General features: G+C 34.8%; 81 protein-coding genes and 1 tRNA gene (2 of these 82 only partly in view). 28 read left to right on the top strand and 54 right to left on the bottom strand.

Annotated features, from left to right (window positions below; translation table 11 throughout):
• The 6 genes from ABJD27_RS12695 to cyoE all read right to left on the bottom strand — a co-directional run.
• Positions 1-465 carry the 5' portion of an SCO family protein gene (locus ABJD27_RS12695; protein WP_348165268.1) on the bottom strand. The gene continues 273 nt to the left of window position 1, outside the view, so 465 of the gene's 738 nt are visible here — the first part of the coding sequence; it begins with the start codon at positions 463-465; its stop codon lies beyond the left edge, outside the window.
• Complete coding sequence (locus tag ABJD27_RS12700) at positions 465-1,151, bottom strand: hypothetical protein (protein ID WP_348165271.1); 687 nt, start codon at positions 1,149-1,151, stop codon at positions 465-467. The genes ABJD27_RS12695 and ABJD27_RS12700 overlap by 1 nt, the downstream gene beginning before the upstream one ends.
• 96 nt (positions 1,152-1,247) lie before the next feature.
• Positions 1,248-1,631: a cytochrome C oxidase subunit IV family protein gene (locus ABJD27_RS12705; RefSeq protein WP_348165274.1), complete on the bottom strand. Its 384-nt coding sequence runs from the start codon at positions 1,629-1,631 to the stop codon at positions 1,248-1,250.
• Positions 1,632-1,664: 33 nt separating this feature from the next.
• Positions 1,665-2,642, bottom strand: a complete 978-nt coding sequence (locus tag ABJD27_RS12710) for a cytochrome c oxidase subunit 3 (protein WP_348165277.1) — start codon at positions 2,640-2,642, stop codon at positions 1,665-1,667.
• A 159-nt stretch (positions 2,643-2,801) separates the two neighbouring features.
• Complete coding sequence (locus ABJD27_RS12715; protein WP_348165280.1) at positions 2,802-3,386, bottom strand: cytochrome c oxidase subunit 3; 585 nt, start codon at positions 3,384-3,386, stop codon at positions 2,802-2,804.
• Positions 3,386-4,279: a heme o synthase gene (gene cyoE, locus ABJD27_RS12720; protein ID WP_348165283.1), complete on the bottom strand. Its 894-nt coding sequence runs from the start codon at positions 4,277-4,279 to the stop codon at positions 3,386-3,388. The genes ABJD27_RS12715 and cyoE overlap by 1 nt, the downstream gene beginning before the upstream one ends.
• A 158-nt stretch (positions 4,280-4,437) precedes the next feature.
• Between cyoE and ABJD27_RS12725 the strand changes: the two genes are divergently transcribed.
• Both ABJD27_RS12725 and ABJD27_RS12730 read left to right on the top strand, forming a co-directional pair.
• Complete coding sequence (locus ABJD27_RS12725) at positions 4,438-5,331, top strand: MBL fold metallo-hydrolase (RefSeq protein ID WP_348165286.1); 894 nt, start codon at positions 4,438-4,440, stop codon at positions 5,329-5,331.
• Between the two features lie 67 nt (positions 5,332-5,398).
• Positions 5,399-5,824, top strand: a complete 426-nt coding sequence (locus tag ABJD27_RS12730) for a thioredoxin family protein (RefSeq protein ID WP_348165289.1) — start codon at positions 5,399-5,401, stop codon at positions 5,822-5,824.
• Between the two features lie 3 nt (positions 5,825-5,827).
• Here the strand turns inward: ABJD27_RS12730 and ABJD27_RS12735 are convergent, their stop codons facing one another.
• The 26 genes from ABJD27_RS12735 to ABJD27_RS12860 all read right to left on the bottom strand — a co-directional run bounded on the left by ABJD27_RS12735 (position 5,828) and on the right by ABJD27_RS12860 (position 44,838).
• Positions 5,828-6,241: a hypothetical protein gene (locus tag ABJD27_RS12735; protein WP_348165292.1), complete on the bottom strand. Its 414-nt coding sequence runs from the start codon at positions 6,239-6,241 to the stop codon at positions 5,828-5,830.
• Positions 6,242-6,371: 130 nt separating this feature from the next.
• Positions 6,372-8,501 (bottom strand): gliding motility protein RemB, encoded by a 2,130-nt coding sequence (locus ABJD27_RS12740; RefSeq protein ID WP_348165295.1) that lies wholly within the window; start codon positions 8,499-8,501, stop codon positions 6,372-6,374.
• 104 nt (positions 8,502-8,605) lie between these two features.
• Positions 8,606-9,400 carry an energy transducer TonB gene (locus ABJD27_RS12745; RefSeq protein WP_348165298.1) on the bottom strand — a complete coding sequence of 265 codons (795 nt, stop codon included), beginning with the start codon at positions 9,398-9,400 and terminating at the stop codon, positions 8,606-8,608.
• Positions 9,401-9,508: 108 nt separating this feature from the next.
• Positions 9,509-10,303 (bottom strand): energy transducer TonB, encoded by a 795-nt coding sequence (locus tag ABJD27_RS12750; protein ID WP_348165301.1) that lies wholly within the window; start codon positions 10,301-10,303, stop codon positions 9,509-9,511.
• A gap of 115 nt (positions 10,304-10,418) precedes the next feature.
• The gene (locus ABJD27_RS12755; RefSeq protein WP_348165304.1) at positions 10,419-11,144 is read right to left on the bottom strand and encodes an energy transducer TonB; all 726 of its coding nucleotides are present in this window, start codon (positions 11,142-11,144) and stop codon (positions 10,419-10,421) included.
• Positions 11,145-11,198: 54 nt separating this feature from the next.
• The gene (locus ABJD27_RS12760; protein ID WP_348165307.1) at positions 11,199-11,621 is read right to left on the bottom strand and encodes a VanZ family protein; all 423 of its coding nucleotides are present in this window, start codon (positions 11,619-11,621) and stop codon (positions 11,199-11,201) included.
• Positions 11,599-11,979, bottom strand: a complete 381-nt coding sequence (gene gcvH / locus ABJD27_RS12765) for a glycine cleavage system protein GcvH (RefSeq protein WP_348165310.1) — start codon at positions 11,977-11,979, stop codon at positions 11,599-11,601. Before gcvH ends, ABJD27_RS12760 begins: the two co-directional genes overlap by 23 nt.
• 72 nt (positions 11,980-12,051) lie before the next feature.
• Positions 12,052-19,488 carry a cell surface protein SprA gene (sprA, locus tag ABJD27_RS12770; protein ID WP_348165646.1) on the bottom strand — a complete coding sequence of 2,479 codons (7,437 nt, stop codon included), beginning with the start codon at positions 19,486-19,488 and terminating at the stop codon, positions 12,052-12,054.
• A 61-nt stretch (positions 19,489-19,549) separates the two neighbouring features.
• Complete coding sequence (gene ruvA / locus ABJD27_RS12775; protein ID WP_348165313.1) at positions 19,550-20,131, bottom strand: Holliday junction branch migration protein RuvA; 582 nt, start codon at positions 20,129-20,131, stop codon at positions 19,550-19,552.
• A gap of 115 nt (positions 20,132-20,246) precedes the next feature.
• Positions 20,247-22,526, bottom strand: a complete 2,280-nt coding sequence (locus ABJD27_RS12780; RefSeq protein WP_348202050.1) for an NADP-dependent malic enzyme — start codon at positions 22,524-22,526, stop codon at positions 20,247-20,249.
• Between the two features lie 95 nt (positions 22,527-22,621).
• Positions 22,622-23,569 carry a PfkB family carbohydrate kinase gene (locus ABJD27_RS12785; RefSeq protein WP_348165319.1) on the bottom strand — a complete coding sequence of 316 codons (948 nt, stop codon included), beginning with the start codon at positions 23,567-23,569 and terminating at the stop codon, positions 22,622-22,624.
• A gap of 3 nt (positions 23,570-23,572) precedes the next feature.
• The gene (locus ABJD27_RS12790) at positions 23,573-24,742 is read right to left on the bottom strand and encodes a glycoside hydrolase 100 family protein (RefSeq protein WP_348165322.1); all 1,170 of its coding nucleotides are present in this window, start codon (positions 24,740-24,742) and stop codon (positions 23,573-23,575) included.
• A gap of 27 nt (positions 24,743-24,769) precedes the next feature.
• Positions 24,770-26,644, bottom strand: a complete 1,875-nt coding sequence (locus ABJD27_RS12795) for an alpha,alpha-trehalase (protein ID WP_348165325.1) — start codon at positions 26,642-26,644, stop codon at positions 24,770-24,772.
• The gene (locus ABJD27_RS12800) at positions 26,628-27,878 is read right to left on the bottom strand and encodes an MFS transporter (protein WP_348165328.1); all 1,251 of its coding nucleotides are present in this window, start codon (positions 27,876-27,878) and stop codon (positions 26,628-26,630) included. Before ABJD27_RS12800 ends, ABJD27_RS12795 begins: the two co-directional genes overlap by 17 nt.
• A 36-nt stretch (positions 27,879-27,914) precedes the next feature.
• Entirely contained in the window at positions 27,915-29,240 is a 1,326-nt protein-coding gene (locus ABJD27_RS12805; RefSeq protein WP_348165331.1) for an MFS transporter, read from the bottom strand.
• Between the two features lie 158 nt (positions 29,241-29,398).
• Positions 29,399-30,322: a tRNA epoxyqueuosine(34) reductase QueG gene (gene queG / locus ABJD27_RS12810; RefSeq protein WP_348165649.1), complete on the bottom strand. Its 924-nt coding sequence runs from the start codon at positions 30,320-30,322 to the stop codon at positions 29,399-29,401.
• 4 nt (positions 30,323-30,326) lie between these two features.
• A complete protein-coding gene (locus ABJD27_RS12815; protein ID WP_348165334.1) occupies positions 30,327-31,658 on the bottom strand; it encodes a cytochrome P450 in 1,332 nt (443 codons plus the stop codon).
• Positions 31,659-31,746: 88 nt separating this feature from the next.
• Complete coding sequence (gene ruvB / locus ABJD27_RS12820; RefSeq protein WP_348165337.1) at positions 31,747-32,769, bottom strand: Holliday junction branch migration DNA helicase RuvB; 1,023 nt, start codon at positions 32,767-32,769, stop codon at positions 31,747-31,749.
• Between the two features lie 192 nt (positions 32,770-32,961).
• Positions 32,962-34,788: a cbb3-type cytochrome c oxidase subunit I gene (locus tag ABJD27_RS12825; RefSeq protein ID WP_348165340.1), complete on the bottom strand. Its 1,827-nt coding sequence runs from the start codon at positions 34,786-34,788 to the stop codon at positions 32,962-32,964.
• Between the two features lie 51 nt (positions 34,789-34,839).
• Complete coding sequence (locus ABJD27_RS12830; protein WP_348165343.1) at positions 34,840-35,895, bottom strand: cytochrome c oxidase subunit II; 1,056 nt, start codon at positions 35,893-35,895, stop codon at positions 34,840-34,842.
• Between the two features lie 27 nt (positions 35,896-35,922).
• Complete coding sequence (locus tag ABJD27_RS12835; RefSeq protein ID WP_348165346.1) at positions 35,923-37,284, bottom strand: quinol:cytochrome C oxidoreductase; 1,362 nt, start codon at positions 37,282-37,284, stop codon at positions 35,923-35,925.
• A gap of 33 nt (positions 37,285-37,317) precedes the next feature.
• The gene (locus ABJD27_RS12840) at positions 37,318-38,019 is read right to left on the bottom strand and encodes a cytochrome c (RefSeq protein ID WP_348165349.1); all 702 of its coding nucleotides are present in this window, start codon (positions 38,017-38,019) and stop codon (positions 37,318-37,320) included.
• 9 nt (positions 38,020-38,028) lie between these two features.
• Complete coding sequence (locus tag ABJD27_RS12845; protein ID WP_348165351.1) at positions 38,029-38,565, bottom strand: DUF3341 domain-containing protein; 537 nt, start codon at positions 38,563-38,565, stop codon at positions 38,029-38,031.
• A 1-nt stretch (position 38,566) separates the two neighbouring features.
• Positions 38,567-40,318: an NrfD/PsrC family molybdoenzyme membrane anchor subunit gene (gene nrfD, locus ABJD27_RS12850; protein ID WP_348165652.1), complete on the bottom strand. Its 1,752-nt coding sequence runs from the start codon at positions 40,316-40,318 to the stop codon at positions 38,567-38,569.
• A gap of 32 nt (positions 40,319-40,350) precedes the next feature.
• Positions 40,351-43,422 carry a TAT-variant-translocated molybdopterin oxidoreductase gene (locus ABJD27_RS12855; protein WP_348165354.1) on the bottom strand — a complete coding sequence of 1,024 codons (3,072 nt, stop codon included), beginning with the start codon at positions 43,420-43,422 and terminating at the stop codon, positions 40,351-40,353.
• Between the two features lie 87 nt (positions 43,423-43,509).
• The gene (locus ABJD27_RS12860; protein ID WP_348165357.1) at positions 43,510-44,838 is read right to left on the bottom strand and encodes a c-type cytochrome; all 1,329 of its coding nucleotides are present in this window, start codon (positions 44,836-44,838) and stop codon (positions 43,510-43,512) included.
• A gap of 226 nt (positions 44,839-45,064) precedes the next feature.
• On the opposite strand from ABJD27_RS12860, the gene ABJD27_RS12865 reads away from it, so the two are divergent.
• Entirely contained in the window at positions 45,065-45,460 is a 396-nt protein-coding gene (locus tag ABJD27_RS12865; RefSeq protein ID WP_348165360.1) for an SPOR domain-containing protein, read from the top strand.
• A 79-nt stretch (positions 45,461-45,539) separates the two neighbouring features.
• Here the strand turns inward: ABJD27_RS12865 and infB are convergent, their stop codons facing one another.
• Genes infB through rimP form a run of 3 tightly spaced genes read right to left on the bottom strand, consistent with a single transcriptional unit; the run spans position 45,540 to position 50,145 of the window.
• A complete protein-coding gene (gene infB / locus ABJD27_RS12870; RefSeq protein WP_348165363.1) occupies positions 45,540-48,380 on the bottom strand; it encodes a translation initiation factor IF-2 in 2,841 nt (946 codons plus the stop codon).
• A 55-nt stretch (positions 48,381-48,435) separates the two neighbouring features.
• Positions 48,436-49,668, bottom strand: a complete 1,233-nt coding sequence (gene nusA, locus ABJD27_RS12875; protein WP_348165366.1) for a transcription termination factor NusA — start codon at positions 49,666-49,668, stop codon at positions 48,436-48,438.
• A 12-nt stretch (positions 49,669-49,680) separates the two neighbouring features.
• Positions 49,681-50,145: a ribosome assembly cofactor RimP gene (gene rimP / locus ABJD27_RS12880; RefSeq protein WP_348165369.1), complete on the bottom strand. Its 465-nt coding sequence runs from the start codon at positions 50,143-50,145 to the stop codon at positions 49,681-49,683.
• A 170-nt stretch (positions 50,146-50,315) separates the two neighbouring features.
• Here rimP and ABJD27_RS12885 point away from each other — a divergent pair, with 170 nt between their 5' ends.
• The 4 genes from ABJD27_RS12885 (at position 50,316) to ABJD27_RS12900 (ending at position 57,477) form a co-directional block, all read left to right on the top strand.
• The gene (locus tag ABJD27_RS12885; RefSeq protein WP_348165372.1) at positions 50,316-51,152 is read left to right on the top strand and encodes a universal stress protein; all 837 of its coding nucleotides are present in this window, start codon (positions 50,316-50,318) and stop codon (positions 51,150-51,152) included.
• A gap of 272 nt (positions 51,153-51,424) precedes the next feature.
• Entirely contained in the window at positions 51,425-55,648 is a 4,224-nt protein-coding gene (locus ABJD27_RS12890; RefSeq protein WP_348165374.1) for a T9SS type A sorting domain-containing protein, read from the top strand.
• Positions 55,649-55,879: 231 nt separating this feature from the next.
• Positions 55,880-56,821: a LuxR C-terminal-related transcriptional regulator gene (locus ABJD27_RS12895; protein WP_348165376.1), complete on the top strand. Its 942-nt coding sequence runs from the start codon at positions 55,880-55,882 to the stop codon at positions 56,819-56,821.
• Between the two features lie 113 nt (positions 56,822-56,934).
• Positions 56,935-57,477, top strand: a complete 543-nt coding sequence (locus ABJD27_RS12900) for a DinB family protein (RefSeq protein WP_348165378.1) — start codon at positions 56,935-56,937, stop codon at positions 57,475-57,477.
• A 112-nt stretch (positions 57,478-57,589) separates the two neighbouring features.
• Here the strand turns inward: ABJD27_RS12900 and ABJD27_RS12905 are convergent.
• Positions 57,590-57,662, bottom strand: a tRNA-Gln gene (locus ABJD27_RS12905).
• A gap of 152 nt (positions 57,663-57,814) precedes the next feature.
• Here ABJD27_RS12905 and ABJD27_RS12910 point away from each other — a divergent pair.
• Positions 57,815-61,132, top strand: coding sequence for a DUF2723 domain-containing protein (locus ABJD27_RS12910; protein ID WP_348165380.1), 3,318 nt, complete (start codon positions 57,815-57,817; stop codon positions 61,130-61,132).
• Between the two features lies 1 nt (position 61,133).
• Entirely contained in the window at positions 61,134-61,805 is a 672-nt protein-coding gene (locus tag ABJD27_RS12915) for a polysaccharide deacetylase family protein (RefSeq protein ID WP_348165382.1), read from the top strand.
• Between the two features lie 49 nt (positions 61,806-61,854).
• On the opposite strand, the gene ABJD27_RS12920 is transcribed toward ABJD27_RS12915, so the two are convergent.
• Positions 61,855-62,154, bottom strand: coding sequence for a thioredoxin family protein (locus tag ABJD27_RS12920; protein ID WP_348165385.1), 300 nt, complete (start codon positions 62,152-62,154; stop codon positions 61,855-61,857).
• A 65-nt stretch (positions 62,155-62,219) separates the two neighbouring features.
• Positions 62,220-63,446 carry a metallophosphoesterase gene (locus ABJD27_RS12925; protein WP_348165388.1) on the bottom strand — a complete coding sequence of 409 codons (1,227 nt, stop codon included), beginning with the start codon at positions 63,444-63,446 and terminating at the stop codon, positions 62,220-62,222.
• Positions 63,447-63,578: 132 nt separating this feature from the next.
• On the opposite strand from ABJD27_RS12925, the gene ABJD27_RS12930 reads away from it, so the two are divergent.
• Positions 63,579-64,529, top strand: coding sequence for an ABC transporter ATP-binding protein (locus tag ABJD27_RS12930; protein ID WP_348165391.1), 951 nt, complete (start codon positions 63,579-63,581; stop codon positions 64,527-64,529).
• A 3-nt stretch (positions 64,530-64,532) separates the two neighbouring features.
• Here the strand turns inward: ABJD27_RS12930 and ABJD27_RS12935 are convergent, their stop codons facing one another.
• A complete protein-coding gene (locus ABJD27_RS12935; RefSeq protein ID WP_348165394.1) occupies positions 64,533-65,600 on the bottom strand; it encodes a T9SS type A sorting domain-containing protein in 1,068 nt (355 codons plus the stop codon).
• A 261-nt stretch (positions 65,601-65,861) separates the two neighbouring features.
• Between ABJD27_RS12935 and ABJD27_RS12940 the strand changes: the two genes are divergently transcribed.
• The 3 genes from ABJD27_RS12940 (at position 65,862) to ABJD27_RS12950 (ending at position 74,401) form a co-directional block, all read left to right on the top strand.
• The gene (locus ABJD27_RS12940; RefSeq protein ID WP_348165397.1) at positions 65,862-68,285 is read left to right on the top strand and encodes a carboxypeptidase-like regulatory domain-containing protein; all 2,424 of its coding nucleotides are present in this window, start codon (positions 65,862-65,864) and stop codon (positions 68,283-68,285) included.
• A gap of 4 nt (positions 68,286-68,289) precedes the next feature.
• Entirely contained in the window at positions 68,290-72,933 is a 4,644-nt protein-coding gene (locus ABJD27_RS12945; protein WP_348165400.1) for a TonB-dependent receptor plug domain-containing protein, read from the top strand.
• A 256-nt stretch (positions 72,934-73,189) separates the two neighbouring features.
• Complete coding sequence (locus ABJD27_RS12950; RefSeq protein WP_348165403.1) at positions 73,190-74,401, top strand: two-component regulator propeller domain-containing protein; 1,212 nt, start codon at positions 73,190-73,192, stop codon at positions 74,399-74,401.
• A gap of 66 nt (positions 74,402-74,467) precedes the next feature.
• Here the strand turns inward: ABJD27_RS12950 and ABJD27_RS12955 are convergent, their stop codons facing one another.
• Positions 74,468-74,926, bottom strand: coding sequence for a 3-oxoacyl-ACP synthase (locus ABJD27_RS12955; protein WP_348165406.1), 459 nt, complete (start codon positions 74,924-74,926; stop codon positions 74,468-74,470).
• A gap of 115 nt (positions 74,927-75,041) precedes the next feature.
• Positions 75,042-76,160: an FAD-dependent oxidoreductase gene (locus tag ABJD27_RS12960; RefSeq protein ID WP_348165409.1), complete on the bottom strand. Its 1,119-nt coding sequence runs from the start codon at positions 76,158-76,160 to the stop codon at positions 75,042-75,044.
• A 158-nt stretch (positions 76,161-76,318) separates the two neighbouring features.
• Between ABJD27_RS12960 and ABJD27_RS12965 the strand changes: the two genes are divergently transcribed.
• From ABJD27_RS12965 to ABJD27_RS12980, 4 genes are read left to right on the top strand one after another with little or no spacing between them, the layout of a single operon-like run.
• Complete coding sequence (locus ABJD27_RS12965) at positions 76,319-76,801, top strand: hypothetical protein (RefSeq protein WP_348165412.1); 483 nt, start codon at positions 76,319-76,321, stop codon at positions 76,799-76,801.
• A 15-nt stretch (positions 76,802-76,816) separates the two neighbouring features.
• Positions 76,817-77,509, top strand: coding sequence for a glycosyltransferase family 2 protein (locus tag ABJD27_RS12970; RefSeq protein WP_348165414.1), 693 nt, complete (start codon positions 76,817-76,819; stop codon positions 77,507-77,509).
• Entirely contained in the window at positions 77,509-78,999 is a 1,491-nt protein-coding gene (locus ABJD27_RS12975; RefSeq protein WP_348165417.1) for a cellulose synthase family protein, read from the top strand. Before ABJD27_RS12970 ends, ABJD27_RS12975 begins: the two co-directional genes overlap by 1 nt.
• Positions 78,996-80,384, top strand: a complete 1,389-nt coding sequence (locus tag ABJD27_RS12980) for a glycosyltransferase 87 family protein (RefSeq protein WP_348165420.1) — start codon at positions 78,996-78,998, stop codon at positions 80,382-80,384. Before ABJD27_RS12975 ends, ABJD27_RS12980 begins: the two co-directional genes overlap by 4 nt.
• Here the strand turns inward: ABJD27_RS12980 and ABJD27_RS12985 are convergent.
• Genes ABJD27_RS12985 through ABJD27_RS13000 form a run of 4 tightly spaced genes read right to left on the bottom strand, consistent with a single transcriptional unit; the run spans position 80,371 to position 84,228 of the window.
• Positions 80,371-82,008 (bottom strand): phospholipid carrier-dependent glycosyltransferase, encoded by a 1,638-nt coding sequence (locus tag ABJD27_RS12985; RefSeq protein WP_348165423.1) that lies wholly within the window; start codon positions 82,006-82,008, stop codon positions 80,371-80,373. The genes ABJD27_RS12980 and ABJD27_RS12985 overlap by 14 nt on opposite strands.
• A gap of 5 nt (positions 82,009-82,013) precedes the next feature.
• Entirely contained in the window at positions 82,014-82,628 is a 615-nt protein-coding gene (locus ABJD27_RS12990; RefSeq protein ID WP_348165426.1) for a lipid-A-disaccharide synthase N-terminal domain-containing protein, read from the bottom strand.
• Positions 82,621-83,340 carry a glycosyltransferase family 2 protein gene (locus tag ABJD27_RS12995; RefSeq protein WP_348165429.1) on the bottom strand — a complete coding sequence of 240 codons (720 nt, stop codon included), beginning with the start codon at positions 83,338-83,340 and terminating at the stop codon, positions 82,621-82,623. The genes ABJD27_RS12990 and ABJD27_RS12995 overlap by 8 nt, the downstream gene beginning before the upstream one ends.
• A 42-nt stretch (positions 83,341-83,382) precedes the next feature.
• Complete coding sequence (locus tag ABJD27_RS13000; protein ID WP_348165432.1) at positions 83,383-84,228, bottom strand: pseudouridine synthase; 846 nt, start codon at positions 84,226-84,228, stop codon at positions 83,383-83,385.
• Positions 84,229-84,486: 258 nt separating this feature from the next.
• On the opposite strand from ABJD27_RS13000, the gene ABJD27_RS13005 reads away from it, so the two are divergent.
• A complete protein-coding gene (locus ABJD27_RS13005; protein ID WP_348165435.1) occupies positions 84,487-85,101 on the top strand; it encodes a biopolymer transporter ExbD in 615 nt (204 codons plus the stop codon).
• Positions 85,102-85,127: 26 nt separating this feature from the next.
• Here the strand turns inward: ABJD27_RS13005 and ABJD27_RS13010 are convergent, their stop codons facing one another.
• From ABJD27_RS13010 to ABJD27_RS13025, 4 genes are read right to left on the bottom strand one after another with little or no spacing between them, the layout of a single operon-like run.
• Positions 85,128-86,087: a carbon-nitrogen hydrolase family protein gene (locus ABJD27_RS13010; RefSeq protein WP_348165437.1), complete on the bottom strand. Its 960-nt coding sequence runs from the start codon at positions 86,085-86,087 to the stop codon at positions 85,128-85,130.
• A gap of 10 nt (positions 86,088-86,097) precedes the next feature.
• On the bottom strand, positions 86,098-87,000 hold the full coding sequence (locus ABJD27_RS13015) for a geranylgeranylglycerol-phosphate geranylgeranyltransferase (protein ID WP_348165440.1): 903 nt from the start codon (positions 86,998-87,000) through the stop codon (positions 86,098-86,100).
• 27 nt (positions 87,001-87,027) lie between these two features.
• Positions 87,028-87,966: a mevalonate kinase gene (locus tag ABJD27_RS13020; RefSeq protein ID WP_348165443.1), complete on the bottom strand. Its 939-nt coding sequence runs from the start codon at positions 87,964-87,966 to the stop codon at positions 87,028-87,030.
• Positions 87,967-87,995: 29 nt separating this feature from the next.
• Positions 87,996-89,090 carry a diphosphomevalonate decarboxylase gene (locus tag ABJD27_RS13025; RefSeq protein WP_348165446.1) on the bottom strand — a complete coding sequence of 365 codons (1,095 nt, stop codon included), beginning with the start codon at positions 89,088-89,090 and terminating at the stop codon, positions 87,996-87,998.
• Positions 89,091-89,169: 79 nt separating this feature from the next.
• Between ABJD27_RS13025 and ABJD27_RS13030 the strand changes: the two genes are divergently transcribed.
• Positions 89,170-89,646 (top strand): TspO/MBR family protein, encoded by a 477-nt coding sequence (locus tag ABJD27_RS13030; RefSeq protein WP_348165449.1) that lies wholly within the window; start codon positions 89,170-89,172, stop codon positions 89,644-89,646.
• Between the two features lie 91 nt (positions 89,647-89,737).
• Here ABJD27_RS13030 and ABJD27_RS13035 read toward each other — a convergent pair whose 3' ends face one another.
• A complete protein-coding gene (locus ABJD27_RS13035) occupies positions 89,738-90,949 on the bottom strand; it encodes an NAD(P)/FAD-dependent oxidoreductase (RefSeq protein ID WP_348165452.1) in 1,212 nt (403 codons plus the stop codon).
• 406 nt (positions 90,950-91,355) lie between these two features.
• On the opposite strand from ABJD27_RS13035, the gene ABJD27_RS13040 reads away from it, so the two are divergent.
• The 8 genes from ABJD27_RS13040 (at position 91,356) to ABJD27_RS13075 (ending at position 108,981) form a co-directional block, all read left to right on the top strand.
• Positions 91,356-94,484 carry a SusC/RagA family TonB-linked outer membrane protein gene (locus tag ABJD27_RS13040; RefSeq protein WP_348165455.1) on the top strand — a complete coding sequence of 1,043 codons (3,129 nt, stop codon included), beginning with the start codon at positions 91,356-91,358 and terminating at the stop codon, positions 94,482-94,484.
• Between the two features lie 18 nt (positions 94,485-94,502).
• Positions 94,503-96,122, top strand: a complete 1,620-nt coding sequence (locus ABJD27_RS13045) for a RagB/SusD family nutrient uptake outer membrane protein (RefSeq protein ID WP_348165458.1) — start codon at positions 94,503-94,505, stop codon at positions 96,120-96,122.
• 95 nt (positions 96,123-96,217) lie between these two features.
• The gene (locus ABJD27_RS13050; protein WP_348165461.1) at positions 96,218-99,514 is read left to right on the top strand and encodes a VCBS repeat-containing protein; all 3,297 of its coding nucleotides are present in this window, start codon (positions 96,218-96,220) and stop codon (positions 99,512-99,514) included.
• 6 nt (positions 99,515-99,520) lie between these two features.
• Entirely contained in the window at positions 99,521-102,883 is a 3,363-nt protein-coding gene (locus tag ABJD27_RS13055; RefSeq protein ID WP_348165464.1) for an FG-GAP-like repeat-containing protein, read from the top strand.
• A complete protein-coding gene (locus tag ABJD27_RS13060; protein ID WP_348165467.1) occupies positions 102,870-106,136 on the top strand; it encodes a VCBS repeat-containing protein in 3,267 nt (1,088 codons plus the stop codon). Before ABJD27_RS13055 ends, ABJD27_RS13060 begins: the two co-directional genes overlap by 14 nt.
• Positions 106,129-107,490, top strand: a complete 1,362-nt coding sequence (locus ABJD27_RS13065) for a vanadium-dependent haloperoxidase (protein ID WP_348165470.1) — start codon at positions 106,129-106,131, stop codon at positions 107,488-107,490. The genes ABJD27_RS13060 and ABJD27_RS13065 overlap by 8 nt, the downstream gene beginning before the upstream one ends.
• 12 nt (positions 107,491-107,502) lie before the next feature.
• A complete protein-coding gene (locus tag ABJD27_RS13070) occupies positions 107,503-108,393 on the top strand; it encodes an AraC family transcriptional regulator (RefSeq protein WP_348165473.1) in 891 nt (296 codons plus the stop codon).
• 18 nt (positions 108,394-108,411) lie between these two features.
• Entirely contained in the window at positions 108,412-108,981 is a 570-nt protein-coding gene (locus ABJD27_RS13075) for a pentapeptide repeat-containing protein (RefSeq protein WP_348165476.1), read from the top strand.
• Positions 108,982-109,017: 36 nt separating this feature from the next.
• Here ABJD27_RS13075 and ABJD27_RS13080 read toward each other — a convergent pair whose 3' ends face one another.
• The 4 genes from ABJD27_RS13080 to ABJD27_RS13095 all read right to left on the bottom strand — a co-directional run bounded on the left by ABJD27_RS13080 (position 109,018) and on the right by ABJD27_RS13095 (position 114,184).
• The gene (locus tag ABJD27_RS13080; RefSeq protein ID WP_348165479.1) at positions 109,018-111,363 is read right to left on the bottom strand and encodes a glycoside hydrolase family 65 protein; all 2,346 of its coding nucleotides are present in this window, start codon (positions 111,361-111,363) and stop codon (positions 109,018-109,020) included.
• Between the two features lie 55 nt (positions 111,364-111,418).
• Positions 111,419-112,072, bottom strand: a complete 654-nt coding sequence (gene pgmB, locus ABJD27_RS13085) for a beta-phosphoglucomutase (protein ID WP_348165482.1) — start codon at positions 112,070-112,072, stop codon at positions 111,419-111,421.
• Between the two features lie 175 nt (positions 112,073-112,247).
• Positions 112,248-112,682, bottom strand: coding sequence for a hypothetical protein (locus ABJD27_RS13090; protein ID WP_348165485.1), 435 nt, complete (start codon positions 112,680-112,682; stop codon positions 112,248-112,250).
• Positions 112,683-113,134: 452 nt separating this feature from the next.
• Positions 113,135-114,184 (bottom strand): LacI family DNA-binding transcriptional regulator, encoded by a 1,050-nt coding sequence (locus tag ABJD27_RS13095; RefSeq protein WP_348165488.1) that lies wholly within the window; start codon positions 114,182-114,184, stop codon positions 113,135-113,137.
• A 247-nt stretch (positions 114,185-114,431) separates the two neighbouring features.
• Here ABJD27_RS13095 and ABJD27_RS13100 point away from each other — a divergent pair, with 247 nt between their 5' ends.
• Positions 114,432-115,343 carry the 5' portion of a helix-turn-helix domain-containing protein gene (locus tag ABJD27_RS13100; protein WP_348165491.1) on the top strand. The gene runs 237 nt beyond the window's last position, so only the first 912 of its 1,149 coding nucleotides appear in the window; its start codon is at positions 114,432-114,434; its stop codon lies off the right edge, out of view.

Consider the following 115,343-nt stretch of genomic DNA (forward strand, 5'->3'; position numbering starts at 1 on the left):
CATAAAATGCCAGTTAGGATTTGTTACACCATAATCACTTGCATACTGCTTTAAAACTTCTGGTGTATCATGTTCTGGATCTATAGAAAATGAAGCAATTCCAAAATTAGAGTTACCCTCAAAAAGTTTTGCTATTTCTTGAAGATTATGGTTCATAGGGATACAAATATCAGGGCATCTTGTAAAAAAGAACTCGACTAGATATACCTTACCTCTATATGTTTTTTCTGTAATTGTATCTTTATTCTGGTCTAGAAATTCAAATTCCGGAACTCTTCTATCCTTCCCATTGATATTTATATAGACAAGTCCATCCGTTGACTCTTCTTCTGCTTCTCCCACAGCATGCATACGTCCTCCTCGTACAACATCATCGTTTACATATCTTCTAAAAATTTTTGGGATAAATATAATCCCAAAAATAAGTACTATAAAAGCAATTCCTATGTATGTATTTTTACGCATTATTTCTTTTCTCTACGTTGTTCTATTTTATCACTAGCGTTATTATTCTTCTTTAATGCGAGTCTATATTCTGCTAGAAGAATTTTAATATCATCTTTCATATACCCCATCTCTACAGCTTGTGTAAAATCATACCCGTATGGATTAGGCTTTTTCTCCTCATGACCAGCTCTTAGTGCCAAGGCTTTATCAATGATAAATACGTCTGGATGTCCTCCATTAGACATCAAATCCAATGGTGTCCCTAAACTTTCAAAATGTGCTATAGCTACTTCTTTTGTAGCTTCTACAAATCGAATTTTTGAGACATCAAAAATTCTTCCTAACTCTATTTTTAAATCTGTGATTGCTTTTTCATTTCCTGGGGTTACAAAAAGAATAATTTGAAAATCTTCATACTTCACAAAGTATTTATAGATCATCAAATTCAAATTTGCAGTATACCCAATATTTGAAGTAAGCTCATTTCCTAGATACCCAACAATTGTTACATGATCTTTAAATGTTAATGGAGCATCTGTAGAATGACCAGGGGTTTTTATTTCGCGCAAAGCGATCGTATTAATATCTACTACTCCCGCTGTAAGGGTTGGTAAGTTTGCAAAATTATATATCCCTGAAGAAAAGAATAAATAGGCCACAATGGGCAAAACGAAAAGTGCAATAAGCACTAATTTCTTTTTCATAGTACTTTCTTTTGTAACATATGGTTACGTTATGTCACATAACGACGCTATATGTAGTGCTAAAAAAAGCGGTTATAAAACCGCTTTTTTATTATATTAAAAATCCCAACTCTGGAATCCTGTATCGTATACATTAAAGATATAGTCGCCTTCTGTTAATAGTATGAACACAAGGTATAAGATTAAGAATACACCTGTCCAAACGACCATACGTCTTAACGCTTTTACTTCATCACGCATGTGCATAAAGTCCCAAGTGATATAATATGCTTTAAATATCGTAAGAAGGATGAATATCCAGTTAAGGAGTTTCATTCTTATAAATGTATTCTCAATAAGAGATGCTGGTTTATATATACCTAAAACAACTTCTATAAGAGTTACAATAGTAAGGATTATAAGTACTCCCCATATTTTTGTTATGTTAGACTTAAATTTTAAAAGTCCTCTAAAAATCTCTAATTTATGTTCGTGTGCCATAGCTTAACAACTAAATTCTTATGCTTATTATAATTATACAAGGTAGAAGAAGGTAAATACAAATACCCATACTAAATCTACAAAGTGCCAGTACAGTCCTACTTTTTCAACCATTTCATAGTGACCTCTACGTTCATAGGTTCCTAAAATGACATTAAAGAATATGATAATATTAATCATAACTCCTGAAAATACGTGAAAACCGTGAAAACCAGTGATAAAGAAAAAGAAGTCAGCAAATAACGGAGTTCCATATTCATTATGTTTCAAGTTTGCTCCCTCAACAATCAAGGCAGCATCTCTATTTAAACGTAATAAAGATTCTTCTCTACTAAGAACTGTTTTTTCTCCTTCTCCAGTAAGGAGTTGTGTACGGATCAAAAGATCAGGATTTGCAGCAAATCCAGCTTTAATCTCTTCTATTGTAAATTCAGATCGTGTCCCTTCTGAATCATACCATATTCCGTTCTTACGCTCATGTTGCGTTCTTACAGTAGGTATTGTTGTTGCAATAGCGCCTAAGGCAACTCGATCTCCATTAGTATTTTGGAATTGTAATATTTTTCCACCTTTAGTTTCGACAGCCCCATACTCTCCTTTAATAAAAGTATTCCACTCCCAAGCTTGTGAACCTACAAATATCGCTCCTCCTATAATAGTGAAGAACATATACCAGATCACTTTATTCTTTTTCATATGATGACCCGCATCTACAGCAAGTACCATAGTTACTGAGGACATAATAAGAACAAAGGTCATAAATGCCACGTATATCATCGGATAACTCTCATGAGTAAACGGAACGTGAGTAAATACTTCATCTGCAATAGGCCAAGAATCTATAAACTTGAATCTAGAAAAGCCGTAAGCAGCAAGGAATCCTGAAAATGATAATCCATCAGATACGATGAAAAACCACATCATTAGTTTTCCATAACTTGCCTTAAGAGGCTGGTTTCCACCGCCCCAAGTTTTACCTTCGCTTGTTGTATTTGTTACAGTAGCGCTCATAGTGACATTTTGGTTAATTTATCGTTTGCAAAAATAGGTATTTTCTATGCGTATTTCAAAGATTAAATCAGGATTTATAATGGGTCTATATAGCTTTTATTTTTATAGGGCTATTTCTCATTTAATCCCTTGACTATAAAGCCTCCTGTTTACCTTTATTTACTTTGTTGTATACATGAGTATAAAGAGGAATATCCATAGCACACCTAAAAAATGCCAGAATGTAACTCCTAATGTTAATCCCAAATGATCTTCTTTGGAATATTTCCCTCGTATATGATTTATAACAACAGTACTAAGAGCGACCATTCCTGCTATTACGTGAGCAATATGTACAGCAACAATTAAAAATAAAAATGTTGTCGTAATATTACTTGACTCTCCCGTCATAAAATAACCTTGACCTGTTAATTCTGTAAACAACCCGTGGTATTGATATCCTACAAAAGCAAACCCAAGCACTAATGTTGTTACCAAGAACAGTGTCCCAAATTGCCTATTATTATTTACAATAGTACGCTTTGCTATTTGTATAGTAATACTACTTATCAATATGATAACTGTAGAAATAATAAGTGACTGCGGGAACTCATAGTTGTCCAACCAGTCTTTACGTTCCATACTTACTATATATGCACTCGTAAGTCCTGCAAATGTCATGCACAAACTAATAATCCCAAACCAAAGCATTTGTTTCTTTGCTCGGTCTTGTTTATACTTCTCTGCTCCTTCTGTGTAATCCATTATCTTAAAAATTTATCTACAACAAATACAATTTGAAGTAGCGTTATATATGTCACACTAGATAACATTAATCTTTTTGCTGTTTTTGCATCTCTTTTCTGATACAACTTTATTGCCCAATACAACATAAACAATCCTAAGCCCCCAACAACAACAGCTGCTATAGGAGATAGATATAACCCTCCAGTAACTCCAAAAGCAGGCACTATAGATATCAAAATTGTCCAGATAGTATATAAAATAACCTGTATTGCAGTTCCTTTATCTCTTTTTCCAGTAGGCAACATAAAGAAACCTCCTTTTTTATAATCATCAAACAAGAACCAACCTATTGCCCAAAAATGAGGAAATTGCCAGAAAAACTGAATCATAAACAATGTCCCAGGTTCTATCCCAAAATCATTTGTCGCAGCAACCCATCCTAACATATAAGGAATCGCACCTGGAAAAGCACCTACAAATACAGACAGTGGTGTTTTTGTTTTAAGTGGTGTGTACAGTAAAACGTACATAAATATAGAAACCCCTCCAAACATTGCCGTCTGAGGATTAATATAAAATAACGTAACAAGACCAAGTACTGTGAATAGGGTTGCAATACCTAGCGCTGTCTTAACAGACATGCGTCCAGAAGCCACAGGCCTGTTCTTTGTACGATCCATCAATGCGTCTAAATCCTTCTCCATCACCTGGTTAAAGGCATTTGAAGCACCGACCATAAAATACCCTCCTACTGCAAGCATTCCTACAACAAGCCAATCTATTTGTGATGTTCCAAGAAAATATCCAGCGACACTAGAAAACACGACGCTAATAGACAATCGCATTTTAGTGATTTCTTTAAAATCTTGCCAAGGTGACACGGCAATGATATGTGATGCGACTTCGCTCAAATGAACAGAAATTTAGCTATTTTAAAAGTTGTGCAAAGATACTCCCTGATTGTCTTTTACACAACATTATATTGATCTTAAATAGCTGTTAAAATTATGCTTTCGCGAAAGCTTTCTTATCAACTTACGACTGCACTCTCTTATCACAAACCATTCTCATGAAAAAAATTACATGCATTGCACTTTTTTGTATAGCTACATTAGCAAGTGCTCAAGGTCGTTTTGATAACGTCAAAATCAACGTAGAACCTGTCTCAGAAAATATTTACATGCTTACTGGAGCTGGAGGAAACATAGGCGTCTCTATAGGTGACGAAGGTGTATTTATGATAGATGATCAATTTGCTCCACTTAGTGAAAAGATACAATCAGCCATAAAAAAGATATCTGATAAGCCTATAAAATTTCTTGTAAACACACATTTTCATGGGGATCATTCGGGAGGTAATGCAAATTTTGAAGCTTCAGGCACTATGATTGTTGCTCATGACAATGTACGTAAACGTCTTGCCGCAACAGAGAAAACAGCAGGGGCTGGACTTCCTGTAATTACGTTTAGTGACGATGCAACATTTTACATGAACGGGAATGACATCTTTATCACACACGTTCATAATGCACATACAGATGGAGATGCCCTTGTATATTTTGTACAAAGCAACGTACTTCATACGGGAGACACTTATTTTCACGGGAGATTTAGATTCCCATATATAGATCTAAATAGCGGAGGAAGCTTAGCTGGTGATATAGAAGCCGCAAAAAAAGGATTAATGATTATTAACAATGACACCAAGATCATCCCTGGACACGGTCCTGTAGCCACAAGAGCTGACTATCAAAAATATCATGATATGCTTGTCGCAATACATAAAAATGTATCACAAGCTATCAAGGAAGGGAAAACCGAAGATGAAGTTGTCGCTATGCAATCACTAACCTCGGCATACTACTCTGATGAAGAAACCGCAAAGGATTTTATTTCTGGAGAAAAAATGCGACGTGCTGCCTATAGAAGCATTACCTCCATTGAAAAAGAAATGAAGCATTAGACATTTAGATTTCTTATTTTTGATTACTGCCTTTTGATTATTACCTATCAAACACGCAATATTAATTATGAAAAGCAACAGAATACTTCTTCTCTTATTTTTAGCTTTTGCACTATCAAGCTATAGTGATACCAGTTATAAGAAAAAAGGAATTAGGTTCTTTAAAGGAAGTTGGGAAGAAGCTCTACTAAAAGCTAAAAAAGAAAATAAATTTGTTTTTGTAGATTTTTATGCCACTTGGTGCGGCCCTTGTAAAAAATTAAAACGAACAAGTTTTAAGGACTCTAAAGTAGGTGACTATTATAACAAAAACTTTATCAACGTTTCTATAGATGCTGAATCAAAAAAAGGAATAGAAATAGCTCGCAGATACGGAGTTTCCTCATACCCTACACTCATAATCACAGATTACAACGGGAGAAAAAGAACAAAAACCACTGGCTTTAAAAAACCACATATCCTGATTAATTTTGGAAGAAGGATTGTTCCTTAGCTATTAATCTACAATATATTCTAAAGAATCATAAACCAAAGCCGACCCATAGTCGGTTTTGTGTTTTTTGTATCTCAGCCCTATAAGTTGTGCACCTTGTGATCCTGCAGAATCTTTTAGCTTTACACTTGTTGTATCCTCTTCTGGAATTACAAGACATAACTTCCCGCAAAATGCATCCCCATAGGCATTAATAACTAGGTAGCTTTGCCCAAAAATTTCTTCACGCATTTCAAAATAATAATCCACATCAGTACTTTCGGTAATAAGCCTGTATAGCTCTTCCTGATACACTTTACTATTGTATTCGTTTTTTCCTAAGATTTGATTTCTTTGAGACTTATAACAACCTGACTCTTGACAGGAAGACAGCAACAACAGAATAACCATCCCCACAAAGGCGATTCTTGACGACATTTTAGATAATTTAGTTGAAGTAGTTGTATGCTTAGTATGATAACGTCAAGGTAGCTTATAATAGTATTTTGAAAAAGTGTTAATTTATTATAGTCCGCTTTCGCGAAAGCGTATCACAAAAAAAACCTAATTAATTATCAAAATACCAATTAAACAAGTCTGTGCGAAAACCTACATTAAACCATAATGTACTCGTATCAAAGACAGTATCTGTTTGTGTCTCTGCACTAAAATCTCTGAAAATAGGATTTATAAATGCTTTGAGGTTTGTCGCTGGATTTACTAAGTACCCTACTTCTACATCTGCGTAGAATGAATTTACTCTATTTCCTTGCAGTAATGCGATCCCATTATCACTAGGTCTATTGTCCTCACTTCCAAAAAGGTCATTCCCTCCAAAAAACACATCATTAATATCTCCTTCAAAACCTCGCTGTCCGTATATAAGTCTCGCAGATCCATACCATCTTTTTGTATGATATCTTGCTATAGCAATAAATTCTCTAAAGTTTGCTCCATATGGATGTGCCAATGCTTGATTTGTATTGGTATAACTAAGTAATGGATCATTGTTTGAATACGTATATGGACGAACTTGGTTAAACTCTGCTTGCAACGTAAGATTAGACACTTTAAAAGCGTCATAATACTTTACCCCTACTTGTATCCCGTGTTTATTTCTGTAATTTTGATTCCCACTTGTTATCTCAGAAAGTCGCAACTCATCAATGACAAGTTGTGCATACGCATTGATATTGTTTGTAAACTTGTATTTTCCAGTCAGCCCAACAATTGCATTTCCGCCACGCGACCCTCGCTGAAACTCAACATTTCTAAGAAAAATTATTGGATTTAATAAACTAGCATCAAATCCTCCATCACCATCATTTACAGATATGACAGATTCAAAAAGACCTAGATTCAACTTATTATTAACATTATAACTCAAGTAATGATTTACAGAAAACTTAGACGTAAAAGCGCCATCTCCTGTTACTTCTGGTCTTACATCTCTATATGATGACCACGTATTTGTATACTTAAGTCTCCACAGTGTTGTATTAATTTTAAAATATGGGTAATTAGATGACACATCACTTAACAATAAAGAGCGATATCCATCTCCTATAAATTGTTGTCCAGTTCCTAATTGAAAATTAAAATATTTACTAGGAGTATAAGATATGTATCCTTCAGCTACGGGATAATCAAAGTCTCCTCCTCTACCTAGGGCTGCAATACCTCTTCCCGGAATCACTGCCGGATTTCCTCCATCTGGACGTAATGACCTTGCATAATCATTAAAATATTGTGCAAAACGACCTTGACTTTCATACACCGCTGTATAAAAACTAAATTTCTTCCCTATACCACCTTGTATGAATGCAGCGCGTGTATTATTATATGTAAAGTCTTCTACTTTACGATCATCTGTTTCTGTTCCTAATTGAAGATCTGCTCCTATGTTTATTGTAAACCAATAATTGTCTCCTTGAAAACGCACTAGGTTTTCATTAAAGAATTTTCGTCCTAACCAGCTTTTTTTATCAAGCTCTAATGAAGCTACTATAGAATCAAAATCATGATAGTTATTAACCACATCATATAAGAAAGGACGACTTGCGGTATGGGTGTTTACTCCGATACGATTTAATGTTTTATCAAAACGAGAATACGTTTCGTGAGAAAAAGGAATATTAAGTTGACTTTGATACTGAACTTTTCTCTCAAAGGGTTTACTTTTTATATTTTCTAATTCTTTAGAAGCTGCACGATCTTCTAGTGCATTGCTATCTGAAGTTACCACATCTGCATCTGAAATGGTGTATCCTTTTATTTTGTTTCGCGAAAGCGGAATTTTAACTGGCATTGCAAACTGAATATAAACAGGTTCTCCACTATATGTAGCAGGTTGCACTTTAGGAAGCTTATCAAAAACCTTCTGAGCTTCGTCTTTCAATTCTGTATAAACGGCCTCTGTATTAAGAAGTTTAAATTCTCCCTTAGGGGTTACTTCAAAAAGCATAACCATTTGTCCTTCGTATTGTTGTTCTTTCACTTTTGAAGGCATTTCAAAATTGTCTATAAAAAATTGAATGAGCTTTTCATTAAAACAATTAGGGATATCTGCAATAGAGACAGTCTCACAATCGGGAAAGATAGGGTACTTTTCAAAGTCACTAGGATTAGGGTTTACTTGCGCTTGTAAAGAAGCGACAGCGAGCATACTGCTTATAAGAAGGATAACATACTTGTGCATATAGTAGGTATTATGCATTAATAGGCGAAAGATAGGAATTTTAAAACACAAAAATCCCGTTACAAAACAGTAACGGGATTTTTCTTTACTATAGTATTTTATAGTTAATCCTGTATTGTAAAAGAAATAGGTAGGTTATAAACAACTCCCACTGGAACCCCTCTTTGCTTCCCTGGAGTCATCTTAGGAAGTAATTTAACCACTCTACCAGCTTCCTGCTCTAGCTCTTTTCTAGGGCCTCTAGTTTTTATATTTGTAACGACACCGCTTTTATCTATAGTAAACTGAACAAAAATACGATTAACCCCTTCTAATCCGAGACCTTCTCCTTTTTCTGATCTAAACTTACGGCCTATAAATTTTGAGATTTTACTATTCATACAAGCTTTACGGTCTTCATTTGTAGTAAGGCCTTCACATCCTGGAAAAACTGGCACATCTTCTATAACAACAAAGTCTACTATCGTTTCTGGATCATCAATAATGACCTCTTTTGTTGTTTCGATAATATTAGTCGGAATGACTTCATTTTGATCTGGCTCTATAGCATCGACAAGATCTTCTATTAATTCTGGCTCCTTATCATCTATTATTTCAAATTCTTCGGGTTGTTGTACTGGAGCTTTAGGTGGTCGCTTTTGAGTAATTTTCTCGACTTTCTTTTGTTCCATTTGAACTTCTATCGTCCATTCTGGATCATCTAATTCTAGATTGGAAGGTCCATTTAATGCCTTTGTAGGCATTCTCATCTCTATAAAGAAAATAGCGATTAATAATGACAGGATGAGCCCTATCTGAAAATGTACTGTTGTGTTTCTTCGCAAATTCGCTTCATGCTTGCGTGATTTTGTGTAAGTGCCGTTTTGGCGAACGTCCTTACTTTCTTGTAAATCTTTCATAAGATTTGATTTTAAAATGTTAAACAATTCTTAAATAAAATCAACAAGCATACCAAAAAAGAAATCCCGTTACAAAACAGTAACGGGATTCATTTTAGATATTAATTCTTAATCTTCTATCTTAAATGTAATAGGTTGTGCATAGATAACACCTACAGATTTATCTCCTTGCTTTCCTGGAGTCATTTTAGGAAGTAATCCTATAACTCGTTTTGCTTCATTTTCTAATGCTACGTGTGGTCCTCTCGCCTTCATATCTGTAACAATACCCTGATCGTTAATTGTGAATTGTACATGTATTCTATTGACTCCTTTAAGCCCCAACTCTTCACCTAACTCTGTCTTAAATTTTCTATTAATGATTTTAGAAATTTTACTACTCATACAATCTTTACGTTCTTGATTAGAGTTCAAACCTTCACATCCTGGAAAAATTGGTACTTTTTGTACAAAATTTAAAGGAATTGGTCCTATATCTTCAATAGGGTCTACCACTTCTGTAGTTTCTAGAAGATTATCATTAGTCGTGTTTTGATCTGGTTCTGCAGCTTTTACAAGAGTTTCTATGATATCTTTAACCTCATTGTCTACTACTTCGAATTCGTCAGGTTGCTGTACTTGAGCTTTGGGTTGTTGTTTTTGAGTTACTTTTTCTACTTGCACTTTTTCTATCTCAAAAGTATCTGCCCATTCTTGATCATCAAGCTCTAAATCGGTAGAAGATTCATTTAATCCTTTTGTAGGCATTCTCATCTCTATAAAGAAAATAGAGACTAATAATGCTAGGATAAGTCCAATCTGAAAGTGTAATGTTGGATTTCTTCGTAAATTTGCTTCATGCTTGCGTGATTTTGTGTAAGTACTGTTTTGGCGAACGTTCTTACTTTCTTGTGAATTTTTCATAAGATTTGATTTTAAAATGTTAAACAATTTTTAAAGCAAATCAACAAGCATACCAAAAAGAAATCCCGAAAGCTTTCGCAATCGGGATTTCTAATTTTATATAAGGTAGTAGTAATTAATCTTCCACCTTGAATGTAATAGGAAGAGAGTATAATACACCTACTGGCTTTCCTCTTTGTTTTCCTGGAGTCATTTTAGGAAGTAATTTAATTACTCGCTCTGCTTCTTGCTCCAATCTTGGATGTGGTGCTCTTGAACGGATATTTACAATATTTCCTTTTTTATCAATTTTAAAGCTTACAAAAATTCTATTTACTCCACTTAATCCTAAATCGGCACCAAGTTCTGTATTAAATTTTCTATTTACAAGCTTACTTACTTTCTCACTCATACAGGCTTTACGCTCCGCATTGTTTTTCTTACTCTCACAACCTGGAAAAATTGGAACATTTTCAATAACTGCAAAAGGTACATCTGCAATCTCTTCCTCTTCTTCTGCAACTTCTACTTCTTCTACTTCTACGATTTCTTCATCTTGAGATGTTTCTGTAGATTCTATAATAGTTTCTTCTATTTCTTCTTCATCTTCTATCACTTCAATAATTTCCGGCGCTGGTGGCGGTGGCGGTGGCGGTGGTGGCGGTGGTGTATTAAGCTCTACGATTGGAATTTCTTCATCAAGATCATCTGCACTTAATAACGCTAAGTTAATTGCGCTTTTATCATAAGTCTTCCATTCGATCGTAATATACGTAAAGAGAAGAACTGCTATCAAACCTAACTGAAAAAACAGCAAGCTACGCTTTTTGAGGTCTGACTTTGGATTTTTTTTGAGTTCCATAAATTCTGAGTATTAAAGAAAGCTAAAATAACGAAATAAAATCCTAAAATAAAACTAAAACTTTGATTTTAGCATCTTCGATTTGTTAATATATAGCAAACAAGTTAATAAGGCCAATACACTTCCTGTAGTATTTGCCAAAACATCCCAACCATCGGGGGTTCTATAATTAGTAATAGTCCCTTGCAAAAGTTCAATAATTATGCCATAAATAATGGCGCATACAGCTATTACTATAAACATTGTAAGTATTGTTTTTTGAGTAACTATCTTGGCTTCATTTTTATTTTTAATGTATTTCCACAGAATCCATAATAATGTTAAACCAAAATAAGCTCCTGCGTGCAAGAGCTTATCTAAATATGTTACAGGATCATCTATTAAATGTACTGGACGAATTAGAGATCCCAAGGTAAGTGCTATCGTATATAAAACAGCAATTACTGCTATAAATTTATGCCCCAATAATTGACGCATATCCTTCAGCATCTAGCAAATCTGCTATTTCTTCTGTATTAGAAATCTTCATTTTGATCATCCATCCTTCTCCATAAGGATCTTTATTTACCAATTCTGGATCATCTTCTAATGCTTCATTAAATGATACTATTTCTCCAGTTAATGGAAGAAAGAGGTCTGATACAGTTTTTACAGCTTCTACAGTTCCGAAAACTTCATCTTTATCTAGCGTTTCATCTACTGTTTCGACTTCTACATATACGATGTCTCCCAACTCTCCTTGGGCAAACTGTGTTATACCTATGGTAGCAATATCTCCTTCGATACGTACCCACTCGTGATCTTTTGTGTATTGTAATTCTGCTGGTATGCTCATTCGTTACTTATTATGTGGTTATGTCTGTTTTATATGCTTTCGCGAAAGCGATCACATTTTTATATGTTGTATTTAGTTTCCAAAATTATAGCGTAATGTAAACCCTGATCGAATTGTTGTTTGCGGGAATGCTGTTGATATTGCAAATGTAGAAAATGTATGATCATAAAAGAACAGTGCTGTTAAGTTTTTACTCAATGCATAATCTACTGTAAATTGCAATCCATAAATATCTTGCCCTGCTGTCGTCTGACTATTATCTATATCTAGGTATCTAATTATTGTTTCATTACGACGTAATGATAAATCTGCTTTGAAATTAAGGTCACTTTTTAATACTTTTCTTCTTCCTCCAAAATTTGTTACAAACGTAAGGTCTTTGATACGATATCCTAAACCTAACACATATTCGTCTCCTTTGATTTCTGTCAAAATATTATTATCAAAGCTTAATCCTAGGGCTCTATCTCTTTTTACTTCTGCAAGGATCTTAACTGAGTTTTTCATTTCAAAATCAAAACGAACTAAAGGTGTAAATTGCTCTGTAAGTGTAACACTACCAAACAATGTAGGGTTTAAGAAATTACCTGCTTGATCTGTTTGTGCTGTAGTAGGGTCAGTGTCTATATCTCTATTAAATGCAAGGTTTGTATTAAACTGATTAATTGTATATCCAGCTGTATATCCGTGTTGCATAGAGAATCTCTTAAAATTCTTTTTAAACCACTTAAGACGCATTAATCCAGTATACTTTATATTCCAGTTTGGAAGTGGGATATCTCTAAATGCTCCCGATTTTGTTTTTGAAATGTCTTTTCCTGTGTAAGCAGATAAGAACGATGGTAATAGAACGGACTGATTTGTACGTCCAAATCCTACAGGGAATCCATTTTCATCTCTTTCAAATTCTGTTGTTCCATAAAAACTAGTTGCTAGACGATCTGCTACTTGAATACGATTTGATCTAAATGTATTAAATGCTTCAGAAAAATCGGATGTGCTTTTGCTAAATGCGGTTCCTATAAGCAATGTTGAAATACTAAAGTTTCCAAAATTATTACCAGTTAATGATTCGTAAAGAAGAGTTTCTGGGTCTACTCTATAGTTCTCTGCATAATTCTCTTGGAAGACACGATTAAAATTAAGGTCTATATCTAGATCTTTTATTAATCCTATACGTGCTTGTATTCCTAAGTTTCTACTTTCTATTTCTCTATATTGTTGATTAAAGTCTTGATACAATGTCAACCATCCATTACGAGCTGCTAGATCTCTAACTTCTGCTTGACTTCCAAATACAAATCCAGGTGAAGGTCGTAAACTTCCTGAAAAGCCTATCGAAGGAAGGTATCCTGGTAAGTATATTCCATTATCTTCTTGATATGTTACTTGTACTCTCTTTAATGCTGTTAATAATCCTATTCCTGTATTAAGTGCTTTATCGCTTCCACTTAATGAAGATCCTGAATCTGCTCCATCTCGATCTGTAAGTCCTTTTCCTTTACTTGTTCCTTCATCTGTAGGTGATGGTATCCCTCTTCCCCTATCTCTCGAGTTATTACTTTTCTTTGTCTTTTTAGTAAGACCAACATACTTATATAACTTATCCATTTCTAGAGTTCCGTTAATAGCATGTGTGTTTCTATTTTCTACTGAATTCCCTAAATCTGGAATACCATCTAGTGTTTGAAATTGTTGAGAGCCTCTTTGCCACGTATAATTTGCAGTATATGAATAGGTCGTATTTGTAATCCAATCTAAGAAAGGAAACTTATCAAATGGAAGGTCATAGTTTAATTGTAATGTACCAAAGTGAGTGTTTGCTTCTCCTACATCAAAGAATCCATTATACACACCAAACCCTTCTATCTCATCTCCATTATCATCTAAGAAACTCGGAGCGCCATTTCTATCTAAATAGTTACGTACAATACGATTATGACTTACATCATAATTTACACGTAAACTGTTTGTAATCGGTAAGTTTACACTGTACTGCCAATCAAAAAGATAGTTACGTTGAAAAAGTCTTGGAATACTAATATCATTTTCATTACCAACTATATCTCTAAATTTTTGCTCATTATATTGTCTTACAATATTAGAACTCACAGACACATTAGATGGTAGGTAATTAAAATTAAGATCTTTTAAGAACTTCCAGTACTTTCCTGTAAATAAAGAGTCATTTTTCTTAAATGGTTCTACAGGTTTATTTTGAAAATCAAAATTATAAGTACCTCCTAATCGCACATTTTGATCTCTAGATTGCTCTATTTCAAAATCTTTATGATCTGTTTGATTATACGAATATGAGAATGTAAGATTTTCTACATCATACGGTTTTGGTTTCTTATCACCCGTACGTTCTTTACGTACACCAATAAAGTTAATACTCTTACGTCTTGTATAATCTATCGCAGCTCCTTCTATTTCACTTCTCTCTTCTGGAGTTGCTGCATTAGCTAGTCTATCGTCCAATTCTAAATCTAAGAACTGAGGGTCAAATTTTGGAGTAATAATCTCTTCTCCTATTGCATAATTAAATGGTAATTGTATCCCCCATTTTTTAGGTAACAATTGTCCAATATTAACATTAGTAACGACATCATATTGAGTCACATCTTCTAAGCTACGTTCTGCCGGTCCTTGTTCTATACTACCAAAACCAACAGTACTATGTCTTCCTGTTGCAGAAACGGTTGCAAAATCTGCAATGTTACCATCTGCATTTACAACAGCTGCCCAACCTCCTTCATTACTTAAATCTGAAAGTCGTAATTCATTAAACCACACTTCTCCACCTATAGCTCCTGGAGTACATCCTATATCAACATTCGTTTTTGGGTTTCCGTTTTTAACTCCTAACAACAATGTTCTTATATCTCCAAAACTAGGAAGTCCTTTAATACCTATACGAAGTTCTCCTGGTATATAACAAGTTTGTTCTGCATTAAGGATACGATCTCCATCTTGATTAAAATATGTTATCGCATTAGGGTCATCTTCTACATCACCAGAAATAACTTTAGATTTAATGGTTTGTAGTAACTCTAAATCTAGATCAAGCTCATTTACAGCTGGCCAAATAGCTTCTCTATCTGTTTGTGCCACCCCAAAAGGCGTTGGCTCCAAACCTAATTCTATTTGATAGAAGTTACTATTAAGGTCTGTTCCCATACGAACAAACCCAACTATATTCTCATCATCTAACCCTGCCGTTCCAGCATTTACAAGAGGCTCTGCGTGCATAAACATACGCAGGTTCTTATATTGCCTCATATCAAGATTATAAAATTTATATACCCCACGTGCATCCTGTTCTTCAAGATTATCTACACGAATAGAAAGCGATTGTTCATTCTGACGAATATTATTGTTATTATTATTTAATCGTTCTCTTTGAACTCCTGGAGGTAAATTATAAGGTACTGGCGAACGTGTCTCATTAGCTTCGATATTAACAGCTGCCACTTCAAAAAGTGTATTATCATTATCGTTATTAGGTTCTTCAGGATCTAATGTCAATAAATATCTTCTAAAATCTCCACGTACTAAATCGAGTGTTCCAAAACGAAGGACAATATCGTTTTGCCAATCACTCATATACAGACGCATAAAACGTATGGATCTAAAATCTGAGATTCCACCTACTACATTTGTAGATTGATTAATAGGTACTCTAAATTGAACCCATCTTGTAGGAAGTGAAGATCCGTCTTGTGTTGTTACAGTAAGTTCTCTTACATCAGTAACAAATTCGTTGGTGTCTATATTAAGAGTTCCTGGATTTATATCCAGTTCATATTCATAATAAGCATCTATGGTATTCATAGTGTTATCACGATTGACATCTTCTAAATCTGGAAATGTAGTAGACCCTCTATTTGTTTGTGTTACTTCTACAGGAGAGTTTCCTTGTAAGTTATTAAATGCTTTATAACGCTCAATAACATCTCCTTGTGCATTTAAGAAATAATCATAATTATCTGCTGCTGGATCAGGAAGACCTGCAAAAGCAGGATACATAGTTGCTTCTTCTGCATCACTTAAACCATCGTAACCTATATCTTGATTTGCACGTTCTGCTCCTTCTGTATCAAAAGCATATACTAATGATTGGTTGGTAGGGACTTTTCCCCAGTTTGTAGGAGTGGTCGCCTCTGTACCTCCATCATTAGGAAGTCCATTTTCATATTGCTTACGTCCATCCTTAAGAATATCCTCAGAGATACTTCCTAAGTTTATTGTTACTTTCCCTCCTGGGTTTGTCGTATCTCCATTAGCAAAAAATGGATCCATTAACCAAAATTCAACAAACTCCACATTAGACTGTTCAAAATCTGTAGAGGTAAGTTGCCTCATAATCCCTCCAAAATTTTGTTGTGGATTACTTAATTCTTGATCTTGTGCATCTGCACTATAATTATAAGGTCCACGTTCATCAGGAAAATAAGCTAAATCAAGTGTAAATAATGCTTGTGTTTGTCCAGAAACTATATCTTGTTGTGGAAAAATCTCATCTCTAAACACACGACGCGTCTCTGGCAAGGAAAGATCTGTATCAGAAATACCATCTGGACGTTGCGAGTTATAAAACACGGGGTCTATGGTATACCAAGCTAATCTTGCTCTTCTAAAACCACTAGTAATATCATCATTTGCTAGTTCTCCCCCAAAACCTACTGGTGCTGAAGATAAAAACCATTGTAATGCACCACCTACGTCAATAGATGTTTGTGAAGCTTCAAAATCTTCAATATATGAAGTTGCTTCGCCATTAAAGTCTGTTCCTTTAGGTTGTCCTGGAGACAAAAATGCAGCTTCTCCTCGTATTGAGAAGTTAGATGGCGCATCTGTATCTATATTTGGCAGCTTATTAACCAGTCTAGTTAAGAAAGGTACTTCTGTAGAGTAGCTAGCATTAATTCCATATATGGTATTATTAATAGGCTCAAAACTATACGTTGCTTTTTGAGTAAGTGGTCGTTCATTTAAATTTAAATAAGTCCCTCCTATAATAAAATTATCATTAAACTTATGTTCTATATTAATCCCTGTAAATCGTTTGTTTTGTTGTCCAAAAACAGCATTATTTTCCACAGATGCTGTAATAGGAATACCAGAAGCTTCTAAAGATTTATCCAATAAAATAACACGCCCTAATTGGTAATTTACAGTATAATCCAATCCTTCTACTAAGGGTCGTCCTCCTGCTGTAACAGTTACAGAGCCTTGAGGAATATTAAATGCTCCTAAAGAAATCCCTTGTTCTTGTGTAGATTTATAACGTCCTTTTAAAAGGAATTTGTTTTTCTCTGCATTATCACGCGCTACTGTTTTAGTAGAGCTATACAATGTTTTATATACATACTGCTCTTGATTTGGATTAAAACTATTAAGTTCAAGATCTGACCCAGAAATACCATCATCATATGTCTCTAGGGGGTCATCAGTTCTCAACAAGTTAAATAAATGTTCTCCAAATGGTTCTACTGTAGTAAAAACAATACTACCATTTTGTACATGAACAGTTGTTCCGGGAACAAAATCAAAGAAACCGTCTCCTCCTACTTGTGGATCTCCAAAAGAGGTTAATCTATCTAAGTTAAATAATTGCAGTAATGTGTTAGATTCTAAATTTCCTCTATCTGGATTTGTTATTGATTCTCCTGGATCTGTAACTCCATTAAATAATGTTGGAAATGGGGCTCCTTCGACTGGTGTTATAAAATTTAAAGGAGAAGGATCTGCATATACAATATTCATACGGAAACCATCTTGCTCTAAGGCAAAAGCTCCTAGAGGGTAGATGTTTTTCATCATAAGGTCCCATACAGGTTCATCTACATTTGTCAAATTACTTTTAAGCATTTTAACAACAAGATTCTGTGGGCTTCCTGCTTGTCCAGCTGGTATAACGGTATCTAAAATACCATTCCCATCTGCATCTTGACCATTAGGAATACCATCACCATTAATATCAGCATCTGCATCATCTGCAATACCATCACCATCTTGATCTGGTCTGTTTACTGGACTATTTGCATCTGCTATATCTGGAATTCCATCACCATCATCATCTGGACGGCTACCATTTGTTGCATCTATCCCATCATTTGCAAATTCTCCTACTTGGAATACTTGCCCTCCGACCGTATATTGGAAAGCAACTCCTAATACCTCATCATTATTAAGGCGCTGGTTTAAAGAAACATACCCTAACTGAGTGTATAATGTATATTGATTAGGTTGTAGTTTACGAGCATTTTCTAATAACACATAGTCTACCCCATCACTTACTTGTACTCCTCCAAAACCTTGCTGTACCGTAGCGACGTCTCTAATAGCACTATTTAATACAGATCCTACACTTGGATCCGATATCCCTCGAGGATTGAAATCATTATTTCTGTTATCAGGAAAAGCATCTGCGACGTTATTTATAAATCCAGTTGGAGGAAAATCCAATCCAATATTGGATAGGTCTGACTCCCCAATATCCTGAATAGCGACTATATTACGTGCATCTTGTGTTTGGTTTTGTCTATTTGTAATCCAAACTTCTAAACGTGTAATCTGGATATTATTATCAATAAATGGATAACTCCTTAGAGATTCATTATAATGATCTCTAAAATAATGTGCTAAGAAAAAGTGTCTATTCTCATCATAATCTAATGCTGCAACTTCAAAATCTTGAACTGTAGCTCCTCCTTCGGCAGTAACCGTACGAGGTTGAGATCTATTTTCTGCAAAGACAGCAGTAACACTTGTTTTACCAAATTGTAATTCCGTCTTAACTCCAAATAAACTTTGAGATCCTTGGATAAGCGAACTATTAAGAGGCATACTTACATTACCTACCTCTATTTTTTGAATGATATCATCCTCTGTAGGTGTATACTCTAATTTTATTTGGTTTTGAAAATCAAAGGTAGATTCTGTATCATAGTTGGCTGTTATCTGTAAACGCTCTCCTACTTTTCCTAAAAGACTTAGACTTATACGTTGGTCAAAGTCAAATGTTAAATTACTTCTATTACGGGGTGAAAAAGCTGGATTATCTTGTTTTGTAAATAGAATTCCTAAATCCATTTCTACAGAACCCTGAGGTGTAAATTCAATCTTATCTCCTCCAAATATCGTTTGAAAGAGGTCTGATTTTACATATAATGTTGGGATCAAGCTTTTTTGAGCTTCCTTCCCTTCCTCAGTTCTTCCATCTAATGCAGCAACTTTCTCATTAAAGTATTGCTTCATTTGCTCATCACGAAGACGACGAAAATATTCTTCCGGCGTAAGGATAAGAGGATAATTGATATTAAATGACCCTAACTTCTCAGTATAAACATAACGATCTGTTTCTGGATCATAAGTATACTTTGAGACTATACTATCAGGATTAGGTAACGATAAATTACCAAAAGAAAATGTAGTACTAGTTGAGTCTTGTTCTGTTTCGTTAGTTTCTTGTGCTATTAATGAAGAAGCTCCAACAAAGAGCATGCTTATCATAAATAGTAAAAGTGTACGTAATTTTAAATAATATTTTGTCCCCAAAATGGCTTTACAGTTTTTTTAATGCTTCTTTTATAATTGTCTCTACACTAGCATCTGGTTTTTCTTTAAGAATTTGCATACAGACTTTCTCTGATTGTTTTCTTGCAAATCCTAATGTTTCTAATGCTGATAACGCTTCTTCTTTCTGTGTATTGCTTTGAACGGCAGAATTGACGTCTAAATCAAATACTTTTAAGATTTTATCTTTTAAATCTAAGATAACACGTTGTGCTGTTTTTGCTCCGATGCCTTTGATTCCCTGAATAGTCGCAACATCATTTGATGCTATTGCATGTTTTATTTGATCTGGATGTAATGAGGACAACATTGTTCTAGCTGTACTCGTCCCTATTCCAGAAACAGATATTAACAATCTAAAAATCTCACGCTCCATCACATCCATAAACCCATATAATGTATGACTATCTTCTTTTACTTGAAGATGCGTATATATATGCAATGATTCTCCTTGAGGAAGTGACGAAAAGGTATGTAATGATATATTCACAAAATACCCAACTCCATTGCAGTCTATAACCACATAGGTTGGATTTTTTTCAATAAGTCTCCCCCTTAAATGAGTAATCATTGTTATTTATAGTGTTAAGCCCGTAAATGTAAGAAAATATCTTTATCGAGGTGTTATGATTATTGATAGATTCTCATGTGTCCGCTTTCGCGAAAGCAAACTTAAAAACAATGTATTACATCCCATGCTTTTCTTTCTTCTGCGCATCTATCACAGCAATAGCTGCCATACTTACGATTTCATCCACACTGGCACCTAATTGAAGTATGTGTACTGGCTTACGCATACCAAGCATAATAGGGCCAATATTGTCTGCTTTTTCAAGCTCTTTAACCATCTTGTACGTGATATTAGCACTATCAATATTTGAAAAAACCAATGTATTTACTTTTTTACCTGCAAGTTTTGAAAAAGGAAATTTACTCTGTAACATTTTTCTATTAAGAGCAAAATCTGCCTGTACTTCTCCATCTACAATAAGATCTGGATGGAATCTATGTAAATATGCAACCGCCTCTCCTACTTTTGTCGCTCTTTCATTTCCTGAAGAACCAAAATTTGCATAACTCGTCATAGCGACTACAGGCTCTAGACCAAACATTTTTACTGTAGTTGCCGTCATATGAGCAATATTTGCAAGCTCTCTTGCTGTTGGATCAATATTTATAGAAGTATCTGCCAAGAACAAAGGTCCTCTAGAAGTAATCATTAGATTACAAGCCGCTACTTTCTGAACTCCTTTTGCAGGCCCTATAACTTCTAACAATGGTTTTACCACCGAAGGATAACTCCTACTATGACCAGATAACATACCATGAGCATCACCTTCACTCACCATCATTGCCGCAAAATAATCACGCTGTCTAAGCAATTTTTTTGCATCAAAAAGTGTAATTCCTTTACGTTTACGAGTTTTCCAATAGATTTCTGCGTATTTACTTACTTGATCGAGTTGCTCTTTAGATTTTGGATCTATGATCTCAACGTCTGCATCAAAATCAATCTCTTCTTTTAATTCTAAAATAACATCTCGATTGCCTAACAATACTGGAATTGCAATTCCCTCATCGTGAACAATCTGAGCAGCTTTAAGAACGTCTAACTGATCTGATTCTGCAAAAACAATACGTTTAGGATCAAGTCGTGCTCTATCTAATAATAACCTAACAATTTTATTATCTTCTCCTAAACGCTCTAGTAATGCATCTTCATATGCATCCCAGTCTTTTATAGGTTCTTGTGCTATACCACTTTCCATAGCTGCTTTTGCTACTGCTGGAGGTACCTTAGTGATCAATCTAGGGTCAAAAGGTTTTGGTATAATATAATCTCTTCCAAAAGTAAAACGCGTTTCTCCATAAGCAATGTTTACTTGTTCGGGAACCGGTTCTTTAGCTAACTGAGCTAATGCTTTTACAGCAGCCATTTTCATCTCTTCATTAATTCCTGTAGCGCGTACATCGAGTGCTCCCCTAAAAATAAATGGAAACCCTAATACATTATTTACTTGATTAGGATGATCAGAACGTCCTGTAGCCATAATAATATCCTTACGGGCATCACAAGCAAGGTCATAAGCTATCTCAGGATCTGGATTTGCCATAGCAAAAACAATCGGGTCTTTTGCCATACTTTGCACCATTTCTTGCGAGACTATATCTGCAATAGAAAGTCCCACAAAAACATCTGCATCCTTCATTGCTTCATCTAGCGTATCTATTTTTCTATGAGTAGCAAATTCGTCCTTTTCTTTACTTAGTACTTCTCTGTCTTTTCTGATAACACCTTTGCTATCGAGCATCACAATGTTTTCATTTCTAGCACCAAAAGCTTTATACAAACGTGTACAAGACACCGCTGCCGCTCCAGCTCCACTTATTACAATGCGAACTTCTTCTATTTTTTTATCTGCAATTTCTAAAGCATTAAGTAATGCAGCTGCAGAGATAATTGCTGTCCCATGTTGATCATCATGCATCACTGGGATATCAAGCTCTTCTTTAAGTCTACGTTCTATCTCAAATGCTTCTGGCGCTGCTATATCTTCTAGATTAATTCCCCCAAAAGTAGGTGCAATATTTTTTACTGTTTCTATAAAAGCATCTACGTCTTTTGTCCCTACTTCAATATCAAATACATCAATCCCTGCAAAGATCTTAAACAGCAATCCTTTCCCCTCCATTACCGGTTTAGATGCTTCAGGACCTATATCTCCTAAACCTAAAACGGCTGTCCCGTTAGAAATCACAGCCACTAAATTTCCTTTTGCAGTATATTTATATACATTTTCTATATCTCTTGCAATTTCAAGGCAAGGCTCTGCTACTCCAGGAGAATATGCCAAGGCAAGATCTCGTTGCGTAGCGTATTTCTTTGTTGGAACAACTGCAATTTTACCAGGCATTGGTTTTGCATGGTACACCAGTGCTTCTCGACGTTTATTGTACTTTTTCATAGTTGGTCATTAACTTACAAAAATAAGATATTCTAATATGCGTATGTTTCTTAATTGCAAAATAATATCTCCTTTATTTATCCTTAATAGTTCCTTTATTTTATCCTTAATAATTCTGAAAGGAGATCTCTATTTCTAGGCAAACTCCCTATATTTTGTAATTTGATCGCCGCTAGGGACAATGCAATTCTTAAACTTCTTTCTATTGGAAATTCTTTTAAATAAGCAAATAAAAACCCACTCCAAAAGGCATCGCCAGCTCCAGTAGCATCCATAATATCTTTTATTTTTTCTGCTGGTAGGGTTATTGGTGTTTCATGCTTTCGCGAAAGCGTAACACCCTTACTTCCCAATGTTAAACACACAGTACTTACATTAAGATGATCATGAAAGAAGGTAAATATTTCTTCATGAGAAAGGTGTTCTTCAAAAAGACGCTCCATATCATCTTCACTTATTTTTATAAGCGGATCGTACTGACAATATGCTTTTATTGTCTCCATCGCTTTCAATCTATCTGGCCATATACGTGGAGAATAGTTAATATCAATACTCAAAGTACATCCTAATTCATGAGCCTCTTTTGCTTTTGCTAGAATTGTATTACGAGAAGGGTTTTTACTAAGCGCAAAAGCAGTAGTATGAAAAATACGTGTTTGTTTTATGATTTCTGTAGGGATTTGATTTTCTGTAATCATCACATCCGCTTTTCGGAAAGGAATAAAATCTGGAGTCTCTTTTGTTTTGGAAACAAAGATCACGCTTGTAGGTTGTATTGCATCTTGACGTACACACGTCGTAGAAACCCTATTTTCTTTAAGCTTATTAAGTATAAATTTTCCAAAACCATCTTCCCCTATAGTTCCTGCCAGTTCTACATTAACTCCCAATCGAGTTAAATTCATCGCTACATTAGTAGGTGATCCACCAAGACAACGATGATAATCTCCTGTGTTCTCTATAGGAACATCCATTTGATGTCCTATAAGGTCTATGAGTGTTTCTCCGACACAAAAGACATCTATTATTTTTTTATACTCCACGTATTATATTAATAGTTTATTTGCAGTTAACGTTTGTTTCAACAATATGCTTCCCGCTGCACTCCATGCACAAAAAGGAACACCATTAGATTCACCTGTTTTCGAATTAAAGTTCTCATAGAAACTCCAGTTCTCTTTTTGGTTTAATGTATCTATTTGAGCTAATACTTCTTTTGCTTTCTCTATTTCGTCTGCATACACCAATCCTATACCATAAAAGCCATTGACCATTTGCCAAGTTCCGCCATTATGAAATTCATAAGGGTAATTACGAAATTCATATTTACAATTATTTGTAAGCCATTGCCAGTCTGGATCACCTTCTTTAATCACTGGCCAAAAAGCAGGCATTAATTGTAAATTCAATGTACTTCTTATGTTCTCTGTATAAGCTACAAGTTCTTTTTGATCTGTAGTAGTTCCAATTTTTAATAACAAAGATAAACTATTTGCAAAGCTGTCAAACTGCGTTTGATACCCCGCAGGCTCCAAAGATGCAACCCAATACGAAGTCATTTTTAAAGCACTATATGCTTTAGGGTGATAGTGATTTTTGCTCCCTTCTGTTTTTTTATAGTTTGCAATTACTTTTGCCGTAATTGCTTTTTCTTTTGCTTCTAATGTTTCCTCTTTCTCAAAATGAAGGTAGCAACGCAAAGCCCATATACGTAGCAATTGATCATAAAGTATAAAACCCTGTGTAGGGTACTCATCTGCCCAATTACCACTCCGAGGCACATACATCAAGTCACCATCATTATATTCCCAACTTTGTTGAATTTCAAACCCTTTCATCATGGCTGGTTTAAGTTGTTCAAAAAAATCTTGATCTTTCGTTTTATATACATATTGGCAAACACCTATAATAAACCAAGCCACCGTATCTACACGACCTGCAAGACCTCCAAAACTCACAGAAGGTACATTTCCATCAAAATGCACATTAGATGGTATCATGCCTCGTTCATGCTGATGACTTGCTAGTGTAAGCAATGTATTTTTCATCGCTTCGACTAATGTTTTGTCGCCATCCAACAAACCTGCAAGACCACAAATCACACCATCTCTTGCCCAGACACGTCTATAATTTGCAATATCATTTGCGCTTGCGAGAAAGCCACGTTCTGTAGCTACTTTTTTAAGGAGTTCTATGGAATGTTGATAGGAGGTCAAAAGATTATCAATTATTGATTAAAATTACTAAAACAATACATCTGGATCTACCAACAAATCCAATTTATTTCTTAGATCTAGTGTTAAAATTGATAAACCATATTGATAAGATGCATTCATCCACCCAAAACCACTTGTTGTGATATAATCAAACTCAGTTCCTACATTACCATACTCTGCATATACTTTATGTGTACAAGCAACAACATCATATTTTTCTGGAATGGTTCCATTATAGTCTACAGCGTTTTTGGTAATCATCCACAACCATCTATAGATGAGTTCTTGTAATTCTGTTTCTAAGCCATGTATTTTGAGTCCGCCCCAAATTATCATTTGATGTGGTGCCCAACCATTAGGATAATCCCATTGTCTCTGAACAGCTTCTTCTGGAACTTCTGCATACATCCTTTTTGATGTGCCAGCTACCCCTCCTTTTTCTTTGAGATCACGCATTAAATTTTTGGTAATTTTTGTGGCCCTTTCTTTACCTACAAGTCCTGCCCAAAGTGGAAAATAGTTTGAAGCACTCTCAAAATTGGTTTGCTTTCCTGTTTTAAAATTATAATCAAAATATTGCCCCGCTTCTTCATTCCACATCAGTGCATCCATACGTTCTGCTCTTTCAAAAGCTACCGTATACCAATAGGCCCCATGAAATCCTTCAAACACTCCATCAAAATAGGTGTCGATTATATACCCAAAGTCGATCTCATATTTATATAGCAGGCTATTTAGATCTACCACATTAAGATCTGCACATACATCATCAAGGCGCCAAGAAGTGTCGTGACCGCTTTCGCGCAAGCTACGATCATGTGTAAAATAAGTATCTAGTTTTGGCTCTTGTATCGCTCCCGATTGGTATTGTTTTGCGTATTCTTTTACAGAAAGTGATTCTTCATCATTTCCTGTGCGGCTCGCATTTTTCGCGAAAGCGGATAAAACATCATCAAAATGTCCCTCTTCAGTCTCTGGAGGAATCCCTATACCTTGTGCATAATAACGATTTAATCCATTTTCTGTAAGACGCGGCGCTTGCATCCATACGGTTTCATACTCTTGAATAGCTACTCTTAATACGCTTGCTAACCACTCTTTTCCAACAGATGGATCTGCTTCATAAACTTCATGGATAAACGAACTCAGAAAAGGAGGTTGTGTACGTGTGAGGTAATAGGAACGATTTGCATTGAGTATTTTACCATAATGCGTAATCTGATAACAGAAATTATCAACCATGGCTTTGGCTAAGTCTACTCGACCATTAAGCAACAATCCTACGCCTTCAAAATAACTATCCCACCCATACATCTCATTAAAACGTCCTCCAGGCACCACAAAAGGAACTCCTTTTCCATCCTGTAATGCAAGCGATAAAACACCAGGTGCTTCATTAATAGACTTTACATATTCTGGAGTAATATCTTCTGGTAATATGATGATCTCAAGATGAGGAAATTGATCTTGGATAGATCCGTAATAAGCTATTCCCTCTATATCGGTTGCTGGAACATATAGTCGTTGTGTAGTATCTTCTGCCTTATCATCTCCTACACTTTTACGTAATCCTTCGGCATCTAGTGTACGTGTAAGGTCATCCCAAAAATAGTCTTTAATCATTCTAGAGACACGCGTAGTAGGTGACTCTTCTATTTTTGACAACGGGATATTTGCATCTACTTTCTCAAGTGCTTTTTCTAATGCCAGTTCTTGTAAGAAGTTTGAGAGATGATACGTTGTTGTTATGGTATACGCTTTCGCGAAAGCGTACTCAGAAAAAAGATCTACAGTAAATGCTTTAGGCCCTTTATCTTCTATGGTGATTTTCTTATCCCCATCGGTATCTTCTTGCTTCAATAACCGCAGAAGCGTTTCTTCTATATTACCCTTGAAGTTCATTTTGTGCAATCTCTTTTCGGTTAATCATTTTATATAAAATCCATATAGAAACAAGAATCAAGGTTAACGGAATTAGTGTAAAATAAAACACTTTATCTCCACCTACTACATCAAATAAATTTCCAGTTATAAATGATCCAAATGTTCCTCCTAAAGCAGAAAAAACAACGATTAGTCCAGCCATCGAACTATGCATATGTTTTGGCAATGCAGATAATATTGTTGAATTTAATGTTGGGTAAATTGGAGCTAAAAACAAGCCTAACAAGGGTAATAAATAAGCTGCAACAGGTGCATTTGACCAATCTACTGAGGAATTAATAGTTACATTTTCGGCTAATGGTAAAACTAATATCACGATAATTGCTGCTGCTGCTAAACAAAAACTTAAAAGATAAATCCATTTGATACGACTTAACAAAACACCGCCTAAAAAACGTCCAATCATAATTACACCTGCAAGACTAGCACCTGCTTGAACTGCCATACTTGGTGGAGTTTTTAGTATATCTTGATAAAAGGTAGGCAACCACGTCTGAAAGCTTTGTTCAATTAGAACGTACATAAATATACTTACTATAAATACTATTGTCAGTGGTTTTATAATAAGCAATAACATTTCTTTAAAATCTTCAGAAAATTTGCGTTGCTCAATCTTTGCTGCCTTTTCATCAAATTTGGATATCAACAAAACAAAAAATGCAATTAATGATAGCGCTCCCATAAACCAATACATATTTAGCCAACCAGCAGATTTTGGGTTATTATCATCAATAAAAAAACTAAAAGCAATATTTCCTACCAATATACCAGCCATAAATATGGCTTCTAAGATTCCCATAAAGCTCCCGTGTTCTTTTTGGTTACTTGTAATTAAACCTATAGTTGCAAACACAGAGACTTTAACAAGAGCAAATGAAACTCCTATTGCCAGAAATAATAGTTTAAAGAACCAGAAATCATTACTGAAAGTTGTTGCAAAACACATAACTGTCACTATTCCTAATCCAATGAGCATTGACTTCTTTAGGCCAATCTTGGGCAAAAAAGAGGCTAATATAAATGATGCAATTGCTATGGGAATATCTTTAAACCCTTCCAAAATACTTGCATCGGCTTTAGTGACATCAAAATTTCTTTGAACTTGTAAAATAACTGTTCCTACACTATTTAATAAAAATGCAAAAACAAAATAATTAAGAAAGAGTGAAAGCTTAATTCCGAAATTTTTCATATGCTTATATGTATAAATAACAATGGTATAGTATTACTAGGAAACTGCTTCTGAGGGAGAGTGTTTAAGTCGCAATGCAAGTATCGCTGCTATAGCAAAAAACACCCCTCCAAAAAGGATCGCATTTACTGCATTACCACCTAATAAATATTTATAAATAGGTCCGAAGGTTATTGTCTCAATGCCCATAGGAATAACAATCATCATATTAAGTATTCCCATATAAATCCCACGTTTTCCTTGAGGAACTATTTTTGAAACCATTGTATATGGGATTCCCATCATAGCTGCCCAACCTACTCCAAATAAAATCATAGGAAGCAATACCAAAGTAGTATCATTTATATAAGGAATGGTAAAAAGAGCAATCGCAGAGCCTATTAGACTTAAAGCATATACTCTTTTCCCTCCAAATTTAACCGTTAAAGGCACAAGCGCTAAAGCTACAAGCATCGTGACAACATTATACGTTGTACTCATTTTTGCTGCTTGAGCAGCAGCTTCTCCCGTATCAAACCCCATGGTCACTTTAAATAGAGGAACTATAAATTGCCAATACACAAATAAGGCATACCATTGAAAAAGATAAATAGCAGCTATTTTCCACATAAACTTAGGCATTCCTTTTATTGTAGAAGCGATCTCAACAAAAGGCTGCTTAAAACGTTCTCCAAATGACAACCTTTTATATGCATTGACTTCTTCCATTTCTTCATCACTTGGTGGTATTTCAGGTGTTTTCAAAACTGACCAAATAATAGTAGTCAAGGATAAAACAGCTCCTATAAAAAAGGAGTAATAAAGCCACTTAGGAATCTTCCCCACCGCTTCACTAACACCTTCAGGTAAGCTAAACCAATCCTGAAATAAAAATATAGAGGCCGTTGCGAGCAATATCCCAGCTCCAACAAATAGGCTTTGCATTTGATACCCTAGACTTAATTGTTTTTCTGGTAATTTATCTCCCACAAAAGCTCTGTATGGTTCCATTGCCATATTATTACCTATATCTAAAAGCCAAAGTAGTGAGACTGCAATCCAAAGCGTAGGGCTAAAAGGAAATGCAAATAGGCATAAACTCCCTATGATAGCTCCAATCAAGAAAAATGGTTTTCTACGCCCAAATTTTGGCGACCACGTTTTATCACTTATTGCTCCAATAATGGGTTGCACAATAAGCCCTGTAATGGGTCCGGCAATATTTAAAATAGGAAGTAAATCCTCAGCAGCTCCTAGGTATAAAAAGATAGGGTTAATGGCTGTTTGTTGTAATCCAAAACTAAATTGAATCCCAAGAAATCCAACATTCATATTGAATATTTGCCAAAAAGAAAGTTTTGGTTTTTTAATGTTTTTAAACATGTCGCTTATTTTTAATAAAGGAAGAATACCACGTATTTACAAATAGTACTTTTCATAGTAGTAATATCTGCATTTTTCTGGAATTTTATGGGTATTATAGGAAATACTCAACGAAAACGATTTCGTAAAAACAACTAAAATATCATATAAAAAGAACACTATTCCTTTATAAACTGTATGTTGCGAAGTAAGCCAGAATATTTGGTTCGTTTTACGGCAGATTTTTTAAAAATTTCAGAAAACACTTCTTGGGTAATTTCTTCCCACTCTTTCTTTGTGTAATCTAATAACTTTGGGTTGGGGTCAAATAAGGGCTCACTATGTGATGTACTAAAGCGATTCCAAGGACATACATCTTGGCACACATCACACCCAAAGACCCAATCATCAAATGATCCTTTTACAGAGGTAGGAATGGCATCTTTTAATTCGATCGTAAAATAACTGATACATTTACTCCCATCTACTTTATAAGGTTCAACAATCGCTTGTGTCGGACAGGCGTCTATACACGCTGTACAACTCCCACAGTGATCTGTCACAGGAAGATCGTATTCTAAATCTAGGTCTACGATAAGCTCTGCTATAAAATAAAAAGAACCTGCTTTTTTTGATAACACATTACTATGCTTCCCCATCCATCCTAGTCCGCTTTTTACAGCCCAAGCCTTATCAAGAACCGGTGCGCTATCTACAAAGGCACGACCATGTACATCTCCTATTTCAGACTGGATATGATGAAGTAATTCTTTGAGTTTATCCTTAATAACAAAATGATAATCTCTCCCATACGCATATTTTGAGATCTTATAAGAACCTTCTTTTTGGACTTCACTTGGGTAGTAATTAAGCAATAAAGAAATCACACTTTTAGATCCTTCTACTAGTTTTGTAGGATCTAATCGTTTATCAAAGTGGTTTTCCATATACTGCATTTCCCCGTTCATTTGGTCTTTAAGCCACTGCTCAAGACGAGGCGCTTCTTCTTCTAAAAAACCTGCTTTTGATATACCGCAAGACATAAATCCCAAGCGTTTTGCTTCGGTTTTAATAAGAGCGGTATGTTTTGCTCGATTCTCTATCACTTTAATCGCGAGGAATAAATTCTAAAATTGCATTTTGAGGCTTTAAGGTAATCAAAGGTTTGATTTCTATAGGTGTATCCTCTGCTATTATTTTATAGCGTTGCACAACTTCTGTAATAGCTAAGACCATTTCATACATTGCAAAATTATTCCCGATACACATTCTAGGTCCTGCACCAAAAGGCAAATATGCTTTATGTTTCATCCCTGCATTATTTGCAAAACGATCTGGATTAAAAACCTCCGGTTCTTCCCAAAAATCTTTATGCATATGAATCTCTATGATTGAAAAAAGCAAATTAGACTCTTTTGATATAGTAATCCCATTAAAAGAATCTTCTTCATAATTAACTCGATCTACAAAATAAGCTGGTGGATATAATCGCATACCTTCTTCTATAACCTGTTTGGTATACTCACATGCTTTAATATAATCTAATGAAGATGTTGTGTTCGCTTTCGCGAAAGCGTGCTCAGCATACACCCTTTCTTGCACATCTTGATGCCTAGCTAGTAATTGTAATATAAATGTAAGTGCATTTGAAGTTGTCTCATGGCCAGCTACAAAAAGAATCAATATTTCATCTAGAAGTTGCGACTCCTCCATAGCCGTACCATCTTCATAGCGAGCATCAAGCAACATATCTAATAAATCACCCTGTCGTTGATCGCTTTCTAGTCGTTCATCTACTAGTTTTTTAAGAATTGTTCTCGCCTCTATAGTCAGATTAATGTGCTTTTTAATTGGCCCTCCATATTTAAAATACAGCGTTTTAAAAGGTTGCCTTAATTCTTTCACAAGCATTTGCTGTGCAGCCTCTGTAATATATTGGAGCCGTTCTATCACAGGTGTATCTATCTCAGATTTAAACAATGCTTTTGCGACCGTTTGAAATGCCAGATCATTTAAAATAGGAAAAATATCTATTGGGATATTAGGTTTTATATGATCTACCTCTTCCTTAATTACTTCTAAAACAGTATCTAGCAGTTGTTCTAGTTGCTTCTTATGAAAAGCTGGCTGAATTAAACGCCGTTGCTTTTTCCAGAGTTCACCTTCGGCAGTAAGCAATCCTTTACCTACATATTTTGAAAGGTCTTTTGTCTGAATTTTAGATTTTGTATAATTACGTTGATTTTTTTGAAGTGTATATAAGGCAAAGTCAGGATTTCTAGAAAATATAACAGAGTTTCCAAGTCCCAATTTTAATCGAAATGTATCTCCTTTCTCTTCAAAATTTTGATGATGGAAAGGCAAAGGATTTTTAACAATCTTACTGGCATTTTTAAGAAACTTAAAAAACGAAACTGTAGGGATTATTTTTTCTTTCATCTATACTCTTTGCATTCAGATTGCATCACTTAATAGCATGCAAATAAACATCGTTTATTAAATGCATTTTCTTTATTCTTATGATTCTCTAAAACAGTCCTCCCTGAGTAGGTCCTTTTACTCTTCCTAGGTGACGATATGCTTCTTCTGTCACTTCCCTTCCTCTAGGTGTACGCATAATAAATCCTTGTTGTATTAGGAAAGGTTCATAGACTTCTTCTATCGTTTCTGCACTTTCAGAAACTGCTGTAGCAAGTGTTGTTATACCTACGGGACCACCTTTAAATTTATCTATAATTGTAGCAAGTATTTTATTATCCATTTCATCAAGACCATGAGCATCTACATGAAGTGCTTCTAAACTATACTTTGCAATTGCAATATCTATATTTCCATTTCCTTTTATTTGAGCAAAATCCCTCACACGACGCAATAATGCATTTGCTATACGAGGTGTTCCTCTACTTCTACCAGCAATTTCTATGGCTGCTTCCATAGATATAGGAACTCCTAAAATATGGGAACTACGCTGTACAATAGAAGTTAACAACTCTGTACTATAATATTGTAATCGTGAAGAAATACCGAAACGAGCACGCATAGGAGCTGTTAACAATCCTGAACGCGTTGTTGCTCCTACTAATGTAAACGGGCTTAAATCAATCTGTACAGATCTAGCATTGGGCCCTGTTTCTATCATAATATCAATACGATAATCTTCCATAGCTGAGTATAAGTACTCTTCTACGATAGGGCTTAATCTGTGGATTTCATCTATAAAGAGTACATCTCTCTCGTCTAAATTGGTAAGTAATCCTGCTAGGTCTCCTGGTTTATCTAGTACAGGACCAGAAGTAATTTTAATATTGACCTCTAATTCATTAGCTAGAATATTTGCTAGTGTTGTTTTTCCTAAACCTGGAGGGCCATGAAACAATGTATGATCCAAAGCTTCTCCTCTTAAATTTGCTGCTTGCACAAAAATTTTAAGATTTTCTAGCACTTGATCCTGACCTGTAAAATCGTCAAAGGATAGTGGACGCAATGCACGTTCAACATCCATCTCTTCATTAGAGTATCCTTCGCTCGTTGGATCTAGATGTTCATTCATAGGGTCAAGATATAATAGATTTATACCGTTTCTGATATACATTAGAAATGGTCTTACACAAATATAAGAATTGTGAGAGTACGCTTTCGCGAAAGCGTAAAAAGTATCTCACAAAGTTTTCATTGTCTTATGTATAATCATAAAAAAACCCATCCTGAATAGAATGGGTTTTTTATTAATTTATATCACATACTAGTGATGCATTTCTTCTTCATTATCTTGTAATGGAATATGCTGAGGAAGATAATCTTGACCAGCGATTACGTAGTCCGACTCATCCTTATTTAATTTACTATAGTCATAAGACCATCTGTGTACTTCTGGAATAGGTCCATCCCAGTTTCCGTGAATATGCTTTACTTCTGCAGTCCATTCTAATGTATTAGATTTCCAAGGATTTTTAGCGCCTATCTTTCCATAGAACATCGAATGTATAAAGTTGTATAAGAATACTAATTGTGCAGCTCCCGTTATAAATGCAAATATGGTAATTGCAACATTTACATCTACAAGATCATCAAAATATGGGAATGCTGAGTTTGTATAGTAACGTCTTGGAAGACCTGCCATACCAATAAAGTGCATTGGGAAGAAAATCCCATAAGCTCCTATTACAGTAACCCAGAAGTGAACATATCCAAGATTTTTATTCATCATTCTTCCCTCAAACATTTTAGGGAACCAATGATATACTCCTGCAAATAAACCATACAATGCAGAGATACCCATTACTAAGTGGAAATGCGCTACTACAAAATATGTATCGTGTACATTAATATCCAATGTACTATCTCCAAGGATAATTCCTGTTAAACCTCCTGAGATAAATGTAGAAACTAATCCTATAGAAAATAACATTCCGGGGTTAAACTGAAGGTTTCCTTTCCAGAGTGTTGTTATATAATTAAAGGCTTTAACGGCAGATGGAATTGCGATCAACAATGTTGTAAATGTAAATACAGATCCCAAGAAAGGATTCATACCAGAAATAAACATATGATGACCCCATACTATCGTAGATAGGAATGCAATCGCAAGAATGGATGCTACCATGGCTCGATATCCAAATATTGGTTTTCGGGAATTGGTTGCTATAATCTCTGATGTTATTCCTAATGCTGGTAATAATACAATATATACTTCAGGGTGTCCTAAGAACCAAAACAGGTGCTCAAATAATACTGGAGAACCTCCAGAATTATGTAATACCTCTCCACCTATGTATATATCAGAAAGGAAGAATGAAGTTCCAAAACTTCTATCCATAATAAGCATTAATGCTGCAGATAGTAATACTGGGAAAGAAACAATACCAATAACGGCTGTTACAAAAAATGCCCATATCGTAAGAGGAAGACGCGTCATTGTCATTCCTTTAGTACGTAAATTTAATACTGTAACCACATAATTAAGTGATCCTAAAAGAGAGGATGCAATAAATATTGCCATAGAAACTAACCAAAGTGTCATTCCCATTCCTGAAGCAGAAATACTATTAGGTAATGCACTTAATGGAGGGTATATCGTCCACCCAGCTGCTGCTGGTCCTGACTCTACAAATAATGATAATACCATAATTATTGAAGAAAGGAAGAATAACCAGTAGGATATCATATTTAAGAATCCTGAAGCCATATCTCTTGCTCCAATCTGTAATGGAATTAATAGGTTACTAAAAGTTCCACTCAAACCAGCTGTTAATACAAAGAATACCATAATAGTACCGTGTATTGTAATTAAAGCTAGATAAATATTAGGATCCATCACTCCATCTTTACCCCAATCACCTAAAAGCACTTCATAGATCGTAAATTCATGATCTGGCCAAGCTAATTGTAAACGGAAGAGTAACGACATTGCTATCCCTATAATACCCATGATCAAACCAGTAACAAGGTACTGCTTTGAGATCATCTTGTGATCTGTACTAAAGATATACTTTGTTACAAATGTTTCTTTATGGTGATGATGTCCGTGATCGTCGTGTCCGTGATCTAATGCTTCTGCGTCTGCTGACATAATCTTAATGCTTTAACTTTTGTTAGTTTTATTTTACTTGTTTGATGTGATTTACTTCCCAACTGTTTCTTGTTGAGCCATCCAAGCATCATACTCTTCTTGGGTTTCAACAACAATTTTCATTTGCATATTGTAATGTGAAGCTCCACATATCTTATTACATAGCAAGAAATAATCAAACTCATCATAATCATCTATTGGTCCGTCTCCAGCTGCAATAGATTTTTTATTTTTTTCTTTTCGAAGTCCTTTTATCAATTCCATCTTATCCTTCATATACTCAGTCTCACGAATCTCAGCAGTCGTCTTTGATGGTGTAAAAGCAAATTGTGTAATCATACCTGGCACAACATTCATTTGTGCACGGAAGTGAGGCATATAAGCAGAGTGTAATACATCTTGTGATCTTAATTTAAAAATTACTTGACGTCCTACCGGTAAATGCAATTCTGATGTTATCACATCATCCATTGCATCACTATCACTCATATCAACACCTACAGTATTTGCACCTTCAATAAAACGAACATTTGCATTCCCTAATATATTATCATCACCAGCATATCGAGCTTCCCAAGCAAAACGCTTAGCATACAGCTCAATTATAATAGCATCCTCCTCTTCTTCAAAGTTCATAATATCTGACCAGGTAAATAATCCGTAGATAATTAATCCTGCTAAAACAATTACTGGTATAATTGTCCAGATAAATTCCAATTTATCATTATCTGCATAAAACAAAGCGCGATTTCCTTTCTTACCTTGATACTTATACGCAAAGTAATGTAATAGTGCTTGTGTAATAACTTGTACAACCATGATCAAAGCAAGAGAGATAAACATTAAGTTATCATAACTTGATCCATGCTCTGATGATGCTTCTGGCAAGTAAAATTTACTATAGTACCAGAAACAATATATAGTTATAAAATACATGAAAATAAGGAACATAATCATCAACTTCCCGTTAATACGGTTGTCCTTATCATTTGCTACTTGTGAGTTTTCATCAGTGCCTTTAAGCTGAGATAGCTTAAATATCTTTGACATTTGCCAAATTGTAACTACAAATAGAATTACTACGATGAGTGCTAATAAACCTGTCATTGCTTTCTAACTTCTTTTATCTAAATTCTAATAGTGAAAATGTTTACTTTCTTCAATAAGCGGATTTCGCTTAGGCTCTAATGGACGTTTTGTAAGTGATCTAAACACTACAAAGATGAATAATCCAAGGAAGAATAACAATGATCCTATTTCTACAAAACCAAACGACCAAGACTTTCCTACAGTTGCTGGCATAACCATATTAAATAAATCTACATAGTGCCCTAATAGAATTACTATACCTGCCATAACTACAAACCAGTTTACTCGTTTGAAATCACTATTCATTAATATCAATAATGGGAACACAAAATTCATTCCTACCATTGCAAAGAAAGGAAGATTATAATCTTCTATTCTTGTAATAAAGTATGTTACCTCTTCTGGAATATTTGAATACCAGATTAACATAAATTGAGAGAACCATAAGTATGTCCAAAAAATACTAAAGGCAAACATAAATTTTGCTAAATCATGTATATGACTATCATTTACTTGTTTTAAGTATCCTTGAGATTTTAATACCATGGTTACCAATGCAATTGTTGTAATCGCACATACCATCATTCCTGCAAATACATACCATCCAAATAATGTACTAAACCAGTGTGGGTCTAATGACATAATCCAATCCCAAGACATAATAGATTCTGTATAGATAAAAAACACAAGGAACATCGCTGCTGCTTTAAATGACTTCTTATGCCATCTATTATCTGTAGCTTCATCTTGATTCTTACTAAACTTTAATGCAAAGTGTCTATAAAGATTCCATCCTAATATAAAAAAGGCAGCTCTACCTAAGAAAAAAGGAATATTTAAGTATCCCGATTTACCATCTATCAATTTATCATAATGATCACCTCCTTCTACTAATAGATCTGGGTCCATCCAATGAAACATATGGTTTACATGAGCGCTTGATAAACATAATAGGATAAACATAATGATACTACCAGGCAGTAAATATGCCGTAATTCCTTCCATTACTCGAAGTACCAAAGGTGACCATCCAGCTTGGGAAGCGTATTGTACTGCATAAAACGCTAAGCACGCAAGTGCTATCATAAAGAAAAAGAACGCTGCAATATAAATAGCGGACCAAGGTTTATTTTGGTATTGTCCTAAGGTATGTTCAAGATGTTCTTCTTCAGACATTTCGTGACCTCCAGTATCTCCATGATCAGAACCATGAGCATCAGCAACACCGTGAGAAGCGTCTTCTCCATGTCCTTCTGCTGCTCCGTGTCCTTCTGCTGCTGCTTCCATAGCTGCAACTTCAGCTGTTGTTTTAGGCAACATTATATAGTCTACAGTAAACAATAGCGCACCAACAGCCATAAATATAAAAGCTGTGAGTCGTAAGTTTTTAGATAATTTATATTCCATATCCTTTAATTATCGCTTTTTCAGTTAGTTTGGTTAGTGCTCTGTGCCGTGATTTTCTTCGATAACATGATCTTCTTCTGTTCCATGTTCTTCTCCACTATGACTTTCTTCTTCATGCATGCCCTCTATTTCAAGTACAGCCTCAACTACATCATATGCACGAGCTTCTTTACCATCTAGTTTATCTTTTAAAGACATTACATAATGATCTACCATCCACATTTCTTCTTCTGTCATTTGGGAAGCATACGATCCCATAGTGTTAATACCATAATACATGACGTGATATACACTACCTTCCGTAATTGCTCTTCCTTCATCATTATATGCAGGTATTCCTAGTATTTTATCACGCTTAAAAAGTGGTCCTTGTCCATCACCTTTTTTACCGTGACAGATACCACAATATATATCATATAGCGCTTGCCCTTTTGCCTCAGTTTCCTCGGTATATGGCAATGGGTTCTTAAGGTTTGTTTTTGCAAATTCTTTCCCTTCTGTTGTATTGTCTATTTCATAAGGCATCCATCCTCTAGAAATAGATCCTTTTGCTGGTTTCATCGCTTCTGACCCTCCAGTTACTGGATCAAATATTTCATAATCTCCATAAGTTTCATACCCTACAGATTCATACATATTTGGCATATACTGGTAGTTAGGTTTCTTATCTTCTTTACAAGATCCTAAACTTACAATGGCGATAAGTACGATAGCTATTTTGAATATATTCTTCATTGCGTATCCTTATTCTTCGTTTGCTACTAAATTAATCTCTGTTGCTCCTGTTCCTACAAGAAAATTTGCAAGCTCTTGAGCATCATGTCCAGATGCATCAATTTCCATTAAGAAATGATCATCTGTAGTTCTTACGTCTGGATTTTCGGCTTTTTTAAATGGCCAAAGTCTACTACGCATATAAAAAGTAATGACCATTAAATGCGCTGCAAAAAACACTGTAAGCTCAAACATAATAGGAACAAATGCTGGCATGTTTTCTATATAACTAAAGCTAGGTTTACCTCCTATATCTTGAGGCCAATCTTCAATCATAATGAAATTCATCATTGTAATTGCTACTGTAAGTCCAACACACCCATACATAAATGCGGTGATGGCTAATCTTGTAGGAGCTAGTCCCATTGCTTTATCAAGTCCGTGCACAGGAAACGGAGTGTACACTTCATTAATATGTAAGTGTTTCTTTCTTGCCTCCTTAACGGCGTTCATTAAAACGTCGTCATCTGTATAAAGTGCGTGTATAACGTGTGATCCCGTACTCATACTAGTTGTTATTAAGTTTTGCTGCTTGTCCAGCCCAATCATCGCGCTCTGCACGACCAGGGAATGAACCTGTAATACTATCTAAAAGGTCGTACTCTCTTTGAGTCATTTTTGCTACCTGAGCAAATGTAAAGATACCAAGCTCATTAAGCTTCTCTTCCATTTTTGGCCCAATACCACTTACTTTCTTAAGATCATCTGCTTGTTGCGTACTAGCATCAAAAGATCCTAGCGTACCTAACAAATCACCTACGCTTTTATCGGCAGCTTCAACTACAGGTGCTGCTTTTGTCACAGTACCTTCGCCTAAGTTAATTTTTACTGGACCACCAGATGTACGAGGATCCGCTCCTGTACCTACTAATGATTGTCCTGATTCTCTTAAGTTTTTATATCTCTCACCAGAAGACTTCATAATTGTTTTAACTTCTGCTTGTGCAATCACTGGGAATGTACGTGCATATAATAAAAACAATACAAAGAAGAAACCGATCGTCCCTATAAAGATCCCGATATCTACAAATGTAGGAGAAAACATTGTCCAAGAAGATGGAAGGTAATCACGGTGCAATGAAGTCACGATAATTACAAAACGCTCAAACCACATTCCTATGTTTACTACTATTGAGATAACAAAAGAGAACATAATACTTCTCCTTAGTTTAGGAAACCACATAAATTGTGGAGAGAATACATTACATATCATCATACTCCAGTATGCCCAAGCATAAGGTCCTGTTGCACGATTTAAGAATGCATATTGTTCATACTCTACTCCAGAATACCAAGACATAAATAGCTCTGTAATATAAGCCACCCCTACAATAGAACCTGTAATCATAATTACAATGTTCATCAATTCAATATGCTGTAGTGTAATATAGTTTTCTAAGTTTGACACTTTACGCATTACAATAAGTAATGTGTTTACCATCGCAAATCCTGAGAATACCGCTCCTGCAACAAAGTAAGGAGGGAATATCGTAGTATGCCATCCAGGAATCACTGACGTTGCAAAGTCAAAAGATACAATCGTATGTACAGAAAGTACAAGTGGTGTTGCAAGACCTGCAAGAACCAATGATACTTCTTCAAAACGTTGCCAATCCTTCGCTCGTCCTGACCATCCAAAAGACAGTAAACTATAGATCTTTTTTTGGAAAGGTTTTACTGCGCGATCACGTATCATTGCAAAATCAGGAAGTAATCCTGTCCACCAGAATACTAAAGAAACTGACAGATATGTTGATATTGCAAATACATCCCAAAGAAGTGGTGAATTAAAGTTTACCCATAAAGAACCAAATTGGTTAGGTATAGGTAATACCCAGTATGCCAACCAAGGACGCCCCATGTGAATAATTGGGAACAATCCTGCTTGTACTACAGAAAAGATAGTCATCGCCTCTGCAGAACGGTTAATTGCCATACGCCATTTCTGACGGAAAAGTAATAATACTGCCGAAATTAGTGTTCCTGCGTGACCGATACCTACCCACCATACAAAGTTGGTGATATCCCAAGCCCATCCTACAGTTTTGTTTAGACCCCAACTACCAATACCATTTGAAATGGTATAAATAATACAGCCTATTCCCCATAGAAATGCAGCCAATGCTATAGTAAACACTATCCACCAAGACTTATTTGCACGTCCTTCTACAGGAGCTGCAACGTCTAACGTTACATCGTGATAAGTCTTATCGCCGGTAACTAGTGGTCTTCGTATAGGTGCTTCGTAATGCGCCATAATCCTATATAATTAGTTCTTTAGATTAGTTGTTATTAAGCTTCTTTTGTATTTCTTACTTTCGTTTGATAGAACACATTTGGTTTTGTTCCAACACTCTCAAGTAAGTGATACATTCTGTCATCTTGTGATTCATGGTATACATCACTAGATGTATCGTTTACGTCTCCAAAGGTTAATGCACCACTTGTACACGCATTTGAACATGCTGTAGCAAACTCCCCATCTTTAACTTCACGTCCTTCACGCTTCGCATCAAGAATTGTTTTTTGTGTCATTTGTATACACATAGAACATTTCTCCATGACTCCACGAGAACGTACTGTTACATCTGGATTAATTACCATACGTCCTAAGTCATTATTCATAAAGTAATCAAATTCATCATTACCATTATATAAGAACCAGTTAAAACGACGTACTTTATATGGACAGTTGTTTGCACAGTAACGAGTACCTACACAACGGTTATATGCCATATGATTTTGACCTTGACGACCATGTGATGTTGCAGCTACTGGACATACAGTCTCACAAGGAGCATGGTTACAGTGCTGACACATAACTGGTTGAAAAGCCACTTGCGGGTTTGCTGAAGGATCTTCCATTCTTCCAAACTCTCCAAGAGATCCATTATCACCCCAAAGACCATTCATATCATCCTTTTGTTGGTTATCACCATCAAAAGTTTCATTAGAAGAATAATATCTATCAATACGTAACCAATGCATATCACGGCTACGACGTACTTCAGACTTCCCTACTACAGGAACATTATTTTCTGCGTGACATGCAATCACACATGCGCCACATCCTGTACACGCATTTAAATCTATTCCAAGATTGAAGTGATGTCCTATAGAACGATCAAATTCATCCCACAGATCAACTTCTGGAGAAGTTACTTCGTATTCTTGGTGATCTTTAGACACTTTTGGAACTGCATTCCAAACGTCTTTCTTCTTTGTATTAAAAATTTCAAGTCTCGTTTCTTTTACAATATCACCACGTCCCATTAAGGTGTTGTGTAATTGTATCACAGCAAACTCATGAACACCTGCTACTTTTTCTATAGTAACATCTTGCGTAGCACTAAAGTTTTGCATTAATTTATATGCATTCACTCCAGTTTGCATATCCTTCTGTATAGAAGTTGTTCTTCCATATCCAAGTGCTAGACCTATAGATCCGTTTGCTTGTCCAGGCTGCACCATTACTGGAGCAATTAGTTCAACACCATTAACAGTGATTTTTGCAAGTGTACCATTAAGTCCTCCATTAGCATTATGACGTGCTTCTGTAAAGAATGTACTACGATCTAACCATAACTCTTTTTTCTTAGCATCAGCTTCAGACATGGTTATGTAGTTGTCCCAAGTAGCTCTTGTAATAGGATCTGGCATTTCTTGCAACCAAGGATTGTTTGCTTGATTACCATCTCCCATTGATGTTTTTGTATATAAGGTCAATTCGAATTCACCGTTCTCTTGAACACTTGAACTTGAAAGACCAGCATCTTCTGTTATAGAAGCTTCTGTCGTTGTTGTTTCCGCTTTCGCGAAAGCGTTAGTCATAACAACACCATCATGTACTGCTTTGTTAAAAGAAATACCCGCGGCACTCATAGTCGACTTAAGATAATCGTAATACGATTGATCTGCACCCATCCAAGTCAATAAACTATCTTGAAATTGTCTTGTATCAAATAATGGGCGAATGGTAGGTTGTGTAATACTAACCTCTCCTTGTTTGATCTGCACATCTCCCCATGCCTCAAGGTAATGAGGAGTAGGAGCAATATGAGTTGCTTTAGATGCTGTTTCATCTGCACGCATAGAACATGCTACAGTAACACCAACTTTAGCTAGACCTTCATCAAAAGCGGTAGCATTAGGAAGTGTATATGAAGGATTTACTCCTGCCATAATTAACATTCCTACCTGACCAGCCTTCATATCTTTTACGAGTTGTGTTACTTCACGCGTATCTCCAGATCGTGTTAATCTAGGCGCAGCAACATCGATCACCTCGCTATTTGCATTTAACTCTAATGCTTTCGTTTGTGAAGGCACATCTTGTAATCCAGTTACAATAATACCTTTACTTCCCGCCGCTTTAAATTCATTCCTAGCAGAATTAATTGCTTTCTTCACATGTTCAGGAAGATCTGCTGTAGATCCACCTGCTAATGCATTAAGCACCTTTCTCTGTTGTGAAGGTGTTACAGGAACACGCACATCTGCATTTGCACCAGATAAAGACATATTTGCTTCAAACTGGAAGTGACGAGACATTTTACCATCTTTTGGTATACGTCCTTTTGCATACCCAGCATCATATCCTCCACCATTCCAATCTCCTAAGAAATCTGCACCTACAGATACAATCACTTCTGCTTTTGAGAAATCATAATCTGCAAGAGCACGTACTCCATATTTTACTTGAAAAGCATCAAGAGCAAATTGCTCTCCTACTGCATCATATGCAACATGAGAAACATTTGGATATTTTTCAACAAACTCGGCAATCAGTTTTTCTGTAGAAGGACTCGCAAATGTCTGTGTCAATAAAACAGTTTTCTTACCACTATTTAATTGCCCCATAACACCACGATCAATATCACTCCAAGATACTGACTCCCCTGCTGCCGTTGGTCCTTGTGCTCTATTCTGATCATACATAGATAATACAGATGCATGAACACGAGCATTTGCTCCATAACCAGCTTTTGCAAGTTTGTTATTTTCAATTTTTATAGGTCTTCCTTCACGAGTTTTTACTAGTACACTTGCAAAATCAAATCCATCTGCAATAGTAGATGCATAATAATCTGCTACACCAGGCACAATTTGTTCTGGTTGTACTACGTAAGGGATTGACTTTATAACAGGCCCCTCACATGCTGCAAGCGATGCAGCTGCTGTAGAGAATCCTACGTACTTTAAGAAGTCACGACGTGTTGTTTGAGATTCTTCTAAGGTTTCTTTATCGCCTAAAAACTCATCTGTCGGAATTTCTTCTACAAACTCATTCTGTCTTAGTGTTTCAACCAATGGGCTTTCAGTAAGCTCATCGACACTTTTCCAGTATTTCTTGTTTGATGACATATAATTGATTTTATACTATTTGCACTTCGCTACGCTCCGTGACCTTTATATTATACTTGTTTAGAAAACTTGTGTTACTATAAATTATTAATAGTGACACTTACCACACTCAAGACCTCCCATTTGAGCTGCCGTAAGTTTTTCTACTCCGTATTCTTTAGAAAGCTGTTCGTGTATTTTTGTATAATACTCGTTCCCTTCTAAGTTTACGTTTGTTTCACGGTGACAATTAATACACCATCCCATTGTAAGTGGTGAAAATTGCTCCACAACTTCCATTTCTTCTACAGGACCATGACATTTCTGACACTCTACACCTGCTACACTTACGTGCTGCGAGTGATTAAAATATGCAAAGTCTGGCAAGTTATGAACACGCACCCACTCTACAGCATTTGTTTCTCCTGTATATGACTGTGTTGCTTCATCCCAACCGGTAGCAGCATATAATTTTTGAATTTCTTTATCGTAGAATGCTTTATCATAATCTGCATTTACGCTAGAATTATCTTTTGCTTCTGCCCCTGCAACTTCTCCTATAGATTTATGACAGTTCATACATATATTAAGAGAAGGAATACCAGATGTCTTACTTACTCTAGCTGAAGAGTGACAGTACTTACAATCTATTTCGTTATCACCTGCATGGATTCTATGAGAAAAATGTATAGGCTGTACTGGCGCATATCCTTGATCAGTCCCTACTTGAGACATCCATCCGTATGCAAAGTACGCACTCCCTAACAATAAGAAGATCACACTTACCAATACTAAGAACTGATTCTCTACAAATGCTTTCCAAAGTGGCTTACGCTCTTCTTCATCTTCTGCAACGGCAATACCTTGTGCTTTTGCAAATTTCTTAAGAGTATTATTTACAATATATAACACTGCAACAAGAAGTAATAATACCAATCCTAGAATCGCAAGGATGATATTATTTGAAACGCCTCCACCGCCATTATTGTTTTCAGTACAACCAGGAGCACCTGGATTAGCTTCGCATGGATTTACAATTTTAGGTTGCTCAGTATTCGTATGCGCTAGAATATTGCTTATATCTGCATCAGACAACCCTTCAAAGGTATTCATCGGAGTTTTATTAAACTCTTCAAAAATAGCATTTGCACGAGCATCTCCAGTTGCGATAAGTGCTGTTGAGTTACGAATCCATTTTCCTAACCACTCATAATCTTCATCATATTTCTGAACTACACCAAATAACTCAGGACCCGTAGATCTCTTGTATAATTTATGGCAAGCAGCACAATTAGATTTAAACAATGCTTCTCCAGCATCAGCATCCCCCGTAGAGGCATCTATTTGAGCAAAAAGTGAAGAAGAGAAAGTGAGCAGAAATGCTGCACATAGTGTGATAATTCTCGAAAATGAGTTACGGCGATTCACCTGTATCATAATTGGTATTGAATTAGCTTCAAAAATTTGGCACGATTATTACATTCTAATTGCTGTTAACAAACTGTTAATCGTACGCTTCAAATTGAATGCAAAAATAATACTTACAAGTCATTTTTGAAGAATGCAAAAAGCGCTAGTTTATAATTTATAATAATTCTAAATAACAATTTATTTTCTTTTTCGTTTATTCATTTACCTTTGTCATATAATTTACATTTTAAAGATGAGAATACATCCTAATACTAAGATACTTACTACCCTTGTTTTCATAGGCTTTTTCGCTTTCGCGAAAGCGCAATCTGGACAAGTTAACATTTCGCAGAATGCCAAAATTCCTGAATTATTAAAATTAAAAACTGAATTAAGCATCAATAATGAACTTGGGGATCGTTATAAAATACAAATACATTCTGGCAATTCTATTCAAACAGCCGCCACTATTAAAAGAAGATTTCTAAATAAAATAGGTACTTGGGAGGCCAAAGTAAAATACGAAACTCCTAATTACAAGGTATGGGTAGGTAATTTTAGAAATAGACTAGAAGCAGATAGAGCCTTACTAAGCATCAAAAAAGAGTTTCCAAATGCTCTCATTTTTAAACCAGATCCAAATCGTTAATAAAACATCAAATTATTATAAAACAAAAAAAAGACCATCTGAGAAGATGGTCTTTTTTTTTATATGCATATAAAAAAACTTATTTAAGTTTCTTCTTAACCGCTACTTCTTGGTAAGCTTCTATCACATCATCAATCTTGATATCATTGTAGTTCTTAATTTGCATACCACAATCATACCCTTTACTTACTTCCTTAACATCATCCTTAAAACGCTTAAGTGTAGATAATGTTCCTGTATAGACAACTACTGCATCACGTATAATACGAACATTTGAGTTTCTAAATATTTTTCCATTCATCACCATACAACCTGCAATGGTTCCAACTTTAGATATCTTGAACGTTTCACGGATTTCTGCAGTACCAGTAATCTCTTCACGCATTTCTGGAGATAACATTCCCTCCATTGCATCTTTAAGGTCATTAATCGCATCATATATAATTGAGTACATACGGATATCGATTTCTTCCTTATCAGCTACTTGTCTTGCATTTCCAGCTGGTCTAACATTAAATCCAATAATAATCGCATCTGAAGCCGAAGCTAGTAACACATCACTCTCTGTTATAGCTCCTACTCCTTTATGGATAATATTAACAGCAATCTCTTCTGTAGATAATTTTTGGAAACTATCTGTAAGTGCTTCAACAGATCCATCCACATCTCCTTTAAGGATAATGTTAAGTTCTTTAAAGTCACCAAGAGCGATACGACGACCAATCTCATCAAGTGTAATATGACGTTGTGTACGAACACTTTGTTCACGTTGTAATTGCGTACGCTTAGAAGCTATATCCTTTGCTTCACGTTCGTCATCCATCACATTAAATTTATCACCTGCTTGCGGTGCACCATCCAGACCTAATACAGATACTGGTGTTGACGGTCCTGCCTCTTTAATTTTCTTACCTCGCTCATCATGCATTGCCTTTACCTTACCAGAACAAGTTCCCGCAAGTAAATAGTCACCCACACGTAAGGTACCTCCCTGCACAAGAATTGTAGACACATATCCACGTCCTTTATCAAGGAATGCTTCTACAACTGTACCTATAGCATTCTTTTGAGGGTTTGCCTTAAGCTCTAAAAGCTCTGCTTCTAATAATACTTTTTCCAATAATTCTGGAACTCCTTGACCAGTCTTAGCTGAAATATCTTGAGACTGGATTTTACCTCCCCAATCTTCTACAAGAAGATTCATGGCTGCAAGTCCTTCTTTAATCTTTTCTGGATTTGCAGTAGGTAAATCTACTTTATTTATAGCAAAAACAATAGGAACACTTGCTGCTTGCGCATGCGCTATAGCTTCCTTTGTTTGAGGCATAATATCATCATCTGCTGCTACAACAATAACAGCAATATCTGTTACTTGAGCACCACGAGCACGCATCGCTGTAAAGGCCTCGTGACCTGGTGTATCTAGGAAAGCAATTTTTTGACCACTATCTAGTGTCACTCCATACGCACCAATGTGCTGTGTAATTCCTCCACTCTCTCCTGCAATCACATTTTCACTACGCACATAATCTAGCAACGATGTTTTACCATGATCAACGTGTCCCATTACAGTAACAATAGGAGCTCTTTCTAATAAATCTTCAGGAGCATCTTCTACCTCTACGATAGCTTCTTCAAGATCTGCAGTAATAAACTCAACAGTATAGCCAAATTCATCTGCAACTATCGTAAGTGTCTCAGCATCTAAACGCTGATTCATCGTTACCATCATTCCTAATGACATACAAGCAGATATAATACCAGTCACTGGCACATCCATCATAATTGCAACTTCACTTACAGTAACAAACTCTGTCACTTTAAGTATTTTGCTTTCTATCTCCTGAGCAGCAAGTTCTCCTTCAGTCTTCTGACGGTGTTGATCTCTTTTATCTCTACGATATTTTGCACCTTTACCTTTATTAGACTTTCCTTGAAGTTTTTCAAGTGTCTCACGGATTTGCTTTTGTACTTCTTCTTCTGTAGGCTCTACTTTTGCTACAGCTGGTTTACGCTTATTGTTACCACCTCGGTTATTACCTCCACGGTTTCCACCGCCTTGACCTCCGCGGTTATTATTGTTATTATTTCCTCCACCTGGAGATCCTCCTGGTTTTGTAATACGCTTACGACGTTTTTTCTTAGCGTCTTCGGCACTTTCTTTCTTTTTCTTTTCAGGTTTTTTAAACTGACTTAAATCTATTTTTTGACCAGTAAAGTTAGGTCCATCAAGTTTTTTATAATCTGTTTTTAAAACTACATCTCCTAATTTTACTTCTGGAGCTTCGGCTGCTGCTTCTGCTTTTGGAGTTTCTTTCTTTGAGACCTCTTTCTTTGGAGCTTCTTTCTTTGGAGTTACTGGTTTTGCAATTTCTGGCTTTACTTCTTTTGGCTTTGCAACTTCAGCCTCAACAGTAGGTTCTTCTTTTTTTGCAACAACAGTTTTCTCTTCTACTTTTTCCTCCTTTTTAACTGGCTCTGGTACTACAGGAGTTTCAACTTTTGGTTCAGGCTGAGCAACTTCCTTTTCTGGAACTTTCTCTTCTTTCACCTCTTCTACAACCTGCTTTGGCTTTTCAAGATCAATTTTCCCTACTTGCTTTGTACCACTAAGCTGCGCTTTGGCTTTTACCACTTCTGGTTTTTTTGCCTCTTGTTTTGCTTCGATTTCTACTTCTCGAGCAACACGCAGTGCCTCCTTCTCTTTGAGCTTTTCTACAGCAACCTCCTTAGAAGCTACCTTTTTACTGGCATCTGTCTGAAACTCATCTGAAAGGACATTATAAATCTCATGTGAGATTTTTGTAGTCGGGCGCGCCTCTATCTCGATACCTTTAGAGTCCAAATACTCCACGGCACGATCTAGAGAGATATTGAGTTCTCTTAACACCTTGTTTAATCGCATTGTTGCTGCTGCCATAAACTGCTTTAATTTATTCTTTCCTAACTCCCCTTATTTTGTGAAGCAGGCATTGTTATTCTTCAAATTCTTCCTTGAGAATGCGCATTACATCAAGGACAGTTTCTTCCTCAAGATCCGTACGTCTTACCAAATCATCCACATCTTGTTCTAAGATACTTCTTGCAGTATCAAATCCAATTTTTGCAAATGCCTCAATAATCCATCCTTCAATTTCATCAGAAAATTCTGTAAGCTCTACATCTTCTTCCACACCTTCTCTATATACATCAATCTCATATCCAGTCAATTGACCCGCTAGTCGAATATTATGTCCTCCTCGACCAATTGCTTTACTCACTTCCTCAGGCTTAAGATATACTTGCGCCGTCTTATTCTCATCATCTAGTTTCAAACTAGTGATACGTGCTGGACTCAAAGCACGACTTATATATAGATTGAGATTACTTGTATAATTAATAACATCTATATTTTCATTTCCTAATTCACGAACTATTCCATGAATACGAGATCCTTTCATTCCTACACAAGCACCCACTGGATCTATACGATCGTCATACGAATCTACGGCAACTTTTGCTTTTTCTCCTGGAATACGCACTACTTTTTTTATAGTGATCAAACCATCAAATACTTCTGGTATTTCAGATTCGAATAATTTTTCCAAGAATATAGGCGCCGTACGAGACATAACAATAGATGGTTTATTACCCTTAAGCTCTACGCTCTCAATAACTCCTCTTACGTTTTCTCCTTTTCTAAAGAAATCAGATGGTATCTGACGATCTTTAGGAAGGATAATTTCATTTCCTTCATCATCAAGCAATATAATTGCTCTATGGCGTATATGATGCACTTCTGCGGTATATAACTCTCCTTCAAGCTCTTTAAACTGCTTGTAGATATTTGTATTATCGTGCTCGTGAATCTTACTTATCAAATTTTGACGTAATGCAAGAATTGAACGACGTCCTAAGTCAATAAGTTTTACTTCCTCGGACACATCTTCACCTACTTCAAAATCCTCTTCAATTCTACGAGCATTGGTAAGAGATATCTCTGCATTATCATCTTCTACCTCTCCATCTGCAACCACAATTCGGTTACGCCAGATTTCAAGATCTCCTTTATCAGGATTAATTATAATATCAAAATTATCGTCACTTCCAAAACGCCTCTTTAATGTGCTTCTAAAGACATCTTCTAGGATGGCCATAAGAGTTACACGATCTATTAATTTATCGTCCTTAAATTCCGAAAAAGAATCGATTAACGCTAAATTTTCCATATCAACATATTGTTAAAATTTAATCATCACTTTTGCTTCTACTATATCTTCATAAGGAATTGTCTCTGTTTTATGAACAGTTACTTTTCCTTTACCTACAGGCTTAGGCTCTCTTGCTTTCCAAGTTAGAGTTACCGTTTCATCTGTAGCATCTTCCAGAGTACCTTCAATTTTTGTTCCTGCATTTGTTTTTACCTCAAGCACACGTCCAATATTCTTTTTATACTGCCTTACTTGTTGTAGAGGTGTTGTTGCCCCTATTGACATTACTTCTAAAGAAAAGTCCTCTTCCTCTCTATCGAGATTATGTTCTACTTTTCTACTTACAGCAATACAATCCTGTACAGTAACACCATTATCGCCATCTATTGCGACTTTAATGTCATTATTCCCTTGTATGTCTAAACTTATCAAAAATAGTGATGGATTCTCATCCATTGCTTCTTGAAGAAGTTGGGTCACTTTTTCTCTCAACATCTTTGCCTATAAAAAGAGGGGACAGCCGTCCCCTCAATACTCTTTTCTTTCAATGGTGCAAATGTAATACAAATTATCCATTTATAAAAGCTTCTTAATATGCATATTATTTTGTAAATTGAAGACTGCAATTATTTTGAACACAATTATTTTAAAAAATCCCCTCTCTTATGATTAAAAAAATACTCGTCCCTACAGATTTTTCAGAACAAGCAGAGAACGCATTAAGGGTTGCTGCAGACCTTGCCAGGAAGTACGGTAGTGAGATTAATCTACTACATATGCTAGAACTCCCTATGCAACTTGTAGATGGTGCTTCTGGGGGATCAAAAAGTGATTTACCCGAAGCCATATTTTTTATGAAATTAGCACATCAGAAATTTGAAAAAATGATGAATGCTCCATTTTTAGAAGGTATCAACGTATATGAAACCGCAGAGTTTGATGGTGCTTTTGAAGGTATTATGGAATATACCGAAAAATATCAAGCTGACTTAGTAGTCATGGGATCTCATGGAGCAACAGGACTTCAAGAACTACTTATAGGATCTAACACTGAAAAAGTAGTACGAAACTCAAAAATTCCTGTATTAGTTATCAAACGACGCCACGAAAAATTTGCTGTCGAAAAATTTGTTTATGCTACCAATTTTAAAGAAGAAAATCACACGTCTTTTAAGCAAGCTTTAGCATTTGCAAAAAACAACGATGTAAAACTACATCTGCTCTATATAAATACACCAAACAACTTTCAAACAACTCATGAAATAGAAGCAAAAATGAAAGCTTTTATGGAAAAAGAACCTGAATGTACAGAGTACACGCTTAACATATACAATGACAATTCTGTCGAAAACGGAATTCTCCACTTTGCAGATACTATCAAATCAGGGCTTGTAGGAATAGGAACTCACGGTAGAAGTGGTCTTGCGCATTTCCTTAATGGATCTTTGAGCGAAGGACTTGTCAATCATGCACAACGTCCTGTGATTACTTTTAAAATATAGCGTACATACATTAAAAAAACACACTTCCTAAATAATGTAATACCCAATGCATTGTTTAGGTTTTTTTATACGCTTTCGCGAAAGCGTATACCACATCTTCACAAGCACGTCATAACACACAAATACACTGTTTATCATCAAATATGCCCTTTTTTTATTTTTTTTAATAAGAATTTTCCTTCAAGTATTTATGGTTATTCCAGAAAAAAGTTATATCATGTGCCATTCTTCACAGACTCAAGGACGTTTATACTAACAAAAACTAAACATTTATGAAAAGCAGCTACGCCCTAATAGTGCTATTTCTATTGTTCTCGACCATTGCAATAGCTCAAAACAAGACAGATTTACAAAAAACAGAGTACACACCTAGTAATCATCCTACTAAGATTCTTACTCCAAAACGTTTTTTTGTATCCCAACCCGTAAGAGATCTTCCATCAAATAGTGATAGATCGATTTTTGAAGGAAAAATTGTTCCAAGACATGGGGCAGAGACATCAAAGGAACTTAGTGCAAAAAGACAACGAAAACTAGACTATTTAAATTCTGCCGGTAAAAGTTCTACCTCAGTAGATCCATTAGCTCAAGGAAATAAGGAACCATTACACGTTCCTGAAAATCGTGCTCCTATTACTACTTTTGAAGGAATAGGACTTAATGTATCTCCACCAGATCCATCTATGGCTGTAGGCCCAAATCACGTGGTCACTATGGAGAACGGAATGTGGGCTGTGTATGACAAGTCTGGAAACCTTGCTTCAGGTTTTCCTAGAGATTTAACCAATCCATTGCAGGCACCAGGAAGCACTCAAAATTCAGGAGATCCCGTAGTTGTATATGACAGAGAAGCAGATAGATGGTTTATTTCTCAGTTTCAACTTCCTAGTAATGATGTATTTTTAATTGGAATTTCCACAACACCTGATCCAACAGGCTCTTATAATGTATACGAATACGAATTAGGTGCTGGAAATGATTATCCACATTATGGTGTATGGGGTGATTCTTATGTTACTGCAGGGAACTTCACAGGTAACCAAAAAGTATATACTTTTAATAGACAAAAAATGCTCGACGGAGACGCTTCTGCAGAAATTGTAGGGTTTTCTCCATCTGATTTTGAAAGTGCGCCTTTTTCATTTGCCGCACCAATCCCTGTACACTCTGAAGGAGCTGGAGTTGCTACTGGACCAATTAAAATTGTTTACTATCAAGATGATGCTTTTCCAGGTGTTAACACAAATAACGATCATATAGGTCTTTGGAATATAGACATGGATTGGACAAATGCATCTACGATTGCTGCATCTACTATATCTGGGAAAAATGAAATCCCAACAGCTGCATTTGATGCTGCTATTGCGGGAGGCTTTTCAAATATTGCGCAACCAAACACAGGACAACGTATAGACGCTATTGTTGGAGCTATTATGAATATGTCTCATTGGTATAAATTTCCTACTTATGAATCTATTTTATTAAACTGGGTAGTCGAAGTTACTGACGGCTCTCAAATATCAGGGATTAGATGGGTAGAACTTCGTAGTACAGATGGAGGTTCTTCTTGGAGTGTCTACCAAGAAGGCACTTTTACTGACCCTACAGGAAGTGAATCTGTTTTTATGGGATGTATTTCTATGGACATACAAGGTAATATTGGCCTAGGATATACAAAATCAGGAACGAGCACTTTTCCTTCTCTTTATTACACAGGAAGAATGGACGGCGACCCATTAGGAGATATGACGGTGGCAGAGAGTATTGCTTTTGCGGGCACAAACTCTGTAACAGGAAATGATAGATATGGAGATTATGGACAAGGAGTAAGAGACCCGTCTGATGATTTAACGTTTTGGGTTACTTCAGAATACTCAGGAGATGGAGGTCCTAACGGAAGACAAGTGGGGATATATTCTTTTAGAATAGGTTCTGAGTTTACAAATGACGTTGCTGTAACCGAAATAAGCTCTCCAAATACTGGCGAAGGACTTTCTGCAAGTGAAACAGTGACTATTACAGTTGCTAATTTTGGAAGCGTTACTCAAACTAATATCCCAGTAGAGTTTGCCGTAAATGGAGGTACTCCTGTAACTGGTACCGTCCCTGGCCCTCTTGCTTTTGGAGAGACAGCTTCATATAGTTTTTCATCTACTATAGATCTATCTACTATAGACACTTATACAATTTGTGCTAAAACAGTATTAACAAGTGATGAAGCATCGTCTAATGACCAACTTTGTAAAGATGTTTTAAATTTATTACCGCTATGTACTCCTGAAACTACAGGAGGTTGTAATGTAGACGGTATTAAACGATTGATTTTAGGAACTATAAATGTAGATGATGGTGGCAATACCTGTAATACAGAATCGGCTTCTGGAGATGTAGGATATGCAGATAGAAGAGATTTATCTACAGATCTAGATAGAGCCACAGGATTAAATAGCCACATATTACAAGCGCAAAGCAATTTTGATCCAGACAATTTCCCAGGACTTACAGACTTTGATGTTTTATCGGCTTGGGTAGATTTTGATGATAGTGGAACATTTGAATCAGGAGAGCAGTTAATAGATGGTGTTTCATTTACTTCTGCAGGAGAATTAAACAATTTTACACTTACAATCCCAACAAATGCTAGTTTAGGAAGTCATATTTTACGCCTTAAAGCATTTGATCCAAACTCTGCAAATGACTCGACAAATCCTTGTGAAGATTTGGAATTTGGCGAAACACACGATTATACTGTTAATATTATAGACACTAGTTTAACCTGTTTTTCTACAAGTACATTTACTGGACCTAGTGGTTGGAATAATGGAATTCCAGATAGTACTACATCTGCAATTATTGCTGCAAATTATGACACTTCTATATTTGGTAATATCACAGCTTGTGAGCTTATTGTTAATTCAGGATTTATGCTTACTATTACCGATGGCAACTATGCTAGTGTTCAAAATGACATTACTATAGATGGAACCTTAATTGTAGAAAAAGAAGGGAGCGTTGTACAAGTAGAAGAAGATGCCACTACTACAAATAATGGTAGTATTACTGTACGAAAAACAACAGGTACAATAGATGCACGTAATTATGTCTCTATGAGTAGTCCTATGAGTTCAGAAACAAGAGATGGGGTTTATGGAGCTTCTAGAGCTGTTTTTGGCATCATTCCAAGCAATTTTGTCCCTTTCAATATTGATTTTGGAGAATTTCCAGAATTCATGGATGCAGAAATATTCTTAGATGATGACAATGACTTCGTACTACCATATACTGGAAGTACTGCCTTGCCAACAGCTGGTATAGGATTACTTGTTTTTCCTCAGCCTAACGCTGGTGTAGGTCCAGATACCTATGATTTTGAATATACACAAGGAACACTCAATTCTGGGACTATTTCTATTCCTGTTCATTATAATGGGCCTGCGACAACAAATAATTACAATGTTCTTGGCAACCCATATGCTTCTGCAATAGATGTAACTGCATTTCTGGCAGCAAATGATGCTGTAAGTGAAGTATACTATTGGGAACACATCACTAATCCCGTAGCGACACTTCCTGGTCCAGGAACAAGTAATTTCTCTATGAATGATATTTCTGTTCGTAACTCAATGATGGGTATAGCAGCTGTAAATGGAGGCACAATGCCTGGGCAATTTATGGCATCTGGACAAGGTTTTGGAATCAAAGCAGATCAAGCTGAAATGGCAAGTAGCACTCCTGTTGTATTTACAAATAGTCTTCGAGTAACTGGAGACAACAATGATTTTAGAACAAGTACTTCTATCAATGATATTGACAAAATATGGTTGAGTCTTACATCCTCTTCCTTTGAAAGAAGCGTACAGACAGCAATTGGTTTTACTCCTGATGCTACAGCAGGTCATGATAAAGGATATGATAGTAAACGTTTAGCAACCTCTATTTCTTTATTTTCTAATCTCAATGGAGAGTACCTAGCTATTCAAGGTCGAGAAGCTTTTCATGATCAAATGGAAATTGCTCTAGGTATATCTACTATTATAAATAGAGAAGAAAGCTATACAATTAGTATCGATAGGTTAGAAGGAGAAGCAATAGAAAACACTCCAATTTTCTTAATAGATAATTTACTTAATACAGCAACTAATCTTACTAACGAAGATTATACATTCAGTATAAGTAAAGGAATACAAGCAGATCGCTTTACACTTGTTTTTAAAGACAGAGAATTATTAAACATCAATAATGAGTCTAATACTGTAGGTGGTATTTTCTTATATCCTAATCCTACTTCTCATCAAGTGATTATTTCATATGCTGGAGATAAGCAGTTAAAAGAAGCTCACATTATGGATATCCAAGGCAAACTAATCATGAAAATTGATCTCAACAACTTTGACAATTCTCAACAGGTAGATTTAAGTAGACTTGCTAGTGGCACCTATTTTATGCAAATTACTAGCGATAGCGATGTTATTGTTAAGAAATTGATTTTAAAATAAATCACTGATTATAGTTCACTGATTTTATAAAAGAAGTTCTAATCTTAATTGATTAGGACTTTTTTTATATATAGTATTTAATAAAAAGTATAATATAAAAAATTACTATTTTTAACTTATCAAATGTGAGCTACTTTATTTACTAATATTTAATTTTCGCCTCACACAAAATAGCATACTCTTACACTGTAAGTTAATTATAGCATTTATAAAATGCATTCAAATTAAATAATGAATAAAATTCTTCTTTTCATACTCTTGGCTATAATCAGTATTAAGCTTAATGCTCAAACAAATATATCAGGACACATATTACCTAGTGACAGTTTAATAAATGAGCAACTGATTTTTTTATCTACAAAAAGCACCGATCTCTCTAAAGAATTAGATATTATAACTAGTGGACAATTAGATAAAAATGGCTATTTCAATATTAACCAAGAACTTTCTAATGAAGAAAAACTATATACTCTTTTTATAAATGATGACAAGAAGTCTTCTGAAAGTTTCATTTTATCAAATAATGATTCCTTATTTTTTCAAAAAAGCGATTCTCCTTTTACTGTATTTACAAACACCAATGATTCTGATAAAGAATGGCAGAAGTTAAAAAAATTCATAGGGAAACAAGATACTAGTACAAATAACAGAACTATTTATTTAAATGAGATTCGCAATTACACAAAGGATTCTATTAAGATTTTAGCAATAAAATTATTGAGTATAAAAGAACTCAAAAATAAAAGCTTACTTAAAAAAGATATTTTACTTAATCCTGAATACTACTCAAGTCTACTTGAAGAATTAAAGCTAAGTGAAATTAATGTTAATGAGTATACTTTTCTAGAAAAAGAGTTAGCATTTCATAATTTAAAATCAATAGAAAATAAATACTCTATTAGCAGATTGATTAATTTCATCCTTGGATTTCTACTACTACTAGCAATTATATATCTCTTTTCATTTAAAATCACTAAAACAAAAAAAAGAAATTACGAATTAAGCAAGCAGGAATTAAATATCAAAAAACTTATTCTCGAAGGAAAAAGCAATAAAGACATTGCCGAAAATTTATTCATCAGCTTAAGTACTGTCAAAACTCACATTACTAATATCTACAACAAACTTAATGTTTCAAATAGAGGCGAATTAATTTCTAAATTTAAAAATTAATACCGGTACTAGCACTTTAATCCTACCCTACTCAGCGCACAACATCTTATATTTTATGTTCTTTTGTAGAAACGTATTACTAAACTTAAATTTCTAAACGAACCTTTAATATTATGAAGCATTTATTTATTCTAACTGCATTTATACTATTTAGCTCAGTTAAATCACCTCTATTTGCACAACAACATAGCTTTATTGAAGACTATTTAGAACGCTTGGAGAATTCTCGAAAATATTTAATTCTCATTGCAGAAAGAATGCCAGAGGAGAAATACAGTTTTAGAGCAACATCTGAGTCAATGACTTTTGCAGAAAATTTTATGCATATAGGATATGCAATAGATTGGCATAGTCAATCATTATTAGGGGGACGAGAATCCAGAGATTGGAAAACTGATACTATATTTAAGGTAGCAAATAAATCTAAAGAAGAAATGATTGCTACAATTGACAAAACATTTAATGAAGTTATAGAATTAATCAAACAATTTGACACAACTCAATTTGATGATGAATTAGACTATTTTGGATTAAATAGAACAAAGCGACAAATATTCTTATTACTAGCAGACCACGTAACACACCACAGAGGTCAAATGCTTGTTTACATGAGATTAAATGGACTTGTTCCCCCTAGATACGTTTTGTTTCAATAACTTAAAAGATGGTGTTTAAAATCAAACTGTTTCAATATAAGCAAAACCATTATTTGCAAGACCTATATGAACTAAAAAACCCTCAAGCTTTGAAACTTAAGGGTTTATAGAGTTGGCCTACTAGGGCTCGAACCTAGACTCTTCTGGACCAAAACCAGACGTGTTGCCAGTTACACCATAGGCCACTATCGTATTAGCGGATGCAAATTTAAACCAAACTTTTGGGTATGCAAACTTATTTTGAAAAATATTATAATATTTATTTACGTTTTGAAAAAATTAACGCTGAAGTTACCTGATATTCTTAACTTCGCCACAATGCAAAAAAAATAAAAACATGACAGAATTCAACTTCGAGAAGTGGAATAAAATAATAGGATGGAGCGTTTTTGCCATCGCATTACTAGTATACTCCCTCACTGTAGAGCCTACAGCAAGTTTTTGGGACGCTGGAGAATATATCTCAACTTCATCTAAATTGGAGATTGGGCATCCTCCTGGAGCACCTCTCTACCAAATCTTAGGAGCTTTTGTTTCTATTTTTGCACCAGATAGCAGTTACATTGCTCTTGCCGTAAATTATCTTTCTTGCCTGACAAGTGCATTTACGATCCTTTTTATGTTCTGGTCTATCACCTTATTAATTCGTAAATTATTACTTATTAATGAAGAAATCATTACAACCACAAAACAATATGCAGTTCTTGGAAGTGCTGCTGTGGGAGCATTAGCATTTAGTTTTACAGATAGTTTTTGGTTTAATGCTGTAGAAGCAGAGGTATATGCCCCGGCTGCTTTCATACTATCTCTACTATTTTACTTAGGACTTCTTTGGGAACGTGATATGCATAAACCTCGCGGTAACAGATGGCTTATTCTTATCGCTTTTATCGTAGGGCAATCGTTTGGAATTCACTTTATGGGACTTTTAACGATTCCTGCTATAGGATTACTTTATTACTTTAAAAACACTAAAAAAATTACTGTAAAAAACTTTGTCATTGCACTTGTTGTTGTCGTTGCTATACTATTATTTATTTTCAAATTTTTACTTCCCTATACACTTGCCATCTTTGGGCATTTAGAAGTATTTTTTGTAAACTCTATAGGTCTTCCATTTAATAGCGGGACTATCATCGCAGGACTATTATTAACTGCATTGTTTTACTATGGGTTTACGCTTTCGCGAAAGCATAACAAACCTGCCCTTAATACGGCTTTACTATGCGCTCTTTTTATCTTTATAGGATTTTCTAGTTGGTTAATGCTTCCTATTCGTGCAAACGCAGGTACTACTATTAACGAAAACAATCCAAATAATGCTCGTGAATTATTAGCATATTATAATCGAGAACAATATCCAGAAACTAAACTTTTTTATGGACCTCAATTCACTTCTGATTATGCAGGACTAGATCCTGACAACCCTTATAAGGATGATAAGAAGAAGTATGAAAAAGATGAAAAGTCAGGAAAATATATCGTTGTTAATGAGTGGCGTAATACAGGGCAAAATCTAGATGATGCACATAAAGCTTTTTTACCTCGTATGTGGAGTGCTGAGCATAATGCAAACTATATGCAATATACCGGTCCTCTTAAATTTAGGATTAAAAACAATCCAGATTTATCACAAGAATACCAAGAACACATACAGGATGTAGTTACACAATTTAAATTAGATTATAACCAAGGAAAAGTAAATCTAGACGGCTATAATGCTTTCTTAAAAAGTGAATACGGACAGTTTTTAGATGTTGAGAAACCTTCTTTTATAGATAACATGAACTATATGTTCAGTTATCAGTTTGGGTATATGTATTGGCGTTACTTTATGTGGAATTTCACAGGACGTCAAAATGATATCCAAGGACAAGGTGATGATTTTAACGGAAACTGGATAAGTGGTATTGATTGGATAGACAATCTTATTGTAGGGTCTCAAGACAACCTTCCATCTGATGTTAAGAACAATAAAGCACGCAACAATTACTATTTCCTTCCATTACTATTAGGATTATTAGGACTACTTTTTCATGTAAGTAAGGATTGGAAGAACTTTATTGTATTACTGGTGTTTTTCTTATTTACTGGACTAGCACTTAAGGTATATCTTAATGAGCGTCCCTTTGAACCAAGAGAACGTGATTATGCATTAGTTGGATCTTTTTACGTCTTTGCTATATGGATAGGCTTTGGAGCGTATGCTTTATTTGACCTTATAAAAGATTTTATAAAACCAAAAGTAGCGTTACCAGTCGCCATGATTGTTTGTTTATTTGCCGCTCCTATATTACTTGCTAAAGAAAATTGGGACGATCACGATCGTTCTGGTCGTAAAACAGCTCTTGCTATGGCTAAAAAGTACCTAGACTCTGTAGATGAGAATGCTATTTTATTTACGATAGGTGACAATGACACCTTTGCTCTTTGGTATGTACAAGAAATCGAAGGGTATCGCACTGATGTACGTGTTGTAAATACAAGTCTGATTAATACAGATTGGTATATGGACCAAATGAAACGTAAAGCTTTTGAAAGTGATCCTGTACCTAGTACACTTACACATGAAAAATATCGCTACGGTACTCGTGATGCTATTTTTTATTCTCCAATTAAAGAAGTGGATGACATTACTCCAATAAATGGTTGGCTCAATTGGATTGCAAGCGACGACCCTAGAACAAAAGAAGAACTGCGTAACGGACAACTTATAAATACTTTCCCGAGTAAGAAAATAAGAATCCCTGTAAATAAAAGTATAGCCCTTCAAAACAAAATCATTAGACCTGAAGATGCAGATTTAGTCGTACCATATATAGATATTGAGTTATCTGGGGATATTTTATACAAAAACAGACTGTTAATGATGGATATCATCGCCACTAATAATTGGGAACGTCCTATCTATTTTACTGGAGGAAGTTTTGGAGATGATGATTACTTATGGATGAAAGATTACTTACAACTTGACGGTGTTTGTTTTAAATTGATTCCTATCAACACTCCTATAGATCCTCGAAGTCCTTATGATATGGGTCGTATAGATGCAGATAAGTCGTATGACATTATTAAAAAATGGTATTGGGGTAATAGTGGTAATCCTGACATTTATCACGATCGTGAGACACGTTCTAATGGGATTACATATCGTGGTAATATTGCTCGTGTTGTAGAACAATTAATCATAGAAGAAAAACCTGAGAAAGCTAAAGAGCTTATGGATCTTGCTATGGAAAAAATGCCTGTAGATATTTTTGAGTTTTATACTCTCTTACAACCATACATTAGTGGTTATTATGAAATAGGAGAAACTCAAACAGCACGTGATCTATGGGAGAAACTGGCTAAAAAATACCAAGAACAACTTACGTATTATAGTGCTCTATCTGAGAACGATCAATATGAATATGCAGAACAAATCATTGACAATATAGAGAAATACAGAAGTCTTGTTGACCTTTTAATAGCAAATCAAGATGAAGAATTAATGGAAACTAAAGCGCAAGAATTTAATAACTATTTGCGTTTATTCTCTTTCTTTTATGATGATGAAGAAGAAACTCAAAGTTTAGAGTCATTAGAAACACTCCTTGGAGAAGAATCTATTTCTATTCCTGCAGAAGACACGATAGAAAAAGATACGATACAATAAAATGGGTCTTTTTATCCCACTTCCAATACGGGTGCCTTCGTTTATAAAATGGATGCACCCGTATTGGTATATATGGGATAGGTCTTCTAAAGAAAAGATTATTTACCTCACTTTTGACGATGGTCCAATTCCAGAAATCACAGAATGGGTATTAGACTTACTTGCACAAAAAAAGGCCAAAGCTACTTTCTTTTGTATAGGAGATAACGTACAAAAGAATCCTATCATTTTTAATAAAATCATAGATCAAGGGCATAGCATAGGCAATCATACACAAAATCACTTGAAAGGTTGGAATACAGGTATGCAAGTATATCTTACTAATGTAGCACAAGCAGAAACAACAATGTCTTCTGCACTAAATCTTCAAGAAGAACACAAAGACTTACTTCATTTCCCATTCTTTAGACCACCATATGGAAAAATAAAACGTAATCAAGCTAAAAAATTACGCAAAAAGGGATATCAAATTATTATGTACAGAACTGTTGCTTATGATTGGGAAACTAAGATATCTCCAGAGCGATGTCTACAAAACATTATAAAAAATACTAAAAGAGGTGATATCATTGTTTTTCATGATAGTATAAAAGCATCTAAAAACATGATGTATGCATTACCAAAGGCTATTGACTATTTTCTAGAAAAAGGATATGAGTTTAAAGCCTTATGAGGAAGTATTTTCTTTTTTACTAAAGAGTCTGGAATGTACTATAACTATCTTAAGAAGCATATTCTTGCATAATACCAATCAAGGTATTTGCATCTTGCTCTCCACTCTGGCGCCATTTCATCTCGCCATTTTTATAAATAATAAGTGTAGGTAGTGATTTAATACGAAGTGCTTCTGCAAGCTTATTATTCTTATCTACATCTATTTTAATCACTTTACCTTTGTCCCCTACAGCTGCAGCTACATCTCTAAGAACAGGATGCATAGATACAGAGTCTTCGTTCCATTCGGTATAAAAATCCAATAAAACGGGAACGTTTAAGTCTATTAATTCGCCAAATTTTGACATAACCTTTACGATTTAGTACTTAATGAACGGGGGATATCCATATCAAATATACTATTTTATCTTCACTATGTTGTTTCTGAGCCTTTTTTGAGCTCTATCACTGTTATTTCTGGCCATATCCCTACCCTTCCTGGAAAGGCTAAATACCCGAAACCTCTATTTACATTTATATATTGTCCTTTTTCTTTATAGATTCCCGCCCAGTGTTTATATCTCCACTTTACAGGACTCCATTTAATCCATCCTGGAATCTCTATCCCAAACTGCATCCCATGGGTATGACCACTTAATGTCAAGTGAAAATGATCTTTATGTTCGATTACTTCGTGCTCCCAATGTGAAGGATCATGGCTCAATAATATCTTAAAATCATCAGAAGATACATTTGTAATTGCTTTGTTAAGATCTCCTGCTTTTTTAAAACCTCCTGCACCCCAATTCTCAACACCAACTAGAGCAATACGTTCTCCATCTTTTTCTAAAAAACGATGATCATTTAATATAAGGTCAAAACCAATTTCTTTTTGTATTTCTTTCAAACGATCTAGATTTGCTTCCTGATGAGCTTCACTTTCCCAAGACACATAATCTCCATAATCATGATTCCCTAACACAGAAAATTTACCATCTTTTGCTGTTAGTTTATCAAACACATCCATATAAGGCTCCATCTCTTTTGCCTCATTATTTACCATATCACCTGTAAATAAAATTGCATCACTTGCTTGTTCATTAATAAGATTAACAGCATAAGCTACCTTTTCTTTATTATCAAAACTCCCACTATGGATATCACTTATTTGTGTAATGCGGTATCCATCAAAAGCAGCCGGCAAGTCTTCAAAATGTAATGTATATTTAAGTACTTTAAAATTATAACGTCCTATAATGACACCATATAAGATAGAAGCAAATGGTATTGCAGCTAGTCCTAAGGCAATCTGACTTATAAATTTACGCCTCGATGGTAATGTGTATGAAGTATTTTTACCAGAAAGCTTATAATAGAGCCCTTCTAAGGATCGAAAACCATCTTCTCCAAACATCACCACTATAAGCACCATTTTGGATACAATCATGATAATAAAAGTCACTATAAAAAACTGTGTCATGGCTGACCATTGACGTCTATCACCTGTCGAGAATTGCCAAAACAAACCTCCTATAACTAAAACTGTAATAAGAAAATAAAGTATCGTTCCTATACGTCCTTTTACAAAAAAACGAAAGGCCTGATATGCATATATATCAAGAGCAATTACAATTGCGATAAATAAAATGAAACGAATCATTATAGAAATTTTAACAAAAATAAGGTGTCCATAGAGAGCTTGCTATCTTTTCACTTTTTTTTAACCAAAATAGTATGTATTCTTAAAACAGATATACATTTTTCATACTACAAATACTACCTTTGTAATTATATGCTTGTCATTTCAAATGTTTCGTATACGATCTCTGATCGTTTCTCACTAAGGAATCTCAACCTTCAGATTGATCAAGGGAAACATGTCGCTATCATAGGAGAAAGTGGTTGTGGTAAAACAACCTTACTTAAATTAATTTACGGGCTATTTGATACTGACTCAGGCACGATACATTGGAACAATACACAAGTCACAGGTCCTAAGGAAAACCTTGTTCCAGGGATGCCTTTTATGAAGTATCTTTCTCAAGATTTTGACTTAATGCCTTTTATCTCTGTTGAAGAAAATATAAAAAAATTCTTATCTCGATTCTATCCTGAAGAAAGTGCTCAACGCACTCAGGAATTACTTGAAGTTGTGGAGATGTCCGCTTTCGCGAAAGCGCATGTAAAAACACTTTCCGGAGGACAAAAACAACGTGTTGCTCTGGCACAATCTCTCGCAAAAGAACCCGAAGTTTTACTCCTTGACGAGCCATTTTCTCACATAGATAACTTTAGAAAAAACAGACTTCGCAGAAAACTCTTTACCTACCTTAAAAAACAAAATATCACCTGTCTTGTCGCCACTCATGATAGTACAGATGTATTATCATACATGGATAAAACCATTGTAATACGTGACGGCATTATCCTTGCAGATGATATGACAACTACGCTTTATAAAAATCCTAAAACACATTATATCGCTTCACTTTTTGGGGAAGTAAATGAGCTTCCAGCATATTGGTTTGATCAAGAAATTACAAATAAAGAGACTACTATGCTAGTCTATCCTCATCAATTAGAAGTTGTAGATACAGGAGTTAAAGTCGTTGTAACACAAAGCTATTTTAAAGGCAGTCATTGGTTAATTGAAGGTAAACATGATGGATTGCATGTGTTTTTTTATGAAACTAGTGATTTAGAAAAAGGCAAAGAAGTCTCACTAAGATATAAAACGAATTAATGCTTACTTTTTAATAAAACGCTTAATTATAGTCTTATCATCCTTTGATATAAAATGAGCAAAATAAACCCCTTTACTTAAATAGCTCACATCAATAATATATTCACCTTCACTCATACCATCTTTGTTTGACGTAATAATCTTTCCGTTAGTATCTAAAATACGTAACTCACTTATATTCTCTCCTTGAAAGAATAAATCATCGGCTACTGGATTAGGAAAAATTGAAGGCGCAAAAGAGGCGTGCTCTTCAAGAGATAGCGCAGCATCTGCTATAACAAAAATAGAACCTTGATTGCTGTCTGTAAAGTATAAATCAGTATGATCAATCACTAGATTTTCAATAGTATAAATGGTTGGATCTAACGTAATAAAATTCACAGGTGCCAAAGGAGCTGGTTGATTACGATCAAAGATAGCGACAGAATTGCTTTCTTTCAATAAAGCATAAAGATAATCTCCTTGAACTTCCAGTTGATCTATAGGCTCATCAAAATCTATAAGAAACTCCATAGTTTCACTAAAAGTACTTAGTGTCGCCCTATGTAATGTACTCCCATGACTGTAATAAATAATATCATCTTCTATGGCTATATTTGTTACGATTGGATTTATAAAGCCAAATGTTTCACCCCCTTCAAATGGGTCAATATTGGTAGTGCTATTAAGGAAAGATCCAATATCGGTAATAGGGAAGTAGTATTCTTCATTATACTCCTTAAGATCGTATACATCAAAACTAAAATCCATAAACAATGTAGCATTAGTTATTTCGGTAGTATCAAATGGTGCTTTATACCAATGAAATATATTTCCAAAATACACAGAAGACTCATCCGGATTCCAAAATATATATGCTACACCTCCAGGTGCAGTAGCAATTAATAGTGCCTCATTTGGATCGAAAAGAGAAAGTTGTTTAAGCCCTATATTTTGATCTATGTAATAGACATATCCATTCCTAATCTCAATGGGACCTAAATCACCTCCATCTTCATAAAACAATTCCGGAGTTTGTGAGAAAGTGGATACTGTTATTGAAAAAATTAAAAAATAAAGTGATTTTTTCATTCAATGGCTATTTTTAAAAATGGGTCTAGTTAAGGGTATGCTTTCGCGAAAAATCATTTCATCTCCTCCTTCTTTACTTAGTAGACTCTGATCTATAGAAGAGGTTGCGCCAAAAAAACTTAACATCTCACTTCTTGATAATCCTTTTCTCACATATAAAACATAAAAACACTTCCCTCACTCAAACATCTACTTCCCTCATTCTATGTTTTTATCTCCCCAAGGTCAAATTACTTTTGGTCACAACTAAAACAATCACCTATGAGAAATATAGTACTTATTATTACTTTATTAATAACCACCATCGCTTTTTCTCAACGAGGTATTATATCTGGAACTTTAACAGAGGAAGGAGGTCCGCTTCCTGGTGCTAGTATTTCTATTAAAGGAACCGACATAGGTGTTCAGACCGACTTTGATGGAAATTATGCCATAGCATGTAATGTGGGAGACGTAATTATTATAAGTTATGTAGGATATACAACCAGAGAGTTTACGGTTACCCAAGAAATGTTTAGTGATAACATTAATCCATATTCAGGTATAATAGTAGAACCTATAAAGAGTGCTGCATATACAGATGCATTACAAAAAAACAAAGCAAGTAACAATACAATTCCTAGCGCAGGCACTACCTCATATACGTATACTAAAGAAAAAGGATATCGTTCTTTTTCAAGAATACAAAATATTAACACTAAAAATAATGTAGTTTATCTCACTTATTTTAAACCTGACATTTATATAGAAGGAGCAATACGTAGCTCTGTAGCTTTAAGAAGCATCAAGTCTAGAAATTTACTCAACACTGCAAACAATAATTTTAGAACTGTTTTTACAAATGATCATGATGCTAATGTATCGCTATGGTCTCAAAAATTTAAGAGTAACCTCACGGCTTCTTTAATTACAGGTCGTAATCTTTACAACACAAATTCAAATACAAAAATATCCATAGGTGGCTTTTATCAAAATAATAATGGTAATAACAGAAAGGTTCCTTTAAAAGTAAGAGTGCATGCAACAACAAATTCTGATAATCTTGCAAATATTAATGGTTTTCAAAATATACTCTTACATAATCAATTCATTATTTCTGAAAATAATCCGAATAGTACAGCATCCTTTTTACGCACAACAAGAAGTAAAAAAACACAAAACCACCTTACCACCTCTTTAATTGCCTCACATTGGATTAGTGATGATGTTAGTCTCCATTCAAATTCTAGTGCTAGTTTTGATCATATCGAAGAACAATTTAATGCACAAGCTGGAACTTTAGGCTTTAACACACCCTATTCTTCTATTAAAGAGATACGATCTCATCAGATACAATCTGACCTCTCGATAAAGACAGATTTTGACATCTCAGATTTTATCTCGGGTGATACTAATACTAACGGGTCATATCGTTTTACAAATCTAGATTATACTTTTTCAGAACCTAATGAATCAATCCCTCTTACTATATCTCAAGACCTCACAAAACAAGTCTTTGAATTAAAAAACGTTGTTAGTTTAGATTATGACAATTTCTTATTTCTCACATTATCTAATGTAAGTTACACAAGTTCAATCCAAGAAAGTGATTGGTGGATTCCTCAAGTGACTCTGGCATTTATTCCTACAGCTACATTTTATGGTTTACGTTCTGATTTTTTCAACTACGCAAATATTTCTATACGTTATGGAGAAAATACAAAAGACAGCCCTTTATTATATGGAAACTACAGTCATAATGCACTTACCATCACACCAGAAAATGCAATATTATTTTCAAATAGAATTGATCTTTTTACTGATTCTGATCTAAAACTAGAACAAGGAAAAGGTTTTGAAATTGCAGGAGATTTTCGATTTATAAGTAATCGATTTAAACTCAGTATAGGATATTCAAAAAATGAGAATGCAAATGGGGTATTTCCAGTTTTACAAGGAGATTCATTTATTCTAAAGAATACAGCAAATACAACATCACATGGTTTAGACATAGAGTTCACATCTGACAATACCCGAAATTATAGCGGGGATTTTGAATGGAGTACGAGTATATCGCTTTCGCGAAAGCGTGTAAAAGTATCTAAACTACTTTCTGATGAACAACGAATACCTATTTCAGGATTTTCTACCATTAATACCAACCTCATCGAAGGAGAATCTGTAGGTGTTATTGTGGGGAGTGCATTTGCAAGGAATGAAGAAGATAACATCATCACAGACGAAAATGGAAATCCACTCATCTCAAATCAGTCACAAATTATAGGAGACCCCATTCCTGATTTTAATCTAGGGGTTTCAAACACTTTTAAATTTGACCGATTTGAATTTGGCTTTATACTAGACTATCAAAAAGGTGGAGATATATGGAATGGGTCTCAAAAAGCTATTCAAGGATTCTCTGGAATAGATGAAGGTTTTATTGAGGATGGGAGTTATTTAAATCTTAAATCAATCACTGCATCTTATGAATTTGCCAATAAAAAAAAGCAAAGAGAAAGTCAGCAAAACGCACTTATAACTTCGTTCAAAGTAAGCTTATACACACATAATATTGCTACATGGAGTGCTTATAAAGGCGCTACCCCTTATAGCTCTTTTTTTGATGGAGCAAGCAGTCAGGGCCTAAATTTCTTTAATACTCCTATCGTATCTCAAACTGGAATACAAATCATCGCTAAACTTTAAAACCATGATAAAAAAACATATATACTTCTGGTTATTTTTATGCATAAGCACTATAACATTAGGACAAGAAAAAACAATAGAAATAAATGAAGTAAATTATATCGAAAAGATATACACACATACTGACCGTTCTTTTTATTTTCCTGGCGAAACTATTTGGTTCAAAACATACATTACAAATGCACATCAAAACATCACATCATTAAGTGATGTGGTTTATGTAGAATTAATATCTCCCGAAGGAAATAGCATTCAGAAGGCTAATTATCGTATTGAAAACGGATATACATATGGTCAATTTGAACTTAATAATGATTGGGTAGGTGGTATCTATACCATAAAGGCATATACACAATGGATGCTTAATTATGGGGATACTTCGCTTTTTTCAAAAAAAATAACAGTTCAAAAAATAGTAGAGCCACGTTTACAAATGAAGTTTGACTTCAAAAAAGAAGCATATGGTCCTGGAAGTAATGTACAAGCTTCACTCATTTTAAAAGATTTAGAAAACAACCCATTAAAAAACAAAGAATGTACTTATACAGTAAGTATTGCTGGACAACGTGTTTCTGAACAAAACATTATATCTAATAACGATGGCGAACTCTCTATACGTTTTTCATTACCCGATTCTTTAGATACAACAGATGTTATTATTAATGTATTAATTCCTCATCTAGGCTCTAACGAATCTATCTCAAGAAGTATTCCCGTTACACTAGATAATATTGACTTACAATTTCTTCCAGAGAGTGGTGTCCTTTTAGAAAATCATAAAAACACTATTGCCTTTAAAGCTATAAATGCATATGGAAAGCCTGCAGATATAAGTGGAATAATTAAAAACTCTACAGGCGATATTGTTGTTCATTTTGACAGTTTTCACAATGGTATGGGAAGTTTTGAACTTACCCCTAGACCTGATGAGCAATATACTGCACATATTTATGAACCTTTTAAGTCCAAGAGCGTCTACAAAATACCCAAAGCTCAAAAACACGGAATTAGTATTCATCTTGACAAGATGAATGAAGAACAAGTTACTTTTACAATCACAAGTTCAGAAAACAAAGAAGTAGAATGGTGTGTAAGCGATGTAAAACAAACGCTCTACAATGATCAAATTCATCTAAAAAAAGGAAGTCAAAGTGTAACGCTAAACACATCTACATATCCTCAAGGGATTACAAAGTTCACCATACAAACGTTAGATGATCAATATACTTCAGAACGACTTGTATTTATAAACTATGACAGAAAACTGTCTATTGATATTACAACAAACAAAGATTCTTACACAACTCGTGAACAGATAGAAGTAGACATCTTAACAAAAGATCAACATGGTAATCCTGTACCTTCAAATTTATCATTGGCAGTTGTTGACAATAAACTATTAAGTTTTGCAGATGACAGACAAGATCATATAGCTTCTTATTTATTGATGTCCAGTGAACTTAAAGGAACTGTCTACAAACCTAATTTTTATTTCAATCCTAAAGAAGATAATGCTCAAAAAGCATTAGACTATGTATTACTTACACATGGCTGGAGGAGTTATATAACAGAAAAAACTAAAAGTATTCAAACAGCACAATATCCCCCTGAAAGTTTCTCTATTCAATCTGGCGTTATTGTCAATAAAAAAGGTACTCCTACCCCTGCAAAATTATTATTGTTTGATATAAATGGAGACGATGTCTTACCCTTCAAAACAAATGATAAAGGAGTTTTTTTCTTTAAAATAGAAGATGGAAAAGAATACACTCTTCTAGCTTATAATGATAACGGAGAAAAGCTAATAATTAAATCAAATAACTCTAATAATAGTTATGATTGGCAAGTGATAGAAAAGCAAAGAAATAAAGATAAAGCTATTAAGAAACAGGAGGAATTACTAAAGAAAAAACTAACAAAACCCACAGCAAAACCTATTATAAAAAAAGCAATCGAAAAAGAAAAAATAGCTTCTAATGATGTATCTGTTACTTTGGCTAGTGACAACCAACTTAGTGAAGTTATTGTAACAGCTCAAGGAATAGTAAGAGAAAAGAAAGCACTTGGATATGCCGTAAGTGAAGTTAGTTCTGATGAGATAGGTTCTAGAGCAGAAGGAGATGTAGGAAGAATTTTATCTGGAAAAGCAAGTGGTATCGCAATCACAAGTCAAAGTGGAACTTCTGGTAATGCTACAAATGTTGTGATAAGAGGGGCAAATTCTATAAGTGGTAGCAATCAGCCACTATTTATTATTGATGGAGTCCCATATACAAATGAAACTTCAATTGGTATTCACCAATCTATAGATATAGATCCTAATAATGTAGAATCTATAAATATTTTAAAAGGGATTACCGCTGCAACATTATATGGTACCGCTGGTAGAAATGGTGTTATTGTGATTACTACAAAAGGGGGTAATTACCGTTCTTCATACAAAAAGAAGAAAATTAACAATTCAAAATATCGAAACTACACAATAGAAAATTTCTCATCTACAAATTACAGAAATTATACTCCAAGCAAAAGGTTTTATGTTCCATTATATGACCATCATCAATTAGATGAAGAACGTACTGACTTTAGACAAACTATTTATTGGAATCCTATAATACAAACAGATGAACATGGAAAAGCTACATTAACGTATCATAACTCTGATGCTATTACCTCTTTTAATATCATTGCAGAAGGTATTAGTGCAACTGGAGAAGTAGGTCGCACAGAAAAGTCGTACAATGTTATAAACCCTATTACCATTGATTATAAAACACCTGCATATCTATCTGTAGATGACGAAGTGGCTCTATTTATATCAATAAGAAATAATACAGAACAACCTATTACCGGGACTTTGTCTATGGAGTTACCAGAAGAAATCCGTTTTATAAATACATACGCACCTCAAAAAATAACGATAGACCCTAAAAGTTTCACAACAGTACAAGTTCCTATTCGTGCATTTAAAAAAGCTAAAAACATTGATTTAAAAGCACTTTTCATAAGTGATACACATTCTGATTTCTTAACCACCTCTACAACTATTATAAGTCCATATTTCCCTACAGAAGCATCACTATCTGGGTTTAAAAATAAATCTTTTGAACTAGCAATTGACAATGCTGTCTCAGGAAGTATGAGTGCTGAATTTAATCTATACACAGATATTGTAGGGGAAGTCATGGACGGTATTGCGTCTTTAATACGTAAGCCTTATGGATGTTTTGAACAAACTTCTTCTAGCACATATCCTAATATTATGGTGCTTAAATACTTAAGAGAAAGTGGCAAATCAAATCCTGAAATAGAAGCAAAAGCCCTTGACTTCATAAAACAAGGATACAAAAGGCTTATCAGTTTTGAAACTAAAGAAGGTGGCTTTGAATGGTTTGGACATACACCTCCTCATGAAACGCTAACTGCCTTTGGTGTGCTTGAATTTACCGAAATGAAAGAAGTTTATCCAAAAGTAAGTGATGAGATGATTACCCGCACAATACAATGGCTTATGGATAGAAGAGATGGTAAAGGTGGTTTTCATAAAAGCAAAAAAGGATATGACAGTTTTGCAAGTTCACCCCAAGATGTTGCAAACGCATATATCGTGTATGCACTGAGCGAAGCGGGTATTGCTGTTGACATTCAAAAAGAATATGAAGTCGCTTATAAAGATGCTTTAAAAAGTAATGACAGTTATAAAATAGCACTTATGGCTTGTGCTTCATTTAATCTTAATCAGATAGAAAATGCGACACGACTTTTACAGCAAGTTAAATTAAACATTGAAACTCATGGATTCAATAATCTCCCTGTTAAAAACACAATCACTAGATCATATGGTAATGACAAGCAAACTGAAACACTTGCTTTTACCATTCTAGCATTATTAAAAGAGCAAAATCAAGATCCTTCACAAATAGATCAAGCAGTAGAACATTTATTAAACAATAGAAAACATGGTAGGTTTGGTGCAACACAAGCTACAGCAATGGCTCTAAAAGCTCTTATTGAGTACACAAAAACACAAAAATCAAAACTATTACGCGATAATGATTTAATTACAATCAACATTAATGGCCAAACTTCTGAGAAAAAATTAATCACTTCTCCAAGCGGAAAAATATCTATAGATGGTCTTGAAAAAAGCCTAAAAAAAGGTATAAATACCATTGATGTTCTTTTTTCTGATGCAAAAAAACAATTCCCTTATAGTCTAGATATTACCTGGGATAGTACTCTACCAGAATCTGCTATAGATTGTCCTTTAGAGTTATCGACTACGATTATGCAAGAAAATTATAAAGTAGGGGATATTATAAGACACAACACAACTATAAAAAATAGCAAAGATGATGGATTAGGTATGGTGACTGCTATTATAGGAATTCCTTCCGGAGCATCTGTGCAGCCTTGGCAACTCAAAGAGTTAATAGAAAAAAACAAAATTGCTTTTTATGAAGTATATGACAATTATGTAATATTCTATTGGCGTTCTTTTAAAAATCAAGAAGAAAAAACAATACACTTAGATCTTAAAGCCGAAGTCCCAGGAACATACATTGCATCTGCAAGTTCTGTGTACTTATACTACGGAGAAGAATACAAACACTGGATAAAAGGAACACACATTAAAATAGAAAAATAACGTATAAAGATTGTTTAGTTGGTTTGTTAGAAGATCCGCATATATGTTTTTAGGAGGGCATAATGCGGATCTGTTTTTTATAAATCTAAGATTCTCTTCACTTTTAAAATTCATATACATTGCAAAAAACACCTCCGAAAATCATTATCGGGGCTTACGGAACTTTAAAAACGACTCTCGTAAACGTTTATAATATAACACCTTGCATATTTTATTTTATTTGAAATTAGAGTATCAATTTTAAACAAAAACAGATATGAAAAAACAATTATTTTTAATTATGGTAATGATCACACTTACAACAGTGGGTCAAACATTTACAAACTATAGAGAAGCAGATGGGCTCTTTCCAGGATTGGTAAATGAAATTATAGAGGACACTAATGGTGATATATGGTGTGTGGGATGGATTGATCCTTCAACACCAGGAATTGCAAAATTTGATGGAACAACTTGGGAGCTTTTTGGAACAGAAGAAGGTGTACATAGTAATAGTATGATTTGCTCATTGCAAGACAGTTTTGGGTCTTATTGGTTTGGAAGTGTTGCCATAGGACAAGCAAATGGAGCAAGTAGGTTTGATGGGTTTTCTTGGGCCTACTATCCCACAGAAAGTGGTTTTGGCGGAGAAAGCATAGGGGATATCATAGAAGACAGTGACAATAATTTATGGTATGCAACAAATGGAGGTGCAACGAGGTTTGACAGGAATACATTTATAAATTATACAGTAGATGATGGTCTGCCTAGTAATAATATCACATCTGTGATACAAGATAAAAACGGAAATATGTGGTTTACGACATTTGATGGAGGCGTTTCAAAATTTGACGGTACATCGTTTACAAATTATACCGTTGCAGATGGACTCGCTTCTAATGAACTATCTAGAGTTTTTGAAGACAGAGATGGAGATCTATGGTTTAGTTCTGGTTTTAGCAATACGGGCTTAACACATTTTGATGGCACTTCTTTTACCATATTTACGACTGCAGATGGACTTGCAGCAAATAACATAAGAGAGATTGCTCAAGACAACGATGATAATTTATGGTTTGCAGGAAGTGAAGGTGTCACAAGATTTGACGGCACAAACTGGTTAGTATTAAATGAAAGTGACGGTCTTCTAAGCAACTTAGTAAGAGGCATAGAACCTGACGAAGAAGGCAATATATGGTTTGGAACTCTAGAAGGGGTAAGTGTTCTTAATGCTGGCTCTCTCTCTACAACACAGGAAAAAGAAGTTTTGTTTTCTATTTTTCCAAATCCTTCACAAGATCAATTTACGATACAGTCAAGTGTTTCAGAAATTGTAAAAGTCGACCTGTATTCTATTCTTGGAGAACTGATCTCTTCACAAGAAAATTCTAAAAATATTGACATTACATCTTTTTCTTCTGGAGTTTATTTTGCAAAAATTCATGGACTCAATCAACAAGTCCAAACGATAAAAGTGATCAAAAAATAGTGAAGTAATAGTTTATAAAAATAGGATATTCTCAAAAAGGAGTGTTTTGAAAATATCCTATTATATTTAATAAATAGTATGAATCTTAATTACGCTTTCGCGAAAGCGTACTTCATCCCCTTCATTCTTTCCCAATAGTAATTGTCCTATAGGTGACCTTACTCCAATAGCATAATAAACTTCATCTTGGATTTTAATCTCTCCAACGGGTACCCCTATAAAATAGTTTGCTTGACTTGTTTTTACAATACTTCCTAAATGTACAGGTCCCGAAGAAATCTCTGTAGAAATACGATGAAGAATCACTTCTAATTTTTCTATCTCCGCAAGTTGTTTTCCTGCATTTTCTCGTTCTAATTGAAGCATGGCCCTACCTGTCTCATGCTTATCTCCTGCTGAACTTTTTGTTTCCTCTTTAAGAGACAAGGCGACATTACTCAATATCTTATCTACTGCAGTACGACGTACACCAAGTTGTGATTTACAATACTTAAATAGATTTTCTTTTAATTCTTGTTCTTTCATTCTTTATCTAATGTTATAAGGAATAAAGGAAAGAGTTATCATTTACCTATCAGATCAATGAAGTTCCTTTCTACTTGATTCAAAACCATATTAATGGACAGTATAGAAATAATCATCAATCACTTACCAGACTGGCTAAATCTCTTCCTATCTGACTTCCTATAGCTACTCCCATTCCTCCTAATCGAACACCAATACATACATGTGCTGAAATAGATTGCACGATAGGTTTCTTTTGTTTGCCTACTCCCATAATACCACTCCACCTTCGATCTATTTTAAAAGGAGTATCAGGTAAAATCACTTCTCTCAATAAACGTTCTAATTCTTGTTGTACTAATTCCGTCTGGCCTAACTCTGTCGTTTCCTCCGTTGCAAAATCCAAATTACGCCCTCCTCCAAAAAGAACACGATTATTAATATTTCTAAAATAATAATATCCTTTATCTAGATGAAAAGTTCCTTTAATTTCTAGGTTAGGTATAGGCTTTGTAATTAACACTTGAGCTCTAGCTGGTTGTACTTCTTTAAAACCTAACTGAGACGCAAATCCATTTGTTGCTATTAATAATTTCTTAGAATCTAGTTGAAAAGTATTTGTTGTAATTTGAACATAATCATCTTTTTCTTCATAACCAGAAACGACAACATTATTTAATATTTTGATTTCTTTACTAATGGCAAGCTTCAATAAACTTTCCATCATTTTTCCAGTATCTATTTGCCCTTCAAATGCATTATAAATGTACTTATCCTGGATATGATTAAATCCAAAAGAATTATCCTTGATACTATATACTGGCGCATTAAATACAGGATATAATAATGTATTTATCCTTTCTATATGTTGCAAACAGTCTTGATACAATGCTTCATCTTGATCTGTAAAAAGCTCATATCCTCCCCATTCTTTATAATCTAATGCTGTATCGCCTACGATGTTTCTTAACAACTTCAATCCTGAAATACGTTGCTTTACTAGAGAAACAACCTCTTTTTCCTCATGAGATTTGAGGTCATCTAGAATTTCTGAAAGACTTCCAAAACAAGCAAATCCTGCATTTTTTGTACTTGCTCCTTGAGGCAACATTCCTTTTTCTAAAACAAGAATTTTTGCTTTTGGATATAACTCTCGCAAACGCAATGCACAGTTTAATCCCACAATACCGCTACCCACAATTGTATAATCGATAGTAGATAACCATGACGTATGCTCCCAGTAACTTAAATTCATAGAGGTATTCCTTTTTGTAAAAATAAGCATCCCAAGCGATTTTAAGTTATTTAGAAGAGTATTCCTTTCCTCTATTAATACAATGATTTGGCAAAAAAAATCATATTTCTGTTAGTCTATTTAGATGTTTACGTCTAAGCCAGTCTAACAACATAATCATGTTATCTCAATTACTCGTTTTAATTTTATGGTTTGCACCTTCTTCTGATGGAGATGCTGTACGTATGTACAATAAAGAATACTACGCTAATGGCAATCTTAAAGCTGAGGGATGGATTATGGATAGTGAAAAAACGAGTTATTGGTATTATTACCATGAGAATGGAGAATTAGCCTCTAAAGGTCATTATAAAGGAAATCAAAAAACAAATTACTGGTATTATTACAAGAAAAATGGTTCTTTAGAACGCGAAGGACATTATAGACAAGGAATAGCCGAAAATTGGTGGATTTTTTACGATCTTGCAACCCAAGAAAAACGTAAAACACAATACCAAAACAACAAGAAAAACGGATTTAGCTTAGTATATCAAAAGAATAAACTTATTAAAGTCGAAAAATACAACCAAAACATGTTTACAGGAGCATGGTCGGACATTCGTAGTTTTAGACGTGACAATCCAGATGTAAAGCTATACTAGATTCCCTACCTAATTATGAATCCCATCATAAAAGTTATTATTCCAGCTTATAATGAGCAAGATTCTATAGGTCTCGTTATACAAGATATTCCCAAAATAGTACATGAAGTTATTGTTGTGAGTAATGCATCTACAGATCAAACAGATGAAGTTGCAAAAATAGCAGGAGCCACGGTATTAAGAGAGAATACACCAGGATATGGTAATGCATGTCTAAAGGGCTTAGAATATGTAGCAAACTCATCAGACACAACAGATATTATTGTTTTTTTAGATGGAGATTATAGTGATTATCCTGAACAATTAACTCAAATTATAACGCCTATTATTGAGGAGGATTATGATATGGTTATTGGAGCTAGGGATAAACGTTTTCGCGAAAGCGGATCTATGACACTTCCACAAATATTTGGAAATTGGCTTGCTACAACATTAATGCGCTTGTTTTTTAAAGCTCGATTTACAGATCTAGGTCCATTTAGAGCAATGAAGTATACGAGTTTACTCGCATTACAGATGGAAGATAAAACCTATGGTTGGACTGTAGAAATGCAACTCAAGGTTTTAAAGAAAAAAATGAAATACATAGAAGTACCTGTAAAGTATCGTAACCGCATTGGTGTTTCTAAAGTCTCAGGAACAGTAAAAGGTGCTATCTTTGCTGGCATAAAAATCTTAAGTTGGATATTTAAATATAGTTTTAAATAATGCTATTAGAATTCATAATCATTACGATCTACACCATTGCTTTGCTTATCATATTTGCATATAGCTTATCGCAACTTAATTTGCTATTTAACTATTTGCGTGCACAACGCAAAAAGGACAATGTCCCCAAGTTTGACTTATCAGATCCTAATCAAATACCGTATGTAACCATACAACTCCCAGTATACAATGAATTGTATGTTATGGAGCGCTTATTAGATAATATTGCATTGTTAGAGTATCCTAGCGACAAGTTAGAAATTCAAGTACTCGATGATAGTACTGATGAGTCTTTACAATCTACAAAAGAGCATATTGAACGTTTACAAAAAACAGGTCTTGACATTAAACATATAACTCGCAAGGACCGTTCTGGCTTTAAAGCTGGCGCTCTTAAAGAAGGGCTTGTAGATGCCAAAGGAGAGTTTATTGCTATTTTTGATGCAGATTTCCTTCCAGAATCTAACTGGCTCAAACGTACTGTTCCATATTTTATAGATCGTAATATTGGTGTTGTTCAAACACGATGGGGACATATCAATAGGGATTATTCATTATTAACAAAGGTACAAGCCTTTGCCCTTGACGCTCATTTTACCTTAGAACAAGTAGGAAGAAACAGTAGAGGTCATTTTATTAACTTTAATGGCACTGCTGGTCTATGGCGTAAGCAATGCATTCTTGATGCAGGAAACTGGGAAGGTGACACCCTAACCGAAGACCTTGACTTAAGCTATAGAGCTCAACTTAAGAATTGGAAATTCAAATATCTTGAAGATGTAGAGACTCCTGCAGAATTACCTGTAGTAATAAGTGCTGCACGCTCTCAACAATTTAGATGGAACAAAGGTGGTGCTGAGAATTTTCAGAAAATGGCTAGTAAAGTAGTCAAAAGCAAGAACATGTCTACAAAGACTAAATTTCACGGAATATTACATCTACTTAATAGTACCATGTTCTTAAATGTTCTTATTGTAGGATTACTTAGTATTCCTATGTTATATATTAAAAATGAATACGGACATCTCAAAACGTATTTTGTGGTGATGAGCTTTTTTGTAACAAGCACCATTATCTTTTTTATATGCTATTGGTATATGTTTAAGAGCATCTATGGAGGAGGTTTTAAACAGTTTATACGATACATAGGAATGTTCTTTACATTCTTTAGTATTGCGATGGGTTTTTCTCTTCATAATTCTATTGCAGTTATGGAAGGTCATCTTGGAAAACGAAGTGATTTTATACGTACTCCAAAGTTTAATATCAATAACTTAAAAGATAGCTGGAAGGATAATAAATACATTAAAAAGAACATTTCTTTTAATGTTATTATAGAAGGAATCCTTATGTTATATTTTGCATTTGGAATGTACAGCGCTTTTATTGTAGGAGATCAAGGTGGTGATTTTGGACTTTTCCCTTTCCATTTTATGTTATTTATAGGATTTGGATTTGTGTTTTTTAAATCATTAACGTCAAAAGCGTGATCCCTCAAATCTGGAAATATCACAAACTTCCATTACTTCTTGCCTTACTATCGCTAGTATTTTACTGGGTATTTGCATATGACCTTGTACGCAATGATTTTATAAAATTACTTTCCCTGTATGCAGCCTTATTTTTTCTTTTTTATAAAATAATTCAATTAGGGAAAACAGATTTTTGGTTACTAGCCTTTATTGCTTTTATCTTAAGGCTCATCTTCCTACCAGTAATACCTAATCTTTCTCAAGATTTTTATCGCTTTATTTGGGATGGCAGAATGCTCTTAGAAGGATTTAATCCATACTTAACGACTCCCTTAAGTTATGTAGAAGCTGGAACTATGGACGTAGTTGCCCAAGCAAATCAGCTATATACTGGAATGGGAGACCTCAATGGAAGTCATTATACAAACTACCCTCCTGTTAACCAATTATGCTTTGCAATAGCGGGATTGTTTTCCGGTAATAGTATTATAGGGTCTGCTATTGTTTTTAGAATTATTATCCTTATTGCAGATATGGGAATCATTATCTTAGGAAAAAAACTCCTACAGAAAATGGGACTGCCTATCCATGCTATTTTTTGGTATGCGCTTAACCCATTTATCATTATAGAAATGACAGGAAATCTTCATTTTGAATCTGTGATGTTATTCTTTGTGATTTGGTCTCTCTATTTACTCTATAAAGGAAAATGGTTTTGGAGTGCTGTATTACTAGCATTTTCTGTCTCTGTAAAATTATTACCTTTATTATTCTTACCACTTTTATTTCAATTTTTGCTTGCGCGAAATAACACTTCGGATAGAAACCTATTCCTGAATTTTAAAGGATGGAAAAACGCCACCCTATATTACCTTGTTGTTTTAGGAACTGTCGCACTCACATTTGCTCCATTTCTCACAGGTGATTTTGCAAAGAACTTTGGAGCCTCCATTGCGTTATGGTTTCAAAATTTTGAATTTAATGCGAGTATCTATTATATCATACGTTGGTATGGTTTTCAAACTGTAGGATGGAACATCATAGCAGATGTAGGTCCTTTACTACCTCGTTATGTAGTAGGGTTCTTATTACTCTTAGCATTCTTTAGGAAAAACAAAACTTTAAAAGCGGCTATCACTGCCATATTACTTGGCATCTCATTTTACTTCTTACTATCTACAACAGTACATCCTTGGTATGTAGCAACACCATTATTACTTTGTGTCTTCACAAAATATCGCTTCCCTCTTATATGGAGTTTTACAATTATATTAAGTTACTCAGCATACGGCCCTGAAGGTTTTAAAGAAAATTTATGGTTGGTTGCTACAGAGTATGTGATTGTATTAAGTGTGTTCCTTTGGGAAGTTTTCAGGAAGGGAAAAAAACCTATTTTGGTATAGTCAACTTATACACATATCCTACTTTACGATCCTTGTAATTTCCAGAAGTAGGAAACTCGTAATTCAAATCTATAGGATAAGGTGTTTCATATAAGAAATTATTAATATCCTTATCTGTAGTAATATTAAATCTACAACCATAGCAATCTAACACATAAAAAACAGTTCCCTCTGGAAGATCATGTAAGCTATTAATCACTTTTATTTTCCTTCCACTTGACCATATCATTTCTGGTGTAATATTTTGATATGCATATATTGTCTTACTACTCTCTATATTGTGATATTGCACAAAATCATCAAAATCAGAATACCCAACATTTACAATCTTATTATGACTACGTAAAACACCTAGGCTATATATGATCAGAACAACCCCAACAATGAGCGTTACAATGACATGTTTTATTGATTTTTGGTATAACTTTTTGAGTAATAAGACACCTACCACACTTAGTAGTCCTAAAAGGATAAAAGTAACTATTGGCACATTAAGTTTCTCTTCTGCAATAACCAAGTACACAAAGACCAAAGGAATATTAAAAAATGCGAGTCCTATTACTCCAAAAGAAAAATATACAGGGATTGTCTCACGTTTATCTTTAAGTTCTTTAAAACGACGTATTAAGTATTCTATGTAAAAACCCGCATTGATTGCTAGCGGAATCAAAACAGGCATAAGATACCTTGATTTTTTCTCTGGGATAATAGAAAGTAAAACAACAATCAATAATGTCCATAAAAGTGTGAACTGGTACATTTTCAAGTTAGAAACTCGTGTTTTTAAATAAGGGTATAATAGACTTATAAACGCTGGAATTGTCCATATACCACTTTGTGTAAAAAAACTCCAGTAATAATAAAAAGGGCGCACATTATAACTTGTCCAATTCCCAGTTTCTTTAGCTGTTATTGCATTAAAAATATCTGGATCTACATAACGTACATAAAAATACCAACTAAAGCCTAGTGCTAAACCAAGAATTAAAATTATAGGCACAGTGATCCATTTTTTCTTATGAATTTCTTTCCTATATACAACACTATAAGAAATCAAAAATGGTATTAATAATGCATACACCGATATAGGACCTTTACTTAATATAGAACAACCTATAAAGACAATAGTCAGAAGTATATATTTAAAACGTATTCTTTCTGATATAAACACCTGTATAATACTATAAATAGCGACAAGCATAAAGACATGTGCATAAATATCCCAAGGTGCTTCAAAAATAATAAGGGTCACATAAAATGATGTTATTCCTATCAGGCCATTGAGAAAGCTATGTTGTTTAGAAAGGGTAAGCTTTCGCGAAAGCGTATATAACATCGTTCCCAACAGCATAATCATTAATACAGCTGGCAATCGTAAAGCCCAAATATTTTTGATTCCAAAAATCATCCCTGATAATGCTGTTAGCCAAGTAGGAAGTGGAGGCTTTTGATATCTTGCCTCTCCATTCATTGTCGTGAGAATCCAATGACCATCTGTGAGCATTTCGCGAGCAGTAATATAATTACGAGCCTCCATAATAGTAACTTCAAGGATATCCAAAAATGGCAATAGCAAAACAGCAACTATAAGAATAATGCTCAGTATGGGCTGTTTTTGTATCATACTAATTAGACTTTCTTTCTATACAACATAATATTACGCGTATAGATAATTGCACCCATAACATTAGATATAATTAAGACAACATCTTGCCTAAAAACAAAATATGTAAGTGTCATAAGTCCACCTAGAAGACTAATAATCCAAAATCCTAAAGGTAGTACAGCTTCTTTGTTTTCTTCAGCATATATCCATTGATACACAAATCTCAAAGTAAAAACAATTTGAGCTATAACACCTAGTATTAATAGCCATTGTTCAATATCTGGATTGTCTAATAGAGTATCAATTCCATAATCGTCATGACTAAATCCATAGGTAAGAATTGTCAAAGGAATTAGAAAGAATAATAACCGACTCCATCTAGGGATTCTCTTCCATTGGTCTTGAATTTGGAGATTCCGTATATAAATAAAATACGTCAACACTTGTCCTAACATCAATGCAAAATCTACACGTAAATAGCCATAAATAAATAGCAAAAATGAACCTGAAAGACTCAACCACCAAAAGAAAAGCGGCGTCACCGATTTTTTTTTCTTCTCCGAAAGAATCCATTGAGAATACATTCTTGCTCCAAAAAGGAGTTGTGCTATAATTGCAAGGATAGAATATTTATCCATGGTCTGTTTTTTCCACGGTATAATTAATATACTTTTTTCTCATCCATAGATATGCAAAACAATCCATCAATGGTCCTAGTAATCGATTCCAGATTCCAAATTTTGCTTCGCCAGCAATACGAGGAAAATGTCTTACAGGCACTTGTTTAATCTTCCCATTTTGAAGTAAAATCATCGCTGGTAAAAAACGATGCAACCCTCTAAACATAGGAATCCTTTTTGCATATGAAGTTTTGATGATTTTGAGAGGGCAACCTGTATCATCCATCCCATCATGAGTAAACGCTCTTCGTATACCATTTGCTATTTTGGAAGACATGTTTTTTACAAAACCATCTTTACGGTCTGCTCTTACACCAGTAACCAGATCGTAATCTTCCATCTCACTAAGCAATGTATTAAAATCATCTGGTGTCGTTTGGAGATCTGCATCTATATATCCTACAAGCTCTGTATTTGTATAATCAAAGCCAGCTTTTATAGCTGCACTTAATCCTGCATTGTGTGTAAAAGAAATGTATGTAAAGTTTGTATTACGAGAACATATAGCTTCTATAAGTTTTTGACTTTTATCTTTAGAACCATCATTTACAAAAAGAACTTTACTTTTTATAGACGAAATCTCGAAGAACTTTAGAAATTCTTGCTCTACACGCTGAAGGTTATCTTCTTCATTATATACAGGAATTACAATAGTAAGTCTATACGACATAAAACAGGGTTAGATAGTCGCAAGATACTTTTTTCTAAAAAACTACACCATTTTTAAATTAATGACTTCTTGTTTAGTTAGATGACGCCAATTACCACGGGGTAGATCTTTTTTAGTAAGACCAGCTATAGTCACACAATCTATCTTTACAACCTCATAATTTAAATGTTCAAAAATTGTTCGGATAACACTATTACCTGTATGTTTTATCTTAAGACCTACTTCTTTTTTAGAAGCACCCTCGACAAAACTTACTTCTTCTACGCTTATTTTTTTACCTTCTACAGTAAGCCCTTCATTAATGCGTTCTATATCTGCAGATTTTAAATTCTTAGAAAGCTCAACATGATATAATTTTGCAACACCAGTTTTAGAATTTGTAAATCGTTTTTGCACCTCATCATCATTAGTAAAAAGTAGCAAGCCAGTTGCATTACGACCTAATCTACCTATAGGTTTGATACGTGCATTTGTAGACTTTGCAATAAGATCCATTACCGTATTGCCTTTTTCATTACTTGTTGTTGTTGCAAATCCTTTAGGTTTATTAAGCAACACATATGCTTTAGGCTCTGGATTGATACGGCGCCCATCAAAACGCACATCATCTCCTAGTTTTACTTTATACCCCATCTCATTTATCACCTTCCCATTTACAGTAACATTCCCAACAGAAATGTACATATCTGCTTCACGGCGAGAACATATTCCTGCGTTTGCTACATACTTATTTAAACGTATCGTACCATCATCCTTTCTTGGAGGGTTTGGTTTTGCTTTTTGATCTCTTTCTGCTTTATTTTTTGCATTAGATCGAGCATCCTTTTTATTTCCCTCTAATCTCCCCTTAGGTTTTCCTTTTCCGTTTCTAGGCGTGCCTTTATTCATGATCTTTTCTATTTGAGTGCAAAGGTAGGCTTAAACTACGAAATACAAGTCAAGAAATACTCTTGATGCAATTCTATGGCATATCTATTGATACAAATTAAAAACACACACATCATACGTACAAAAACACATCAGTACAAATAAGTACACGAAAGACTTTCATAATAGACAAACTGCCACACCATACTATTTGATATAAAACAGATACCAACCAAATGGAGCGTTTTATTCTAATAATTAATTTTAAAAACCATCAGTATGTCAAAACGAACAGCACCCGAGGTTAATGCAGGATCTATGGCAGATATTGCCTTTTTATTGCTTATTTTTTTCTTAGTAACTACCACTATTGACAAGGACAAAGGCATTGTACGATATTTACCTATAACCGATACAGTCCCCATACCTGTAAATGAAAGGAACATTCTCATCATTCATATTAATATAGAGGGAGATTTTTTTGTGAATGAAAAAATCACACCTATTGGAGAAATATCAAAAATAGCAACAGATTTTATAGATAATGGAGGCGCTATAAATGATGGTAAAAACCCATATTGCACATACTGCAAAGGAAAACGCAGTCCTACCTCATCAGATACCCCTCAAGAAGCAGTCATTGCTATTTCTGCTCATCGAAAATCTGCTTATAAAGATTACATCGCATTACAGAACGAACTAGCTAAAGCTTACAATAAATTACGTAATCGAGAATCTCAACGATTATTTAAATATGATTATACAATGGTCAAAAAAGAGATACAAGAAGGCCATTTTAAAGGCAATCTAGAAAAAACAAAAACACAGCTTAAGGAAGTAAAAAACCTTTATCCTTTACTCATTACTGATGCGGAAGCAAAAAAGCAAGAGTAATTATAAGCTATAATCACTCCCATTTGTTATGACAATTTGATCGTACTTTGACGTTCTCTATTTACTTGAAGTTGCGTAACATCTGGGCGTGAATAATGCCCTACTGCATCAAAATTTTGTCGTTCTTCATACACACGGTTAAAATCAAGTGTATGGTATATATTTCCTTCTGTAGTAATATCTGGATGAACAATAAATTCTCCGTCTGGTCCAGCGATGCAAGATCCTCCATTTGACAACAACTCTGGAGCTTCTTTTAACAACTCTTCAAGATGGGGAGTATCACTTGGAAAATCTGATATTTTCATACGACTCGATACAGAAATGACAAAAGAACGTGATTCTCTAGCTATAAATCGAGTAATATCTTTTGTATTATAATCACTTCCTGGCCATACTGCAATATGTAAATTTTCTCCTTGTCCATACAGTGCTGCACGTGGTAATGGCATCCAATTTTCCCAACAATTTAATCCCCCTACTGTAAATTGTTTTAGAGGGTGTACCTGTAATCCATGACCATCACCTGGAGCCCACGTTAATCGCTCATCATAGGTAGGCTGTAATTTACGATGTACTGATTGTATTTCTCCTTGTTGGTTAATATAGACAAGAGAAGCATATAAACTATGACCACCTCTATCTTGAGGACGTTCTATAATTCCTAGGTAAATGGCTATATTATGCTTTCGCGAAAGCGCACATACTTCCTCTAAATCCCCAGCATCTATATCGACACAATTACGAGCATAATGTGCATGAAGTTCTTTTACAACAGTTTTATTCCATTCTGCACCACCTGTAAGAGCCAACCAATACGGATACCCTGGTAATACTCCTTCTCCAAAAACGATAAGCTCTGCTCCCTCTTGAGCTGCTTCTGTAATAGATTGTTTTATTTTATCTAAGGTTCCTTCTTTATTAAGCCAAACAGGAGCAATTTGTGCTAAGGCTACTTTAAGATGATTCTCTGGTATTGCAGTCATAGAATGGGTATTATATATGGTCTAAAAAAACACGTATATCAAGTAGTAAAATACAAAATACACCTGCTACAATTATAAATTTTAAAATCGTATGGAGTACAAGGTAATGTAGTTTTTCCTTAGAGCGCCATAAGACTAGTAGGAAAAGTAACAGTAAAATTACACTTGCATAAAAATAAAAATACATATACCCCATCGCAAAATCGTTTACTAAGTAATAAGCGGGGATAATTGTAAGTCCCGCAAGTATGGTTAATAACCATTTTGAAGTATTTGTTCCATACACGATAGGGATTGTTTTATAGTTTTGAGTAAGATCTCCTTTTATATTTTCTAAATCTTTTACAAGCTCTCGCATTGTAATTATTAGAAACAAAAAACTAGCATGTATAAAAATGACGGTATCAAAATTCTTATGATACACAAAGACTGCAAAAAAAGGAGTAATCGCTAGTATTGCAGCAACTAGATTACCTATAAAAGGTCTTTTTTTAAGTTTATGAGAATAGAACCAAATACCAAATATATAGATCGCAAAAAATATAACGGCTCTAAATGACACATAACTGGCTGCAATAGCTGCTAAGAAGTTCAGCACAAAGTAGAACGAAAGTTTTGTGTTTTGACTTACAAGACGATCTAGCATTGTTTTACGAGGCCTATTGATAAGGTCTTTCTCTGAATCGTAAAAATTATTAATGATATATCCTGCTGCGATAGTTGCTGCAGAAGCTAGTACAAGCATAAAAAGATTTAGATCAAATACAATCTCACCTAATGTCTTTCCTGATGATAAAATAAAAATAGAAGCTAGATATTGTGCAAGTACAATAACCAAGATGTTATATCCTCTCACTACGGAGAACAAACTAAACATCTTAAGAAGTCTTCGTTTGTTTTTTCGCGAAAGCATATACAAATACCTTATAAAAAGAGGTGATTAAAAATTATAAACAACTTCTAGTTTATAACCATTTAGCGCTTTACGTGCCTTGTTTATATCTTGAGTAAATCCTAAGATATAACCACCGCCACCAGAGCCACAAAGTTTAAGGTAATAATCATTACTCTCTATACCTTGTTTCCAAAGCGTATGAAAAGCTTTAGGAATCATAGGTTTAAAGTTACTAAGAACTACTTTTGAGAGTTGTTTTACATTACCAAATAACGACTTCACATCTCCTTTTAAGAAATCATCTACACAAGCATCAGTATGTTTTACAAACTGATCTTTAAGCATATTTCGAAAACCTTCTTGCTTCATGTTTTCCATAAATATGTTAACCATAGGAGCAGTCTCTCCTACAATACCACTATCCAAAAGAAATACAGCACCACTTCCTTTTTGTTCTTGAGAAGGAATCCCAGCAGGTTCTATATTATCCTTACTATTAATAAGAATAGGTAAACTTAAATAACTATTTAAAGGATCTAGTCCTGATGATTTTCCATGAAAAAAAGACTCCATCGCACCAAAAATAACTTTCAGTTTTAAAAGCTTCTCTCTTGTTAGGTTTTCTAGTACTGTAATTTTATCAGTCGCATACTTATCATATATAGCAGCAACTAAGGCACCACTACTTCCAACTCCATATCCTTGAGGAATACTTGAATCAAAATACATTCCTTTTTCTAAATCTTTAGAAAGTCGATCATTATTAAAAGAAACTAAGCCCTCTTCTGACTTTGAAAGTTCTGATAAGTACATAGCAAATTCTCTCAACTTTACATTAGAATCTAATGCTTCCGAAGAAATATTATCATCACACTTAAGTGCGCCATTGTAAAAATTGTAAGGGATAGAGAGTCCTTTTGAATCTTTAATGATTCCGTATTCTCCAAAAAGAAGAATTTTAGAATAAAATAAGGGGCCTTTCATAGATGTAGGTTAACTGAGTATATACAAAGTTACAATTTTTTTGCTCCATTTCCCACGCAATCATTAATATACTGTCCATTCTGACAATATTTTGATAATTCTTTTTCTATAAAAAGTTGTATTTCTTCCTTCTCATTTTTGGGGTATAACACATGCACATTTGCTCCTGCATCTAGCGTAAAGCATACCTTAGAACCTGTTTCTTCTCTATATGCCCATATATGATTTATGATTTCTAGCGTCTTAGGTTTCATTAATATAAAATAAGGATGACTTGTCATCATCATCGCATGTAATGTAAGAGCTTCACTCTCTACAAGTGCTATAAATGCATCTAGGTCACCTGATTTAAAAATGGTTTTCATTTGCGATAGATTATCATAGGCTTGTGAGAATCTAGCATCTGCAAAAGCATGTCCATGCATGAGTCCGTGTCCTACAGTACTACTTACTTGTTTCTCTCCTTTATCTACGAGTAAAATTGTATCTTGATACTCTAGAAAGTTAGCGTGTATTTCATAAGGATATTGTGTCCCAAAAAGATCACTACTATGCTCAATTTCTTTATGCCCTCCCCAAACGATAAGCGGCCCTTCTATACTTCTACAAGCACTTCCAGATCCTAAACGAGATAAGAAAGATGCTTTTTTAAAGAAAAAGTGAGCATCAATTAAGTGTGGATTAAGAAGTCTTTCCATATCCATAAGACACAACGACAATGCACTCATACCGGAAGCAGAGGATGCAATTCCAGAACTATGTGGAAAAGAATTTGAAGTTTCTATCTTAAAAGAATACTCGTGTATAAACGGTATGTATTTTTCGACTCTTTTAAAAAAACTTACAATCTTCGGTTCAAATCCTTCTTCTCTTTTACCATCCAAGTACACTTCAAAATCAAAGCCTTTTGATTCTTTTTTCGCATAATGTAACGTCGTCTTGGTATGACAATTATTCAACGTAAAACTTATACTTGCGTTTTGCGGTAATTGTTCTCCGTGTTTTCCCCAATACTTAACCAGCGCAATATTACTAGGGGATTGCCAACTCACAGAACCAGAAGAAAGCGTATCGTGACTCACAACGCTAGATTTTAAAATAAAAAAATCATCCATTTTATCCATACAAATTTTGGCAAAGATAACTTTTGTCTATCTATTATTACTATGGAAGCTTTTAGGACTTTTTTCATAAATTGGTTGTATGAAAAAGCGCCTCCTTATAAAAATTACAATCTCAATCATTCTTTGCCTTAGCATAGGAGGCATTGGGTCTATTGCTACACAATCTAGTATAGGAGATTGGTATGTAACTATTAACAAACCAAGTTTTAACCCTCCTAATTGGATTTTTGCTCCTGTATGGTCAGTCCTTTATATATTAATGGGAATTGCTGTAGGCTTGGTTTGGCACAAAGGTTTTTATCACAAATGGGTTCAAACTGCTATCTATCATTTTGGGTTTCAACTTATTTTAAATGCGATGTGGAGTATTTTATTTTTTGGAATGCAACAACCTGGATGGGCACTTATAGAAATCCTTATTTTATTTACTCTTATTTTATTTACGATTAAGTGGTTTAAAGTTGTAGATAAACGAGCTGCTTATTTATTAATTCCATATGCCTGTTGGATTGCTTTTGCAACGGTTCTTAATTTTGAGATTTGGCGATTAAACTAATCGTTTATATAATAGTTTTTTTTATTCTAAAACTTCATCGTTAGATCTAAATGATTTTTTTCGCTTTCGCGAAAGCGTATAATACCCCTTTTCAATTTGCAATTGCCCGTGCAACAATATAACCACCTGTCCATGCATTCTGAAAATTAAACCCTCCAGTAATAGCATCTATATTAAGGACTTCTCCTGCAAAATAAAGATTAGAACATATTTTACTTTCAAACGTTTTAAAATTCACCTCTTTTAAATGTACTCCTCCTGCTGTCACAAATTCTTCTTTAAAAGTACTCTTTCCGTGTACTTTATAAATTCCTTGTGTAAGCTCATTACTTAATTGGTGTAATTGCTGTTTATTTAAATCTGCCCACTTCTCTCCTTCTTTAATTCCAGAAGCTAGTAACAAATTTTGCCATAGCCTTTTTGGTAATTCAAATTGCGCATACGTATGTGGCGATTGTTTTGCGTGTTTGTGTTTATAGTCTAATAATTGATCCATCGCATCATCTGCTGTCTGATACAATAACCAATTGATCTTAATACCAAAATGATATTTCTTTTCTGCAAGCTCTCTAGCTCCCCAAGCAGAGAGCTTCAATATTCCTGGACCACTCACTCCCCAATGTGTTATCAACAAAGGCCCTTCCGACCTCAATTTTGAATTTAGAACCTCTACAGAAGCTTCGGTAGATAACCCCATTAAGTCTTTAATACGAGTATCATTTATATTAAAAGTAAATAAAGAAGGAACAGCAGTCGTAATGGTATGTCCTATATCTTCTAGCAATTTCCATACTTTTGGATTACTACCCGTAGCTATAATAAGTTTATCACAAGAAAAATCGCCTTGGGTTGTCTTTACAATCCACAATGCATCTTCTTTATGTATTTTTTGCACCGAATGATTTTTATAGATCTCTACTCCTAATCGATGCGCTTCTTTTAAAAAGCAGTCAATAATAGTACTTGAAGAATCTGAGATAGGGAACATACGCCCGTCTTCTTCTATTTTAAGTTCAACACCTCGTTGCTCAAACCAATCTATAGTATCACCCGTCATAAATGTATGAAAGGGTCCTAAAAGTTCTTTCTCACCACGCGGATAGTTTTTTGACAATTCTTGAGGTATAAATTCGGCATGAGTAACATTACAACGCCCTCCTCCAGAAATACGCACCTTTGTAAGTACCTCTTTTCCTCGTTCTAAAATTAGAATTGATGTATTGGAAATAGTAGAAGCTAGATTAATTGCAGTAAAAAAACCCGCAGCCCCTCCTCCTATTATTATACTGTTCTTATGTGTCATAGGAATCTTTACAAATAAATTTGTGCAAATATACTTTTTCAATTCTTTTACTATTAACAATGTTATTAAACCTTCTTATAGGAATATCATATAAAAAGACAGACATTATACGGTTCTTTTTATTATGCTTACCTTATTATGATTTTTAAAATTTTTGTACTCATAAAATAAATATCACCATGATTTTGATAATTCTGTGCATTCTATTGTAAACACTTGTTAAAAAACGGTAATGAAATATGCGTAAAAATCATACAAAAACGTTTATTCACACGAAAACGTTTTCGTAACTTTAACGCTATATTCTTGTTACGTTAACCTAAATTTTACATAAATTAGACGCACATAAAGTGATGAAACACTAAAACATTTTAAACTAAGCAAACTAATTTTAAACAAGAATCTTATGAAGAAAGTATTACTTAAAAGTATGCTGCTGTTTGTCGCGGTTCTCTTTGCGGGAATTTCTACTGCCCAGACAGTTTCTGGTACAGTGACAGAGGAAAGTGGTCCTCTGCCGGGTGCAAACGTAATTGTAAAAGGTACCCAAAATGGTGCTACCACCGATTTTGACGGTAACTATACTCTTAACAATGTGGCAAGTGATGCTATCCTCGTATTTAGTTATGTAGGATATTCTTCACAAGAAATTGCTGTAGGTGGTAGAAGTACTATAAACGCTACATTATCTACAGATAACGCACTTGACGAAGTTGTTCTTATTGGTTATGGAACGACGACTATTAAAGATGCTACAGGTTCTGTAGCAGCCGTTACCTCTGAAGAGTTTAACCAAGGAGTTATTCAATCTCCTGAACAATTAATTCAAGGTAAAACAGCTGGGGTACAAATTTCTGAAGCTTCTGGAGAACCAGGAGGGGGAGTTGTTGTACGTATTAGAGGATCAAACTCTATACGTTCTGGGAACAACCCATTATTTGTAGTTGATGGTGTTCCATTAACTTCTTCTGGTGCACCAACACCAAACACTCCAGGTATTGGAGGTGGTAATGCTAGAAACCCATTAAGTTTCTTAAATCCAAATGATATTGAGAGTATTTCTATCCTTAAAGATGCATCAGCTACAGCTATCTACGGTTCTCGTGGTGCAAATGGTGTAATCATTATACAAACTAAAGGAGGAAGAGGAGCTAGTGAAGGTAGATGGGAAATTAATACATCTGTAAGTGCAGGTGTTGTTGCAGATGAATACGATCTTTTAAATAGACAAGAATTTCTTACTGCTGTAGCAGATATAGGTAACGATCCTGCAGCTGCAGATTTTGGAGGTGATTCTGATTTTCAAGATTTCCTTACTCGTACTGCATATTCTAGAAAAACTGATTTAAGTTATTCTAAAAGCTATACTGGTGGTAACGTAAGAGCTTCTTTTGGTTACAGTAATACTAATGGTATCGTAGAAACTCAGTCTCAAGAACGTCTTGCTGGTCGTTTAAATGCACAACATAAATTCTTTGATGACAAATTAACATTAGCATTCCAAGGATCTATTTCTAGAGTAAATGATAGAGCTGCTCCTATTTCTGGTACAGCTGGATCAACAGGTGATTTAATCGGAGCTTCTATCTCTGCAAACCCAACAATTCCAATCGATGCTGATTTTAGCCCTGGAAACAACGTGTTAAACCCTGCTAGTTTATTAACAAACTTTAGAGGAGAATCACACTCAGATAGATTATTATTAAACTTATCTGCAGATTATAAAATTACGGATGAGTTTAGCGCTAAGGTAACTGTAGGATATGATCAATTAGAATCTACTACAGCATCTGCATTCTCGGCAAATGTATTAGGACTAAATGGAGTTTCTGGTATAGGTAGAGGAAACTATAATACATTTGATCAAGACAACTCATTACTTGAAGCTACATTATCTTATAATAAAGAATTTTCAAATTCTAGATTAGACGTAGTTGGAGGTTTCTCTTATCAAGAGTTTGACAGACAAGGTGTATTTGCTCAAGGAGCTGGATTTAACACTGGTGATCTTGAAACGATCTTAACGCAATTAGAAGATACATATAACGCTGCCAGCGGTGCCATTCAAGGATCTTTCCAAAACTTTGGTTATGGGACAAATGGATCTTATGTAAATCGTTTATTCCCTGCTATTAATGATACGGATGTATTACCAACAGGTTTCACTAGAAGTATCACCGGTTTTGTAGGAGACACATTTGATAATACTGACGAACTTCAATCTTTCTTCATAAGAGCAAACTATACGATTGCAGACAAATATTTATTTACAGGAACATTCAGAGCCGATGGTTCTTCAACGTTTGGATCTGATAATCAATATGGATACTTCCCTTCGGGAGCATTTGCTTGGCAATTACACGAAGAAGATTTTGTAGGTGATAATATATCTACATTAAAACTACGTTTAGGAGCTGGTATCGTAGGTAGTCAAGAAGGTTTAGGTCATGCACAGTTTATCAGAAGAGAACGTTTTGGAGGCGGTAGCATCACAAACGACCTTACAGTTACTCGTCCTGGAACATTCGTAACAGGAAATACAAACCCAGATCTTAAATGGGAGGAAACATTAGACTTTAACGTTGGAATTGATTTTGGATTTAACAACGATCGTTTTAACGGTAGCTTTAATGTATACCGCAAAGAGACTTCTGATTTATTATTAAACAGTGCTCTTGCTGCACCTTCTTCTGCAAACATCCCTACTATCTTTAGAAACCTTGATGATGGTATCGTTGTTAACCAAGGAGTTGAACTTGCATTGAACTATGATTTTATAGATACTGATGATTGGGGATTCTCTGCTGCTTTCAATATTGCATATAATAAAAACGAAGTAGAAGATACTGATCAAGTAATTGATACAGGAGCTATTAATGGTAACGGATTAACTGGAGCATTTGCTCAACGTCTTCAAGCTGGTGAGCCATTGTTCTCATTCTTCCTTGCAGAATTTACTGGATTTGATTCAGATGGTTTCCCTACATATAGAGATGTAAATGGAGATGGTGTAGGTGATCCTGATTCTGATAAGACATTTGTTGGAGAGAATGCTGTTCCAGAAATTACATCTGGTTTATCATTAAATTTCCGTTACAAAAGATTTGATCTTGCTACGTACTTAACTGGTCAGTTTGGATTCTCTGTATATAACGCTACAGACAATGCATTCTTTACAGCTGGGGGATTAGCTATTAGTAAAAACGTAACACAAGCTGCTATCTCTAGTGGTGAAGATGGAGCTGCTACAACAGCGGTTTCTACTAGATTCCTAGAATCTGGAGATTTTGTACGTTTACAATCTGCATCTTTAGGGTATAATTGGCCAGTAAGTGGCGATGGATTCTTTGATTCTGTTCGTCTTTCTATTACAGGTCAGAATTTATTCTTAATCACTGATTATAGTGGTTTAGACCCTGAAGTATCTACAAATACAGGATCAATCAATTCATCAAACATTCCAACTGCTGGTATTGATTATTCTTCTGTTCCTAGAGCTAGAACATTCACATTAGGTGTTAATGCACGATTTTAATAAAAAAAAATAGAAACTATGAAACACACATTTAAACTTAAAGTATTACTTGGTATGCTAGCCTTCGGTGCTATCACATCATGTACTGACTTAGAAGTAGAAGAGACAGATTCTCTTATTACATCTGCAGGTTTTGAAGGAGTTGCAGATCCAGACTCTTTTCTTCAAGGAATTTATAACAACCTTAATGGACAAGTTGGTGATCAAGCAAATTTATTTGCTTTAAGTGAAGTTACTACAGATGCTGCTCTTATTCCAACACGTGGATCTGACTGGGGAGATAATGGTATCTGGAGACAGTTACACCAACATAACTGGCAAAATGATCACGCATTTATTCTTAATGTATGGAACCAGTGGAACCAAACTCATTTTGCTGCAACGCAAGTGATCTCTCCACTATCTAATGCATCACAAGCTCAATTAGGAGATGCACATTTCCTAAGAGCATTAGGAACATTTGTGATCTTAGACAACTATGGTCAAGTTCCTTTTCGTGATCCAGAAGCATCTTTATTAGAAGATCCTGCTGTATTAAGAGGTCAAGAAGCAGTAGATTTAATTGTTGCCGATCTTAATACGGCAATTGCAAATTTACCTGCACTTAGTCCAGGAACTGGCGTAGGAGATAATACGTCTGCTCACGCAAGAGGTTCTAAAGCTGCTGCTCGTTATTTACTAGCAAAAGTTCTTTTAAACAAACATATCTACCTTGGTACATCGCCTGATAGTGCAGACATGAACCAAGTAATCTCATTAGTAAATGATATTGAAGGAGAAGGATATGGACTTGTAGATGGATATTTTGACATCTTTAGAAATGAATTAGATGCAGAAACTATCTGGTTCTTACCTACTGGTGTAGGTAACAGAATCTGGAATGGAATGCATTACAACATGGCTCCAGAAATTGCTGGAGGTGGATGGAATGGATTCTCTACACTATCAGAATACTATGATATGTTTGAAGGTGATCCTAACATTAATGTTCCTGGAAGTGGTCAAGAAGAACGTCGTGGACTTGTTCCTACAACGGGAACTCCATTTACTGGTGATGCTGGAACTACAGAATCTGGTAATTTCCCAGGTTTTGAAGCTGGTTCTAATGTTGGATTTGGATTCTTAGTTGGTCAACAATATGAAATTAACGGAGCCGCATTAACAGATCGTAATGGCGCTCCTTTAACATTCAAAAGAGACTTTACAGATGGTGACGGTAACGTTAACTTAATAAACAACGATGAGACTACAGGTATTCGTGTAACTAAGTACAACCCTCGTTATGGAGGATTTACAGAGCACGAAATATTTTTTAGATTCTCAGATGCTCACTTAATGAGAGCAGAAGCAATGATGCGTAGTGGTGGTGATGCTACTGCTGCAGTAAATGAATTACGTATCCTTAGACAAGCAGCCCCATTAGGAACTGTAAGTGAGTCTGATTTATTAGAGGAAAGAGGACGTGAATTATATGCTGAAATTTGGAGAAGAAACGATATGATTCGTTTTGGACAGTTTACTAGAGATTGGGAACTTAAAAGCCCTGGTGCTGTAGGTGATGCAAACTTAAACTTATTTCCAATTCCATCTAGTCAGGTTATATTAAATCCTAATTTGACACAAAACCCAGGTTACTAACCTGAAGTTTGAATTAAGCTTAAAAAGAGGGTTGTTTTTCAACCCTCTTTTTTATTCATTTTTTTTATATTAAGATCGTATTTTAAAAACGCATTTTGAGACCCCTTCTTATACTATTAATAATATCATTTTCTTTCATCTCCTGTGATGAAAAAAACTTTCAAACTAAATTTGTTGAAGCGTCTAATTCTGGAATTAATTTTTCAAACAATGTCCAGAATACACCAGAACTTAATATTTTAAATTACCTCTACTTTTATAATGGCGCTGGTACTGCTATTGCCGATTTTAATAATGACGGTCTAGAAGACATCTATTTTACCTCAAATCAACAAGCAGATCAACTTTATATAAATAAAGGAAAACTACAGTTTGAAAATAGTACCCAAAAATCAAACATCATAAACCAAAACGGCTGGACAACTGGAGTAACTACTGTCGATATTAATAATGATGGTTTTCTTGATATCTATATTTCTAAAGTAAGTGGTCATCTTAACCTCACTGGCAATAACTTGCTATACATAAATCAAGGGGTTGATACTAAAGGGACTCCTACATTTAAGGAACAAGCAACAAGTTTTGGATTAGCATTACAAGGACTTACTTCTCAAGCTTCCTTTTTTGATTACGACCTTGATGGAGATCTTGATGTTTTTATTCTTAATCACTCATTACACCCTAACAGCAATTATGGAAAAGGAGCCTTACGAAAAAAGAAAGACTCAGTATATGGAGATAAATTATTAGAAAATCAAAACGGACAATATATAGATGTAACAGATAAAACAGGGATATTTCAAAGTAAGTTAGGATATGGACTTGGCATATCTACAGCCGATATTAATAACGATGGATATCCTGATCTCTACATAGGAAACGATTTTTTTGAAAATGATTACCTCTATATCAATCAAAAAAACGGAACATTTATCGAGGTAAATTCTACACAAGCAATGTTAGGACATAGTTCTCATTTCTCTATGGGGAATGCTATTTCAGATATTAATAATGATGGATATTCAGATATCATTTCATTAGACATGCTTCCTGAAGATTTGGAAACTTTAAAAGCTTCAGGAACCGAGTACAACTACCCTATTTTTCAAAACCAGCTCCGTAATGGATATGAACCTCAATTCATGCAAAACACATTGCATCTTAATTTAGGTAATGATAAGTATACAGAAACAGCCTTTTTAAGCGGTATCTCTGCAACAGAATGGTCTTGGTCTCCTCTCATAGCAGATTTTGACAACGATGGCAACAAAGACATCTATATCACCAATGGAATACAAGGTGCTACCAATGACATGGATTTTGTAAGCTTTATTTCTAATGAAAGTATTCAAAAAAAACTTGGTAAAGGAATGCAAGCAGAAGAACTTGCGTTTATCAATGAATTACCAGAAAAGAAAACAACCAATTATTTTTATAAAAACAAAGGAAATGCCCAATTTAAAGATGTAAGTACGTCTTGGCAAAACCAACAACCTTCTTTTAGCAATGGTGCTAGTTATGGTGACTTAGATAATGATGGAGATCTTGATCTTGTTGTGAATAACGTAAATCAACCCGCTTTTATATTAGAAAACACAACTCAAAAAACTGAAATAAAAACACATTTCTTAAAAATTCATTTTAAAGGTAGCGACAAGAATATTTCTGGCATTGGCGCAAAAGTTCAAGTATACACAAAGAATAAACAACAACACTTTGAAAACTATACTACAAGAGGATTTCTATCTGCAGTATCCCCATCTATTTTTGTAGGATTAGGAGATAACAAAACTATAGACTCTTTACGTGTTATCTGGCCAGATGGAAAGTTTCAAACTCTCCAGAATATAATAGCAGATCAAGTACTGACAGTAAATTACAAAAATGCATCCAACCATTTTTATAAGCAACTACAAAAAAAACAAAAACCCTATATAAAAAACATTCCTTCCCCTATTGATTTCACTCATTTGGACGGAACTTCTATAGAGTTTAGCAGAGATCCGTTAGTACCTTATGCAACCACAAATACAGGAACATCTATTACCACAGGAGATATCAATAATGATACACTCGAAGACATGATTACACTTGGCGCTAAAGGACAATCTTCTCTTATATGGTTACAGAATGAAGATGGTACTTTTACAAAGCAACAACTTCCAGATGCCAAAGAAACACAAATCAATGAAGATACTCACGCACTAATTTTTGATGCAAATGGCGATCAAAAAAATGACTTATTGGTTGTAAGCGGAGGAAACGAATTTAGAAGAGGGCAGCCACTTCAACCGAGATTGTATGTCAACACACAGGATTCACTACAGAGGGTTTCAGATTCATTTAAAGACATTTTTATAAATGCTTCCAAAGTAACTGCCGTCGATATTGATAATGATCAGGACTTAGACATTTGCATTACGGCAAATGTAGTACCGCACCAATTTGGAAAAACACCAACTCAATATGTATTTAAAAATGATGGAAAAGGCAACTTTGAGGACATAACAATCACCTATGCTTCCGAACTTCAAAACATAGGAAATGTATATGATATTGTATGGAAAGATGTAAACAACGATCAATACCCTGACGCCGTTGTAACAGGACACTGGATGCCTATTTCTATTTTTATGAATGATGGCAAAGCACTCACACTTCAAGACACGCGTGGATTAGAAAAGACACATGGTTGGTGGAATACGCTCGAAGTAGCCGATTTTGATAATGATGGAGATCTAGATATCATTGCAGGAAATTGGGGGAAGAACACAAAACTACATCCATCTGTAGATCATCCTGTTACATTATATCGCAACGATTTTGATGGAAATAATCAGATTGACCCCGTAGTTACTTATTATTACCAAGGCACAGAAACAACCATTGCCACCAAAGACGAACTCGTAAAACAGATTCCTGTGCTCAACAAAAAGTTTTTGTCTTATAACGCTTTCGCGAAAGCGGATATCCAAGAATTATTCGGTAAAAAGAAACTACAAGAATCCGAAAAGAAAGTAGCCTATCAATTTGCTTCTATGTATTTTGAAAACAACGGAAACAACACATTTACAACTCACGATTTACCATTTCTAGCACAGGCATCAACCGTTCAAGACATTCTTATTGAAGATTTTGATAAAGACGGCTTTTTAGACGCGCTTTTAGTAGGGAATAATTACGAAATAAGCACCCAATTAGGTAGGCTAGATGGTTCTCATGGCGTATTTTTGAAAAACAACAGGCAAGGAGGATTTATTACCTTATCAAGTCAAGATTACGACATTTCTGGGGCTTCCCGAAGTATCGAAAAAATTAAAATAGCAAACAGTATCTACTATGTTGTAGGACGTAATAATGATACTCCTCTATTTCTTAAACAAGAGAATTAACAGACTATGCAAGTTAAATTCACATACCAAACTATTCTAATAGCTCTTATAGGGTTATCAATTACTGCTTGTACTTCTAAAACTACAGAAGAAAAAGAAGTACATACAACTCCAGAAAACACTTTATTCAGTCTTCTTTCTGCAGAAGAAACCGGGATTGATTTTATAAATGAAATCGAAAACCAAAGAGACTTTAACATTTTTAAATATCGTAACTTTTATAATGGTGGAGGCGTTGCCATAGGCGATATAAATAATGATGGGCTTGCAGATATCTTTCTTACAGCAAACATGGGCAAGAACAAACTCTACCTTAATAAAGGAGATTTCAAATTTGAAGATATCTCTGCAAAAGCAGGAGTCGAAGGTGACAAACCTTGGTCTACGGGAGTCACCATGGCAGATATAAATGCCGATGGATTACTAGATATTTATGTAAGTAATGCGGGAAATTATGATGCAAATAATCATGACAATGATTTATATATCAATAATGGAGATCTCACCTTTACAGAAAAAGCAAAACAATACAATCTTGCTACCTCAGGGTTTTCGACACACGCTTCGTTTTTTGATTATGATAAAGATGGAGATCTAGACGTCTACATCCTTAACAACAGTAATGTCCCAGTAAGTAGTTTGGGCAATAAAGGACAACGTGACAAACGTGCTCAAGATTGGGAGAATGTAGATAGCAATTTTAGAGGTGTTGGAGATTTATTAATGCGTAATGATGGAGACACATTTACAGATGTAAGTGATGAAGCTGGGATTTATGGATCATTAATAGGTTTTGGATTGGGAGTTATGGTAACAGATATTAATCACGACCTATATCCAGACATCTATATCTCAAATGACTTTTTTGAGCGTGACTATCTCTACATTAATAATCAAGATGGCACTTTTACAGAAGAAATTAAGAAATGGACCTCTCACCTATCCTTATCTGCGATGGGAATTGATATTTCCGATCTTAATAATGATGGTTTACAAGATATCTTTATTACAGATATGTTACCTGACGGAGAAGAACGTGTAAAATCTGTGATGGAATTTGATGGTTATAACGTGTATAAAAGAAAACAACGTAATGATTTTTATCAGCAGTTTATACAGAACACCTTACAAATAAACAATGGCAATGGTACTTTCTCAGAAGTTGCATATCACAGTGGTGTAGAAGCAACAGATTGGAGTTGGTCAGGATTGGTTTTTGACATGGATAATGATGGGTATCGTGATATTTACGTAACTAATGGGATCAATCATGATCTTACAGATTTAGACTTTGTAGATTTCTTTGCCAATGAAATTATGCAAAGTAAAGCTACGGGTCGAAAAAGAGCTATTGACTCTATCATTAATAAAATGCCAGTAAAGCCATTGGCTAATTATGCATATCACAATCAGAAAGATATTACGTTTAAAAACGCTGCCAAAGAGTGGGGATTTGATACACTTAGTATGTCTAATGGTGCTGCATATGGTGATCTTGATAATGATGGCGATCTCGACCTTGTGGTAAATAATGTCAATATGAACTCATTTATCTATAAGAACAACACAGAAGCAGATGCAGATCATCATTATATCAAATTAAAGTTTAAAGGAGAAGCAAAGAATCCTTTTGCAATAGGAACAACGGTACGTTTATATCATGGAGATCATACGGTGATTCAAGAATTAATTCCATCTAGAGGATTTCAATCTTCCATGGAGCATGGGATGACCATAGGGCTAGGAACCTCTCAAAAAATAGATTCATTACGTGTGATCTGGCCTAATGACAAAACACAAACATTTGAAAACGTAACAGTCAACCAGACACTACAATTAAATATTTCTGATGCAACAACAACCTATAAAATCCCTAAGCCCGAAAAAGTAAAGCAACTCTTTCAAGAGGTTTCTAATAAAAGTCTTACCGCACATAAAGAAAATGAGTATAGTGATTTTGATTATGAAGGATTGATTGCAAAAAAACTATCTCAAGAAGGGCCTTCACTTGCTGTAGGAGATATTAATGGAGATGGAAATGAAGATATTTTTATAGGAGGTGCTAGAGGCCAAGCAGGAACAATTTACCTGCATAAAGGACAAGGTGTTTTATCACAAGGAACTAATCATTCTGCTTTTGAAGCAGATGCAAATTTTGAAGATTCAGCGGCGGCATTTTTTGATGCAGATGGTGATGGAGATTTGGATCTTATGGTAGGGTCTGGCGGTAATGAAGTAACTACAAAAAATGATTACAGTGTTCGATTATATCTAAATGATGGTCGTGGCGCTTTCGCGAAAGCGCAACATACAATCCCATCTGCTTTTCAAAATATGTCGGTGGTAGCTCCGTATGATTTTGATGAAGATGGTGATATGGATGTATTTATAGGTTCTCGTAGTGTGATTGCTGTGTACGGTATCAATCCAGAACACCTTTTCTTAGAAAATAAAGGAAATGGAGAATTTACAAATGCAACAGATCGTGTAGCTCATTCTTTAAAAGATGCGGGTATGATTACCGATGCTGTGTGGGCAGATATGGATAAAGATGGAAAAAAAGACCTTGTCATCACCTCAGAATGGGGAACCACAAAAATATTTAAAAACTCAGGAAGAAGACTCTCTGCTATGAAGAGTTCGCTAGACGATCTCCCTGGATGGTGGAATACGGTAGAAGTATCAGATCTTGATAATGATGGAGATCTTGATCTCGTGCTAGGAAACGAAGGGACAAACATTCATTATAAGCCTCAAGATGGAGCTCCAATGAAGTTATATATCAATGATTTTGACAATAACGGAACCATAGAGCAAATCACGACTTTTCAAAAAAATGGAAAGGATTATCCTTTACATCAAAAGAAAGAATTAACAGGGCAATTAGTTTCTCTTAAAAAACAAAACATAAAAGCATCAGACTACGCAAAGCGATCTATCGATGAACTCTTCTCTAAGGAAGTATTGGATGTTTCTATTGTAAAAGAAGTTCAAACCTCATCATCTGTTATTGCTATTAATGAAGGAAATGGTCAATTTAAAATTCAAGAACTTCCTGTACATGTGCAATTATCTTGTGTGTGTGGGATTGCCTGTACAGACATAAACAATGATGGGAATTTAGATCTTATTATGGGTGGTAATAATTTTGAATTCAAACCTCAATATTCTCAACTAGATGCAAATAGCGGTAGCGTATTACTAGGTGATGGTAATTTAGGTTTTGAATGGCAAGATTACAACACTAGTGGTTTTGAAGTACGCGATGAGATTAAACATCTATCTACTTTTAAAGATAAAAATGGTGCGACATTTTTAATTGCGGCGATCAATAATCAAAAACCAAGAGTCTATAATGCCAGCAATTAAAAACATAGCGCTTATAGGTTTTCTTTTATTCTTGTGTAGTTGTACACAAGAAAACACACTATTTAAAAACCCTTCCTCTCAAGATACTGGGCTCACTTTTGAAAACACACTTACAGAAAGTGATGATTTTAATATTATAGACTACCTCTATTTTTATAATGGTGGTGGACTTGCTGTAGGTGATGTAAATGGAGATACCTTACCTGATATTTTCATCTCTGGTAATCAAGTAAAGAATAAACTTTATCTTAACAAAGGAGATCTTAAATTTGAAGATATAAGTGATACTGCTGGTATTGGAGGAAACAGTACATGGAATACAGGTGCTGTGATGGGTGATGTAAATGGGGATGGACTGCTAGATATTTATGTCTGTGCTGTTGTGGGCATTAATGGTTTTGATGGCTATAACGAACTTTATATTAATAATGGAGATACTACGTTTACAGAAAGCGCGGCCGTCTATGGACTTGATCTAGACTCTTATAGCTCAAACGCTGCTTTTTTAGATTATGACTTGGATGGTGATCTTGATATATACATCTTAAATCATGCTGTACATACTCAGAATTCCTATGGGAAAGCATCTCTTAGATTTAAACGCAATTATGAGACTGGAGATAAACTCATGCGTAATGATGACGGAAAATTTACAGATGTAAGTGAAGAGGCTGGTATTTTAGGAGGCATCAACAGTTACGGATTAGGCATTGCCATTGCCGACTTTAACAAAGACGGATGGCCAGATATTTATGTGGGGAATGATTTTCACGAAGATGATTATTACTACTTGAATAATGGTGATGGTAGCTTTCGCGAAAGCTTAAAAGAATATTTTGGACACACTTCTCGTTTTTCTATGGGGAATGATGTCGCCGATATTAATGGAGATGGATGGCCAGATTTAATGTCACTAGACATGTTACCACAAGATGAGCGTGTACTTAAATCGTCTGAAGGTGATGATAATATCCAAACGCAAAAATTACGGATTGATCGTTTTGGGTATCACTACCAGTTTACACGTAATATGCTCTATATAAATCAAAAAGGGTATGATTATCAAGAGACTGCTTTACTGAGTGGCGTAGCTGCTACAGATTGGAGTTGGAGTGCTCTTTTTGCCGATTTTGATCAAGATAGTAGACAGGATCTTTTCATTTCAAATGGCATTCCAAAACGACCTAATGACTTAGATTACATCCGGTTTATCTCTAGTGAGCAAATCCAAAATAAGATCAGTAACACTAAACTTATTGATCAAAAAGCATTAGAGTTAATGCCAAAAGGGAATACACACAATTACATCTTTAAAGGAAAAGAGCATCTTGCTTTCGAGGACCTCTCGGGTACTTGGACAAAAAAAGACACGCTTGTTTCTGGAGCTACTGCTATTGCTGATCTAGATAATGATGGGGATCTGGATATAATTACTAATAACATTAATACCACACCTCAAGTATATCAAAATACTACAGATGCTACTTCAAATTATGTAAAGATTCGTTTTGAGTATACAAAAACAAATGCTCTGGGAATAGGCACAAAAGTGCTTTCATATCATCAAGGGAAATTACAATACAAAGAATTGTATACTGTACGCGGTTTTCAAGCTTCTTCGGAGCCTGTACTCCATTTTGGGTATGGAGCGACACAAAAGATAGATTCGTTGAGAATTATATGGCCAGATCGTACTTCTCAAATACTAAAAGACATTCAAGTTAATCAAACACTTACCATTTCGCCAAAAGGCAATACATCGTATAATTATAAAGCTGAAATCCCTACTATTGATCCTCTTTTTAAACGTGTTCCAGGTAATTTAGGGATTGATTTTACCCATGAAGAAGATCGTTATATTGATTTTAATCGTCAGAAATTAATTCCTTATCAAGTATCAGATCGCGGTCCTGCGATTGCAATAGGTGATATTAATGGAGATCAAAAAGACGACATCTATTTTGGGAGTTCTAAATTTTTTCCTTCCAAAGTCTTTCTTCAGGATAGTACTGGATTTACAGAAACTTCTTTTTCTGAGATTACAAAGGAAGTGGTCACTGAAGATATAGTGGCAACACTTACCGATTTTAATCAAGATGGTCGTGATGATTTATTGATTGGAACTGGAGGTGCCGATTTTGATGATAATGCAAAGGCGCTTAAAGATCTCTATTTTACAGCACAAGACACGACGTTTATAAAACAAATACTTCCAGAAAGTTTCCAAAACGCTTCTACACTTGCTATTCATGATTATGATAATGATGGGGATCTAGATGTATTTGTAGGGAATCAGACTATTACAAATGATTTTGGAAGGCCATCACAGTCGCTACTTCTAAACAATGATGAGGGAGTATTGAGTATAGACCCTAATCACTCGTTTGACACTGTAGGAATGATTACAGATGCTATCTGGAGTGACTTTAATGGAGATGGCTCCAAAGATCTTATTCTCATAGGAGAATGGATGGCGCCTCAGTTTTATAAAAACACACAAGGCACTCTTCAAAAAGTCACAGTCACTGACCCTTCCCTCCATGGACTATGGCAAGCTATCGAGCCTTTTGATATGGATAATGATGGGGATATAGATTATATATTAGGAAACTGGGGTGAAAACAGTAAATTCTCTGCTTCTCCTACAGCACCTATGTATGCGTATCTAGATGATTTTGATAAAAACGGACAATCAGAAACCATCGTTGCTACTAAAAAAGATGGCGCCTACTATCCTTTATTAGGACTCCATGAGCTTGGTGCGCAGATGACGTATCTGCATAAAAAATACACTACTTATAAGAGTTTTGGAGGACAAACTGTTGAAGAGATTTTTGGCAAAAAAGAGCTCTCAGGAAGTACGACACTTACGGTTCATACATTACAATCTGGGTATCTTAAAAATGAAAAAGGGCATTTTACATTTGTGCCTTTCGGCGAAAACTTACAAACATCACCTATCATGGCATTTACTTCTCACGATTTTGACGGAGATGGACAAGAAGAAGTCCTTGCAGCGGGTAATTACTTTGGAGTAAAACCTTTTCACGGAAGATTAGATTCTTTTTCTGGAGCATTGCTTAAAAGTGATGGAAGTAGTACATTAGGACATGCTTTAGGACTTGATCTGGCACAAAAATCAGTAAGACATCTTACAATATTATCACTACATACTAAGAAGTACTTACTAGTTACTTTTAACAACGATAAAGCACACGTATACGAATTACAAAATAAGACGCATCATGAATAACATAATTTCCCGTTTTTTTGGAGTAGTAATCCTCGTTCTTTTCTTTGCTTCTTGCGAAGAAAAATTATCAGAACCTATTATTATCACCCCAGAAGATTTTCATAGATCTGTAGATAATGTAACGCAAGTGATGATACATGATATCTTTTCTCCTCCACAAGCGAGTAGGATTTATGCGTATCCTAATGTTGCTGCTTATGAAATTCTATCGAATACTAATCCAACATATAATTCTCTAGCAACACAGTTAACAGGATTTGAAGCGATCCCAAAACCCACAACTACAGAAAACCTAAACTATGATCTTGCTGCATTAGTAGCACATATAGACCTCAATAGACGCCTCGTTTTTTCTGAAGAAATGATTACAACAAATAGAGATAGTTTATATCAAGTTTGGGGCACACAAAATCAAAAAGAATTTGAAACATCAAAAACCTATGGTCTTGCTGTGGCAGAACACGTAGCTGCTTGGATGGATAAAGATCTATATAAAGAAACGAGAACGATGCCTAAGTTTTCTGTTATTACAGATGACCCATCAAGATGGCAACCTACACCCCCTTCATATGGAGATGGTATAGAACCACACTGGAATAAAATACGCCCTTTTGTCATAGACTCTGCAGCTCAATTCAAACCAGAACCACCACCTGCTTTCTCAATGGATGAATCTTCTGTTTTTTATAAAGAGCTTAAAGAAGTATATGATCTTAGTGAAAGCATTACAAGAAAAGGAGATGATGCCGAAGAAATTGCTATTGCACAATTTTGGGATTGCAATCCATATGTATCTGTAACTCGTGGCCACTTAATGTTTGCAACTAAGAAAATTACACCTGGAGCACATTGGATTGGAATTGCAAAAATTGCCTCTAGAAAAACGGGGCATGATAATATGCAAACCATGTATACCTATACAAAAACATCCTTAGCCATTGCAGATGCTTTTATAAGTTGTTGGGATGAGAAATACAGAAGTAATCTTGTACGTCCTGAAACACTTATTAATGAGCATTTTGATGATAGTTGGCAACCTGTTTTACAAACACCTCCATTTCCTGAATATGTAAGTGGTCATTCTGTAGCTTCTGGAGCAGCAGCAGAAGCATTGACAAGTATCTTTGGTGATGGGTTTTCTTTTGTAGATGATACAGAATTGCCTTATGGACTTCCTGTACGTAGTTTCTCTTCTTTTAGAACTGCTGCAAATGAAGCTGCTGTGAGTAGGTTATATGGCGGCATACATTATCGTGCTGCTGTAGACAATGGTCTTGTTCAAGGAAAGAACATAGGTCGGTTTATTAATGCTAAGTTAAAAATGAAAATCAATAATGCTCAAGCATCAAATTAATACACCTGTTGTATGAAAAAAATAGTATCTGTCGCTATTATGCTTATTGTTGTCATTACAGCTGCTTGGTATCTTACAAAGCCTTATGATTATGTAGTTCGTTTTACCGCAAAAACAACTGTAGGAACAGTTAATCAATCTATAAAGTCATGGTATGCCGCTATTGAAGGTACTGAGATTATAGATCAAACTCAGTTTGATGAACTTAAACAACAATTTACATTTGGTGATTCTACACATGTATATACCTGGAAAATACAAGCACTTACCGACTCGACATCCAGAGTAAAAGTATATATAAAAGATACAGATCATAGTATTGCAAATAAGCTTGCGATTCCTTTTTCTAGAACTTCTATCGAAAAACGATCTGAAGCCAATGTTAAAGAATTTTATGACGTACTCAATAGCCATATTGATAAATTTAAAGTAACTATAGAAGGTAAGAGTAAGACAAGAGCTACGTATGTTGCGTATACACCTCTTAAAGGACTCCAAGTAGAGAAAGCAAAGGGAATGATGTACAACTACTCTTTACTCACGCAAATCATGCTAAAAGGAAAAGTAGAGCTCAACGGAACTCCTTTTGTTGAAATCACACATTGGAATATCAAAAATGATAGTATTCAATACAATTTTTGTTTTCCTATTAAGCAATCTGATAGTCTACCAAATCATCCAGAAATAAAATACAAACGCTATTATGAGAAGGATGCCATCAAAGCCATCTATAATGGTAATTATATTACCTCAGATCGCGCTTGGTATGCCTTAAAAGAATATGCTGAGAGAAACAATATTGAGGTTGACCTCACCCCTATCGAAGTATTTTATAACAACCCAAATATGGGCGGTGATGAATTACAATGGAAAGCAGAGATTTTTATGCCTTTGAAGGAGTAATAAAAAGAATATAGACTCATGTCCAAACTATTCTTAGACGAAGATTATAAAGGAATTGATTATACTGTCAAAGGATTTCCAGTGGGAGAATATGACAATTGTACATTTACAGATTGCCTATTTCCAAAACTTCATATCTCAAATGCTTCTTTTCTTGAGTGTGAATTTATAGACTGTAACTTTACCAATGCAAAATTTGGAGGCACTACACTAAACGATGTCCGTTTTAAAGGGTGCAAAATGGTAGGAGCCGATCTTAGTGTCTGTCATGATTTTATGCTCTCATTAAGTTTTGACGACTGTGTTTTGGATCTAGCAAACTGTTATCAACTCAATCTCTCAAAAACACATTTTAAAGATTGCTCCCTCAAAGAAGCTGACTTTACCGAAAGTAATTTATCTGAAGCCGTATTTACAAATTGTGATCTTAAAGGAACTACTTTCGACTCAACAAATCTTCAAAAAACAGACTTCAGAACAGCCATTCAGTATGTCATAGATCTTGATCTTAATCGAGTAAAAGGAGCATTATTTTCTAAAGAAGATGTACAAGGATTACTTACTAAATATGGGGTGAAGGTTTCTTAGGAGAAACAATCCATATAGTTTACTTAACAATAGAAATTATATCGTAACGGTTTTCCCCATAGGTACAACAACAGCTTTTCCTCTTACCAAAATCTCAAGATCGTTTCCTTTATCTATTGTAAAGCGAGTATTATCCTTAGTCACTTCTATTGTTAGAATTTGCCCTCTAAAGTTGATTTTAAAAGAATAGCGATCCCAAGCATCTGGGATTTGCGGTTCAAAAATCAATTTTCCATCACGTACACGCATCCCTCCAAAACCTTCTACCACACTCATCCACGTACCAGCCATACTCGTAATATGGAGCCCTTCTTCTACTTCCTTATTATAATCATCTAGATCGAGTCGCGAGGTACGTAAATAAAAGGTATATGCTTGCTCCATACGTCCTAACTTTGCCGCTTGTATGGCATGAACACAAGGAGATAACGAACTCTCATGTACCGTAAATGGTTCGTAAAAATCAAAATGTTTTTCTAACTGCTCTTGTGTAAAATGCTCTTCAAAAAAGTAGAATCCTTGCAAGGTATCTGCTTGCTTAATATACGGTGATCTCAAAATACGGTCCCAAGACCATCTCTGATTGATCGGGCGTTCTGATGCAGGCAAGTCTGCTACAGAAATCAATTCTTTATCCAAGAAACCATCTTGTTGTAGGAACACATCATGCTTTTCTGAATATGGAAAATACATCTGATCTGCCATTTCTTTCCAACCTGAAATTTCGATATCAGAAAGGTTTGTTTTAGTTATAATCCTATCGTAATCTGTAGTAAACTGTTGTTTTACTTCGTTCGCTTTCGCGAAAGCGTACTCCAGACACCACTTTGCCAGATAGTTTGTATACCAATTGTTATTTACATTATTCTCATACTCGTTAGGTCCTGTCACTCCAAGCATCACATATTTTTCCTTTGCAGTAGACCAAGTACATCGTTGTTGCCAAAACCGAGCAACACCAATAATCACTTCAAGTCCCATTTCTGGAATATAAGATGTATCTCCTGTAAAACGTTCATAATTATGAATCGCATAGATCATTGCCCCATTACGGTGTATCTCTTCAAAGGTAATTTCCCACTCATTATGACACTCTTCTCCATTCATGGTCACCATAGGATACAAAGCTGCCCCATTAGTAAAGCCTAGTTTTGCAGCATTTTCTATAGCTTTATCTAGTTGTTCGTATCGATATTTTAAAAGATTACGAGCTACTTGTTGATCTTTGGTCGCCATATAAAACGGAATACAATACGCTTCTGTATCCCAATAGGTAGAGCCTCCATATTTCTCTCCTGTAAACCCTTTAGGCCCTATATTGAGGCGTGCATCTTTCCCAGAATACGTCTGGTTGAGCTGAAAAATATTAAAGCGTATTCCTTGTTGTGCTTTTACATCACCATCTATTGTAATGTCCGACATTCCCCATATGATTGCCCAATCTTCTTTTTGTTGCGCAAGCATGGTTTCAAAACCTACGCTTGTTGCTTTATCTAGTATTACATTTGCAACGTCTTCTAGGTTTTCTTTCTTGTGATTGAGATCACTTACATATCCTCCAAATTTATGAATGGCACACGTTTCTCCTTGTTTAACTTCGGTTTCATAATGATGTCCTAGGTAGGTGATTGTTTCTTGTTTATTACCTACAGTTCCTTGGTAGGATGATTTTTCGGTACGCTTTCGCGAAAGCGTAACCTGTTTCCCTCCAACATAAATCTCACTACGCATCATCGTACATACGTAAAACTCCGTCTTCATCGTATGTGCAACAATAAAAGCACTATCTCCTCGATTTGTGACTGATAATGTATTCCAGAATTGATCATCCCAATTGGAATCTTCATTGGTTACTCCACTATCCAGATAAGGCTCATAACTTATCGTAGCATTTTTATTTATTGGAGTTACTTCGTAATTTATCGCTCCTACTTCATCTAGGGCTAAACTCAAGAATCGAATCACCTTTACTCCTACCGTAATCCCGTTATGAAGAGTTGCTTCAAAACTACGATAGAGTACACCTTCTTTCATGTTGAGTTCCCTCTTAAAATTATGCACAGAAGCACAGGTGTGTAAATCTAACGATTCCCCATTTATTTTTATATTAATCCCAATCCAACTAGGAGCATTGAGCACTTTTGCAAAATATTCTGGATAGCCATTTTTCCACCAACCTACACGGGTTTTATCTGGATAATATACCCCTCCTATATAACTCCCTTGAAATGTAGCTCCGCTATATTTTTCTTCAAAATTGGCACGTTGCCCCATAGCACCATTGCCTAGGCTCATTAGACTCTCAGACGATTTTACATACTCTGGATTCCACTCTTCTTCTATAATAGACCAAGCATTAGGAGTAATATATTCTAGATGCATTTTGTAGCGTGATTTAGTTTGTTATGTATTGATTTTAAGGTAGACTCTGATCGTATTATCTCTCGATTAGATGATCTAGAAACTCATTTGATATTTGGGTAAAGTTGGCAAACACATGATCTGCTTCATGGAGTACTTCTGCATTTCCAATACCTATACTTATCATCCCTGCAGTATTTGCAGCTTGAACACCAGCAATAGAATCTTCAAAAACAATACAATCTACATTTTGAGTTTGTAATGCTTGCGCACCTTTTATAAATACCTCAGGATTTGGCTTTGCAATCGTTACATCATTCCCATCTACAATAGCTTGAAATTTATCTAGTAGTGCTACACGTTCTAGAATAGGACGTGCATTTTTACTCGCACTACCTAAGGCAACGCCTTGCTTTTTTGAAAGTAGATGCTTTAATACTCGTGGTACATCTGGCAAGATCTCACTTTGATCCATCTTTTTGATATAGCTTAAATATTCTTCATTTTTCTGTACCAACCAGATATCTTTCTCCTCTTGTGTAGCTGTATAATTTGCCATATCAAGTAATAGCTCCAAGGATCGCACACGACTTACCCCTTTGAATTGCTCGTTTTGTTCCTCAGTAAAATCAAAATTAATGCCTTTGGCAAGGTTACGCCAAGCGAGATAATGAAACTTTGCCGTGTCTACAATAACACCATCTAAGTCAAATATAAATGCTTTCTTCATATTGGTTTTTATCTATTCACAAATCTACTTATTATTTCCATTTTCTCTTTTAAATACATCATAATAAACAGTATTCTTTTTGCGATTTTAATACATTTATTTTATTCTTTTAACAAAAAAAAACGAATGGATAAATCCACTCGTTTTTTTTTGTTAAAAGAATAGGTAATTCTTCCTATTCTCCAATTTCAGCAAGACCATCATCTTCTGTAGTTGTTTTAGTACAATCACCTCCAGTACAAGGCGAACAGTAACCTCGTTCATTGGGCTCACACGCATTTGGTATACCAGAGCAAGCTGTTGTTGTACAAGAAACCCCTCTTGTTTGTAATTTTCCATCTTTACCTTTTCCTAATAAAGTAGTTGTTACAAAATCTCCACTCCAAGCTCTCAAAAACATCTCACCATCTATTTCTATAACTTTAGAATCTTCATACTTAATAAGTACTCTCTTTTGCTCAGTTAAAGTTGTCTCTAATTCAGATAAAATAGCTGTTCTTGTCGCAGTATCGAGCGTCAAATCTGCTTGTGTTATTATGTCTTCAGAATCTGTACTACATGAAGTCATAACAATAGCTAATAGGATAAATAATAGTTTTACATTTTTCATAATAAAAATTTTAATAGTTAATAAAATATTGATTTTCAATATTATAAGGTTGATTTCTTTTTTTATAGATTCCTCTTAGTTGTTTTACTAATTGTTTTAATAGTTATAATTTTTACGATTAATGACAGTGCTAAACTACTTGTCATCCGTAAGAATTAAGGTGTCTTTTAAGGGGTGTTCAAATGATTTCAGGAATGCAGATATCTGTTTTCAAGAAAACAGTGTTATAATATTCTGTTTATCAAATAGTTATGAGTTATTTGAATTTACTTGATGTATACATGATTTTGAGAGGAAAGATTGGTATTGTTCTAGATTTTAGGAAATAGATAAGGGTGAGTTTACTGGCATTACTGAGAGTGACGAAACTTTCTTTATTATTTTGAACAAAAAAGACGAGTAGATATCTCTACTCGTCTTTTTTAATATTATTATATCATCAATATTTATGCTTATACTTTTCTTGTACTCTCTCGTTCTATAAGACTAGTCTCTATATATGCCGTAGTATATTCTTCTACTTCCTCTTCATCATTAGGGCGTTCTCGCTCTAATTTATTAATTAGTAACTCTGCTGCTTTGCGCCCCATTTCTTCTCCATGTTGACTTACCGTCGTTAGACTCGGGATAAAATGTTTTGACAGTTCGCCATCACTAAAGCTCACTAAAGAGACATCTTCTGGGATTTTTTTACCTAGCGCAGTAAGATGCTTTGCTGCTGTTACTGCAAAGAGTTCGTTTACAGTAAAAACACCATCTATTCCTTTGTCTTTAAGAAAATTTTTGATTTTTTTAGAACATTCATCATCACAATGATCAATCGTATCTAGTTTAAGAATAAGATCTTTCTCTACTTTAATACCATATGACTCTAATGCTTCTATATACCCTTTGGTACGTAACTTTCCAATAGTCACATAATCTTTTGTAGTAATAATAGCAATCTTACGGCATCCTGTTTTTAAAAGATGTCTTACTCCCATTTTTGCACCTTCACGGTCATCTATCAATACTTTATCACACGGTATTTCATCTACAATACGATCAAACATCACTACAGGCATCCCTTGATCTATCGTTTCTGTGAGATGTCTAAAATCATCTTTATGCAAAGTCTCTTTTGCAAGAGATACAATAAACCCATCTGTACTTCCATTGGCAAGTAGTTCCATATTTAGAACTTCTTTATCAAAATCATTATTGGACAATGTAATAATCACATTATAATTATGTTCTCTTGCCATTTGCTCGATCCCTCGAATCACTGTTGTAAAGAAGTGATGTACAATTTGCGGAATGATAATTCCAATGGTACGTGTCTTACGATTTTTGAGGCTCAATGCAATATTGTTAGGCTTGTAATTATAAAGCTTTGCAAAGGCCTTGATCTTTTGACGTGTATCTTCACTTATTTCTGCACTATCGCGTAATGCTTTTGATACAGTAGAGATAGATACATCTAATTCTTTTGCAATTAACTTAAGGGTGAGTTTTCGTTTCATAATGGGTATAATGTAAAAGTAAGGGTCTAAGTACTGACTTACAATTTAGGTAAATCCTTTTTGCTACGAAAACGTTGTATTCTTAATAACTAATTTCATGAGTATCTATCATTGTAGGTTATAGATAGAAAATAGTCTTGAAAGGATAGGGTTTATATACGCTTTCGCGAAAGCGAACTCAACAAAAATCACAATCTATAATCGGATATAAATTTTTAGTAAATTTACTAACTAAACGCAACTATTTTTGATCTCTAAGCTCATTACGGGAATTATTATTGCAGGAACAATACAGGGGTTTGTTTTTGCAATAGCATATCTTTTTTCAAAAAAGTATAAAGGCACAAACACCTTTTATCTCGCTGCTCTGATTTTTGCTTTTTCATATAATAACCTCCAATTCCTTCTCCCAGATACAGGAATGATAAGTGGGAGGAGAATGTATGAAACCTTCTATATTCCTGTAGGTTCTCTAATTCCTGTGTTTGTTTATTTTTATGTCTTAGTTTTTTTAAATCCTTCAAAAAAAATCAAAAAAAAGCTACGGTTGCTCTTTGTCCCATTCTTTGTTTTTCTTTTTTTTATAGCAATCCCTTTTAAAATTGAAGCTATCCAAGGAATTACAAAAGAACGTTATAGCACGTATCGTTTTCTAAATGGGATTCAAAGTAGTTTCTCTCTGCTCTATACGCTTGTTTTACTTTTAATCTCTTTTATAACTGTAGTGCGTTTTAAAAAGAATACCTCGCAAAAAAGACGATTAAAAATTACACCAAGTGATACCGAATTAACATGGCTTCAAAACACTTTACTTATACTGTTTGTTCTTACTTGTTTTTGGGCCTTTGCATTGATTACCTTTTTTTCTGATCCAAAATTGCAATTTTACTTCCGATTTCTCTGGTTAGGACTATCGTTTGCCATCTATTATTTAGGGCATTTTGGGATTTATAAATATGGCATTACTAAGGATCGTAAAAAAATACGGGAAGCTACACATCGATCAGCTTCTTACTCTATTGAAGAAAAACCAAAACAAGAGAAGTCAACATCTCAAAACGAACATATCGTCACTATAAAAACAATCCTTATTCAAGAGAAAAGATACCTCGATTCTAATCTTTCTCTAGAAACCCTTGCCGACGAGCTTCAACTAAGT

It is taken from the genome of Dokdonia sp., assembly GCF_039945015.1.
In the GTDB taxonomy this organism is placed as follows: Bacteria; Bacteroidota; Bacteroidia; order Flavobacteriales; family Flavobacteriaceae; genus Dokdonia.

Coding starts and splice junctions, on each gene's coding strand:
- ABJD27_RS12700 (WP_348165271.1), bottom strand. CDS start 1,151: ATGAAAAAGAAATTAGTGCTTATTGCACTTTTCGTTTTGCCCATTGTG.
- ABJD27_RS12705 (WP_348165274.1), bottom strand. CDS start 1,631: ATGGCACACGAACATAAATTAGAGATTTTTAGAGGACTTTTAAAATTT.
- ABJD27_RS12710 (WP_348165277.1), bottom strand. CDS start 2,642: ATGAGCGCTACTGTAACAAATACAACAAGCGAAGGTAAAACTTGGGGC.
- ABJD27_RS12715 (WP_348165280.1), bottom strand. CDS start 3,386: ATGGATTACACAGAAGGAGCAGAGAAGTATAAACAAGACCGAGCAAAG.
- ABJD27_RS12725 (WP_348165286.1), top strand. CDS start 4,438: ATGAAAAAAATTACATGCATTGCACTTTTTTGTATAGCTACATTAGCA.
- ABJD27_RS12730 (WP_348165289.1), top strand. CDS start 5,399: ATGAAAAGCAACAGAATACTTCTTCTCTTATTTTTAGCTTTTGCACTA.
- ABJD27_RS12735 (WP_348165292.1), bottom strand. CDS start 6,241: ATGTCGTCAAGAATCGCCTTTGTGGGGATGGTTATTCTGTTGTTGCTG.
- ABJD27_RS12740 (WP_348165295.1), bottom strand. CDS start 8,501: ATGCACAAGTATGTTATCCTTCTTATAAGCAGTATGCTCGCTGTCGCT.
- ABJD27_RS12745 (WP_348165298.1), bottom strand. CDS start 9,400: ATGAAAGATTTACAAGAAAGTAAGGACGTTCGCCAAAACGGCACTTAC.
- ABJD27_RS12750 (WP_348165301.1), bottom strand. CDS start 10,303: ATGAAAAATTCACAAGAAAGTAAGAACGTTCGCCAAAACAGTACTTAC.
- ABJD27_RS12755 (WP_348165304.1), bottom strand. CDS start 11,144: ATGGAACTCAAAAAAAATCCAAAGTCAGACCTCAAAAAGCGTAGCTTG.
- ABJD27_RS12760 (WP_348165307.1), bottom strand. CDS start 11,621: ATGCGTCAATTATTGGGGCATAAATTTATAGCAGTAATTGCTGTTTTA.
- gcvH (WP_348165310.1), bottom strand. CDS start 11,979: ATGAGCATACCAGCAGAATTACAATACACAAAAGATCACGAGTGGGTA.
- sprA (WP_348165646.1), bottom strand. CDS start 19,488: ATGCTCTTTGTTGGAGCTTCTTCATTAATAGCACAAGAAACTAACGAA.
- ruvA (WP_348165313.1), bottom strand. CDS start 20,131: ATGATTACTCATTTAAGGGGGAGACTTATTGAAAAAAATCCAACCTAT.
- ABJD27_RS12780 (WP_348202050.1), bottom strand. CDS start 22,526: ATGAAAAAGTACAATAAACGTCGAGAAGCACTGGTGTACCATGCAAAA.
- ABJD27_RS12795 (WP_348165325.1), bottom strand. CDS start 26,644: ATGAACTTCAAGGGTAATATAGAAGAAACGCTTCTGCGGTTATTGAAG.
- ABJD27_RS12800 (WP_348165328.1), bottom strand. CDS start 27,878: ATGAAAAATTTCGGAATTAAGCTTTCACTCTTTCTTAATTATTTTGTT.
- ABJD27_RS12805 (WP_348165331.1), bottom strand. CDS start 29,240: ATGTTTAAAAACATTAAAAAACCAAAACTTTCTTTTTGGCAAATATTC.
- ABJD27_RS12815 (WP_348165334.1), bottom strand. CDS start 31,658: ATGAAAGAAAAAATAATCCCTACAGTTTCGTTTTTTAAGTTTCTTAAA.
- ruvB (WP_348165337.1), bottom strand. CDS start 32,769: ATGAATGAACATCTAGATCCAACGAGCGAAGGATACTCTAATGAAGAG.
- ABJD27_RS12825 (WP_348165340.1), bottom strand. CDS start 34,788: ATGTCAGCAGACGCAGAAGCATTAGATCACGGACACGACGATCACGGA.
- ABJD27_RS12830 (WP_348165343.1), bottom strand. CDS start 35,895: ATGACAGGTTTATTAGCACTCATCGTAGTAATTCTATTTGTAGTTACA.
- ABJD27_RS12835 (WP_348165346.1), bottom strand. CDS start 37,284: ATGGAATATAAATTATCTAAAAACTTACGACTCACAGCTTTTATATTT.
- ABJD27_RS12840 (WP_348165349.1), bottom strand. CDS start 38,019: ATGAAGAATATATTCAAAATAGCTATCGTACTTATCGCCATTGTAAGT.
- ABJD27_RS12845 (WP_348165351.1), bottom strand. CDS start 38,565: ATGAGTACGGGATCACACGTTATACACGCACTTTATACAGATGACGAC.
- ABJD27_RS12855 (WP_348165354.1), bottom strand. CDS start 43,422: ATGTCATCAAACAAGAAATACTGGAAAAGTGTCGATGAGCTTACTGAA.
- ABJD27_RS12860 (WP_348165357.1), bottom strand. CDS start 44,838: ATGATACAGGTGAATCGCCGTAACTCATTTTCGAGAATTATCACACTA.
- ABJD27_RS12865 (WP_348165360.1), top strand. CDS start 45,065: ATGAGAATACATCCTAATACTAAGATACTTACTACCCTTGTTTTCATA.
- infB (WP_348165363.1), bottom strand. CDS start 48,380: ATGGCAGCAGCAACAATGCGATTAAACAAGGTGTTAAGAGAACTCAAT.
- nusA (WP_348165366.1), bottom strand. CDS start 49,668: ATGGAAAATTTAGCGTTAATCGATTCTTTTTCGGAATTTAAGGACGAT.
- rimP (WP_348165369.1), bottom strand. CDS start 50,145: ATGTTGAGAGAAAAAGTGACCCAACTTCTTCAAGAAGCAATGGATGAG.
- ABJD27_RS12885 (WP_348165372.1), top strand. CDS start 50,316: ATGATTAAAAAAATACTCGTCCCTACAGATTTTTCAGAACAAGCAGAG.
- ABJD27_RS12890 (WP_348165374.1), top strand. CDS start 51,425: ATGAAAAGCAGCTACGCCCTAATAGTGCTATTTCTATTGTTCTCGACC.
- ABJD27_RS12895 (WP_348165376.1), top strand. CDS start 55,880: ATGAATAAAATTCTTCTTTTCATACTCTTGGCTATAATCAGTATTAAG.
- ABJD27_RS12900 (WP_348165378.1), top strand. CDS start 56,935: ATGAAGCATTTATTTATTCTAACTGCATTTATACTATTTAGCTCAGTT.
- ABJD27_RS12910 (WP_348165380.1), top strand. CDS start 57,815: ATGACAGAATTCAACTTCGAGAAGTGGAATAAAATAATAGGATGGAGC.
- ABJD27_RS12915 (WP_348165382.1), top strand. CDS start 61,134: ATGGGTCTTTTTATCCCACTTCCAATACGGGTGCCTTCGTTTATAAAA.
- ABJD27_RS12920 (WP_348165385.1), bottom strand. CDS start 62,154: ATGTCAAAATTTGGCGAATTAATAGACTTAAACGTTCCCGTTTTATTG.
- ABJD27_RS12925 (WP_348165388.1), bottom strand. CDS start 63,446: ATGATTCGTTTCATTTTATTTATCGCAATTGTAATTGCTCTTGATATA.
- ABJD27_RS12930 (WP_348165391.1), top strand. CDS start 63,579: ATGCTTGTCATTTCAAATGTTTCGTATACGATCTCTGATCGTTTCTCA.
- ABJD27_RS12935 (WP_348165394.1), bottom strand. CDS start 65,600: ATGAAAAAATCACTTTATTTTTTAATTTTTTCAATAACAGTATCCACT.
- ABJD27_RS12940 (WP_348165397.1), top strand. CDS start 65,862: ATGAGAAATATAGTACTTATTATTACTTTATTAATAACCACCATCGCT.
- ABJD27_RS12945 (WP_348165400.1), top strand. CDS start 68,290: ATGATAAAAAAACATATATACTTCTGGTTATTTTTATGCATAAGCACT.
- ABJD27_RS12950 (WP_348165403.1), top strand. CDS start 73,190: ATGAAAAAACAATTATTTTTAATTATGGTAATGATCACACTTACAACA.
- ABJD27_RS12955 (WP_348165406.1), bottom strand. CDS start 74,926: ATGAAAGAACAAGAATTAAAAGAAAATCTATTTAAGTATTGTAAATCA.
- ABJD27_RS12960 (WP_348165409.1), bottom strand. CDS start 76,160: ATGAATTTAAGTTACTGGGAGCATACGTCATGGTTATCTACTATCGAT.
- ABJD27_RS12965 (WP_348165412.1), top strand. CDS start 76,319: ATGTTATCTCAATTACTCGTTTTAATTTTATGGTTTGCACCTTCTTCT.
- ABJD27_RS12970 (WP_348165414.1), top strand. CDS start 76,817: ATGAATCCCATCATAAAAGTTATTATTCCAGCTTATAATGAGCAAGAT.
- ABJD27_RS12975 (WP_348165417.1), top strand. CDS start 77,509: ATGCTATTAGAATTCATAATCATTACGATCTACACCATTGCTTTGCTT.
- ABJD27_RS12985 (WP_348165423.1), bottom strand. CDS start 82,008: ATGATACAAAAACAGCCCATACTGAGCATTATTCTTATAGTTGCTGTT.
- ABJD27_RS12990 (WP_348165426.1), bottom strand. CDS start 82,628: ATGGATAAATATTCTATCCTTGCAATTATAGCACAACTCCTTTTTGGA.
- ABJD27_RS12995 (WP_348165429.1), bottom strand. CDS start 83,340: ATGTCGTATAGACTTACTATTGTAATTCCTGTATATAATGAAGAAGAT.
- ABJD27_RS13000 (WP_348165432.1), bottom strand. CDS start 84,228: ATGAATAAAGGCACGCCTAGAAACGGAAAAGGAAAACCTAAGGGGAGA.
- ABJD27_RS13005 (WP_348165435.1), top strand. CDS start 84,487: ATGTCAAAACGAACAGCACCCGAGGTTAATGCAGGATCTATGGCAGAT.
- ABJD27_RS13010 (WP_348165437.1), bottom strand. CDS start 86,087: ATGACTGCAATACCAGAGAATCATCTTAAAGTAGCCTTAGCACAAATT.
- ABJD27_RS13015 (WP_348165440.1), bottom strand. CDS start 87,000: ATGCTTTCGCGAAAAAACAAACGAAGACTTCTTAAGATGTTTAGTTTG.
- ABJD27_RS13020 (WP_348165443.1), bottom strand. CDS start 87,966: ATGAAAGGCCCCTTATTTTATTCTAAAATTCTTCTTTTTGGAGAATAC.
- ABJD27_RS13025 (WP_348165446.1), bottom strand. CDS start 89,090: ATGGATAAAATGGATGATTTTTTTATTTTAAAATCTAGCGTTGTGAGT.
- ABJD27_RS13030 (WP_348165449.1), top strand. CDS start 89,170: ATGAAAAAGCGCCTCCTTATAAAAATTACAATCTCAATCATTCTTTGC.
- ABJD27_RS13035 (WP_348165452.1), bottom strand. CDS start 90,949: ATGACACATAAGAACAGTATAATAATAGGAGGAGGGGCTGCGGGTTTT.
- ABJD27_RS13040 (WP_348165455.1), top strand. CDS start 91,356: ATGAAGAAAGTATTACTTAAAAGTATGCTGCTGTTTGTCGCGGTTCTC.
- ABJD27_RS13045 (WP_348165458.1), top strand. CDS start 94,503: ATGAAACACACATTTAAACTTAAAGTATTACTTGGTATGCTAGCCTTC.
- ABJD27_RS13055 (WP_348165464.1), top strand. CDS start 99,521: ATGCAAGTTAAATTCACATACCAAACTATTCTAATAGCTCTTATAGGG.
- ABJD27_RS13060 (WP_348165467.1), top strand. CDS start 102,870: ATGCCAGCAATTAAAAACATAGCGCTTATAGGTTTTCTTTTATTCTTG.
- ABJD27_RS13065 (WP_348165470.1), top strand. CDS start 106,129: ATGAATAACATAATTTCCCGTTTTTTTGGAGTAGTAATCCTCGTTCTT.
- ABJD27_RS13070 (WP_348165473.1), top strand. CDS start 107,503: ATGAAAAAAATAGTATCTGTCGCTATTATGCTTATTGTTGTCATTACA.
- ABJD27_RS13075 (WP_348165476.1), top strand. CDS start 108,412: ATGTCCAAACTATTCTTAGACGAAGATTATAAAGGAATTGATTATACT.
- ABJD27_RS13080 (WP_348165479.1), bottom strand. CDS start 111,363: ATGCATCTAGAATATATTACTCCTAATGCTTGGTCTATTATAGAAGAA.
- pgmB (WP_348165482.1), bottom strand. CDS start 112,072: ATGAAGAAAGCATTTATATTTGACTTAGATGGTGTTATTGTAGACACG.
- ABJD27_RS13090 (WP_348165485.1), bottom strand. CDS start 112,682: ATGAAAAATGTAAAACTATTATTTATCCTATTAGCTATTGTTATGACT.
- ABJD27_RS13095 (WP_348165488.1), bottom strand. CDS start 114,184: ATGAAACGAAAACTCACCCTTAAGTTAATTGCAAAAGAATTAGATGTA.